The organism is Pseudomonas sp. C2B4 (genome assembly GCF_013359695.1).
Lineage (GTDB): Bacteria > Pseudomonadota > Gammaproteobacteria > Pseudomonadales > Pseudomonadaceae > Aquipseudomonas.
In genome coordinates this window covers 10860-123644 of the sequence record NZ_JABFMU010000008.1, presented here as the reverse complement: position 1 = coordinate 123644, position 112785 = coordinate 10860, and the positions used below count along the sequence as shown (strand labels likewise).

The window sequence follows — 112785 nt, the reverse complement described above, 5'->3', positions numbered from 1 at the left end:
CATTCTGAGTCTAGACAGGCTGTAAGAACCCACCGAGACCACATCGTCCATCTCGCTGGGTATCTGTCCAGGCTAGTCCCGGGCCAGAAACCACCAAAAGAGGGCAGTCGTTACCGGTTATTGGATCAATGGGTGCTCACTCTCTCGACTCTGGCCGTAGGTAAATTTGAAACCCGCCCTAATAAGATTTCTGCAGAAGTGACACATTTTACTTATTGTTTAACTGCTCCCTTTACTTCCAGACTAGTCAATTGGCAGCAACACTTCATGTTAGCGAGGCTCAATATGACGTACTGCATAAGTTCACAGGAAGCGATAGACGCGATCCGCGCAATGGGTGCGACGCGTATCGGCGTTGATGGAATCGATGGAGCGGGTAAGTCTACGCTGGCTCGCGAGATTTCGGGAGCCCTTGGGCTACCTTGCATAAGCTTGGACTCCTTCCTTGAGAAGGATATGGGCGGGTATGTTCAGCATATTGACTACCAAAAGCTTAAGGCTACCTTGGAGAAGCTCGAAGGCTATGTAGTGGAAGGTGTTTGTCTGCACCAGGTGCTGGGACGAATTCAGCTTGCACTTGCAGCAAACATCTATATCAAACGAATGCAATTCGATTTTTGGTCAGATGAGGATGAGCTAAATATCAAAGAGCCAGTCGATGTCGTCCTGGCTAAAGCAAGAGAGGTCGCCAGCCTATTTTCGTCTAGTCCGGTAAGCAATCTCGGGTTGGCAGAAGAGGTCATTCGGTATCACGCTGAATTTCGTCCACACGAACATGCTGACGTTACCTACGCTGTGCCCGCGCATTAGTAGTTCAACACCCACTCACTTAGACGTACGTTTTTGGTAGATTTCTGCTCCTCGCAACAGGCAGAAATCGGCCAAAAGCGGCCTTTCGCAAGAGGCACAAATCGTCCAGCAGCGGACCACTGTGGCACCTTTTCTACACCATAGACAGCGGGTCGATTTGATCTAGTCTTTTGTAAGATCACACGCGAGAAAATCGCCATGCCCCTCGCCTTGAACAATCTATTGGCCTTTGCATGGGTAGGCATTTTTTGCCTGGCAGCACTCGGCCAAGAAGTAGCAGATACCAATCACCCTCCGGCAATACTTCCATTGGAATCTGAGTTGCCGCCAAAACTCATTGCCTTTGCGCCGCTTGCCGAGCCGCTCGCCCGCGGTGTTGTCATTATTCAGTATCGGACAGAACACGCCAGGATCATGCCTGTATTCGGCAAAGCCGCTGGTGACGTCTCTCCGCGTCTGGGCCACCTCCACGTGACCGTCGATGACTGGAAAGGTACATGGGCACATTCCAGCGAAGACCCGATCATCTTGGTTGGACTGACACCCGGTACTCACAAAGTTCTCCTGGAAGTGGCCGACCCGACTCACCACATCCTCACCAGCACGACCGTTAGTTTTATAGTCCCCGAGAAGAAATAATCGGACGCCCCCCAAGCGAACGATGTTCACACGGTAAAACCATGACCTTGGGTCGCCATTGCTAACGGCTGTGGTGTTTATAGTTTCGGATTTATTAAGTGCTACGGAGTGCCTTTACTCAGTCGGAAGCCGCTTTGCAGCAAAGGTGTGCTAGGAGGCGCTTGCTGCTTTTCGATACAGACAATAATCGGCGAGGAACTGTCATTCAGTTGTGAGTACGAAAGTGAAGATGATTGAAAGTTAAAAAAGCCCGACCCTGACAGCCGGGCTTTTGATTTTTACCAGCAACGATAGACTCAAGTCATCTGGATTAGAGTTTGCGTCACCGTGGTTTCCGTAGAAATGGTTTTCGCATTTGCCTGGTAGAAAGCTTGGGCCTTCACCAGCTCTACCAGTTCATCCCCAATTTCGACATTAAGCTCTTCGAGTACGCCTGACTCGACCGATCCCAAAACACCAGCGGTGGGCGCATCGTAATTTGGCGCACCAGATGCCCGGCTTTCTTTCCAACTTGTGCTGCCGATGGGTGTCAATCCCTGGTCATTCGTAAAGCTAGCCAACGCTATCTGACCAATCGGCTTGCTCCTCTCATTGCTGAATTGCGCGAACATAGTCCCCGTTTCATCAATGGTAATGCCGGTGATTTGCCCCGGTTTATAACCGTATTGTACTTTTGCGATTTGTGAATAATCAGTCCCGAACTGAGTGGTTTTGGCCATCTCAAAGGTCACTCCTGCTCCATTAGCTGCTGCGCCGTTCGGTGCCCATACACCGTCTTTAACTGTACCGGGCACCCAGGCGCCTGCTCCGGTACCTCGCAAGGTAATGGTCGTACCGTTGATATCCAGAGGGCTGTAGCGGGTGGAGCGGGAGGGGTGATATTGGTTAAACGCCCGTCGTTCGCGAAAGTCAATGTCAGCGGTGCTTGCGTGGCTTCGCTAAATACTGAACCATCGGGGTTGCGTCCATCTATCAAGGTGTAGGTTTTCCAGGTATTGGCGCCCGTTTTCACCATGTACTGATCGACTGCATGCTGGTTGCCCTGAGTGTCATGAATCGTGCTGGTGAACACGTGAGAATAACTATCCGATTTTGTTGGATCGAAAGGATGTTCGATCTGATCAATTGGGGAATCTGTGGATTTCAAATTGATCGTTGAAGAGGTGCTTGTGGTCGCTTTTGGTGCCATGTTAGAGGCATCAATTCGCAAGTCCGTCAAAACACCAGTCTGAATTCGACCGTTTGCGTCCAGTCCATAGCCCTGTAACCGTGAGGTTCTGTCAGCAGTGGTGACATACCCTTTGTCGTCGGTAGTAAAGGCTCCAGCGCGGGTGTAACTCAACGCACCCTTGTCATTCAGTACGAAGAAACCCTGACCTTGAATCCCCATGTCCAGAACGTTGCCGGATGCGCCACTCATGCTGCCCTGGCGGAAATTCTGAGAAACAGCCGCCAAGCGTACACCACTGCCAACGGCGTTACTGCCCGATCCGTACCGGGCTCCTGAGTACACGTCAGCGAAATCCGCACGAGACGCTTTGAACCCCGCAGTTCCGGCGTTGGCAATGTTATTACCGGTGACCTCTAACCGCTTATTGGCTGCACGAAGACCACTAAGCCCAATATTAAACGACATGGCTATTTCCTTAAGTTATTTTCAGCAATAGAGTTAAAACTTTATGATGCGCACAGCACTACCCCCGGCTTTTAGGGTTAATCCATTAAACGTTTAAAATCATCAGCAACGCCCGATGCTAGTATGTAATTCAAACTCGGACGCGAATTTTTAAGATGCGAAAGTTATGGAAAACTTGTTCGGACGAAGTCGGATAATGACTGCCGCAATCAACAGGCAGTTATCGGCTATAAATTCTCATTCCGCCTCTGGCACTGCCGAATGATGAGCTTCACCGACAATTTATCCACGGCGCTGCCATGAAATACGCTGATCGTTTTAACTACCCCCACGACAATCAATGTGATGCCCATCGCCTCAAGCGCCGTGGGCCATCTGTAGCAAAATAGAAGTCCCAGGCAAGTAGCAAAGACAATTTCCAGTGACAACAACTGGCTGGCCAGTGCCATGGGTAAACGTTGGGTGGCGATGGTCCAGGCCCATGCGCCACCAATCGACGCAACGGCCGCCAGGACAAATGCCGGCACGTAAAGGTGGCCGATAGCGTCTTGCCCGAAACCGAGCGTGGGGGCCTGGAATAAACCCAGGGCATCACCCGCCGGGAGGAATATGAGCGTTTGCAGGCTGCCGCCAATCATCATCATGGCGGTCCAGACCCAGGGATTTATGCCGGGCCTTTTCATCAATGCTTTTTGATTGGCCAATCCGAACCAGGCCCACAGTGCAACCGCCGCGACGCAGGCGCCGATTCCGAAGGCCAGGGTGGTGAATGACTCGCCCTCGAACCGGACGATGCTATGGCTGTTGACCAGCAACAAGCCGAGCGCGGCCAGTGCAAAGGGCGTTTTAAGTGAACGCCAGGAGATCCCGCCGTGAACATTTGCACTGATGGCCAGCACGACAGGCACAAGGCCTAGAAAGGCAGGTGCGATAACAGGTCCGGCATAGGTCGACGCGATGACGACGGCGATGAAATAGCCCACGTAGCCAATGAAGCCAAGCCCGGCGGCGACCCGCCAATCGTTGAGGGTCAGGTGACGCCAGGCTTTGATATTGGCAATCAGGATCAGCCCCCCGATCAGCCCGGCGATGATGAATCGGCATGCGGCCAAGTCAAATATCGAATACTTGCCAATGACCAGAGGGGCGACAAAATTCATCGACCATGTCAGGGAGGCCGCAACCGCTGCACTGATACCTGTGATGGATAACGTTGAGTCTTTCATCACCGACCTCCAGGAGGAATTAATCACCGGGTTCGCGCCCCGCTGGAACAGAAAGGAACAAGACGCGATCAGTCCCTGCGGAAAGATTCTCAAGGATGGAAAAACAAAAAGGAATTCGTTGCTTTTGACCAGCACCTGTTCCATAACGGAACAAAAAAAGAGGTGCAAATGGACAAGTACAGCGATATGGCGATCCTGCTTGCCGTGGTGGATGCACGCGGCTTTTCGCCTGCTGCGCGCAAGCTGAAGATGACCCATTCGGCTATCAGTAAACGGGTTCAGCGTCTGGAGGATCGGCTCGGCACACAGTTACTGTCGCGCACAACGCGAACCCTGTCTCTGACGCAAACCGGCGAACGGTATGTGCAATTGGCTCGACCGATCCTGGAGGATATCCAGGCACTGGAAGCTGCCGTTATGCATGAGTCAGAGGCGCCGCGAGGGACGTTGAAAGTGTCGGCGCCGAATGCGCTCGGCCAGCACCATGTGGTGCCGGCGCTGATCGACTTCATGCGGCTCTATCCGGCGATAAAAATTGATTTGACCCTGACCGACGCCGTTCTCGATATCAGGCACGAGCGCATTGATGTGGCAATCAGAAGCGGGGTGTTATCCGATCCGAGTCTGGTTGCTCATAAACTGAGTGCCAACGAGCGTCTGGTGTGCGCCTCCCCGGCATATCTTGAAGCACACGGTGTTCCCGCCGAACCGGGCGAACTCGCTGGTCACTCCTGCCTGAAACTCAATTTTGAAAGCCGGTTCAACGACTGGGAGTTTCGTTCATCCACCAGTAAGGCGATTCCCATCGAGGGCGCTTTTACCTGCAATAGTCTCGACGCCATTCGCACGTTATGCCTGGCCGGTACAGGCATTGCTCGCTTGCCCAGGTACATGGTGAGTGAGGATGTGCAAGCCGGTCGGCTGATACCGCTGCTGCAAGCTTTTTCAGGGCCGACCACTTCTGGAATATATGCGGTCAGGGCAGCTGGCGATTATGTTCCAGCCAGAATCCGGGTGTTCATAGCTTTCCTTTCAGAGCGTCTGCTCTTTCAAGACCTGCAATGAGTCAGAACTGTCTTCCATTTCTTCAGTCCCCAGTAGCCTTAATGACAAGGGCACGGGTATGTCGGGAATCGACCTCAGTTTTGTAGATGCTTTGAGTGCCCGCTTCTGGCCGTTTTCTACCTGTCACCACCGGCAACTATATTGGGTCGTAAGCACCCTCGCGCCGGAGGTTGCCAGGCACTGCAAAGATGCTCACGTAACTGCCGACTCAGCCCCTTCGGCTTCGGATACGCGTAAACAACGTGTTCACGGCCTCAATATCCCCAAGCAACTCATCAGGATGTGTTACGGGACGCTGCTGGCCGGCCGCATGTGAATGCGCGCTCACATTGCGGCAGCATCGGTCGTGCAGGCGTTGTACTTCACGGAATTCCTGCTCCTGCACAGCCATCACGCCGTTAAGTCGGCCTACTGAAATTCCATCGCGGAACCGGACAACGGTTTCGTTAAGTATCGTGTCCTCGATACCGATTTCGATCGTCACGCGAAGATCACTGTATGCATTACGGATCGCATACCGCTCAGTGTCTCCGGGAGGGGTATTGAAGGATGCTGCAATTTGCTGCTGGTCACGACGATGTTGCGCGATGCGCTCGCGGTGCCGGCGCATGTCATACGGCAAACCGGCATCGACGTAGCCAGGGCCTTCCGCCCGGTAGCTGATCGACCTCACTTCAGGTGCCAGACCCGCATCTTGGCAGAGTGTTAACAGTTCACCGAAGAATACAGCGTCGTGGGTGAATACAATGACTTGCCGGTGGGAGGACTCTTCGACAATTCGTTGCGCGACGGCGGTTCGATGGCTGTGGTCGAGGCTTGAGACCGGGTCGTCGAAAACGATTCCGGAAGTCGATCCCGACTGGTGAAGCTCAGCGAAGAAGTAGGCTAGAGCACACATACGCTGCTCTGCCTCGCTTAACACTTGGTGCGGGGCAAGCTGGCAGTCCAATAGCTGAATTCCTAGGCGCACTGCCCCGGCCTCACCTGCTGAGCTGACTCCAGCTTCAACGTGCCTAAGCTCCAGCCTAGTGAGCTCCTCGTTCATGCGTCCAGCCAGAGCCTCACTGATGTAAGTCCGAGCCAGTTGGCCAGCCAGCACGCTAATAGGCCGTGTGGCTGCAATGTCATTTAGGCAATTCTGGAGTCGAGCTCTGTGGGCCAGGTTATCAATCACCCGTGCTATGCCTTCGATATGCTCGGAAAGTAGCTGCCGCGCTTCCAGCTCTTTCAACCGTAGCTTTTTGGCCGCTAAGGCCTCTGCATCCATGTTTGCGCGCAGGCGGCCCGCCTCTACGCGAAGAACTTCCGCAACCTGAGTGATCGACGCCACTGGATTCGCTCCACGATACCCAGGACAATCCTGCCATACCCCAGTAACCGCCGCTCTTTTGAGCCACTGAAGTCGGGCGACCAAGTCATCCTGAAAGGTCTGAATATCGTCCGGAAGCGCTGCCACACGTGCCCTCAGGCTCTCCAGCATGTTAGGGGCAACTATGAAGTCGACACTTGCTTGACCGACTTCTCGAACGATCTGCTGCCAAGCGTTGCGTGCAGCCTGAGCAGTCTCCGCCGCCCGGTCTCGAATGTAGTGATCGAATCGTTGCAAGCGGTCCTGCGCTTCAGGACTGAGCTCTTGCTGGCAAAGTACACAGACTGCATCGTCATAGGTGACCGGGAAGGCCTGTCCTGGATATGCAGTGCTGGACGAGTACTCACGAGCAGCGTTGAATAGTAACGCCCAAGGACCTTGCCCCGTTCCCGGAAGTAGCTGTGTAGCATCTCCTGCCTGCAACATGGCGGACGCTGCACGTTCAGCTGTCTCAGCCTCAACGACGGCTCGATGTGCCTGGTGCTTGGCATCGATAGCCTCATCAGACACTACGCCGGCCACCACAGCGATGAGGCTGGCCAATTCATCGACCCGCGTTGCAGCATGTTCAAGTAGCGAGGCCCGGGCAGTTGGGTCCGCTTCGCTGATTTCCTGCGGAAGTCGTACACGCTCTGCCTGCTCATCATCGGCGAGCGTAGCCAATTCACGCGCTCGCGTCAGATCAGTGGTAGGGCCAATCGGATGCACCGCCCGTCCGGCATCGGTGTCGGACGGAATGACACTGAACGGTGTCGTGTCTGTTGCAAGGCCCGTAATCTCAGCCTGTAGCGCAGGACGCAGAGCCTGATTGAGTCCATTCGCCAACTGCTGAAGATAAGTCAGAGCAGATGGCTGAAAGTTGGCAGCTTCACGTGACTGGAGATAATGCCGAGCGCAGTCGCCATCGAAAACGGAAACGCCCCGGAGTTCTGGCTGCGGTACGTTATCGCGATGACTGCTCCAGGTCGTCTGTTCGGCGGCGCCGTCCAGCGCGAAGTCAATAGCAGCGCTTGGTATGAGTTGCTGGTAATCCGCAGCGTAAGCATTGGCGTAGACAGCACCTGGGCTCCGAGCACGGCACGCCTGCTTCAACACCCGTGCGTAACCGGACTTTCCCGTGCCGTTTCCGCCGTACACGATGGTGAGACCATGCGGCTGGAAGTTCAGAGCCTGACTGTTCGGGATCTTCCCCACGTTAGTAAGTGAATGCAGGGACTGCAATACGACGGTATGATCCCGATTCGCCTCGGCGGGGAAATGGTCCTCGGCGAATGGGACAGGCTGAAGAACCGGCAGAAAGGCGCTTCTCACCCCATGGTGTTGCTTAGCGAGATCGAGTATTTCGGCAAGATCCTGATCAGTCCAGTCACCCTGGACACACAAACGGCGCAAGGCGTCGCTGCGCCACGGCGACAGCCTTTCCGACCAAGCCAGTACTTCCTCGTATATAGCCATGCCTTACCTCTCTAAGTCCGTGAGGTTGTAAGGATAGTGCACCAGTCGCTACCTGGTGGCCGGCGAGCCCTGAGTCTGGATGACGACGCCTGCGCAACTCCGTCGCGTTGTGACAACCTGACTGTATGGGATGGTGGACCTGCTTCCGCATACAAAGAAGCAGCTGCTCTCCATGAGTAGGTGGAGCAAGCGCGAGGTACCAAGATTCCATTTGGCGAGCAAGTCGGTCGCTCTCTCAACCGGAAGTTTCCGACCCAAACCGAACTCCGCGAAGGACAGCTATTGGCCGATTTCCGCCCTTCACGAAGGGCGGCTTTGGGTCGAAAGCAGACAACGCCGAATCACGCTGCCGGCCGAATGGGCTCTAATCAGCCCATACCGTTAGGATTCATCCAGTGCAAAACCGAAATCGTGGGTGGACACTTGAGCCGCCTCGTTAAGCCGTTGGCGCAGTGCGGCAGTCAGTTGCCTCTCCACTTCCCATGAATCCGATAGGGCAGCTAACTGCGGCGCCAATTGCGGCGACAGGCTCATCAACGATTGATTGAGCGAGCGTGACGTTTCATAAGCCGCCTTCTGCACGAAGCTGATTTCCACCAGTTCGCCCTGCGCTTTGCGAAACTCCATCTCCGCCATCCGCGCCAGGTAATGTTCCCGATGCGCACGGGCCTTCTGAAAATCGGGAAGTTGTCCCTGTTCCTCATCCACGGGCGGTGGCGCAGCCGTGATAGTCGACTCGGATTGCGCTGAGACGTGGCTGTATACATCACGTTGAAGCCGTTGCTGTTGGTGGCGAGCTGCGACCGCGGCCTTGCTCGGGTCTGCGGTATCGCGGATCAACGCTTCGGTGGCTAGCACATCGACCTGCTTACCATTGGGAGACAGGACCAGTCGGCCGTTTTCCTTAAGCCAAGTGATGTAGCTCGGTGACCGGCCGATATGCGCGGCGAAGGCACTTTTGGACAGATACATGGTTGCGCTCATAAGTTCTCCTTTTCAGCGGCTTTTCAATGAATCCTTTCAAGATTTCAGTGGATTGAAATTTCAATAAGCTCACGGGCCTCCCACTAACACGATCCCGCGGGTTTCCGACCCCGTGTCCGTTGAAAGTCCTCAGGGTCCCCGGCGCCTTTTCGGTGGCCCGGGCTGCAGATCCGCCTCGTTCGACTAGTCTCTGGGGACGATTCGTCAGAGGGAGAGAAGTCATGGAAATGATTGCCGTGCGTTCCAGTGCGATGACTGCCATTGGCTACGATCCAGCAACGAGACGGATGAGGATCCGCTTTGAACAGGGTCACTCTTACGATTTCTGCTGTGTCCCATCAGCCATACACAATGGCTTGATGGCAGCGGTGTCCAAAGGCGCCTACTACAACCAGCACATACGTGATCGTTATCAGTGCTGAGGCCCGTCTTCCACTTGGAAAGACGGACATCCCTGCAAAGGTTTCAGCTAGAGAGAATCTGCGAGTTCGATGGCCCGTGTAGGGGGCGGCCCTCGGGGAGGACCCGGAAAAACTGGCGCCCCGCCCGGCCTGACAGGCTCATGCCTTCGATTCGGCCTCGCTCAGATCCAGCCGCTTGGCTACCCAGCGCTCGTACAAGCCAATGGCGACATCCGCGCCGGCCATTGCCGTCACGCAACCCAGGGCGCCGGCGGTCCAGATCGACAGGCCCGCACCAAACAGCAACATCATCGTCGACACGCCGCAGACAACGCAGGCGCCGGTGCGAAGTGTGAGCCGACGCAGTAGTGCCCAGCCTCGTGCCCCGTCCTTGTCAGCGCGCCACATCTCGCCAGATACGCCACCGACCAGGGACAGGGCAATCACCAACCAGATCGGCATCTCTGCCAGTGCCTGTTGCTCGTTTGTCATGGCCCTGCCCCTTAAACAAAAAGACCCGGCGCATTGGCCGGGTCAGGTAGTGGGTGGACTGCCGCGCGTTGCGGTCGCACCCATCGAAGATGGCCCCTTTTTACAGATCGATTCTGGTGGCAGCAAGACCGTTTTGATGCCATCCGGTGAATGTGTGGGTTACGCCTAGCGAACGTCGGTGAATATCTATCCCGGCTGTCTTTTCGCTTCTTTTGCTTTGGTGGTGTCCCATGCGTCCCACCTCTTTAAAACAAGGTGGGACGCCTGAAAGCCCCGCAGATTGGGGCTCTGTCCCACCGTCCTACTTTTATCTCTCCTTTCTCGTGTAAAGAGAGAAATTTAAAAAGCACGCGTGCGCGTAAACGCGCATACCTGTACCCGCTACGCACACACGGGCGGGAGGCAGGAAAAAGGTGGGACGGTGGGACAACCCACCAACTTCGCGGCCTGCGCCCGTCCCACCACCGCAAAAAGCGGTGGGACGGAGGCAGGCCGGTGGGACGGCGTGAGCCAGAGGAATGCCCACGATCAAGCCGCTTCCCCCAGGAGGAAGTGCTCGACCACGATGTGGGCGTCATGCAGGCGCTGGTAGTAGATATTGCGGGTGCAGCCGCTCTGCGCCAGACGCGTAGCCAGTGGCGCATCAGGCTGACAGTAATGCACCTGCACCACCGCCATCAGCTCGGGATCGAGGTGTTTCTTGACGATGCGCTCGATGTCCAGCGAGGCCTCCAGCGGCACTCGGCTCCCGCGCCTACCGCGCACGAGTTGACCACCGCTCTCCATCATCATCGCGACCATATTGCCGCCCGAGTAACCGGCGGCGGCGACGTCACCGTGCAGCTCCTGCGCCCATTGTTTGAGGGCCATATCGATTGCCTTAATCATCGAAACATGGCTCCTCGAACTCGTCCTCTTGCAGCACAGGTGCCCTGCCCCAATGCTCGGGTTTCTTGTACGCCCAAGGCCGCTGCCCGCTCTTGCTCAAGGCACCCAAGCGGAAACGTCGCCAACCCAGTCGATGCATGATCGCGCCGACGCGCATCTGCTCCGGTTTGCCCCAGTGCCCGGGATCAAGTTTGAGTGCCTGACTCATCACCTCACTGCCGGTGGCGGTCTCACCGATCTGTGATTCCTCCAGCCAGGTCAGGATCGGGCCTTCCCACTCGTCCACAACAAAGCGCTGGTCCTGGGCTTCGGCGAACAGCGGCGCTTCGTCCGGGGTCACCCACCACAGGTCACCCGCCTCGTAACTGAACACCGCCTCGGCCCAGAGCTGGTCGCGGATCTCACGCAGCAAGTCCGCGTCGACCTTGGTACAGGCCACCGGCCAATAGCGCCGGTTGCCAGTGGCGTCCTTGAGATACTCGTCCTGGTTGGTGGTGCCGACGAATACACACTGGCGTGGCACGTCCATGGTTCTTCGGCCGTAGCTCTCGCGGTAGGTGTCGGTGGAGGCGGAGAAGAACTGCTTGGCCTTGGTACTTTCGGCCTTGTTGAAACTGTCCAGCTCGCCGAGCTCGACGATCCACTTGCCACGGATCGCCTGGAAGCCGTCCTTGTCACCCAAGGCAAACGGCGTATCCATGAACCATTCACCACCGAGCACGCTCATCGCGGTCGACTTACCGGCCCCCTGTGCGCCTTCAAGAATCATCACCGAGTCGGCCTTGCAGCCAGGTTTCATCACGCGCGCCACGGCCGAGATCATCCAGCGTTTGCCGACCTTGGCGGTGTAGTCGCAGGCCGGTACACCCATCACGTCGGTGAGCCAGGCTTCGAGGCGTGGCACGCGATCCCACTCCAGTTTTTTCAGGTACTCGCGCACCGGATGAAACGCGTGGTCATGCGCGACGACACTCACCGCCTCGATCACGTGGGAGGACTTCACCCGCAAGTTGTACTGCTGCGCGAGCCACTTCATCACCCGCACGTCATCAATGTCCGCCCACTCGCCGGTGCCACCGCCATAGGGTGCTGCACGCAGCTTGACGATCTTCGAGCTGAAGGCGCTGTAGCTGATCACCCCGGCCCAGCGCTCATCATGGGCCAGGATCAGTTCGACGTTCTGCATGTGCGCGATCAGCGCGCCGCTCTCACTGCGAGCAAGCTGATCCTTCCAGCCACCGGCCGCCGGTGGACGGACCACAGCCATTACCTGACGGCGCACCGCTTCCAAGCCTTCGGCAACGTGCAGGTCGTTGAAGTCGGTCCACTTGTCATGGCGCTCGAGCGAGAAGATCGGCGCCACGACCTGGGCACCGGCGATCAGCGCGGCGTTGCTCGCCTTCTCCTCGCCGGGGTTCCAAGCCTCACCGTTGGGCTTGGTGGTCTTCCAGTCATCGTCGCGGCAAATGATCAATGGGCAGCCGGCAAAGCGCTCGCGCATGATCTTGCACACGGCCAACAAGTTGCCCGCGTCGAAGGCCACCGCCACGGCGAGCGAGGTCGCCATGTGCAGGCTGGCGCCGGTGGCGTAACCCTCACAGACCAGTACCGGCTCGCCCGGGACCGGGTGTGGACCGAGCAGGTGAAAGGTGCCCTCCTTCGCCATCCCGTAAGGCCAGTAGGACTTGTCGCGGCCGGTGTCCTCCTGTTTGTTCGGGAAGATCACTTGCAGGCCCATGACCTGGTCGCGGGCATTGTTCATCGGCACCAGTACCGCACCGGTGCGCGGCGCGTAACGGACCTTGATGCCGACGATCTGCTTGCGGTCCAGGTAGTCGCTTCGCCCAGTGGTGGGCATGCGCTCGAACAAACCCTGCGCCCTTTTCGCGGCCCGCCGCGCAGCGTTATTCGCGATTTCGGCGGCGCGGCGCTTGGCTTCTTCCTGGCGGGCGCGCATCACTTCGCGCTCTTCCGGCGACATGCGGCCGGCCTTCACTTTGATCTTCTGCGTCTCACCCGAGCGCCAGTCACCGAAGGCGCCGAAGATCAGGGTGTCGCCTTTCTCGGTGCGCTGCTCGTGAACGACATACCAGCCGTTTTTCTCCTTGCCCTTGTCCTGCGTCGTCCTGCAGCGAGTCAGCTTGCCGAACACCAATGGTTGCGCCGGTTCCAGACCATAATCGGCGAATTGCCCCAATACCTCATCGAGCATGACGAATCCCCCGCGTTTCTGAGAGGGATTGGCAGCTGATGCACTGTGAGCAGCCCGGCGAGGCCAGGCGACGTGCTTCCGGAATCGGATCGTCGCAGGCTTCGCAAAACAGCAAGGAATGGGCAGACGTTCCGGATTTGGCAGCGTTGCGCATGGCCATGGCTCGGTCGATGCGTTCCTGCACCAGATCGTTGGCGAAATCGGCGATGTCAGCCACGGTCGGCACCCCGCGTCGCCCGGTTGACGAAGGTGGCCCGATTGAACAACCCCAGCAATCCTTGAATACCCCGGAATACCTGCAGGTGAATCGCCGCCAGTTCCTGATCGGTCACTACCCCGTCGCCGATGCTCTTAGCCCAGGTCTCGGCGAGATCCGCGACCTGCCGGAAGTACTCGGCGATGCCGGTAGTCAGGGTCTCAGGCATATCGTGGGTATACGCCTCAGCCAGCTCTTGCCAGATCGTATCGCCGACCAGCGCATGCACTGCATCCAAAATGCGGCGATCCTTGGTCAGTTCGAGGATCTCGCCGAACTCCTGAATGTTGATGGCATGACTCGGATGGGTCGGCGACAACTTGTGCTGCAGCGTGGTCGGGTTGCGCCCAGTGGTGGCAGCGATAGCCGCGGCACCGCCCGGGTAGTCCCGGGCGGCGTGATACAGCGCTAAATCGAGCGGCAGGATTTCCCGCTGCGCCCGTTCCAGAGAACTGAGAGCGATTCGGCTCATGGCATTAATCCTAAAAGTTGCCAGTGCCGCGCGACAGGGAGTGGTGATACATTTGTCGCGTGGCTTGGTATGGCCCAAACGCCGGGAACCCTTGCAGGGGATAACCGGCACCGTGCCGGGGCGAACAATCCGTTGTTCACCCCTGGCGCAACAGCTGCCAGCTCTGTGGTAAGAACGGCAGCAACACCAAGGCTTCCGAGCCTTGGATACGTGATGAAAGTCGGCGGCATGTGGTGTGCTCGCCTTCTGACATCGCGATCCGAGAGCATTGTGGTGATGCTATCGGGAGAAACTGGGCGACCCTTGGGTCGCCTTTTTTCTATGCAGCTTGGGACTCTTCCATTTCAGGAGGAAAAACGTCATCAAGACTGCATAGCGCTCCTAACTTGTTGAGCGCTCTGATTATGGCTCTGCATTCCGCAAGTCCTGCGATTCGACGTCCTGCTTCGTAATTGCTTATACGTGCCTGAGTCCACCCAAGAGCTACAACGAGTTCCTTTTGCTTGATCCCAGCTTTCTCTCGATGTTCAGCGATCAGATTCATGATGCCCTCCAATAAGCCGCAGCCATCTTAATCACGAAACGCAGACATTTCAACACGCAAAGTGATGATAAATAATTTCAGAGCGTGGTAAAAAAAGCACATGAACACACTCGGCGCACGTATCAAGCAATACCGCAAAGCCAAGGGTATGAGCCAACAAGCCCTTGCTTACGCTTGCGGTTGGGAATCCCAGTCTCGGATAGGCAATTACGAGAAAGGGGCTCGCCAGCCCAACCTCCATGACTTACAAAAGATAGCGACAGCACTAGGAGTGTCTTTTCCAGATCTGGTAGCAGGAAAAAATCGTTCCGACGTCGAATCGTACTCAGACGCCATTGAAGGTCGGATTCGGTCTGAAGACCGTCTTGTAAGGGATTACGGAAGATCGAAAGACAAAGACCAACCTGTTACCAGCCTTGTTGGCTGGGCTAAGGATGGAAAGGTGCCTGTACTATCAAACGCGCAGCTCGGGGATGAGGGCTTTTTTGACACGTTAGAGCCACCACTTGGCCAAGGTGAAGGCTACCTAAACATACATAGCGATGATCCAGATGCCTATGGCATAAGAGTCATGGGCGATAGTTTGATGCCCCGCATCAAGAATGGCGAGTTTGTGCTTATAGAGCCGAACAAACGCTTCAGTAGCGGTGACGAGGTCATAGTTCGAACGTCTTCCGGCAAAGCCATGATCAAAGAGTTTATTTATCTTCGCGACGGAATGTACCGGTTGGATAGCGTCAATACCGACCATGAAACTCTTCATATAGCAGAACAAGAGGTGGAAGAAATCCATCTCGTGGGCGGAATACTGAAGTCATCACGCTTTCTTCACAGCTCCGCACTATTTTAATCACATTATGTGTTGACACAAACAAGCACACTACGTGATATTTGCCTCACTCTTTACCACAGAGCGAGGCAATACCTATGCGCACCACCGCATCCCTGCATGTCCATCCGGCATGCGTCAGCAATCGCAAATTGATCGAACAGCTGCAGCTCGCCACAGGCTGCTTGGTTGTGATCCATAACAGCAAGCCCAAGCTTGTTGCCAAGTCCTGCCAGCCCTCTCCCATCGATCCCAACGGTGGAGGGCACGCGGCATGAAAAAGTACAAGATCGATAACCGCACACTGCAGTTGCTCCACGCCCAGGTCAACCTGACCGAGACCTTCAACCACGTCTTGCGAACAGCGCCCAAGCGAGAGTGCCTGGCATTCCGTCTCAAGGCTGAACGCGGCACGACGCAGAGCACTTTTGTCATCGAGCTGGGCAGCGAACGCCACACCCTGACCCTGCAGAACGACAAGAAAATGCATCTCAAACTGGCCGACTTCATCGAAGAGGTTGCCAACGGCCCGTTCGACGCGAGCAACTCAAGTGATCTTATGCATCGCCCGCATGCAGATCGTCAATACGGCTGCTTTGAGGTGCAGGACAAGCAGCGCGTGTTCGAGCTGGTATACACCGGCGGCGTGCTGAGCCTCGACATGGGGTTCGAGCTTCCCTTGCACGTGGCGCTGCATCGTACCCACACGCGCTCGGGTGTCACCGCCATTTTGAGCATCGGCAACAAAAGTCCGCACACGCGATGCTTCACCGTGTGCGGCTCCAATGCCGAGATCTACGGCAAGGTCTGCGAGTCCATCAACCACCTTGCTGCAGTGGCAACCCCTGCTGCGCACGCGGCATGAGGAGCACCTCATGGAACGCACCCTCGCCCAAACTGCCGCTCAACTCGGTCTGACCCGACCCAAACGATCGCTCTCATGCGAGAGAAAGGTTTGCTCAAGGGAAATTTGCCGGCGGATCTCAAGCGCGACAAAGAGTACCTCCGGGTTAAGGACAGTCCCTGGTTTGACGAGAAGTACGGCCTGCAATACAGCCAGTCGACCCGGGTCAAGCAAGCCGGAATCCGCTGGTTGGCCGACCAGTTGGACATAGATCTTCCTGCCATCCCGGCAGTCCACCGTGACGTGGCCTAGGGAGTATGCCCGCCAGATCATCGCCATGCGCACACGCGAGGAGCGCAACGCCGCGCTCCTCGAAGTGCCCGAACATCTGCGCGAGCTGACCAAACGCCAATGTCTGAATGCCTGGAACCACCCAGCACGAAAACAACACAAGGGGGCTCAACAAGACCATGAATAACACAGCACAAAATCCGCTTCGCCTGCATCCGGCACCCGAATCGGCCACCATCGAACTGCTCTATCGCATCTTCGGTGACGTGCTGATCCCACTTGAAAAGGTGCGCGCGCAGTACTTTCGCAACCTCAACGAGCAGTCGTTCGTGACCGAGATCAACAGCGGCCGGATCCAGCTTCCGATCACCACGCTGGACACCAGCCGCAAGGCACTGAAGTACGCACACATCCGTCACATTGCGTCGCTGATCGACATCCGCGCCTACAAGGCCGATGAAGACATGCAGCGACAGCGGGACGGCGAATGCCACGTAGCCTCGACACCTCTGTCGGCTGTCACCACCAGTCAACGACAATCCCAGGAGCACACAACATGATGACCCCAATACAAATCGGTGCACTCATCATCCTGATATTTCTGGCCGCGCTGCTGCTTTGGGGCGGTTACATCATGGGCCGCTGCGATGGTCTGGAGACCGGCCTACGCGAACGTGAAGACCTCCAGCGAGCCGCGTACGCCAAAACCATCCTCGAACTGCAGGTCACCCTACGGTCCATCCAGGCCGATTACTCGCGCCTGGCACAAACCAACAATCGACTTGAAAAAGGTCCGCACTTCGGCCCGGCCGAGCACCAGACGCTGGTCGCCACCGGCGAGCTGTTGCGGGTCGCCGCCGAAACTGTCAGCGCCTTCCGTACCGGCGAGAAACTTGAACGTGATGCCCGGTCCCTTCGCAAGGAGGCAGCATGACCATCCAGTTTCTAAGCCATGAGCAGGTATGCGAATTAACCGGCGCCAAAACCAAAGCAGGTCAGATCACTGTTTTAAAGCGAAATGGCATCCGCCATACCATAAAAAGGAACGGATGGCCCTGCGTCGTTACTTCAGCGTTAACAGGACTACCTGCCACCGCATCGGAAGCACCGAAGTGGCAGCCACGTTTGGTGGGTTAGATGGGACGAAGACCAACGAAGCCGGGGAGCATTCCCCGCTTGCGCGAGAGAAGGCGCGGAAAAACAACCTACTACTTGTACGACACCGGAGGGAAACCACGCAAGGAAATACCCTTAGGCACTGACTATGGTCTTGCCATCTTGGAGTACGCGAAATTAGAAAAAAGCCGTGTGTCTCAAGCTCTCACGCAAGAAGTATTAACCTTTGCGTACGTTGCCGAGCTCTATATGAAGGAGGTAGTCCCTACCAAAGCCCATGCCACCCAAAAGGACAATGCGCGCGAACTGAAAAACCTTCTGTTGTTCTTCAACGATCCGCCCGCCCCGCTTGAAGCAATCGAACCAAAGCATGTCAGTCAGTACCTTCGTCATCGGGGAAAAACAGCACCAGTTCGTGCGAATCGAGAAAAAGCGTTGCTCAGCTCAATTTGGAACTTTGCTCGTGAGAATGGTTACACATCTCTGGCAAATCCTTGCGCCGGGGTAAAGGGCAATAAGGAAACTGGTCGCGACGTATACGTCGAAGACGACGTACTTGCCAAAGCATATCAGCATGCCGATCAACCATTGAGAGATGCCCTGGACCTGTTCTATCTGACAGGTCAAAGGGTGGCCGACACATTGAAGATGGATGAGCGAGACATAAAAGACGGGAAGCTTTCCGTACAACAAGGAAAGACTGGTGCCAAACGAAGGATCGAGATTATTGGAGAGCTCAAAATCGTTATAGACCGAATCATGGCTCGAAAGGCTGGACACAAAATCAGATCAACACGCCTGGTGGTAATCGATTCTGGACAGCCGATGACGACGAGCATGCTCAGGAAAAGATTTGATGACGCCAGAGAGGCAGCCGGTATCCCGAAAGCAGAATTTCAGATGCGGGACTTACGAGCAAAAGCGGCAACGGACAAAGAGGAGTCAACAGGAAGCATCCGCGAAGCTCGGGACCAGTTGGGACATACAACCGTTGGGATGACAGAGCAGTACATCCGAATGCGAAAGGGCTTGAAGGTAACCCCTACGAAGTGACTGACGGTCCAGAATTGCGGAAAAGATTTTTTGATTGCGGAAAAAAGAACAAAGGGCTTGCATGAGGTATGTCATGCAAGCCCTTGATATTCATGGTGCCCGAAGCCGGAATCGAACCGGCACGCCCTTACGAGCGGGGGATTTTAAGTCCCATGCGTCTACCAGTTTCGCCATTCGGGCGGTAGCGCGGTGAATCAGAGGGGGGAAATATATACATCCCGTCCCGGTGAAGCAAGGTCACAGGTGCGATTTTCAAGACTAAATCTTGCACAAAGCCAAAATAAAAAACTTCGTAAATCATGGACCTACGAAGCTTTTTTCATATTTCCCGCCAGGATTGGGTGATTTCAGCAATCTTCCATTCCCCCCAAACACAATAAAAAACCCCAATAGATCAGTGACCTGTGGGGAGTTCTTATTGTGCCTACCCAAGGTGTGGGCCACCTGACAGGGGCCGTGCATTCCACCTGCAAGTGAAAGGTCTCCGCGCAATTGATCGCCGATGGACCTGCATTCACCTGGATACCCCCTCAAGTCGAGGGGGATTGCTTGTACCCGTGCACCAGCAGAATCAACTCGAGCCTATCGCTCAACCGAAGGGTCCCGAGGACGCCAGTCGATGTACAGGGACGTTCTGCCAGCCACTGCGCTGGCACTCATGCCATTGGAGCAAGCACGTCATGAAACAATTGACCCCGCTGGATGCCCAGTTTTTCTATTCCGACGCCCCCCATCAACCCATGGTCATCGGCAGCCTGTGGATTTGCGACCAGCGCAGCGCACCCAATGGACTGGTTCGGCACAAGGACATCATTCGCTACTTCAGTAGCCGGCTGAGCAGCACTTCTCTGTTCCGCCGACGTCTGCAGCACGCCCCCTTCCGACTGGATGATCCTTACTGGGTGGAAGACAAGAGTTTCGACCTGGAGTACCACATTCGCCACGTCGGCCTGCCGCAACCGGGCGATTGGCGTCAGCTGTGCATCTTCACCGCGCGTGCAATGTCGCGCACCCTGGACATGGAACGCGCCCCCTGGGAGCTGACCATTATCGAGGGGCTGAACAATATTGAAGGCGTGCCGCCAGGCAGCTTCGCCCTGCTCCTGCGCTTTCATCACTCCTACATTGATGGCAAGGCCGGTATCGAGATCAATAACCTGTTGATGAGCGACCAGCCGGAATTCGACGAAAACACCTACCGTCAACCCTTCGGCGAACGCCTGCCCAGTCGCGCGCAAATGTGGGCCAGGACCGTTCCGCGCCTGGTCACCCAACCCTTGCGCAGCCTGCGTGCCAGTGTCGGCATGAGTAAAGCGAGCCTGCAGTTGCTCAACAGGATGCGCGGTGAAGATAGACCCACGCAGAAACGCATACCCACGACGCTGTTCAATACTCAGGTGTCCCCGCACCGAACGTTTGGCGGGCTGTCGTGGAAGATCAGCGAACTCAAACAGGTACGCCGTTGCGTCGAGGGCGCCACGCTGAATGACGTCATCATAGCCATCATCGGTGGCGGACTGCGTCACTACCTGCAGCGTCGCGAGGCCTTACCGGACACCGAATCACTGGTTGCGCTGTGCCCGGTGGCAATCCCACCCGATCAGGCCCAGCGCCAGACCGGCAACCTGCTCTCCGGCATGCTGATCGGTGTCGGCACTGATATCGAGGACCCGGTCGAGCGACTGCAGGCGATTCTCGAACGCACGCGATCAGGCACCGGGCTGGCCCGGGAGGTGGTGCATGAACTGATCGTTTCCGTGGGTGACCTGGTGCCCGCGCCGATGCGCATGCTCGGCGGCTGGATGGGCACTCAACTGCGCTACGTCGGCAAGTACCACCTGGCAAACACGCTGATTACTAACGTTCCCGGTCCCACTGGCGGGACGGAACGCAAATACGTTGCCGGCGCTGAACTGTTGGCGCTTTACCCGATCCCCCCGGTGTTCGATGGCATGGCGCTGTGCCATGGCATTACCAGCCTCTATGGCGAGCTCATTCTCGGCGTGGTCAGCGATCGCCACGTATTGCCCGACATGGACATCTACATCGACTGCCTCCAGCAATCCACCGAGCAATACCTGGCCCTGGGACGTCAGCCAGACCAATCGCCTGCCCCCAAAGCTCGTCCGCTGCCACTCCGCAAACGGGCGACCGCCGCGACATCCAACCCCGAGGAACCTTCCGCATGACCAGCGCCACGCACGGCTCGCCCACTCGTCCAGGCGCAATGGAGAGAATCAATATGCTCAGGCCCAAGACGCCCACCACTCAATTGTTGGAAAAAATGGAACACGCACACAGCTACGAGGAATGGGCCAAACACGCCGGCGCACTGGATCAGCAGAACGGCATGGATGACTGGCGCAGAAATGAAGTCTGCAATGACTACGACTACCGCACGGTGCGCCAACGGATGGAACGCCTGCGCGGCATGCGCACCGCTGGCTCCTGGGCCAATCTGATGTTCACCCTTAACGAGGGCATCCATGGCAATCTGGCCGGAATGGGCAAGGCAACGCTGTACAGCCGCGCTCACATGGGTACCAAACACCTGATCCACGAGTACATCGAAGAAGTCTGCCTATCGCTGGAAGCCATCGATGCCCTGGACGATGAGGTGATTTCGCTGGAGGAGCGTCAGGATTTTTTCGTTCGCGCCAGCCATTGCTTCGGTCGTTCGGCGCTGATGCTCAGCGGCGGCGCAATGCTCGGCTACTTCCATGTGGGGGTGCTCAAGGCCCTCCTTGAACAGGACCTGCTGCCGAGGATCATTTCCGGCTCCAGTGCGGGGTCGCTGGTGGCGGCCATCGTCTGCACTCACAGCCCCGATGAATTGCTCGATCACCTGCAGCCCGAACGGCTGACCATGACGCTCGACAACGCCGCAGTAAAGCGACGCTCGCGCCTGCCTTCGGTTTTGCAAGCCGAGGAAATCGCCAGCTACGTTGAACGCCTGATTCCGGACCTGACCTTTGCCGAGGCCTACACCGTCAGCGGTCGTCACCTGAACATTACGGTGACCGGGCTGGAGCCACAGCAGGCTCCGCGCCTGTTGAATGCCATTACCGCGCCCAATGTCCTGATCCGCTCCGCCATCCAGGCCTCGGGCGCCGTGATGGGGATCTTCCCGCCGGTCACCCTGCAAGCAAAAAACGCAGTCGGTGAACAAGTGCCCTACTTGCCAGAACAACGCTGGATCGACGGATCCTTCATCGATGACCTTCCCGCCAAGCGCCTGGGGCGCTTGTACGGCGTCAACCACTTCATCTCCAGCATGGCCAACCCGGCGGCATTGCTGTTCACACCCAATCCCAATGCTCATCCCGGCCTGCTGAAAACCGCGGTGGAGCAACAGATTCGCCTGGGCAAAGGTATCGCCACCCGCCTGTTGCGCCTGAGCAGGAATCATCTGCGCATTCGCAACCCCACCCTGGCTCGCTGGCAGCATCTTGGTTACAACATGCTGGTGCAGGACTATACCGCCGATATCAACATCTTCGTCAGTAAGCGCTGGCATAGCCCGCTCAAACTGCTGTCACCGTTGCCGCTGCCGCAGATGCGACAACTGGTGCATGAGGGAGAACAGGCGACTTGGGAGCGGATGGAGATGGTGCGCAGCTGTACGGCGATCAGCCGAACTCTCGATAAAATCCTGACCCGTCGCGGGTGGCATGGCTGAAATCCGCTATCCCACCACGACTTGAATCTTTAGGTGACCGCTGCGGGCTGATTACAATTTCATTGCCAACGACATCGCCTTAAGCACCTGGTCGGGGCTCAACCCGGCCTGTTTTATGGCTTTACCGAGTGCAGCGTTTGCAGTGATCAATCCCGCATTGAGTCCCGATATCGCTGCTTGCAGCGAAGCCACTTTGGCTTTCACCTCCTCGGGGCGCAAGCGGTGATCGGCCATGACCGCCTGCATTTTGGCCATCTTCTCAGCGATCTGCTGCTGCAGTTTGCGGATCATTTTCAGAATCTGCTGGATGTCCTTCGGCAAACCACTTTCTTCGATATCACGATCTTTACCGCTGGAACCGGTCGCTTTCTGGATGCCAGCGCCTGACAGAGACACTTTGATACCTTCTGGCGCCGCAGGGAGTATCAACCCGGACGGCGTGGCATTGGCCTCGCCCCCTGCCGCTTTGGTGGGTTTCAACGTCGAAGCCAACCCACCGTTACCTGAGGTGAGTGTGTCTATGGTGGACATTCAGGGCACTCCTTGCTTTTGATCAGATGCCGGGTTATCGGCAATCAGAGCGAGACGTGAACGGGTATGGACAAAATCAGTTTGTCCCTGGAAAGCCTTGCTCCTGTTTCCAGGGCGACCGATCACTTTTCCGCAAGCAATAAAAAACCCCGTAGACGTTAATCTACGGGGTTGTTTATTAGTGGAGGCCGAGGTCGGAATCGAACCGGCGTAGGCGGATTTGCAATCCGCTAACAAAATTAAGTAGATCAGCACGTTAGCACAGGTCACGTTCCGCAAGCCTCTGATTTTGAAAGGCCTAAAACCCGCGATTTTCAAGAGCCTTTTTTTTGGATGCGGAACGCTTTTTAGGCACCACCAAGAGCTCTCTCGATCCTCCCGCCAAGAAATTCAGGTGCTTTAGACAGCGCTTGGAATGATGATTAGTTTTTGCCATTCTACGTGATGGCCTTTAGCCGCAACCCCTACGACAAGGACTGCAATGACCTACATCACTCGCATCTGCCATAACAACTCCAATTGGCAGTACCCAACAGGGAGTGCAACCGAGTCCCCCGATACCTTTTACTCCCAACACAGCTATGGCCATGAAGAGTGGTTGTTTCGATTCGAATGGCAAATAGGCGGATGGCAGTATGGTTTTCTTCAGGGCGTGAACAGAGGCTGGGAATCACGAATTGCACGCGGGGAACGGGTTGGGGATGTCGTGCTTTACACCATTGCGCCTGAAGGTCGGCGCTTCGTGGCCCGTATCCGTCATGTTGAGTTCTTGGATGCTGCTCAGGGCACTGCTGCTCTGGATCACTACAAGCGGCTTGGTTGGTATGACCGCATGCTCGAGGAAATAGACAACGTTGACGGGGATAGAAGTGGCCTGGGGAACGGCGAATGGGCCCCTTACGTACTGAACGTACGCTTTCGTCCGGAAGATGTTGAATGGTACCCACCAGCCACCTACGCGACGGCAGCGGACCCCGTGCAGCACTACAACCGCTACCAGCTCATTGACCTTACCGACAAGGAATGGTTGCCCAAAACGATCAACGCCCGCCCTGGCAGAAAAGGGCACGACCTTCCGCCAATTCAAGACAGCTACTTCAGGAGTGGTGGATCAGGACAGGAGTGTTCGCCAGAGCATGGGATGATACAAGCAGCCCTGCATGAGGAGCTAAAGATTGAATTTCCGGGCGCGAAGATCGTCTTCGAAGAGAATTTTGTAGATGTCACCGTAACAACTGATCTAGAGAAAATACTCTTCGAGATAAAGTCAGACTTTTCTACCCGTAGAGTCTTGAGATTGGCGATTGGTCAGCTGCTCGAGTATGCGTACTACTGGGATGATCCATCGGAAAAAGCCGTTAGGCTAGTAGCCGTGGGACGGACTGCGCTGAGCGCTGAAGATGAGCGATATCTCAAATACCTCACGGAAAAATTCAATATTCCACTTGAGTATCGTCAGGTCATGCTTCCGTCTGAGGTATAGGAGTAACGGTAAATTGATGCTGATTTTGTAATTTCTACTACTGTCCAATGATGGATTGGAAATAGTTATCCACCGCAGGCCCGGCCGGCTTGACCCGCGCTGCTTTATCTCATTGTCGATGTAGCAATTTTTAAGCAAGCGTTCACACAGGCCTGTCACGAGCACTGACCATTCGCCTGCGTCGGGCTTGAGCAGCAGGCTTTGTGATCATGGCCAACAGAGAACGGCCAACGGTTAACTTTCAGAACCTTGCTACGAAATCACTGAAAAATAAGCTTCAATAGCAAATAATCGAATGCTGGGGGCGCAATGAATGGCAGTTACTAAAGGGCAAGGAAATCCAGATTGGACGCGTGAGGAGGTGATACTTGCACTTGATCTTTACCATGCCTTCGACGGAAAAATTCCAGGGTCTACTGACGAGAGAATTTGTGAGCTTTCTAGAACACTAAGAGCATTCCCCCATCACAGCGATGCGGCCCGCGAAGAGTCTTTTAGAAATCCAGCTGGCGTGGCTTTCAAACTGCAAAATCTCCGAAGCGTTTCAACCGGTAGAGGTCTTTCGAATACTGCAAAGATTGACCGTGAAATATGGAAAGAGCTTGGCACCGATCCAATACGCACTCATGAATTGGCCAAAATTATTCGCTACAGCACGGAAGCTGTCGTTGATCTAGTGTCGGATGACGTTGAAGAAGAATTCGCCGAAGGCAAGTCAGCGACTAGGGTTCATGTTGAGCGAGAACGAAGCTCCAAGGTACGAAAGGAAGTAATTGCTAAGCGTCTCAGGTTAGGTAGCCTGGAATGCGACCTTTGTGGTGAAGCTGGACACAATGTTGAGCCAAACCTCAGGAATTCTATGTTTGAGTGCCACCACGTTCTTCCGCTCAGCATGATCGGCGAAACAAAAACCAAGGTAAAGGACATGGCATTACTGTGTGCAAGCTGTCATCGCTTGCTTCATCGTGCAATCGCAATGAAAAAACAATGGCTTTCGATTGGGGAAGCCAAGAAGCAGCTCTTCATCTAACTTTCCGCAATGGGTCCAGGCTGCGTGAAAACGCATACACCGTTTTTCAGCCTGCGCTGGCCTGTAAAATCTGACAGCCATTAATTAATTGGTCAGCCAGACCTGCACACTGCGGAGGAGCGCGACTTCCGTTGCGGCTTTGACTGTCCAACCTGCTCCAGAACGCTTTCACACAGCCTAAGTCGGTTGCTGCCCATCAAGACAGGCATCAAGCGGACCAGAGCTTGTGAAACAGGTCATGCATAGCTCGCAATTGCAAGCTGCGCTTGATTTTTCAATGGCGGCTGAACGCAACCCCAGAACCATGCAGCCGTCCGCCCTTTGCACCAGCACCGAATTTGATCGCCTGATAGAATGCCGCATGGACCGCATTTCCATAGAAGAGCGGAGCAGACAAATGTCGCTCGTCCGCTCCAAGGACACCAAACCAGAGCTATTCGTACGGAAACTGTTGTTTTCCATGAAGTTTCGTTATCGGCTTCATGCTAAGGACCTTCCCGGCAAACCTGACTTGGTGTTCCGTTCGCAGAAAAAAGCGATTTTCGTCCATGGCTGCTTTTGGCATCGACACGCCGGCTGCAGCAAAGCGACGACGCCATCGAGCAGAACCGAATACTGGTTGCCGAAGTTTGCTAGGACCCTGGAGCGCGACCAGGAGAACTTGGAGAAGCTTCATACGATGGGTTGGCAAGCCCTCGTCGTGTGGGAGTGCGAGCTGAAAAATATGGACGCTCTTGCCGCTAGGCTAAGGGCGTTTCTGAATGATTGAAAAGGCCCGAAGCCTTCTTGGGATGAGACTGCATTAAATGAAATACACGCTTGCCGAGTTCTTTTGTGGTTGCGGGGGCACCTCTCGCGGCTTTACCCGCTCGGGTCGATTCAATGTTGTGCTGGGCAACGACGTGAAGGCCGAGGCGCTCAGAACCTTCGCCTACAATCACCGAAATGACGATGTTCCTCCCGTCACCATTCGCGAAGACATTCGCACGCTGGAGATTTCGCAGATCCATGACGCCATGAAGGAGCGCGGAGTTCAGCCAGGTGATTTGGACTGCATGATTGGCGGCCCGCCTTGCCAAGGCTTCTCCCAAATGCGGCGAGTCGAGCATCGAGAAAAAGGAAAAATCGTTAAATTCAGCGGGTACAGCAAACTAGCCCATGACCCGCGCAATGACCTCGTCTTGCGTTACCTGGAAGTTGCCGAAGCGCTGCGCCCAAAGTTTCTGGTCATTGAAAACGTTCCGCAAATGCTGAACCACGGCTTTGAAGGCAGACTTGGTAAGCTCTCCGAAATTGTCATTGAAATGCTGGAAAAAGACCTTGGCTACAAGGTGGAAGTCGCCGTACTGAATGCTGCCGACTATGGCGTTCCCCAGTTGCGCGAGCGCGCCATTTTTATCGCCAGCTCAATTGGCGCCGCATCTCTCCCCCCCGCGACACACGCCGACCCTTCCAAACCGCATTTACTGGCACACGGCCGATTGCCATGGGTAACTGTGGGCGATGCTATCCGCGATCTGCCTTCTCCCTCTGACAAAACAGATGAGATCGGTGGCATGGGGCTGGATCTGTACACTGGCCCTCCGAGCGCATATGCCGCGGCCATGCGTACTTCGTCTTCCTTTCCCTACAACCACGTCACCCGCTCCTACAAGCAGGCGATACTGGATATCATCAGGGAAATGCGCCCTGGCCAGACTTGGGACGCCGAGAGCAAACGCATGCGCGCCGACTATGAAGTCGCCATTGCGAAACTCGCGAGTGAACATGGGATTTCCAGCGACGTTGCTCGTGACCTGCTAGAAAAGTCCGGCCAGCTTAACCCCGTCTTCTACAAGGATTACTACTGGAGCGCCTACACTCGCTTAGCGTGGGATGCTCCGGCTCTGACCATTACGGCCAACGCAAACTTCCTTGGCTCCGGCCGCTTTTCTCATCCGGAAGCGCTTCGCGGCATAACCATGCGCGAAGCTGCCAGACTTCAATCCTTCGATGACGACTTCCGCTTCATCACTTCCGACAACGAGCACCTAGACAGCGCTCGCATGGGAGTTGGGATGGACATGATCGGCGAGGCTGTCCCGCCCGGGCTAGCGCAAGCCATCGCAAAACACCTGGCAACTCAACTCGACGCGCACCGAGCGGGACTTCGACAGCAAGCACAAGAAAAAGTCGTCAACGCCTAAAAACAAAAGGGTCCTCAATGCCTCTTACCAATGACCAAGTTACAGAGCTGGCGCGCGAAGCCGTAAAAAAAATGTTCGCCGAACAAGGTCCCGACTTCAAGTTTCCCGCTGATGTGATTTGGCAAAATACGCCACCAGGCATTCAAATCCCAAGCACTGCTCGCCCACATCAGCCGAAGCGACTGATGAAGGAGGGGCTGCTGGAAAAAACCGGCGCTATGGCTAAAGCCCTGTCTGAAGCGCGAAACGGGAGCTCGACAGCGGAGTATCGCTTCGGTCCCAGCCTTGTAAGCCGTACGACCCCAGCCACGCCGCTTCCGCTGGCCAATTCGACTCGGGCCAGCGATTTGCTGATTCGTCTCCAATCGAAGATCGAGTCGGAAGGCTTTACATTTTCGGTTGCGGATTTCGCCAACTTTTACCTGGCGATGATGGTGAGTCCATTGGTGATCCTGTCCGGCATCTCCGGCACAGGCAAAAGCCTGCTGCCACGAAAATTCGCCAAACACGCGGGATCCGAGTTCAAACTAGTCCCGGTTCAGCCGCAATGGTCCGACAACAGCGATTTATTCGGTTATGTGCCAACGCTTTCTCCCTCCGAGTTCATTGAGGGAGCCCTCATCGCCAGCTTGGTAAAAGCCAAAGAAAATCCCTCAACCCTTACCATTACGCTGCTTGACGAGATGAACCTTGCGCCGGTTGAGCATTACTTCAGCGACTTCCTCAGCATTGCGGAGACTCGACGTCGGGACGGCGGGTCAATCGTCACAGACCCATTACCGATAGAACTGCCAAAGATCCCGACAGAGCCGTTAAACAAATACAGCCACCTGGAAAATCTCGGCTTACCCCATAACTTACGCGTTATTGGGACCGCCAACATGGATGAGACGACCCACTCATTCAGCCCCAAGGTGCTTGACCGCGCGTTCACCATTGAATTCGACGATCCTGACTTAACTTCCTTCGCAAACTTCACTGCGACTGCCGAAGAGGATTTTTCGAAGCTTGCGGATCTGATCGTTGACGCCAAAAACCCCATCTCCATTCAGGAAGCCTATCAGGACAGTCAAGCACTGTTTGACGAGGTGGCCGGTCTACTCCAGGAAATTCAGAACATTCTCTCTCCGACCGGGATTAGATTCGGCTATCGCACTCGCGACGCCGTGCTGCTGTACTTGCATTTTTGGAAGCAGCTCGGCTTGGAGGACATTGTGAGCGCCAATGCCGCGCTGGACTTCTGCCTGCTTCAGAAAGTCCTGCCAAAAATTTCTGGCAGTGGCGACCAGCTGGCAAATGCGCTGTCGACGCTTACAGAATGGCTCAAGCTCGAGCGGACGGAGGATGGCGACGGCGAGCCTTGCACTTTCCTTGGGCCATTCACTCGGAGCCAAGAAAAAGTCGAGCGCATGGCCAGCCTCCTTGATGTTGACGGTGCGACTCATTACTGGGGAACTTGATGCCGCTACTTCTAGAAGCAGAAGGCTTGGGCTGGAAACTGGAAATAGTTGGCAAGCTTCCAGACCTTCCGCCCTTCATCGCGGTGATGCCGCAATTTTCCGTTGCAGTAACTGGTGCGCTCTGTCGTTTGCTTACGCTGGAGCGCGCGTCCCAGCAACTGGTGTCCACAGCCTCAGGTCAATTAATTGAGCCGCTGTTCTTCGAGCAAATCGCCTACGACATCCATCTTGAAAAGTCATCGGATGTAAGTGTTGCGCTACCTCCAGGCGCAGAGGCTCGTCGAGTTCGACCGAACGCTGAACATCACGTCATCAATTTCCGAAACAACGTCGGTTTTGCCGACATCCGCATAGAGGCGCCAGACGGTGCTGTCACCCTGCGCCTAGAAGTGTTTTCTCGGAAGATTGACTACCGAACCGACTACCTCTTGATGCGTGAGGACGTCTCCAAGACTCTTCGCAATTTAGCAATGACGGCCAACGCCAAGAGCTACAGCCTCGCGGCCCCAGATCGAAGCCACCGACCTACGCTTGTGGAGTGGTTTGCCTTGCTTAAGGGTCACTTTGAAGAGTTCATCAAGTTGACTAATGCGGTGGCTAGAAAGCCGCATAGCGGCCTGACCCGCAAATCAGTCAAGAAAAAAACGGAACAAGCGCGCAAGCTCTCCCGTCAGGCGATCTCACGGGCATTGCGCCGGGAGAACGGGGGGGCCGAAATTCCACGTCTGAATGTCGCACTTCCGCGGAAGATTGATGAAGAGGTGACGGCCACCACCTTCGATACGCCGGAAAATCGCTACTATAAAGGGCTGTTGAAAGCGACTTATCGAAATGTGCGCGCCCTGTCTCGCGTTCGTCAAACTGGGGACGAGGATGCCGAAAAAGATTCGGAGATGCGCTTCTTTGATTCTATTCGCGTCGAACTAAAAACGATGGAGCGCCGTTTGGAGGCCGCATTGAAGGCACCATTCCTTGCGGCCGTCGGCGAGGCGACGCTGTTACAACCCAGCTCAATGGTCTTCCACAAACACCCGGTGTATTCGCGCATTGACAAAATAGCCAGACTATTAAATAGCGGGCTTTCATTTACCGGCAATATAGTTCCAATCGGAGTAAAAGACACGGCACTGCTTTACGAGTACTGGTGCTTTTTGAAAATTGTCGAACTGCTGTGTGAGCGATTTGATTTAGAGGAACAAACTGTCGTCAAAGTAAATCGTTTCAGAACTACAATCACGCTGGCCAAGGGCGTCACCGCTGCAATGCGATTCTTACATCGCCCGACAAATCAAAAAATTCATGTTATCTACAATCGAATGTTTGGCAGACTGCCGACGATCGCGCAAAAACCCGACAATGTAATTCAAATCGCGAGCGATAAACGCTTTTATATATTTGACGCAAAATACCGCATTCAATTCGACAGAGAATACGTCAACCAGTACGGCGGTCCAGGCCCTACTGTAGAAGACATTAACACCATGCACCGATATCGGGATGCCATTGCCATCCCGCATCCGGTGCGCCCCAACGACTACATAACAGGCATCGTACAAGGCGCTGTCGTGCTGTTTCCACTACCAGATGAAGCGGCCTATCAATCGCACAAGTTTTATAAAAGCATTCCTCAAGTAGAAATTGGCGGACTTCCATTTTTACCACAATCGACCGCCCTGATGAAATCTAAGCTTAATGAAATTATTGACTCTGAGCTTCTACAAAACGTTCAATAACCTTTCACCAGCCATGCAGTAGAAAGCAACAAATTGCCGGACGTACCGCCACACCAATTTATCAAAGATAATTATCAACCAAACAATTAACTCAGACGATTACTTTGCTCAACAAGCCCGAAATGAGGACGATTTTATCTACCCTCTAAAAACCAAATATTGGAAAAACGGCCCCTTTCATGGCCCCCTTTCGAGCCCCAATGCTATGTTACAATCGCCGCGAGCAACGCCGGCCATGCAACTGTTAAAAAATCTTTTATAACTGGATAAGCCCACGGAAAATTCTCTCGAATAACTTTGAGATTTTCACCCCATTTATGAGTATCTTCCGGTTTCACAAGGGCTTCTTTCATTAACTGCTGAAGACACGCTTGAACCATCGCCAAATCATCGGCGTTACACTTTTGATTATTTGCAATTACCAGAAGCTCCTGGCATACGCGAGAGTATTCACTTTCAACAAGAGACTCCTTGGATATCGAAGCATTCCCAGAAGTTTGTACGGAGTCCCCTTGACTTATCGTACCAATAGCAGATGTGCCAGATGACACATTGATCGTGATTGATTTACTCATGACATCTCACCTCAACTTTGATTAATTCGCCGTCCCCGAAATAGTATTTTTCGAACCCTGAACTAGAGACCCGAAGGATGTTTTTCCGCCACTCACATTGATATTGAGCACATTTCCTTTTTGTTGCTTTAGGTCGGATGTATCGATTCCAAACGATTCAAGGACCTCCACGAGCGCTTCAAAGGCCAAAAAATTAATTTCTCGTGTACGATTGAGTATATCAATCTCATTAAAAAAACTGTTATCTATTGAAGTCAATCCATTAGATGGGTTCCATAGACGCCTTAAGTATGGAAAAAAGCGCACAGAAATGGTAAATGGCGAGAAGGCGCAGCGCCAAAAAACTTTGTTCGGATCTATAGGACCCCGAATCAAAACCCACCACCGCACTGCTTGTATATCGCCATTTCTGGTCAAACTACACACTAAAGAAAATTTCGTCCGCCGAGCTGACTCTGGTGCTGCTGAAATCAAAAAACCTCTACATTCAGGTAGCTTTAATTCATCATCAATATCTTGAAATACAATATCCCTGAGCCTAGAACAGCCAAGCTTTTCTGACAAAGAATCGTTCAAAACCACTTGAAACATCTCAAGTACATTTTCACCAGATAAAAACACATGATGGAAGCTCCCAATTGGCGCACCAATACTTTCCAACGCTCCGCCACGAAAAAAACCACCAGCTGATTTACGCCCCTTTTTAACGACCTTACAATAACAACCATCATTACAAACATACAAGACGCCATATAAGCTATAAAAATATATACCTCCCTCATTTGATACTCTTGCGTATAGTTAAACCCGGCCAAAAGAATAATCCCATAAAAAATCATAAAATATAAAACATTGTTATACTTAAACTTCATATCACCTCCGAACACCTCGCCCGACAAACTCGTTAAAAACCTGGCTTCTGGCAGACTTTTTGCCTCCCACACCACGCTTAATCCACACAAACAAAGCTAGAAACTACTGAACTTATAAACTTTTGCTCACAAAGCGTGGAGTGACTATTACGCCACAGTTAATGCTAGACGTTGTTTGTATTTTTTCCATGACTATGCTGAACGAAAGCTAACGTACCACCTAACATCGCGATATTATGCACTAATCAAAAGTCTTGGCTGGATTTGCAGGGACGATCTGCAGAGACAGCACCCGAGGTGGATGTTGATGCAACCTCTCTGATCGCTCTTTTTACTTCGATATTGAAATTTCTTTTATGTAGGTCTGACAGGCTGCCAGGGCGATCAGTCCTTTGTCACCGGCAGCGGTGATACCGATAATTCGTTGAGCATGCGCTGGATCAAGTTGGGCACGCGTTCCTCCATGAACCACGCCGCCGGCGCCGGGATCGGCTGACATTGAACAGTTACCGGCTGAACCTTCGACGAAGAGGACTGACAACCGCAGATCAGCAGTGGCAAGACGATCACGCAGGCGCGCTTGATTGGTTTGAGCATCGCTCAGCTCCTTGTAGTGGGTTTGGTCGCTGATCGACAGGCGCTGCTCCAAGGCCAGGCGGGCTGCCTGATCGCTGCGCACCTGAGCGGCGGCCGCGTTGCTGATGACGTTCAGATCGGCCTGGTACAAGCCGGCCTGTTCGGCCAGTTGCTGGCCATAGCGCCAATCCTGTACCCGCCAGGCGCTGCCGGCGGACACCAGCACCAACACCAGTAAGCCCGCCAGTTTCCACGCCGGGCGAATCACACCAGCACCTTCAACGCCTGTGCATACAACGCCTTGCGCTCAGCCGCGCCATTCTGCCCGCCGTTAATTCGACGGGTGATCTTGTCGAAGTCACCGGCGTCGGCCAGGGTGTTCAGCCCCCTGCTCGCCCAAAACCACGCTGCCGACAAGCAAGCGTATTGCGGCTGCTCGAGCAACTCCGGCTGGCTCACCAGGTCAATGCCTAGCGCTTCGCCGCACGCGGCGTAGTTGGCCCAGCCGGTAATCTGAATCAGGCCACGTCCGCGGTACTTGAAGGCGTCGCCGGGCGCAGTATTGCCAAGATCCGCCCGGCCTTCGTACTTGGCTTGGGTCGGGGTCGGTCCCCAGATCTCGCGCACGTAGCGCAGCTGGCCAGACTCATGGCCGACCTGCGCAATGAACGCAGCTACGCGCATTCTGCTGACGATCTGGTAGCGCTGCAGGGCAGTGTTAAGCACAGGAACAAAAACGCCGGCTTTGGTGCCGGCGTTCGGGAGGATCAGCAGCAGTTGCTGCACAGTGATCGACATAGAGGATTCTCCAGGGGGGGGGGGGCCACTTCGGCCGTCAGGGTTTGAGATTCACGACCTTGAGCTGTTGCTGGGCTTTTTTCTTTTTGCCTTTGGCGGTGGCCTTGCCTTTCTTGCCGCCGTTGCACTCGACCGCGGTGGTCCAGCCGGACGGAGTAAACGACTGCTCGACCGAATCCACCAGGTACTCGCCATCCAGGCCGACCTTGAAGCCTTGGGCGGTGATGGTGATTTCGGCGAACAGGTCGATTCGGCCACGCATTTCGAGGCGCACGCCGGCGGTGCTGCGGTTGAATGCGGCCAAGCGGGCCTTGGCCGCCTGTTCGGCGGCGGATTTGTTCGGATAGATGTGCCGGTCGGTGTGCACCGGTGGCAGACCATTCGGGGCGTCGTCGTTATCCAACTCGACGACCTGCAGCGCGCCGGTTTTCTTGTCCTGAGACTTGGTGCGCACCGCCTTGTGCGTGGACTTATCGCCGAGGCGGAACTGGTAGCGGCTGACATCCTGTCGCCCGATCGTGACCGCCGGCAGGGCTTTGCCGCTCGCGCTCTGCCCGGCCTGGCGCGGCAGCACCAGTAACTTGCCTTCGCCGACCTTGGCCGTGCAGTCGTACTGCCTGGCCAGCCGGGTGATGAAGTGGAAGTCCGATTCGTTGAACTGGTCGATGCGCGGCACCTTGGTGGTCACCGAACACGCCGGCTCCCAGCCATTGCGCGCCGCCACATCGCTGACGACCTGTTGCAGGGACACGTTCTCCCAACTGCCACTGCGCGTGGTCTTGCCACTGCCGCGCATGTCACTGGCCTTGCCGCGAATCACCAGAGTGTCCGGCGGTCCCGACAACTCGACCTCGTCGACCGCATAACGCCCCTGCCGGGTCAGGGGTTGGCCGACATAGCCCAGGTAAAGCTCGATGTGCGCCCCGCGGCTGGGCAAGGCGACGGCCTGATCACGGTCATCGATGCGCAACTCGAACTCGTCCGACTCCATGCCGGGTTTATCCGAGGTGCGCAGCATCAACAGCCGGTCGTTGATCAGAGCGGTGATGTCCTTGCCGTCCGCCACAAGGCGAAAAGTGGGTTGCATGGTCCAGGCTCCAGAAATAACAAACCCCGCACAGGGCGGGGTTCGTGGTTGCGTTTACTCGGGATCAATCCCACAGCCGAATCAGTGCCTCAGTCGACGTCGGCAGATCCGGCAATACGATCAGCAGCCCGGCACGGTAGGGTTGCGGCTCATCGGCCAGCCCCTGATTGGCGCCCAGCACCGCCTCGACGCTGCCATTGAGGTGGCCGTAATAGTGCTGACAGAGGACATCGAGCAGATCCCCGTCAGACGTTCTGCAGGTCATTGCCATAGCTGACAAACTCCAGGCTAAAACTCTGTTTACGCGGAATGCCACCGGCGAGCAGATGCGACTGCTCTTCGTCGACACTGAGCAGGCACCAGGTGCCCAGCACTTCTCCGTAACCGGTGGTCAGGGTCAGCGGCTGTAGAGTGCGGCCGATGCTGCGCAGGGTATCCAGTTGCTTGAGCCCGCCCTTGTGGCCGGGAAATATCGCGCCCTTGAGGCTCAATTTGTCCTCGCCCTGCCCGACCGCTTGCTGGGCAATGCTGCGCGTCAGGCGTTCCTGACCGGCCCAGCGAAAGGATGACTGTCGACGCAATTCATCGAAGGCCGCGGTATCCAGGTTGAAGTAGTACGGCTGGGCGTTGGGTTGCAGTGGCTGCAGGATCAACAGGTGCGGGAACGGCTTGACCGCCTCCGCACCAGGCATGGCTGGCTGCACCAAGGTCCCAGTGGGCAGGATGTTGCCCAGCGACGGACTGATCTGACCGGCGATGCGAATGGCAGCGGCGCTGGCCTTGGCCGCTTGCTCCTTGAGCGTACCCAGGCGTTCCTGCACTTGCCCGGCAGCGCTCACCGCCTGGCTGTACTTGGCCGCAACCTCTCCCGCCTTGGACTGCGCCGCATTGATCACGCTCATCCTCCGCTGCACCTTGGCGCCGATGGCGGGACCGACAATCGGCAGTCCCTCCAGCTCACTTGCAGCGCCGGTCATGTCGCTGATCGCGCCGTTGAGCGGTCCCAGCATACCGTCCAAGCTGGTCCGCCCCGCCTCGCCAGCATCCACCAGGTACTTGAGCCCGGATTGCAATTGCTCCATGTAGGGCATGGCCCCTCCTTAAATGTGTGGCTCGTCGGACATCTGTCGGGCTGCAGCCTGGCGCGCAAAATCGTCAAATTGCCGCTGCAGGTGCGGGGCGAGTTCGGCCGCCAAGCGTGCCGGGTCTTTTACGTCGCCCTGCACCGTGACGCCGATGGTCGGCGAGAAGGTGAATTGCTGGTCGACCTTGGGTGGTGCCGCCTTGGACGCCTCCACCACCTTGGCCAGGACAGGCGCGGTGGCGGGTGCCGGTGTGGCCTCAGCCAGTGAGCGGGTCACATCGCCCAGTCCCGCCGGCTTGCTGCCCTTGTCGGCGTCGTCACCGCCAAACAGTTTCTTACCGAGGAAGCCACCGAGAGATTCGCCCCCCATGCCGCCGAGGATGGCGCCGATGGCACCGCCAATCGCCGTACCGATCACCGGCACCATCGAGCCAATCGCCGCGCCCGCTGCCGCACCGGCCAAGGATCCGCCGAGATTGCCCGCAGCAGAGCCGTAGCCTTCGGCCTTTTCATCCTGCGTGGTGGCGTTCATCGCCGTGTCGAGCGCCATGGCGCCGGCATCAAAGACAGCACCACCGGGTAGACGCTTGGTGAACTGAGTGACCTTACCGAGGGTGCCGACCACCTTGCCCAGGCTCCCGGCCTCAGTCGCCGCTAATCCCAGTGTCTTGCCCGATATGCTCGGCGCCGACGGCACAAAGCGCGGTGAGGTCCGGTCGGCAACGGACTGACGTCGCCTTGACCGTCGACTGCGCCGCGAGCCACGACCCGGCCCCGCCGCTGACGTGCTCGCCCCGAGGCTGCCGAAGGCACCGGCATTCACCACAAACACGCGTTGCGGCTCGCTACCTGAACCACCGGTGGGGTCATTGCTGGACCCCATCAGCTTGCCCAGCACACCCAGGCCGGCATCGACCGCCTTGTTTCCGGTCTTTATTTCGCTCGTACCAGCATTACCGCCGCGACTGAGCGCTGCACCACGTCCGAGGTTGGCCAGACCCCGGACCACCTTGAGGCCATTCAGGGCCGTTTTCAGCGCGACGAACCCCGCCACTGTGGCGGTGATGCCAAACACTACGGATTGCGAACCGTCCGACAGGCTGGTCAACTTCTGCGCCACGTTGGTGATGCCCTTGGCCACCAGATCGGTTGCCGGGCGAATCGCGTCACCGATGCTGCGCATGGCATCGTCCACCGCCTGGGTGGTCTCGCGCCAAGCCTGCGCCGATGTCTCTCGACGTTCGGCCAGGTTCTTGTCGAGGATGCCGCCAGCGTCCTTGGCCTGGGTTTTCAGGTCCTCATACAGCCCACGGTTCGCCGAGTAGGCTGTCAACGCGGCCTTGACCTGCATGTCGGCAAAGAGGTCGCCGGTGCGCAGGGATTTCTCCAGGGCCTCGAGCATCGCCTTGGCTTTCTCGGGATCGGTTTCCTTGCTGATCTTCGCCTGGGCCTCGGCCATTTTCGCGGCCTTGGCCGGGTCGGTGGCCTGCACGTATTTCATGGCCAGGGCAAAGCTGGACTCCAGGGTCGACATGCCGTTCTGGATGCCGGTGTTGAGCGAAGACTGATAGTCAATGCCGGCATCCTTGTAGGCCTTGACCACGTCCCCGGAACCGATTTTCTCCATCCAGTTTTTCAGGTTGTTGGCCGCCTCATCTGAACCGCCGGCGGTCTTCATCTGCACCTGCAGCATCGCTCCCAACGAGGTGACCGCATCCAGGCCGGTGCTGCCGTTTTTCTCCATGCCCGCCAACAGTTGCGGAAACCACTTGGCCATGTCGGCGGCTTCGAAGCTGCCGGCCTGCCCCTGCATGGCAATGGCCTCCAGGGCTTTTTGCATTTCCTTGGGGTCGGTGATCTTGGCGTTCTGTTGCAGGGCCTGAATCATGCTGGCGGTATCGACGCCGCTGGAACCCTGCCCGATGGCGAACTTGGCCGCGACGGGGGCATAGGCCAGCGCCTTGTCCAACTCCATACCCGCACCGACCAATTGATTGACCAGCTCCGCCACGTCGTTGCGGGCCATGCCGGTGTCCTGCGCGGTCTGAATCACCGTGCGCGACATCTCGGCCTCTTGCGGCTGATTGGCCACGTTGGACTTGATCGCGATGTCGCGAATGATCGCCTGATAGTCCGCGCTGACCTTACCCGCTACGCCCAAGGCGCCGATTCCAACCACGGCCTGGCCGAGGTTCGACTTGAGCCCAGACTTGCCCTGCTCGATCTGCTGCTGGCCCTTGAGCTGCAGATCGGTGGCCTTGGCCACCCGCTGCAGCTGTTGGTATTCCTTGCGCAGGTTGCCGACCTGCACGCCCTGTTTACGCAAGCTGTCGAGGTTACCTTCAAGCTTACGCAGCAGACTGGACGCCGAGGCTACCCCGCTGTCATGCGCCTTTTTCCACTCGTCACGCAGGCGCATGGTTTCGCCAATGGTGTTCTTCAACACCTTGGTCCGGTTGCCCTTGTCCTCCAGTTTCTTGATTCGGCCTTCGACCGAGCTGAAGGCGGCGCCCAGCGACGAGTTAACGGCGCCGCCGATCTCCAGCGCGAGCGCTAATTTACCTGCCATGCGCTACCTCCTGCCTTCAATCCGACAACCACCAGACCACGCGATCAAAGCGCATGGTCTCGATTTCCGCGGCGGAAAAATTCAGTTCGGCGGCCAATCGCTTGGCCAGCCGTTTCTGCACCGTCGGGTCAAAGCTCGTCATCCTGCACCAGGCGAAAATAGCCGGCCTGCAGGCGGGTGTAGTCCTTGAGCGCCAGTGTCTCTAGGTCATTGGGGCTGACCTCGGTCAGCGAGGCGAACAGGATCAGCTCGCGCTGCTCGTCATCACCGTTGCTGGCCTGGGTGGCCGCCCGAATGTCACGCACGGTCGGTGCCCGCAGGGTGAGCTTGTCGACCTGCACGCTGTTGGCCTCGATCACCTTGCTCAGGGTCACGGTCACGGCATCGGCGCGCAGGTTCATCCAGACCGGGAGTTTGGTTAGTTTGCTCATCAGAAAAGCTCCTTACAGGCCCAGGGCCGAACGTTGGGCGGCGAGCTGGTCGACGCCATTGATCACGCGCTTCATGCCGAGCGGGTCGATCTCGTAAATCAGGCGACCGTCGACTTCCAGCTTGTAGTAGGTGACGGCCACGTTGTGTTTGATCTCGGCCTTGTCCCCCGCCTTCCAGTCGCCCATGTCGACCTCTTTGAGCAGGCCACGCAAGGTGACGATCACCGGCGTGATCTTGCCTTTGAGGCCCTTGAAGGCGCCGCGGAAGGTGCCATTGAACGCAGTACAGTCGGCCAGGCCGAAGAACTTCAGCGATTCGCGGCGCACGCCAGTGGTGGTAAAACCGGCTTCCTGTTTCTCCATGCCCATGTCCAGCTCGACCGGCGCATCCATCCCGCCGCCGCGGTGCTCTTCGGTTTTTAGCGTGAGTTTCGGCAGAGTCAGGCTGGGCACGTCGCCTTGAAAGCTGACGCCATCGGCGAACAGGTTCATGTTCGCCAGGGTTTCGGGAATCATTGCCATGGGTGCGGCTCCTTAAGCGGCAGTGTCGAGGACTTCGGTCAACCACTGATTGGTGACTTCGACGCGGAAGTTGGGGTTTTCGGCCGGCGGCACATCGGTAAAGCGGATGTTCCAGAACACCTTGCCCTGCTCGAGCTGGCTGGCGGTGTTCAGGTCCGGATCGGCGAACACTTCGAAGTTGATGATTGCGCCCTGAGCCTTCAGGTCGCGCATGAACGCCTGCAAGCCTTCGGTCACGTCCTTGACGTACGTCGCAGTGATCGAGCGGTCGACCGCCCACTTGTGGCCGTAAAGGATCGCGTCCATGACGATGTCCATGGTCCGCACGCGGGTAACGAAGGACCATTTCGGATCGCTTGCCAGGGTGCGGTTGCCCCACAAGCGATAACCGTCGTCACGGATGATGGTGGCAACATTGGCGTTGTTGAGCAGATTGGCCCGACAGGTTTCGTCACCGTCGAGGTATTCAATCGGCCGGCCGGTACCGGTGATGCCAACAAATTCCTTGTTCGACGGAGAGGCCCAGAAGCCGTATTCGCTATCGGTCCAGGCGAACAGACCCGCCGTCCAGGCCGAGCCCGGTGCGTCGATGGTCGCATCGGCAGTGGTGTCCCAGTACTGCACGCCGGGGTCGACCAGAAAGGCCCGCTTGGCGCCGAAGTTTTCGGCGTATTCGATGACGGCTTCGTCGGTGGTGTTCGGGCCATCGAGGATGGCGAGACCACGTAGCTTGTCGGCCAGGGCTACCAGGGCGGTGCCCACCGCCTGGGTCGCACTGTGCTTGGGGATGATCAACAGACGCGGCTGCGCGTTGAACCGGCTTTTGCCATCGCGCAGAGCCTGCAGGCCGGTGCGCTTACCGTCCGCCAACACCCCGCCGATGATCGCCGAGGTCTGTTCCGCCGGATCCGCCAGCTTGGCCACCCCACAGGCGACAATCACCGCCTTGGCGCGGGTGTAGATAGCCTGACAGGCCTTGGTGATGGCTGCGTCCGGCCCCCACGCGGCAATCGCCTCACGCTCGTTGGTGATCAGCAACAGGTCGTTGACCTGAGCACTGGCCGCCGGGCCGGGGGTGAAGGTGTCGACCAGGCCGATGATCGAGGACGCCGGCAGGGCAATGGGTCGCGCACCGGTGTCGACGTTGGTGACGGTCACGCCGTGAAAGAAACTCATAAGGCTTGATCTCCAGACATGAAAAATCCCCGCGGGTGCGAGGCTGATTGAGAGGTTCGTGTTGCGCGTAACGGAAAAGAAAACGCCCCGTCAGTGCGGGGCGTTTATGGGAGCGGGTCACTCAACCAAAGCGGTGCTGACGGGCGGTGTTCAGTCAACGGAAACTCGCCGGACTCTGGCCAATTGCGCAGTGTTCGGCGGTACGCCTGAAGCTCGGCGTATTGCGCAAGCGTCAATGTGGTTTCCTGGCCCGCTTCCAGCTCGTCCCGATGGCGCGAAACAACGCCATCAGTCGCCGCAAGCTGCCCATCACGCCAAGCACGCTCAATCTCCGCGAAATACTCCGGAGGCGGCGCTGGTGGATCGACTAGGACCGGATAGCCATCATTCCCCCAGTCAATCACCTTGCCCGTACTTTGACCATCCATCAGCGCGGCATGATCCTCGGCGCTGATTTCCACCACATCCGCCGGCATTGAGGCATGGATTGCGGCGTCATAGAAGCCGCGAGTTGCTTTTGACGCGAACATGTATTTCCCCTTAGTAACCGATGGCGAAGATCATGTGGTTCCCGGTGGCGTTCGACCTGAACGTAGTGTTCGTAGCCGCTGCTTTTGGAATCCCATCTTGAACAGACACCCCGATCCCGCTGCCACCAACGACGTTGCCGGTGACCGTTACACCAAGCAAAAGGTTTGGAAATGCAATCGGAAAAGTAAAGATTGAGTTCGTGTTGACTGCGGTGACGTTTACGTTGCCCCACTGCATGATCAGGCCGCTCGGAAACTTATGGGAGCCGTTTTGTAACAGCGATGCGCCAAACATCGGCGAGTATTTCAGCGCCGCATCCCCGCTATCCAAGCCCCAGCTACCCACCGCCAAACCGCGACGGAAAACCCCAAGGGTTCCCGCAGGCAGGACGATAGACCCCGTGCCCCCTGCCAAATTGCTCAGAGAATCGCCAGTCTTGACCTTCACGGTCACGGGAGCCCCACCCCAATTAATGATCGAAATCAGCCCACCAGCCGGGACCGCCGACGCGTCAGGCAGCGTGATCTGGGTTCCGACCGAGAACAACACCAGTTTGCCGACATCTGCCGCCGTTAAAATCGTATCGGCGACGTAGTTGACCTGCCCTGAATAACTGCCCAGTGCCCGTTGCACAAACTCGGTATTCGCCAACAATTTGCTGCTGTCGAACTGAAGCGGGGTATTGGCCGTGGGACTGATCAACACCGGGGCATTGATCGGTGCAAACCCCTGGGTCACGCTCTGAAACGTCAGCGGCGTGGTGCCCAAGACAATCGCGCCATCCGTCACCAATTGCCAACGCGTATCAGACAGGCTTGCGCCCTGCTCGACCGACACCAGCAACGCCGAGGTCACCTCGGCATTGCTGTCAGCATCCAAGGCCCGGGGCCACGCGCCCGCCGCCGCGATGTACAGGCCGTTATCCTTGCTGGCCGTCTGATTCTTCACCAGCACCCGATCGCCAGCGGCCAACAGCACGCCGTCGATGGTCAGTAGACCAGAGCGGACAATGTTCTCGGTGGTGGCGACTCGCACCGACTGTTTGTTGTCGAGTTTGTACAGCTCTTCCTGAATGCGTATTTCGACAAATTCACGCGTCGCCAGCACCACTGACGGATCGATCTTGAGCTGAATGTTGCCGGTGCTGGTGACAATGAAATTCATCCGCACAATCTGCGTGCGCCCCGAGCCTTGCGACAGGACAGGCTTGAAGCTTGGCGCACAGTTGGCCACCGCCACCAGATCACCATCGATGTCATACAGACCGATTTCGCGAATCCATTTGCCGCCTTCGTCGGCCGGGATAACCTGCTCGGCAATCAGCACCGCCGGGTTAGCCGGGTCAACTTTGAGCTGATTCAACGGCCGGCGACGCCACTCGTTGATCAGTTGGGTTTGCGCCGCATTGGGAATGGGGTCGGTGTTATTGGCATCACCCACGCCCATGTCGGTGATCTTCCAGGGAATGCCGAGTGCGTCGGCGTTCGCCTGTTTGGCCATCCCCACGTTGGTGAGGATCGCGAAAAACTGCGAATTCGCATCAATCATAATAAACGTCCAGGGTGTCTATGGAGTGTTCGCGGCCGACCACGCCGAAGCTCCCGGTGACTTCGATGTCACGCATCACCGGCGGGTACACGTCGATTTCGTCGCCTTCGTAGAGGGATACCGCGATGTTCAAAGCGCCTTGGGTTTCCAGGCTGATCGCCAGCCCGGTCAAATGGCGGCTGACAGGTTTGGCGTCGTCGATCAGGCGTTCCAGCTCCTGATACATTTCCTCGGTGATGCCGGTATCCAGTACGCCGACCTTCAGGGCGAAGGTGCCTGGCACACCCGCCGGGATGGCCTGCCACCACTCCAGCACATCAATCAGGTAGCCCAGCGGTTCGACCACCCGACGCAACGCTCCGATGGTGCCCTTGTGGGCATGCACGAAGAACGCCGAGCGAATCACCGAGCGCTTGACCGGCTCCGACCAGGTGTCATCCCAGCGATCCACCGACCAGGCCCACGCCAGGTGATACAGAAGGTGCGCCGGACAGGTGTCGGGGTTGTACAGGGTGCGCAACGGCACATCGAGGATCTCGACATCGGCCGCTTCAATAGCCCGTTCGAGCTGGGTGCTGTTGAGCGGGAGCAGACTGTTCATGTCAGTTCCCCCGCGTCACGGTGATGCTTTCGCACCAGGCCGCCTGAGACTTGCTCGGCCGAATGTCGACCCAGTCATTGAGTTCAACGCGGCTGATGCCACCGATATGCAACTGGGCGTCCACCGCAGAGCGGGCTATCTCGACGCCCAAGCGGCGCCGGGGGTTCACCCAGGCCTGCAAGCGACGCTTACACTCCGTCAACACGGCCTCGGTTTCCGGTCCGTTACCGGCCATGTACACCATCGCATCGATCCGGAACGGCAGAATCTCCGCACCCTGCACGGTCAAGCGATCCCCCACCGGTCGCACATCGTCGTCACTGAGTTTGAGCCGAACCGTTTCCAGCAACTCCGGGGTGACGGTACCGTCGCCGTCCAGGCCGAGCACCGTCACCTCCACCTCCGCCGGCGCCGGGCTTTCGGCCGTGGCATCGGCGACCAGGCCCGAGGCATTGCGTGCATGCAGGATGTAGCTGTTGCGAGGGCCGGCCGTGGTCAATCCCTCATAAACCAACTGGATGCGCTCGCGCAGGGCGTCGTCTTCCTCCAACACAGCCGGCACCGGCGGTACCGCCGTTAGATCCTCGACCTGAATCACCAGGCGCTTGAGCCGGACATTGCCGGCGAGCTGATCGAGATCACTGCCCTTGGCATAGGCCAACAACAGCGCCTTGGCAGCGTCGTTGACCCGTGCCCGATTCTGCAAACGCCGATAGGCGCCAACCTGCAGCAGCTTGATCACCGGATCGCTTTCCAAAAAGGCGGTCCAGTTGTCGCCCATAAACTGGCGAAAGGTCACCAGCTCGCCCTGATAGGTTTCCTCAAAATCGAGGTCCTCCAGCACTTGCGGCGCGGGCAGCGCCGACAGCTCGATGGTACTCATGCGGTTACCTCAAATGTTGCGCTGTCGCCCAGGTACTCGCCGCTCAGTTGCAAAGTGACCTGGCCACCGACGATGGCCACCACCCGCACTCGCTCCAATTTCAGACGCGGCTCCCAACGTTGCAGAGATCTGGCTACCTCGGCCTGTACCGCGCTTTTCCACCCCTCGTTCACCGGCAGGTCGACAAAGCGGCGCAACTGACTGCCGTACTCCGGGCGCATCCGCCGGCTGCCCAGCGGCGTGCTCAGAATGTCCTCGATGGACTGGCGCAGGTGCGATTGGCCGGTCAAGGGCTGACCAGTGCGGCGATCCAGTCCGATCATGGTGGGCTACTCCAGCAGGGGCTTAAGGTCCGGATGAGCATCGAGGTATTGCAGCGCTTCGGCGTCATCGCCCGACACCGAGACACGACCACGGGCCACCGGCAGTTGGCGGTCCTGCGGCAGGATCAACACTCGGGAGGTGTATCGGTTGTCGCGGTAGATCACCTGCCCCGCTGGATCAGGTGCCTCGAGGGATTTTTTGGGGTTAGCCATGGCGTACTCCAGGCATGAAAAAGCCCGCACTGGGCGGGCTGTCAGGGTTGAAGTTAATGCGTGTGATGGTTGCTGTTGCCGCCGACGTCGATGATCGAGCCGTCACTCGTGATGTTCTGCGTGACATGCAACGGACCGTCGATGCTCACCGGCCCTTTAAAGTTAATGGCCGGTGACTCGCCTGAGATCGCGTTATCCGTAACGGAGAACGTCGAACCGGCCACCTTGACCAGCACTTGTCCGGTCGGCAGCGTGATGGTGTAGGTGTTGGCTTCCCAGTCGTAGACCAGCGAACCGCCATCATCGAAACGCCAGACCTCAACGTGATCGCGGTTATCCGGTTGGGCACCGGCATTGCCGTACAGCCCCGGTACAAACGTGCCCTGTGCGGGCTCCCCGCTCGGGCTGATCAAGGCCCCCTGCTCACCCAGACTCGGCGCCCGCCAGTGGCGAGCCTTACCGGCTGCCTGGCTGTGCCAACGGACCCAGGCGCTGGTCCAATCGCCGCCGTCGGACACCCGCACCATGGCGGTCGCCAGATCCACGCCGACCACCCGACAAGGAATGATCAACCCGGCCAGCATGCGGTCGTGCTGCGCGCTGACCTGGCTCATTCCAGTTCCTCCGGGCGAACCTGTTCACCATCCGGCCCCACGGCAAGTACCAGGGTGCCGGGTGGCTGGTCAGGCCATGGCCACTCTTCCTCTCCGAGGTAGATAACCTGCGTCCACTCCACCACCCAGACCGCATACCCATCCAGCTCAGGCCGAGTCCAGTCCTGAGCGGCGCGGACAAACTGGGCTTGTTCGATGGCCAGCCCCCACGTCTGCATGCGCAGCAACACTGTCAGCTGGGCTGCGGTGAACGCCGCGATGCGCAGGCTGTTTTCTTCTTCCCCGGCAACAATCACCCGAGCCTCAAAACGCGCCTCGACGCCAACCTCACCTGTGCCCGGATCTGGGCCGGGCTCCCATTCGACCAACTCGATCACCACGGCAGGTAGGGCCACATGGTCAAGCCTGTCCGGCATGGTGCCAACGAACGCAAGAGCCGGGACGGTCCGGGCGATACACTGCTCAATGGCGGCATACACCTGATCGAGAGGAATTGGTTCGTCATCCATTGCCAATTTTCCCCAATAGTTTCTGTAGCTCGAATTTGAGCTCTTGCCGCATGACCTCCAGCAAGCGCTGGTGGGCCCGATTGGTCCAGGACTCGAAGTGCGGTTTGACGTCCTCCAACGAGATCATGGCCTTGGCCAGCGGGAAGCGACTGCCGTTTTCGGCGATCCACCCCGAGCTGGCTCCGCCGCCTCCCGACACATCGCTGGCCGGGTAATCGCTCTCCTTGAAATGTTTGCTAGCCGTCCGAATCCAGATGTCGGGCTGGCTGCCATAGACGGCCTTGAAGAACGCGCCTACATATCGTCGACCCGCTACCGAGACGCCAGCGCGAGTCTGCCTCGGTCGGCCTACGCGGCTGGCCGAGATTGGGTCAAGACCGAACCACAGCCTGCCTTGCCCGTTGCTTCCCACCGGATAGGCCCACAGACGCTGCCGCACCGCGGCGACAGCAATACGCTCCTGCTGGGCAACCGACCGGGCAACGTGAGTGCGAAGCCAGCGCAACGTCTTGTTGATTGCACGCCGCTGGGCAACGGCAATGGCCTTGGGGGTCAACGCCGCAAACTCTTCAAACTGGGCAATTTGCTGTGGATTGGCCTGGAGCGTGATCAGCCCCGTGTTGGATGTCTGCTTGTGATAACTGCCGACACTCATGGTGCTTTCCTCAGTACCAGGGCAACCAACCCATCACCGCCCGGCTCAATGCTCGCAATGGTGTAATTGCCGCCGCCGTCTTCCTCCGGCAAGTCGATGACCATCTTTTGGCGAGTCTCCACCCCCGCGTTATCCGCCACCCGGATGACCAGGTGCGGCTCACGCAAAGCGGTGGTGATACGCCCAAGCTTGGGCTGCAGCCAAGGTGCCGAGAACATCCCCAATACTTCGCGGCCTTCGATCAAGGCAGAGTCGCCCAGGACATCGAACACCGTGTCATCGACTTCGCTGATCAGATCCCGGAAGCTCATGATCAGAGCTCCAACAGAATCTGCGCCCGTGGTCGCGTGCACAGGTGCAGCGGGTTGGACTGGGCTTCACCGAACACGCCCTTGTTGAATGGCATTGGTTCGATTTTGCTGTAGTACGGCAGGCCCTCGGTGTTGACCGTTTCCATGTAGTCCGCCGGCGCGAAAGTCGAGATGTACAGCTCCGGCACACCCTCGGGAATCAGCAGCGCCTTGTCGTCATGCACGAACAACACACCCGCCACCTTGCCACGGTAGCGCTCCCAGACAATACCGCCGAACTCGAAACTCTCACGAGCATCACCACGCAGCGCAGCCGCCTGCTGGCTGTTGAGGTAGGTCTCCTTGACCGACTTGTGGGAGACCAACTTGTTCCAGAAGTTCTTGCCGCAGAAGGCGCGGGAGCCGGAACTGGTCACACTGCCCAAGGCGTCCGCCTGCATGTCCAACGCTTCACCGGCACTCACACGCACTTCGGTTTCGGAATTGTTCAGGCCCATGGACATTTTCTGGCGGCTCACACCAAAGGATTTGTAGATGTCCAGCAGCACGGTCGAGCCGTCGGCATCCAGAACCTGGCCATTCAACGCACCCATACGCTGAAATTCGTGAGTAGCGTCCAACTGGCGCCGCGCCTTGGCCAAGCGCTTGTTGACCACATCCTGCACCGACTGCAGTTCGGTTCGCGTACCGAAGGCGCGAATGCCCTGAATCTCGTCGGCCTTGATGGTGAAACGTTGCGGCAGGTGCACGGTGTTGAAAGGGATCAGGTTACGTCTGCTACCACCGACCACCAGCCCCGAGGTACCGCGCTCACCGGCGGGCACCAACGCGAGCGTGTCACCATCCTTCTCGATCTGCACGGTCAGGGTGGTGATGCCCTCCTCGCGGAACAGGCCAAGGCCACTGATGCGCCCCGGCAGGTATTCCTGTTCATTGATCGCGGCGGTCAATGTGGGGACGCTGAAGGCGTCGTCTTCAAAAATGGCGATATCGGCCATGGGTACTCTCCAGAAACGAAAAATCCCGCACGCGGCGGGATGCATAAACGGGGATGAACGACTTAGCGGACGATCAGGAAATGCGTGGCCAGAGCCTTTTCGGCGGCCGGGTCGAGACCGGTCAAGTGGGCTTCGCTGACCTCGGCCAGCCGCACCACGGCGCGGCCGCGACGCACCACGTCCGACTCACCGAGCGGCCCGTACAGAATCGCGATGGCATTCTCCGTGCCGTCTTCGGCGGTTGGGGCGTACGGGGCAAATTCACCGGTGGTGGTGACCAGACCGAGAATCTGTCCTGGCTCCAGTGCGGGGCCGGCGGCGACGTTGATCGCCTCCCGTGAAATGTTGCCGGCGCCCTCGGACAGCAGGAACTCACCCGCATGCATCGGCTCCAGTTTGAAGGTCATGGTCTTGCTCCTTTCGAGGTTTGAGATTGCGCGGCCTGACGGGCCGCCCAGATCGAGGACGGATCGGGTTGCTTGGCTTTCACGGCCAGTGCCGGGTCTTCGTTTTGTGGCAGGCTGTTATCGATCTCGAAGCCCCCGCCGCTGCCGACCAACTTGTCGAACAGCCGTGCACGTGCAGCGCTGGTATCTAGCCCCGCCCGCACATACTCCACTGCACATTCCGGCAAACGCGCTGCCACGCATAGATCGCGGATCGCTTTGGCCTGAGTCAGTGCTGCCTGGACGGTGGCCTCATCGGCCAGTTTGGTCGCGGCAATCAGCGGCTCGATCAGGTCGCTGATGCCGGCTTGGTTGCAGGACTGGGTAATCAGCAGCGCCAACTTGGCCGAGTCGACCACCGGAGCCGTAAGATCTGGCTGCTCCACCACCGGCTCGGTGGGTTCCACGGTTTCGGTGAGCTGATCGAGCAGCGCCTTGGGAGTGTGCTGGTATTTCTGCATCACCGCCCCCTGCCCCAGACAGGCTTTGATCTGCACGCCGTCGCCCACCTCGTCCGCCAGACCGAGGGCAACGGCTTCGCGGGCAGTGAGCCAGGTTTCGGCATTGACCAGGCGCCGCAGCTCGACCTCGTCGATGTCGGGCGCCTTGGCCTTGTACGCCGCGATGATCACTTCCAGCGCCTGATCCAACGCGGTGGCGACCTTGCGCAGATCCTCTGCATCCCCCGAGGCGTAGGTCCAGGGGTTGTGGATCATCAACATGGCGTTTTCGGCGACCACCACGCGGTGTGCACCGCACACGGCGACACTCGCCGCACTGGCGGCCAAGGCATCGACGCGGCCGGTGCAGCGTTCGCCCAAACGCGACAAGGCGTTGTGGATCGCCAGACCGTCGAACAGGTCGCCGCCGATGCTGTTGAAGGCCACGACAATCGGAGAGGTGCCGTCGTCCAGCACCGCGAGATCGCGCACGAATTGATTGGCGGTGATGCCCCAGGTGCCGATCTCGCCGTAGACGTAGACTTCGATAGTCCGCTGCTCGGCTTCGCCGCTGGCCTTAAGGCTGTACCAGTGTTTGTCCTGGATCGGCGGTTGACCGTCCAGCTTGTTGAAAATCTTCAGCGGGGAAAACAGGTTCATGGTTTCTCCTGATCGTCGGGATGGGTGTCCATCTCAACGAGCGTTCGGTAATTGAGGCCCAAGTCGCGGGCACGTTGGGCGTCGGCGGCGTTTTCTGCGTCGACTGTTTCGGCGTCATAGCCGGTGCGCAAGCACATCTCACTGCGCGAGCCGAACCCGGCGTTGACCTCAAGCATGCGGGCTTGCACGTCCTGCACTGGCTGGATGTAGGCCCAGCCTTGCGGCACCCAGCGCGTGCGCAGAAACTCGCGGCGGCGCTTGGCGTAGTCCGGTAGCTCAATCACCCCGGCCAAGACCGCCATGTCCAACCAGGCCGCCCGAACTGGCCGGCACAGCTGGTGGACGTAGACATTGAATTGCAGTTGTTCCAGACGGCGCCGGAACTCGTTGAGCACTACACGAAGCGCCCGGTCGTTGATGCCTTTCATGTCGCCGGTGAGGATTTCGTACGGCGTGTCGGTACCCGCCGCTGCGGCCATCAGTTGCTGACGCATGAAATCCGGGTAGTTATTGCCGGCATCCGGTGGTTTGGAGAACTCGACCTCTTCGCCAGCGCCCAGCTCCTGCATGGTGCCCGGCTCCAGGGCGACCATGGGGGTGAAGCCGTCACGGTCGGTGGTGATCAACTGGCCGGTGACTGGGTCACGCGGTAGCTGTCCCATGTCCTGTGACGGCCGTTTGATGAAGCCGGCGAACAGGTTGGAGACCTCCTGCCGGAACAACACCGCGTCGTCGTAGTTGTCCAGGCTGCGCAGTCGTTTGAGCACGGGCGACATGCGTGGCACGCCGCGTAACTGACCCGGCTCCAGCGGCTCGAAGATGTGCAGCACCTGGCTGGCCGGTACTCGAACCAGTTGGTTGTAGCCGTTGTTGAGCGACGATGCATCTCGCGGGTGCGAGCGGTACATCCAGTAAGCCACGCGTTTGCCGGCCGGGTTGAACTCGATCCCGGCGCGGATGATGTTGCCGTCGCGGGTGGCCTCGAACTTGTCGTGCGGGACGAACTCGGGTGCCAGGGTCTGCAGCTGCAGCGGTACCACCAGACCTTCATCCAGACCACGCGGACGCAACCGGACAAAACATTCACCGGCCGTTTCGACCGTGCGCGCCACCAGCGCCTGCTGGCCGTAGAAGTCGCAGAGGCCGTCGGCGTCCGACTCATCGACCCAGTCTCCCCAGAACTCCTGAAACAGGTTGCGCAGCTCTTCGTCCTTGATCTTCGGGCGCGGTGTGATGCCGGTACCGATCAGGTTACTGACGCGCTTGTTGATGGCGTTGGCCGCGTACGGGTCATTGCGCACTGCTGCCCGCGAACGGGCACGCAGGTTACGCAGCGCCGGGGTATTGATGCTGTTGATGCCATTGTCGGTGGCATCCCAACTGGCCGAGCGGCGGCCCTCCCCGGCGCCTTCGTAGCTGGCCTTGATGTTCGATGGCAACAGGAATCCACTACGAGACAGCGCTGGAAAGTGTCGAGCCATCAGATTCCCTTGCCTCCATGACTAAGCCGCACAACCCGCGAACGGGGGTTGGCCGTGCTGATCAGCGAACTGCGGATCTCTTCGCGAGCGCGGAGCAGTTCGTCGACGGTGCGGTACTCCACCGTGCGGTCGCTGTAGCGCACGGTTTTTTCACCGCGTGCGATGGCGCGCTCGATGGCGTCGAGGTGTTTTTGGGTAAAGGACATATCAGCGTCTCTTCAGGTAACCGCTGGTGGAACTACGGCGTTGGGGTTGTGATGCAGCGGGTCGTGTTGATGCGACCGAGGTAGCAGGTAGCGGTACGGGCTGAGCTTGTCTCACCGCCGTCGGAGCAGACGTTTCATCTTCTTCAAGTCGCTGCCCCTGAACAGGTTTGACACCGGGCGCATCGTCGAACAACCCAGACTGGGCCAACGCTTGCCGCACCTTGTCCCAGTCGTGTTCCTGGTAACGGTTGATGCCGAGGTAATGAGCCATGGCCAGGCAGTACACCATCAGGTCGAGGGCTTCGTTACGCTCGGCCTTGCCCTTGACCCATTCGATGCGTTTGTGACCCCGTATGTACCGGGCAACTTTGCGTTCGGCGACGCACTGGGCGAAAAACTCGTCCGGCAGGTCGTTGGCAAAGTGCAGAGCACCTGGCCCGTTCGGGAACGGGTAACGGTTGTAGATCCAGTCTTTCGCGGTGTCGGTACCGACAAACCACAGCTCGGCGCCGTTGCGTTCGGTCTGCCCCCTCCAGGTCACGTCGACCATGGATGGGCGTTGGGCAATGACCGGTCTGCCAGGTTTGCTTGCGCCCTTGATCGCGAAGATGTTGCGCCAACGGCGAACGCGACAGAACTGGTAGACCTCGTCGGTGTGGTGACCGCCGGAGTCGACGCCGGTGGCAAGAATTGCCAAGCCAACGCCGCAGGGGTGCCGGTAACGCGCCTTGAGTTTCTCATCCAGCACGGCCCAGGTGCGCTCGTCGGCCGGGTCGCCCCAGATGATCTGGTGATCGACTACCCAGCGCTCCATGCCAATGCCGAAGCCCATCACCATCAGCTCCAGACGGTTGGCCTGGACGTCGACAGCACCGGTCAGCATCAGCACACCGGCCGGCATCGCACCGAGGGTGTAGGTTTCGAGCCGCGCCCGAGCGATCAGCACTTCCGCCTTGGTCTGTTCGAGTGCGCTGTCCCAGACCTTGGCCAGACGGGTGTTGTAGAACACCTGCATCAGGCTCGTATCACCCTGGGACTGGGCTTTTTTGGCGTCCTCGAATTCCACAGCGAGCGAACCCCAGTCCATCCAACCGGTTGGCGAGTACAGGGCGTTCAAATGAAAGCCGACAGTCTTGCCGTCGCCGCTACCATGAGCTCGCCACTCACCTCGGGCGAGCATGTCGCTCTTGTGATGCTCTTCGATCAATACGTCGCAGTCCATCCCGGACGCTGCGCACTTGTAATGCACTACGCTAAAGTCAGCCGAGTAGAGAAGGTTTTCCCACTCAAGCACCTGCATGTGACCACAATGCGGGCACGGCACGTAGAAATGCCTCTGATCACTGGACTCGAACAGGTCGGCGATCCGCGAGGCGCCCTTGATCGTCGGCGAACTGGAGAAGTAGATCTTGGCGTTGCGGCCGAAGTTGGTCGCCCGCGTCTCTGCCAACCGGATCGGATCACCCTCCTGGCCGACGTCGTTTTCCCAGCGGTCGACTTCGTCACCGTAGATGTAACGGGCCGACAGCTCCGACAAGTTGGCCGCGGAACCAGCGGTAGTGACGTACAGCGAGCCGCCCTCAAATTCCTTGGTGTCCATCGTGTTGCGTGCATCCCGCGAGCGGCTGGCCGCGACCCGCTCGCGCAGAACGGGGGTGGCCTTGATGGTCTTGCTGATCCGCCCCGACACCCGCTTCGACAGGCCGAGGCTGGGCAGCAGTGCCAGGATGTTCGAAGGCGCCATGTGAATTAGGCCCCCTATCCAGTTCAAGGCGATCTGGGTTTTCATCAACTGCGAGGCCACCATGGTGACCACGCGCCTGCAAGGGTGAGCCGGCGACAGGCAACGCATCGGCTCGCGGGCATAGGGTGTCCGGGAGGTGCGATACTGGCCGGGCTCAGGGGCACCAGTGTCTCGCGGGATCCGCATGTACTCGTCGGCCCATTCATCGATCCAGAGATCTGGGTCGGGGCGCAGTCCACGGAAATAAGCCTCACGGTACACCTCTGCACCATCAGGAAATTCCGTGTGCATGGGTTCAGTCCGTTGTCATGGCGTGTTCAAGGTCTGCTGAAGAGAGGCGCTCGGCTTCTTCCAGCGTTCGACGGAAGGTGGCCGTCAGGTGTTTTTCGATCAGCCAGGGATCGGTCATTACCGCAAGGTCGTGGGACAGTTGCGGCAACGGACCGAACAACTGATCGCGCAGCAAACGGCCGGCGTTGTAGGCGCCGGTTTCGACCGCTTCCTTGGAGACCAGTGAGCCCTGAGCTTTGCCCAGCTCGATCTCGGCCAGTTTGGCCATGTTGTGCTCGCGCAGGGCACGAGCTTTCTGGAAGTCAGGAAGTTTGCCGTCGCCAGTGATCACCTGCGGCGGCGCAGCCGTGGAAGTCGGTTCGACCGATGTGGACAGTTGGCTGTAAACGTCGCGCTGAATCCGGTCTTGTTGGTGGCGATCAGCGACGGCGGCTTTGCTTGGGTCGGCGGTGTCGCGAATCAACGATTCGCTGGCCTGCACGTCCACCTGTTTTCCGTCCGGCGACAGCACCAAGCGATTGTTGTTTTTCAACCAGGTGATGTAGCTCGGTGCTCTGCCAATTCGAGCCGCGAAGGCGCTCTTTGACAGGAACAAAGGCTTCGTCATGAAAACAATACCTAGATTAATGGGAGAGGTCGCAAGTCGTTCCCCTCCAATTCAGTCAGGCTAGTGGAGGCTACTTGGCGAAATGGGCTTCCATGTATTCCAACACCGTGGAGGTATTTAGACGATCCGCTGGAAGGATTTCATGCGCGATGTCGTCATCTGCTGCGTCCTTGTTCGCCACAGCGATCATGAACTCACCAGGTTTATGGTCCAGCGTTACGACCATGATCCGGTTTTTTGTAATGGCGCAATCGAACACAGCTGAGAAACCGCCAGCAGTAAACATCGGTCCGCCCGACACCACCGCTCCATCATAAAGCTTAGTGAATACCGTAATTGCGTCAGTTGTTACCGAAATCATTTGCTCATTAATTGACATGCGCTCACCCTTTCGTGGAAAGCCATATGGAAGCACATTTCAGCGGCTTATGGCAGCCTATTGCCATCATGAAAAAAACCAGTAGCAGGCAACATTTCAAATTGAGGATTTCAATTTCAATGGATTGAATTTCAGTAAGCTGGGGGCGCTCCCGCTAACACTTTCCCGCGGGTTTCCGACCCCGTACCCACCAAAAACCACCAGGGTCCCCGGCGATTTTCGGCGGCCAGGAACAGTGCATCACCTCTGTTCGCCACCGGCCGGCGGCACTTCGCAGACACCCAGTCGCTTGGCGGCCCAGCGTTCGTACAACCCGATCGCTACATCGGCACCGGCCATCGCAGTCAGGCAGCCCAAGCTGCCGGCCGTCCAGATCGTCATGCCGGCGCCGATCATCAACATCATCGCTGACACGCCGCAGACAATGCAGGCACCGGACCGCAGCGCCAGGCGCCGCAACAATGCCCATCCCCGCGCCCCGTCTTTGTCCGCTCGCCACATCTCCCCCGACACTCCGCCGACAAGGGCCAGGACGATCACTAACCAGATCGGCATTTCTGCCAGCGCTTGTTGCTCGTTTGTCATACGCTCGCTCACTTTAGGAAGGCAGGCTCAGCACTACTACCGCTCTATTCCGATGATCACCGATCTCGAATAAGCTGGCAGTTTGTTTTAGAGATTTGTCATGAATACTTTGAATGTGTTGGTCGCTGTAACCGCTCTTATTCTTTTCCCCATCGGCTTAGCTACATTCATGCTCCTGTGGGTTCAGGCGTCAGACGAAGACAAAATGAAATGGAAAAAGCTGCGAGCTTTTTGCGCCGAGAAAATTACGAGAGCGCTGACTTATGCAGGAACTCTCGTATTGGTCATCAAGGGCATATTAGGAATCGTTGCATTCGGTACAAGCGACGATCCTGTTACTCGCTCCAGTGTCATGCATTTGCTCCTGGACTGCTGGTCCATCGTCGTTTTTGCTGCGACCGGATTAGGCCTCGCGGTGATTTGGCGCAAAATGGATGAAGCCCAACGCAACCAGCAAGGTTAAATCGCACGCACAAAAAACCGGCCTATTTGGCCGGTTCATTGTTGCCGCTCTCTGCGGTCGCACCTATCGAAGATGACTACTTTTTACAGGTGGATTCCGGTGGCAGCAACCCCGTTTTAATGCCACCCGGTGAATGTCTGGGCTACGTCTAGGCAATGTCGGTGAATATCTTTATTTCGGCTTCCAGCGCCTCCGGCGCTGTCCTACCTGTCCCACCATTCTGAATCGAAGTAGGACAGCTGGAGCCCTTTAAATTCGTGACTCTGCCCTACTGTCCTACCTTTTTTACTTTTCTCTCGTGTATAGAGAAAAAGCTAAAAACACGCGTGCGCGCCATGGGCGCGAATACGTGTCCGCTACGCACATGTGTGCATGACGTAAGTGAAGGTTGGACAGTAGGACACCCCAACAACGACGCGACCTGCGCCTGTCCTACTGCCGTAAATGACGGTAGGACAAGGCTGGACGGTAGGACAGAGACAGACGGAGGGACTCCAGGCGTCATGCAGCTTTTCCCATCAGCAGGCCAGCAATGTGCACATGTGCTTCATGCAGGCGCTGGTAATAGGTATCGCGACTACAGCCACAGTGGGTGTACTTCTGTGACAGAAAGCTCTCGTGGTTGCAGTAATGCTCCCAAACAACCACGGACAACTGTGGCGGCAAGTGCTTGTTAACGATCAGCTCAATATCCGCCGACTCATCCAACAGCACACGGCTGCCGCGTGTGCCGCGTATCAGCTCGCCCTTGCACTCCATCAGCATGGCAATCATGTTGCCGCCAGCCGAACCGCCATAGGTTTCAGGCACCGCCGAATGTAGATCCTGCGCCCAGAGCTTGAGCATTTCATCAATGCGCTTAATCAAAGCAAGGCTCCTCAATCGGTGCCTGCTGCAATGCAGCGCAACGCCCCCAAGTGGCAGGCTTCTGATAAGCCCATTGACGCACTCCGCTTTTGGGCAATGCAGTTAGGCGTTTCTTACGCCAACCAAGTCGATGCATGATCGCCCCAACGCGCATCTGCTCCGGTTTCCCCCAATGACCGAAATCCAGTTTGAGGGCCTGGCTCAGAATATCGTTGCCGGTCGTGGTTTCGCCAATCTGCGACTCCTCTAACCAATGCAGAATCGGCCCCTCCCACTCGTCCACCACAAAGCGCTCATCCTGCGCCTCGGCAAACATCCAGGACTCGTCCTTGGTCACCCACCAGATATCACCGGCCTCATAGCAAAACACCGCCTCGGCCCACAACTGGTCGCGGATCTCGCGCAGGGCAACGAGGTCGACCTTGTTGCAGAACACCGGCCAATAACGTCGGTTACCAGTGGCGTCCTTGAGGTATTCCTCTTGGTTGGTGGTCCCCACAAAAACACACTGGCGTGGCACGTCATTCGTTCTGCGGCCGTAGCTTTCGCGGTAGGTATCGATGGACGCCGAAAAGAACTGCTTGGCCTTGGTGCTCTCAGCCTTGTTGAAGCTGTCCAGCTCCCCCAGCTCGACAATCCACTTGCCGCGAATCGCCTGAAAGCTGTCCTTGTCGCCCAGGGCAAACGGCGTATCCATAAACCACTCACCACCGAGAATCCCCATCGAGGTGGACTTACCCTCGCCCTGTCCGCCTTCCAGAATCAACACCGAGTCAGCCTTGCAGCCTGGGCGCATCACCCTCGCCACGGCCGAGATCAGCCAACGCTTACCGACCTTGGCCGAGTACTCGCTGGCCTCAACACCAAGCACGTCGGTCAACCAACTTTCCAACCGAGGTACGCGATCCCACACAAGCTTTCCCAAGTATTCACGCACGGGGTGAAAGGCGTGATCATGCGCGACCACGCTGACCGCCTCGATCACATGGGATGCCTTGACCCGCAGGTTGTATTGCTGTGCGAGCCACTTCATCACCCGCATATCATCGATGTCGGCCCAGTCACCTGCACCGCCACCATATGGTGCTGCGCGCAGCTTGATGATCTTCGAACTGAACACGCTGTAGCCGATCACCCCAGCCCAGCGTTCGTCATTGCCAAGGATCAATTCGACATTCTGCATATGCGCGATCAAGGCACCGCTTTCACTGCGGGCCAGCATGTCCTTCCAACCGCCAGCGGCCGGTGGTTTGACGACCGCTAACACCTGGCGGCGCACCGCCTCCAAACCTTCGGCGACGTGCAGGTCATTGAAGTCGGTCCACTTGTCTTCACGCTCACCCGAGAAGATCGGCGCGACCACCTGACCACCAACTATCAACGCGGCGTTGTTCGCCTTCTCATCACCGGGGTTCCAGGGCTCGCCATTCGGGCGTTTGGTCTTCCAGTCATCGTCCCGGCAAACAATCAACGGGCAGCCAGGGAAGCGTTCGCGCATGGCCTTGCACACCACCAACAAATTGCCCGCATCGAAGGCGATAGCGACCGTCAGCGAGGTCGCCATATGCAAGCTGGCACCGGTGGCATAGCCCTCGCACACCAGCACCGGCTCACCCGGCTCAGGGTGCGGCCCGATCAGGTGAAAGGCGCCCTCTTTCGACATGCCGTAGGGCCAATAGGACTTGTCCCGACCGGAGTCTTCTTGCTTTGCCGGAAACACCACCTGCAGGCCAACGATCTGATCCCGCACGTTGCACATGGGCACCAAAAACGCGCCGGAGCGCGGTGCGTATCGAACGCCGAAACCGACAATCTGCTTTCGATCCAGATAGTCGCTGCGGCCTTTCTCTGGCATGCGCTTGAACAGTCCCGCTGCCCGATTCGCCGCACGACGCGCCGCATTGGCAGCGATCTCGGTAGCACGGCGCTTGGCCTCTTCCTGGCGTGCGCGCATCACCTCGCGTTCTTCTGGCGACATCCGACCGGCTTTTACTTTGATCTTCTGTGACTCACCGGAACGCCAATCACCAAAGCTGCCGAAAATCAGCGTTTCGCCTTTCTCGGTCCGATGCTCATGGACCACATACCAACCGTTCTTTTCCTTACCCTTGTCCTGTGCAGTCTTGCATCGGGTAAGCTTGCCAAAAATCAGAGGTTGCTCAGGCTCTAGGCCGTAGTCTGCGAATTGCCCCAATACCTCATCGAGCATGGCGAACCTCCCGTTGTTCTTCGATTGATTGGCATTGCACGCACTGCGTGCAACCCGGTGATGCGATTCGGCGACCTTCAGGGATTGGGTCGTCGCACTCTTCGCAAAACAAAAACGAATGAACCACTGAGGCAACCTTGGTGGCTTTACGCGCGGCCAGTGCGTGATCAATACGCTCCTGCACCAGGTCATTAGCGAAGTCAGCGATATCAGCCACGTTCGGCACCTCGCGTCGTCTGGTTGACGTACGTGGCGCGGTTGAACATCCCCAACAGCCCTTGAATACCGCGAAATACCTGGAGGCGAATCTCGGCTAACTCGTGGTCCGTTACCACGCCATCACCAATGCTCTTGGCCCAAGTCTCAGCCAGATTCGCCACCTGCCGAAAATACTCAGCAATGCCGGTGGTCAAGGTTTCAGGCATGTCGTTGGTGTACGCCTCAGCCAACTCCTGCCAAGTCGTATCCCCCACCAACGCATGCACCGCATCCAGAATGCGGCGGTCCTTGGTCAACTCCAGGATCTCGCCGAACTCCTGAATGTTCACCGTGTGGCTGGGATGGGTTGGGGAAAGTTTGTGCTGCAGCGTGGTGGCATTTCTGCCGGTGGTGGCGGCGATTGCAGCGGCGCCACCGGGGTAGTCCCGAGCGGCATGGTAAAGCGCTAGATCGAGCGGCAGCAGTTCCCGCTGTGCTCGTTCCACAGAACTCAGAGCGATTCGGCTCATGGCATTAATCCTTAACAGTTGCCAGTGCCGCGCGACATGCAGTGGTGATACATTTGCCGCGTGGCTTGAAAGGGCCCAAACGCCGGCAAGGTCCGCAGGACCAAAACCGGCACCGTGCCGAGGCGAACAATCCGTTGTTCACCCCTGGCGCAACCGCTGCCCAATCTGTGGTGGAAAAGGCAGCAACACCAAGGCATCCGTGCCTTGGAAAGCGCAGTAAAGAGAGGTGGTTTGCATGTGGTGTGCCCGCCTACCTTTACTGCGACCCGACAGCGCTGTGGTGGTGCGTGTCGGGAGGAACTGGGCGGCCCATGGGTCGCCTTTTTTCTAACTAAGCTGCAGCTTTTTGAGGTGCAGATGCATTCAACAGCCAAGCAGGCTCGAACGCGTTGCCCTTCTGCTTTGCGGCTGCCGCTAACAGCACAGCGTATTTGGTCTCACCCGTGTAATCGGTCCGCGGTAGGCACGCTGCTTGGCGCCATTTGTTCAGCGCTTGATAGCTTCGGTCGCAAACCTTGGCAGCGGCCCCAATGCCACCTACGGCTTCAAAAGCGAATGCGATTGCATTCGGGAAATCTACGGGTTCCAACATGGCAACCTCCATTTATCAACTCACGGTTGATGTTATAGATCAACTGACTATTGCGCAACCTTTGTGACACTCTCAACTCATGGTTGATAAAAATGCACTCCGCGCAGCTTTTAGCGAGCGCCTACACGAAGCCCTCGACGATGCCGGCGTACGCAGCCGGGGTCGTGGTGTGGATATCCATCGTCAGTTGAAAAGCTTGGGAGTCGATAAAACTACACAGGCCATCAGTAAATGGCTGAACGGCGAGGCGATGGCAGAGGCAGATAGCATGGCTGCACTTTGCTCGTGGTTGAAGATTCGCCGGGAATGGTTGGAATACGGCGTATTGCCGAAAGAGCAGTCCGGTGAAAGCAATATTCGCCAGTTGACTGCTAGTGATGGGAGTAACGTCAGCGAAATCAGCCATCGCTTTGGCAAAGTCCCGCTAATTTCTTGGGTGCAGGCAGGCGCTTGGTGTGAAGCGATCTCAAATTTTGAATCTTACGATCCAGACTCTTGGCTTTCGTGCCCAGTGCCAATTAGTAGTCAGGGCTATGCATTAAAAGTACTGGGCGATTCGATGACAAATCCTGGGCCAGGTCGTAGCTATCCAACAGGGTGCATCATTTTCGTTGACCCTGAAGCTGAAACAAAGACGGGAGATCGCGTAATTGCAAGGGTCCCTCGCACAAACGAGGCGACATTTAAGGTTTTGGTTGAGGATGCTGGACGACAATATTTAAAACCGATCAATCCGCAATATCCAATCATTGATATTACGGAAGAGACTCACATCTGCGGAAAGGTCGTTGGTGCATTCATCCTCGACTGAGACTAAAAACTCAAGACCACTGCCCTACCAATGAAACCACCTTATTCAAGAGCACATCCCCCTTATATTCATTACCGAAAGGCATCAACTCGTCATGTACAGATTTAGCTAAATCTTCGCATTCTAAATACAACGCAGCCAAGGCCGGAACTTTACTCTCGTTATCGAATACCTTCCGGGTACCGTCTGGCACAATTAAATTATCTCTCAACTCGCTATTCACAACCAAGCGCCACAAGTGTTCTCGCAGTTTTTCAAGCGCACCCAACCGCAGATAAGCAGGCATCTCCAATTCTTCACGCATATCGTAAGCAATAGCCGATAAATCAAAGCTATTTAAACCTTTTGCCAATGCCTTTCTTTCATCATCCATATCGGAAATCATTGTCTTCATTAGACGAATTACCCCTTTCAGGATTCCGTTAGAGCGCGCATCAGCGTCATTGATTAGCTGACGATTCAAAAACGGAAAATTGACATGAAGCACATGCTCTTTCTTATTATAAATTTGAATTCCTTTATCGAATTCCATCTGACTTTTTTGATAAGCAGTTGTGTGATACCAAGCAGCTGGAACTATATCAATCTCTCTAACAAGGCTCCCGCCCTCTAAGGCGATTGCTTTTGCCCCAGAAATATCGACCGTTGCGGCAGGAAAATTAGCTTTTAATATAACTTCGGAACGCGCACGTAAATCAGCGACAATGTCTACCATTGGCCGCTTATCGGTTGGAGGCGGGTACAGCCCAGCTACTACGGGAGGCTGTTGAACAAGTATTGTTGACTTTACAACAATTAACATATCGACATCAGAAACGCCCTTGATATGTATATCGAGTCCGACAGACCCTTGTAGCCTTGCCTCTACCTTTACACCTTCCCTTTCTAAAGACTTCACCAAGCTTAAGGCAATACGCTCACCTTCGCTTTTTGAGATTTCTGTATATTCCTTCTCTACGGGGTCCATTGCCCATAGAACCCACTTCACCCCATTTGATTCTTGAAGAGATTCAAATATTTGCGACTTGTACAATGCGCGGGTACTAGCCTCCGCATAATGAACAGAATCAAACATCTCAGTACTAACTGATGGCCCCTGTCTCCGAGCTTTTTGCGCCGCGAGCTTTTTATTAAAATCCATTTTATTTTACTCTCCTCGTCAACGTCATCACACCGAATGTATTTCTACCATTTCTATTGAAATAGCTAGCCTTCCCCAAAGTTAGCTCCTTGTTTAGCATAATCTCACAATAGCCTTTATGAGAGCTCAACTCATGAGAAACCTCGAGACGCGATTCATTACTATAGCTATAGCTAAGCATCCACCCACCAATTGGGCTATCTCTTTTCATAAAAATAGCGGTATAACTTAGACTCTCACTTTGCGCTGTCTCTAAATGTATAACTATCTGTTTCCAATTTTGCTCAATGCCTATTATACCGACCCAATTCCAACGAACACTGCCATCTTCATTGAGTGTTTTCGCTTCAACGTCCCACTCTCCTTGAAGATTTGGTATATCGAGTATCGGAACCCTCCAAATCCATTTATTGAAAATCCAGTGAACGGCAAAATAAATAGCCCCAGTAGTCACCGTCGCTTTTGACAGAATCCCCCACTGACTTGCAGTACTTGCAAAATCCATTAATTGAGATATAGCACCTGCGCCAAGAATAGAGATGACCCCAAGCCAACGCCCGATTACAGCTCGGTCGTGACCAAAAACCGCATAATCATGCATACCGTTTCCTTACCTTTCTTTGTTGACCAAATAGATAAAAGGCCAATAGCCAGTATGGTTGCTGTGCAGTGCAAAAATCAAAATATCAACCAGTGATTGTTGACTTATAGCAACCATTGGTTGATATTTGCCTAACTCTTCCACCACAGAGCGAGGCAACACCGTGCACACCACAGCCACCCTTCACGTCCATCCAGCCGTAGCTAACCCCTTCCTCATATTCGAAATTCGCCGCCTAGCCCGCGAATACGGCTGCTCGTTTGCCACCACCAAACCGAAGCCGAAAGCCCGTATCGCACCCACGCCATTCGATCCGAACGGTGGGGGAAACGCAGCATGAGCAAATTCAAACTCGATAATCGCACTCTGCAGCTACTCAACGCCCAGGTGAATCTGACCGAGACTTTCAACCACGTACTGCGGTCCGCACCAAAGTGTGAAGCTTTGGCCATCCGCCTCAAGGTAGAACGGGGCACCGCAGAAACCATTTTCATCGTCGAACTGGGCTGCGAACGCCACACGCTAACCTTGAACAACGAAAAGAAAATGCACCTCAAGCTGGCTGACTTCATCGAAGAAATCGCTAACGGCCCCTTCGCCCCTAGTAATTTCGCTGATCTGCTGTACTTGCCCCATGCAGAGCGCGAATACGGTCGATTTGATCTTCGGGACAAGCAACGCGTGTTCGAGCTGGTCATCACCGGCGGCACCTTGAGCCTGGACATGGGTTTCGAACTGCCCCTCCACGTCGCGATCCACCGCACCCACACCCGCCCAGGTGTCACCACCATCCTGAGCATCGGCGTAAAGAGCCCGCGCACCAAATGCTTCACCGTGTGCGGCACCGACGTCGAGATCTACGGCAAGGTCATCGAGTCCATCAACCATCTGGCTGCTGCGGCGACACCTGCCGCACACGCTGCGTGAGGTGAATGCCATGGAACGCACACTCTCTCAAGCCGCAAGCCAACTCGGCCTGACCCGGCCCAAGCTCATGAGCCTGATGCGCGAAAAGGGATTGCTCAACGAACGGAACCTACCGGCCTACCCCACCCGTGACCGCGACTTTCTGCGGATCAAGGATGGCCACTGGTATCACGAACAGCTCGGCATGCAGTACAACCAATCAACCCGGGTCAAACAACCTGGCATTCGTTGGCTGGCCGAACAACTGGGGTTGGAGCTGCCGGCCATCCCGGCAGATAACCGTGACGTGGCCTAGGGAATACGCCCGACAGATCATCGCAATGCGTACACGCGAGGAGCGCAACGCCGCGCTCCTCGAAGTACCCGAACATCTGCGGGAGCTGACCAAACGCCACTGCCTAAACGCCTGGAATCACCCATCACGGTTCAAACGCAAGGAGGCCACGCAAGCCCATGAGTAACGCCAATCAGAACCCACTCCGGCTGATGCCGGCACCGGAAACGGTCACAGTTGAACTGCTCTACCGCACCTTCGGCGACGTGCTTATCCCGCTGGAAAAACTTCGTCTGCAGTACTTCCGCAATCTCAATGAGCAGACGTTCGCCTCCGACCTCGACAACGGTCGCATCCCGCTGCCAGTGACCACGCTCAAAGACAGCCGGAAGTCCTTCAAGTACGTCCACATTCGCCACCTAGCGTCATGGATCGATATCAGGGCCTATACGGCCGACGAGGAGCAGGCAAAGAAACAGACCGATTCAACCCAGCAGGACCAGTAACCCCAAATGGCCGCCACCACCGGCCAACCAAAAACAACAGGAGCACACCACATGACCGCAACTCAGATCTGGGCACTGATCGTCCTCATCTTGCTCGTCGCCCTCACCTACTGGGCCGGCTATCGCGGCGGCCTCATCGATGGCCGCCTTGAGGGCATTGATGAAGGCATGAGCATTCAACAGGCCGACCATTCACAAACCGTCTGCAACCTGGAGCTTTCACTTGACCGGGTAAGGAATCAGTACAAGCAACTATTCACCAAGTACGAGCGCGCACTGGCCACTTCGAAACTGGGAGAACCAGAACGCCACACCCTCCTGGCCATCGCCGAAAAACTCAGGATCGCCGCCGAGACATTCGCTGCATTCCGCACCGGTAAAAAACTTGAACGTGAATCCGTTGAGCTCCGCGAACAAGCACTCGCCATAGCCGCCATGTTGGAGCCCGTAGAGCAGGAGGCCGCAGCATGAAATGCACCCTCCTACGCCTCACCCCGCAAGCGGCGGGAGAACTGCAACAACAGCTGACGAAGGCCACGACTGAGCTTCGGGAAGTGACACGTTTTCGGAAAGAGTTCGACCGACAGCTGGCCACGGTTATCGGCCAAGAAGCCATTCGCCAACTGAATAAAGACACACGCAACGCTTTGCTGCTTGCCGACCTGATCAAGGAGGCAGCATGAACCAGTTTCCGACCGCCACCGATACACGGTTCACGCTTCACCAGCGCCTGATGAACCAACTCACAATCGAACACCGGAGGAAAGCGGCATGAAAATGGAACAGAACACCACCCAGACATCGCCCGCTTTGCTCCGTATCGCCAGCGGCGTCGACACGCCAGAAACAAACAGTCTCTGCTGCGCAGCAGCAGGCATTATTGCCCCTCTCAATGCCACTGGAGAAGCACGTATACCCCACGAAAAACTGCGCGGGGCAGGCACTTCTGATGCAACGCTGATCGCTCAGAATGTCGCGCCCGCGCAGCCTGTTGTGGGATATACGCACCTTTCCTCCGACCAGGCACATCCGCAATTGCTCGCCGGTGAAGTGCTCAAAATTGACGAGCGCGCTGAGTACGAGAAGGAATTTCCAATACCCGAAGGCCTGCAGTATTGCCCACAACGCGGGACTTACATCAAATCACTAGGTGCAAGTTCATCCGACAACTTCGCCCTCGAGCATTACGCATACAGAGCCGGCTTCGCAGCATGGAAGCGCCGAGCATGGAAGCAATCCGCATTAGAAGTTCAGTCGATCAACCATGTCGCCCCAGCGACGGCTCCGCTGGATGCGCCGGTATGACCACGAAGGCTCAAAACCCAAAAAACAACCATCAGCCGCCACACACGGACCGGGTTAACACTATGGATATGCAAAGCGAAACACTCGCCGAGGAAGAACTGGCCACCATCACGGGTTTTCAGATGCCCTCTAGGCAAATCCAGTGGCTCACCGAAAATCACTGGCAGTTTGTTCTAACCGGTGCCCGACGGCCGATTGTTGGCCGTGTTTATGCTCGCTTGAAGTTGGCCGGTGTGAAGGCATCGGCTACCAACGCCGTGGCCGAAACCTGGACACTCGACCTTGCGAATGTGAGCTGATCATGCGCCACAAGAACACCACCAACCGGGATCTACCACCACGCATGCTCCGCAGAACCCGCGTGCGCAAAAACGGCGAAACTTGGGTCGGCTACTACTACAACGGCAGGGACGCCGCCGGCAACAGGAAGGAAATCCCACTGGGGAGCGATATCGACCAGGCAAGAGTCGAGTGGGCCCGACTCGAACACAAAGCCGCGCCTAAACCAACCCACCTGATGGGATCGCTGTTCGACCGCTACGAAGAAAAGATCATCCCCGGCAAGAAGCCACGAACCCAACAGGACAACCTCAAGGAACTGAAGCAACTCAGAAAAGCATTCGATAAGGCCCCCATCGAGTCCATCACCCCCCAGGTGGTGGCACTCTATCGGGATACCCGAACCGCAAAAGTCAGGGCGAATCGGGAGATCGCCCTGCTTTCGCACATGTTCACCATTGCGCGTGAATGGGGGCTTACCGAAAAGGCTAACCCTTGCTTCGGTGTTCGGCGCAACAAAGAAAAACCCCGGGATTACTACGCCGGAGAAGCCGTGTGGAATGCGGTTTACGCTGAGGCCGTGCAGGAACTGAAAGACGCAATGAACCTGGCCTACCTAACCGGCCAACGTCCTGCGGATGTATTGAAAACCGCCACGACCGACCTGAACAACGGTTTTTTGATGGTCGGCCAGGGTAAAACCGAAAAACGCTTGCGTATTCGACTGGAGAACGAAGGCGCCCAATCAGATTTGAGCGCCTTCATCGAATCCCTGCTCGATCGAAAGTCAATCAAAGGCATTAAGACATCGACCCTTATCACCAACGCTTCAGGCCTCAGAATGAGTCAACAGATGCTCCGAAATCGTTGGGACGAAGCCAGGGAAAAAGCCGCAGTAAAAGCCGCAACAGAGGGAGACACTGCCCTCGCCGCCGGCATTCGAGAATTTCAGTTTCGGGACATTCGACCAAAAGCAGCTAGCGAAATCGAATTAGATCACGCGAGCCGCCTGCTGGGACACTCGACGGAAGAGATTACTAAGAAGGTTTATCGTCGGATCGGTGAGATTGTGAAGCCGACGAAATAAGCAACTGTCGACCATTCCTACTATTCAATCGCAAAATCTGGAAAACCGTCATAACGCAAGATAAGAAAACGAGACATCTTCAAACCCGTGCCTTTTTTTAAGCAGTAGCGGTTCTTGCCGCCCCTAACTTAGGCGATACGTTATCACCCCAACTAACTGGGATTACTATCTCAATTTCAGCAACCAAAAGTTTATTATTTAATTCTTCTACGCAGCACAGGTAATCATGAAAAGCTGACACCTTCTCTTCCGTGCTGACGAAACCAAACGCCATCATCATTGATCCAAAGTCTCCCGGAAACTCAGAAATCATATCCACCCTACGAGACTCATTACATAAATGGATAAACTGATGGGTTCTCATTTTTTCGCACAGCTCAATTGTCTCCCTATCAATCAGCATAATATATTTTTCGGAAAACTTATTGAGACTGTCACTCAAGTGAATAAAAGCACTTGAGATATAGTTTAACCAGTCCATTCTAGGCACTACGGGGGCTTCATGCCGCGGATTAATATACCTGGTCTCTGCCGCCCTCGTGACCTCAATCATCTTTGATAAGGATAGATTATCTTCTGCCATCGGATGCACAGCAGTTGCCTTCACAATATTGAACAAAACGCCTCCAATTTGCTGTAAAGCGGGACGTATTGACAGCAGACTTGTAGTAAAAAGCTGAAGTCGTGCTTGTTCATTGCTCGCAGAAAGACTGATATCGACTGCAATGATTACAACTAATGCTGACAAAAAACAAGTACCTAAACTAAGAGCGAAATTCCTTGTATCACCCTCAGAAAAAATATAAAGAACACCACATAATATTGTAGCAATGAGAATTACAGCCAATGGCTTCCAATTCTTGGCAATCTGCCTAAATAACATAGTCCTACCGCCTCGCCTTTACCTAATAGGTTGACAAACTGCCGTCGCTTGCTGCGACGGCAAGGTTACAACAAACCTACACTCAGTTAGTCATCAACACAATAAAACAGAAAACTTAATACCTTCTTATTTATTCACTTTTCGCAAGAAACAAATTTTGTAGCGCCGACATTTGTTTCGTAAAAGAATCATTACGAGAGGTTATCACCTCATTAAGAGAAATAATTTCATCGCGATATTGCTTACGAAATCCTTCACTCACGCTAATTTTTAAGTTTTTTGAAGCATCATCCAAAGCACTTTGAAGAGGCTCCATGTCTTTATGATGCATCTCCTGCAAAGATTTTACCTGATCCATAATAAGTACGGCCGTGCTTTTTTTAGCATTAGCGGCCTCTAGCTCCTTGGATGCCCACATATAGCCCATACCTCCACCACCGATGGAAATCACAATAAATACGAGCAACAACACACAGATCTGAAAGAATGATTTGCTACTATCTTTCGTAACAATTTTATAAATTAGATACATGACAAGCCCCAGAAAACCCAGATAGCCATACTGCAGAAAACCAGACATTCAATTCATTCCTTTAAAGATGCTAAATGAGCTCAGTCTTGAAGCCGAATTTTGAGTCGTAATGACTGCAAAACCCGCAAGAAAACCTTCAAAGACGCGGTGACTCTGTGAAAGCGAAAACTGAAACCAGTCCCCTATATTTTTGTGCGGTTGCGGAACACCTTCAAAAATAATGCGGAACACTTAACTTTCTCTCAAGCAATAAAAAACCCCGTAGATCATTGATCTACGGGGCTATTTATAGTGGAGGCCGAGGTCGGAATCGAACCGGCGTAGGCGGATTTGCAATCCGCTGCATAACCATTTTGCTACTCGGCCTCAAAACATTTGCTGTCAGTAGCGCAACATCAAATGTGTACAAACTTGGAGCGGGAAACGAGACTCGAACTCGCGACCCCGACCTTGGCAAGGTCGTGCTCTACCAACTGAGCTATTCCCGCGTCTTGGTGTGGCGCATTCTATAGATTCCAGAAGCCCCGTCAACCCTTTGATTCAAAAAAGTTTTATTTCTTTTCAACGTCAGTCTTCAGATGCGGCCAGGCGGCACGCAAGTATTGGATCATGGACCACAACGTCAGGCCCGCGGACACCATCAGCAAGGCGTAACCCAACAGCACCCAGAAGCTGAAATGCGACGGATTGGCCAGCAGGATCACCAGCGCCAGCATCTGTGCGGCGGTTTTCCATTTGCCCAGGTTCGACACAGCCACGTGAGCACGGGCACCGAGTTCGGCCATCCATTCGCGCAGCGCGGAGACCACGATCTCGCGACCGATAATGACTGCTGCTGGCAGCGTGAGCCACAGATTGCCGTGTTCCTGCACCAGCAGTACCAGTGCAACGGCAACCATCAACTTGTCGGCAACGGGATCGAGGAAAGCCCCGAACGGCGTGCTTTGCTCCAGACGGCGGGCCAGATACCCGTCCAGCCAGTCTGTAGCGGCGGCGAACGCGAAGACCGAGGCTGACGCCAGGTAGCTCCATTGGTAAGGCAGGTAGAACAGTAAAATGAAGATCGGTATGAGCAGGACGCGTAAAACGGTAATCAGATTAGGGATATTCATCGGCACAACTGGCTACGAGGTGAGGGGGCATTCTACTCGCTGTGCAGATTTGCATAAATCAACTCTGCGAGCTTTTTACTGATCCCGGGTGCTTTGGCGATCTCTTCGATGCTGGCACGAGACAGCTCCTGCAATCCACCAAAATGTTTCAGCAAATCGCGGCGACGTGTCGGCCCAACACCGGCAACGCCCTCAAGCGTAGACGTTCGACGGGTTTTTCCGCGACGGGCGCGATGCCCGGTAATGGCAAAGCGGTGAGCTTCGTCCCGAATCTGCTGGATCAAATGCAGCGCGGGGGAATCACCGCGCAAGGTGAATTCATGGGCGGCATCATTGAGGTACAGCGTTTCAAACCCGGCCTTGCGCGTCGCTCCCTTGGCCACACCAAGGAGAATCAGGTCCGGCACCGCCAGCTCATTGAGCACATCGCGAGCCATGGACAACTGGCCCTTGCCACCGTCCACCAGCAGGATGTCCGGCAGCTTGCCCTCCCCGTCCTTCAGCTTGCTGAAACGTCGGGTTAGCGCCTGATGCATCGCGGCGTAGTCATCTCCGGCGGTCACGCCCTCGATGTTGTAACGACGGTAGTCGGACTTGATCGGGCCTTCGGGGCCAAACACTACGCAAGAGGCCACGGTCGCTTCGCCGCTGGAGTGACTGATGTCGTAGCACTCCAGGCGCTGTGGTGGCTCATCCAGCTTCAACACATCCGCCAGTGCATCGAAACGGGCCGTGATGTGCTGACGATTCGCCAGACGTGCACCCAATGCCTGCTCGGCGTTGGTTACCGCCAGTTGCTGCCATCGGGCCCGTGTGCCACGCACCCGATGGCTGATGGTCAGTTCGCGACCGCGCAGCTCTTCAATGGCCGCGATCAGTGTCGGGAAGTCATCGTGGACCACATTGACAATCAGCTCGCTCGGCAAGTCGCGCTCAGGACTGCTGATGAAGTATTGGCCCAGAAACGCCGCCATGACTTCGGAAACGTCTTCCTCAATACCGACTTGCGGGAAGAAGTTCTTGCTTCCCAGCACCCGCCCTCCCCGCACGCTGATCAAGTGCACGCAAGCACCGCCCGGATTGACGAACGCCGCTATCACATCGACATCACCCGTCCCGCCTTCCATGCTCTGCTGATCCTGAACCCGCCGCAGCAGCGAAATCTGGTCCCGCAACTCGGCGGCGCGTTCGAACTCCAGGTTGATCGCAGCTTCTTCCATCGCGGCCGACAACTCATCGGTCAGCGCATTGCTGCGGCCTTCGAGGAACATCACCGAATGCCGTACGTCTTCGGCATACACATCAGGTTCGACCAGGCCAACGCAAGGTGCCTTGCAGCGCTTGATCTGGTACTGGAGGCACGGGCGCGTACGGTTCTTGTAATAGCTGTCTTCGCACTGGCGAACGAAAAACGTCTTTTGCAGCAGGCTCAGGCTTTCGCGAATCGCGCCGGCGCTGGGATATGGACCGAAATACTTGCCCTTGGCTTTCTTCGCACCGCGATGGATGCTCAATCGCGGGAACTGACCATCGGAAAGAAAAACATAAGGGTAGGATTTGTCGTCGCGCAGCAGGATGTTGTAGGGCGGGCGCCACTCCTTGATCAGCGTTTGTTCAAGCAGCAAAGCCTCGGTTTCATTGGCGGTGATGGTCGTTTCGACCTGGGCGATACGCGCTACCAGCGCCGCTGTCTTGGGTGCCAGGCCGGTTTTCCGGAAGTAACTCGACAGACGATTCTTGAGATTCTTGGCCTTGCCGACATACAGCAGACGCGCATCGCTGTCGAACATGCGATACACGCCGGGGCGCCCACTGACAGTCGACAGAAAGGCGCTTGGATCGAAGGTTTCAGTCATGTTCAGAGACTGGCATCAACCATGCCGTGACGAACCGCCAGCAGCGTCAACTCGACATCGCTGCTGATCGAAAGTTTTTCGAAAATGCGGTAGCGGTAGGTGTTCACGGTTTTTGGCGACAGGCACAACTTGTCGGAGATGATCTGGACCTTCTGGCAACCGACGATCATCAGCGCAATCTGGATTTCACGCTCGGACAAGGCGTCGAAAGGCGAGTCATTGGTCGGCTGGAAAGACTTGATTGCCAATTGCTGGGCAATTTGCGGACTGATGTAGCGCTGCCCGGCGAACACCAGGCGGATAGCCTGGACCATTTCCGGCAAACCCGCGCCTTTGGTCAGGTATCCCGCAGCACCGGCCTGCAGCAACCGTGTAGGAAACGGATCTTCCTCACAGACCGTTACCGCGACGACCTTGATATCCGGGTGACTGCGCAACAATTTGCGAGTGGCTTCAAGACCACCGATCCCGGGCATCTTGACGTCCATCAACACCACATCGGGTTTCAGCTCACGCGCCTTGAGCAGGGACTCTTCCCCCGATTCAGCCTGGCCGACGACTTGTAGGCCGTCGATGTCAGCCAGCATTCGTGTAATGCCTGTACGAACGAGATCATGGTCATCGACCACTAGCACCCTAATCAAGCAGACACCTCGCGATATGGTCTTATTGAGTTGCCGACACCTTAGCAAAAAAGCAACTGGCAGACCTAGCGGAAAGCGTCAGATAAAAAGTTTCCATTTATCTTGAAAGCCCTGTAGCAGGCGTGTTTCAGCGATGCGGGCCATCGACATCACGTTGCATCCGCAAAAAACAATCGTCCGTCCCCACCACCTGTAATCCCTTTCTTTCATACAACACCCGCGCGGGGTTGTTTTCAAAAACCGTCAAGCGCAGTGCCGGGCGCCGCTCCTGTCGAGCCAGGGTAAATAGTTGATCGATCGCCCAGGAACCGGCGCCCTGCCCCCTGAACGCTTCGTGGACGTGTAATTCGCGGATGTACAGAGCCCTGGCGTCTCGACTCAGGCTGACGTACCCCACCCGATGCTCGCCGCTCACAATCAGACGGTTTTCACGCCCTGCCCACGCCACATCGAATGCCTCGTCCTGCCACAGCAGGTCAAACTGAATGTAATAGCGCAGCATGTTGTGGCAGGTCAGTTCACGGGCAAAATCAAGATCCTCATCAGTAGCAGCACGCCATTCAAAATCCATCAGACCTCCGCGACTTGTGCTTTTTTTGCAGGAGCACGAAGTGTGGTCACAACCAGCCAGTCACTCAAGCGATAGAAATCGCCGTGCAGGTCCCATAGCATTTTCTGATTGAATCCTCGTACCGGGCTCTAGTAAGCTCGGTCCATCCATCGGAGACAAACCATGCTCAACGCCCTCAAACAGCTTCATACCGCCAGCGCCCTGCGCTCGGTTGCGGCTGTCCCGGCGAATGACGCTTGCGTTCCGGTCAGCTTTTATTTTGGGTATTGGTTTAGCCACTGGCGCGCCTGATACCCACACGGCGCCCACTTTAAACGGGTCGCCACCAGAGAATTCTCAACCCCCGGTCGGCTTCCCGACCGGGGGTTTTGTTTTTTCAGCCCTAAACATTTTTAGCGACACACCAGACATTCAGAGGATCAAGAACATGAACTACGCCACTTATTACCGTTACGACAGTTTTACCGCCTGGCGATTTACCACCCTCCGCTCGGGACAGCCTGCCGCCTCCGATCGGTCACCCACAGGTGGCAAGCACACACACGCAGCCAATTTGGCCAATTGTCGAACACCCCAGTAGGGCCAAGTGAGCGGGAACGAACCCGCCACTCGCCCAGGAAGCCTGAAAATGAATTCGTCCGTCTCCGCTTTGCCACTGTCCAACCTGAGCCCTGCCAACGAAGCGCTGACCCTGCGCCTACCCAGCTCGTTGCAGCTCAAACAGCAATTACCGCTCAACAACGCGCTGACCCAGCAAGTCGCCGCTCACCGCCAGGCGGTTCGAGCGATCCTCAACGGTGAAGATTCCCGTCTGCTGGTCATCGTCGGTCCCTGTTCAATTCACGATCCGAAATCAGCGCTCGAATACGCCGAAAACCTGGCCCGTCTGGCCGCCGAGGTCAGCGACGAAATGCTGCTGGTGATGCGCGCCTACGTCGAAAAGCCCCGCACCACAGTCGGCTGGAAAGGCCTGGCCTACGACCCGCACCTGGATGGCAGCGACGACATGGCGGGTGGCCTGACCCTTTCCCGTGAGCTGATGCGCGAAATGCTCCTGCTGGGCTTGCCCGTGGCAACCGAACTGCTGCAACCCATGGCCGCCAATTACTTCGACGACCTGCTGAGCTGGGTCGCCATTGGTGCCCGCACCACCGAATCGCAAATCCATCGCGAGATGGCTAGCGGCCTGAGCATGCCCGTCGGCTTCAAGAATGGCACCGACGGTGGTGTCACGGTGGCCAGTGACGCCATGCGGTCGGCGGCCCACCCGCATCGCCATTTCGGTGTCGACAGCCAGGGACACCCCGCAATCATCCAGACCCCGGGCAATGCCGACACCCACCTGGTCCTGCGCGGCGGTCATGGCGGGCCGAACTACGACCGCGCCAGTGTTGCCAAGGTACACAGCGACTTGACCCGCCTGAAGATCCCGGCCCGGATCATGGTCGACTGCAGCCACGCCAATAGCGGCAAGGATCCTCTGCGCCAGCCAGCAGTGTTCAATGACGTGCTTGAGCAGCGTCTGCAGGGCGATCGTTCGCTGATCGGCATGATGATCGAAAGTCATTTGTTCGAGGGTTGCCAGCCATTGAGCCCATCGCTGAAGTATGGCGTCTCGATCACCGATGGTTGCCTGGGCTGGAGCGGGACGGAACAGCTATTGCGTCAGGCGGCACAGCGCCTGGGTGCCCAGCGCGATTAAAAGTGCTCGGAGTTCGCTGAAAAGGTGGCAGAACGCGCCCATCGGGACGTCGAGTTCACCCGCCTTTTCAGCGTCGCCCTATGCCGTTTTCATCGGATTATCGCGTCTTTTTCATACATCGCGCCCACGTCCGAGTGTTTTAGAGTGAGGCGCAAGGCACCTCCCTGACCGCTGAAAAAGGACACACACATGCAAAGGACTGCAGACACTCGTTACCCAATCCTGCTGGTTCATGGGCTTTTCGGGTTCGACCGGATCGGCACCTTCGAACTCTTCCATGACATCAAACAGACCCTCAGGAGCGCCGGCGCGCGCGTATTCGTGCCACACCTGTCAGCCACCCACAGCAACGAAACGCGGGGCGATCAACTGCTGGCGCAAATCGAGCGGGTACTCGATGGCACTGGCGCGAGCAAGGTCAACCTGATCGGTCACAGCCAAGGCGCGTTGGCGGCTCGTTATGCAGCCGCCATTGCGCCGCAGTCGGTCGCCTCCGTGACGTCCGTGAGTGGTCCGAACCATGGTTCGGAGCTGGCTGACTTTCTGCGCAAGGCCCTGACGCCAGGCGCCCTGCCTGAGCAGATTGCCGAGACCGTCGCGACCCTGTTCTCAGACTTTCTTGCATTGATCAGCGGCAACCGCGACATACCGCGCAATGCCATCGCCGCATTGAACGCGCTGACCACCGAGGGTGTCGCTGCATTCAACGACAAGTACCCTCAAGGGCTGCCGAAAACCTGGGGAGGCAAAGGTTGCGAACGGGTCAACGGCGTCCGCTATTATTCCTGGAGTGGAATCCTGCCAGGCGACCTTCTGGGCGATGGCTTCAACCCACTTGACCCGCTGCGCGTTTTTTTGCGCGCCTTTTCCCGGTACTTCATCACCGAAGCCGAGCAAAACGATGGCATGGTCGGACGCTACAGCTCCCATCTGGGCTCCGTCATCCGTTCCGACTACCCCCTCGACCATCTGGGCACTCTGCGCCAGACTGGTATTGCAACCGCGACACCCGTCGATCCGATTGACCTCTACGTGCAGCACGCCGAACGCCTGAAAAAAGCCGGCCTTTGATCGTGACGCTAGTCATTTGCAGGCGCCGGGCTTGCTCGCGATGGAGGGCGACGATAACGCATCTTGTCTGAATGCCCGCGCTGCCCACGCATTTTTCGCGAGCAAGCTTGTTCCTACAGGAGAAATCGCTCACTGAATCCGGTAGGCTCAACACTTTACCGAACATTGAAAGGAGTATTTTTCCATGGCTAGAGCCACTGCCCGCCACATCCTCGTTGCCAGCGAAGCCAAATGCAACGAACTCAAGGCCCAAATCGAGGCTGGCGCAGACTTCGCCGAAATCGCCAAAGCCAACTCCACTTGCCCTTCCAGCCGCCAGGGCGGTGACCTGGGTTCGTTCGGTCCTGGCCAGATGGTCAAGGAATTCGACACCGTGGTCTTCAGCGCACCGATCAACGTCGTGCAAGGCCCGGTCAAGACCCAGTTCGGCTACCACCTGCTGGAAGTGACCAGCCGTCAGGACTGATCGACGCCTGGCTTTCATCCACAACGGCCCGCCATTTGGTGGGCCGCTGTGTTTCAGATACGTAATTCGGCTGGCGAGGGACGCGCCGCTAGCGTACAAATTGTCGTTAACGACCACCCGGCTCTAAGGCTGACAATGCGACTGGCTTTCCCTACTGTGTTATTCACTGCCGTGGCCCTGTTGTTGGGCGCCGCCGGTGTGAACGCTGCGCCGCAACATGCGTTGACCGTATACGGTGAACCGGCCAAATACCCTGCCGGCTTCAGTCACTTCGCCTACACCAATCCCCAGGCCCCCAAGGGGGGGACCCTGCGTCGATCGGCGATCGAAATCGGTCTTTTCGACCATGTCTTGCCTTACATCGACAAGGGCATCGGCGTCACGCAGATCGATGGCCTGCTCTACTCGCCCCTGGCCCAACGTTCCCTGGACGAGCCTTACACCGTGTATGGCCTGGTAGCGCAGCAGATCGAGCGCTCCGAGGATGGCCTGTCCCTGCGCTTCTACCTCAATCCCAAGGCACGCTTTGCCGATGGCAAACCCATCACCGCCGAAGACGTGCGCTACACCTTCGACCTGTTGATGACCCAGGGCAGCCTGCGCTATCGCACTCAGTTCGCCGACGTCAAAGGCGTCGAAGTGGAGTCGCCACTGACCGTGCGCTTTGACTTCAAGAACAACGAAAACCGTACGCTTCCGCTGGACATAGCCACCCTGCCGGTATTCCCCGAACACTGGTGGAAGACCCGCGATTTCGCCGGTGGTGGCGGGTATGAGCCGCCGCTGGGTAGCGGACCTTACCGAGTCGGCAAGATCGATTCCGGACGCAGCATCACCTTTGAGCGTAACGCCGACTGGTGGGGCAAGGATCTGCCGGTCAGCCGCGGCCTCTACAATTTCGATCATTTCAGCATCGAGTACTTTGGCGACACCGACGTGGCCCGCCAGGTGCTGCGTGGCGGCGCCTACGACTACAACCGCGAGTTTTCCGCCACCGGTTACTCCATCGGCTACGAAAGCCCGGCCCTGAGCGACGGGCGCCTGCAAAAGGCCCATTTGGCAACAGAAGCCCCGCAGCCGAGCCAGGGCTTTGTGTTCAACCTGCAAAAGCCGATGTTCCAGGATCGCCGGGTGCGTCAGGCGCTGGTCATGCTCTGGGATTTCGAATGGAGCAACCGGCAGATGATGCGCAATATGTACATCCGCCAGCAGAGCTTCTTTTCCAACACCGAACTCGCCGCCCGCCAACTGCCGGATGCCGGCGAACGGGCGATACTCGAACCGCTACGCGGACAGATCCCGGACGAAGTCTTCACCAAAGTGTTCGAGGCGCCGAAGACCGACGGCAGCGGCGTGATTCGCGACAAACAGTTGCAAGCCCTGAACCTGCTCGAACAGGCTGGCTGGAAGCCGAAGGGCGATCAACTGGTCAACGCCGACGGTGAACCCTTGAGTTTCACTTTCCTGGTCAGCCAGAACGGTATGGACCGGCTGCTGCTGCCGTACAAACGCACCTTGAAACAGATCGGCATCGACCTGAACATTCGCCGCATCGACGCCTCCCAGTACGTCAACCGCCTGATGAGCCGCGACTACGACATGATCGTCACCGGATACCCGGTCACCACTTCTCCCGGAGGCGAACTGTTCAATTATTTCGGCTCCGCCGCGGCCACCGATCCCGGTTCCAACAACTACATGGTCCTGAAGAACCCGGCGGTGGACACCCTGATCAACGGGCTGGTGCGGGCCAACAACAAAGCCGACATGTTGCGCTACGCCCATGCGCTGGATCGGGTGCTGCAATGGAACTACTACTGGATTCCCAACTATTACCCGCCGGGAACGTCCACCGTGTGGTGGAACCGCTTCGGCATCCCCAACGTGCAGGCCAGCAATGACGAAGCCATCGAGAGTTGGTGGGAAGTGAGCACCACGCCGCTGACCAACCAGCAGATGACCGCCGAGCGCATTCGCCGTGGCAGCCCTGGAGGACCGCACTGATGTGGGCTTACATACTGCGGCGCTTGCTGCTGATCATTCCGACGCTGGTGATCATTCTTCTGGTGAACTTCGTCATCGTCCAGGCGGCACCCGGCGGGCCGGTGGAACAGGCCATCGCTCATCTGCAGGGCATTGGCGGCGCCAGCGTCGGCGGTGGGTCCGGCGAGTCCGTGAGCGGCGCTTCCCGGGCCAGTCGCGGCCTCGATCCGCAACTGATCAAGGACATCGAAAAACAGTACGGCTTCGACAAGCCGGCCCATGAGCGACTCTGGCTGATGCTCACCAGTTATGCGCGCCTGGATTTCGGCAAGAGCTTCTTCCGTGGTGCCACCGTCACCGATCTGATCCTGCAGAAAATGCCGGTCACCATTTCCCTCGGTCTCTGGGCGACGCTGATCACCTACCTGGTTTCGATCCCGCTGGGCATTCGCAAGGCGGTGCATCACGGCAGCCATTTTGATATCTGGACCAGCACCGCGATCATCATCGGCTACGCGATGCCGGCGTTTCTTTTCGCGATGTTCCTGATCGTGGTGTTCGCTGGCGGCACTTCGCTGAACTGGTTCCCGGTCCGCGGGTTGGTCTCCGATAATTTCGAGTCACTGTCGACCCTGGGAAAAATCGCCGACTACTTCTGGCACCTGGTGTTGCCCGTGACGTCGCTGGTGATCGGCGGTTTCGCGACCCTGACCATCCTGACGAAAAACTCGTTCCTCAATGAAATTACCCGACAGTACGTGGTCACCGCCCGCGCCAAGGGCCTGAGTGAACGTCGGGTGCTGTATGGTCACGTGTTCCGTAACGCAATGTTGCTGGTGGTGTCAGGGATTCCCCAGGCCTTCATCAGCGTATTTTTTGCGGGTTCCTTGCTGATCGAAGTGATCTTCTCCCTCGATGGCCTGGGCCGGATGAGCTACGAAGCCGCGGTCTCACGAGACTATCCGGTGGTCTTCGGTTCGTTGTTCATCTTCACCCTGTTCGGCCTCCTGATAAAACTGGTGGGCGATCTTTGCTACACCCTGGTTGACCCCCGTATCGACTTCGCCGCGAGGAATGCCTGATGTTCAAGCTTTCGCCGCTGGGTCGTCGTCGTTTTGAACGCTTCAAGAAAAACCGTCGCGGCTGGTGGTCGCTGTGGTTGTTTGTCGGCCTGTTCCTGCTGACCCTGGGTGGCGAACTGATCGCCAACGACAAGCCATTGATCGTCAGCTACCAGGGCCAGTGGTACTTCCCTGCCCTCAAGCGCTACACCGAGCAGGAGTTCGGCGGCCAGCTGCCGTTCCAGGCCGACTACCGCAGCGACTATGTGCAGCAACTGATCAAGAAGGACGGTGGCTGGCTGCTGTTCCCACCGATCCCGTTCAGCGACGACACGCCAAACTACGACCTGAACAAACCGGCCCCGAGCCCGCCTTCGAACGTGAACTGGCTGGGTACCGACGACCAGGCGCGGGACGTGTTGGCCCGGGTGATTTTCGGTGCTCGCGTCTCCATTCTGTTTGCCTTGATGCTGACCCTTGTCAGCGCACTGATCGGCATTGCCGCCGGCGCCCTGCAAGGCTATTACGGCGGCTGGGTCGATTTGCTCGGGCAGCGGTTGCTGGAGGTCTGGTCAGGGCTGCCGGTGCTGTACCTGCTGATCATCCTGTCGGGGTTTGTCGAGCCCAATTTCTGGTGGCTACTGGGAATCATGGCGCTGTTTTCCTGGCTGGCGCTGGTGGACGTGGTGCGCGCCGAATTCCTGCGCGGGCGCAATCTGGAGTACGTCAAGGCTGCCCGGGCACTGGGCCTGACCGATCGCAAAGTCATCGTCCGGCACATTCTGCCCAACGCCATGAACGCGACCTTGAGCTACCTGCCGTTCATTCTGACCGGGGCCATTTCGACGCTCACTGCGCTGGATTTTCTCGGCTTCGGCATGCCGGCCGGTAGCGCATCCCTGGGCGAACTGATCGGCCAGGGCAAACAGAACCTGCAGGCACCGTGGCTGGGGCTGACGGCGTTTTTCGCCCTGGCGCTGATTCTTTCTTTACTGGTGTTCATTGGCGAAGCATTGCGCGACGCCTTTGACCCGCGATCTTGATTCGCGATTTTGAAAGCCGGACGACTGACATGAGTAACCTGATCGAAATCCGTGACCTCAGCGTGGCCTTCAGCGGCCAGACCGTCGTACGCAATCTGTGCCTGGACATCCGCCCCGGCGAGTGCCTTGCGTTGGTCGGCGAGTCGGGCTCCGGCAAGTCGGTGACCGCCCACTCGATCCTGCAACTGTTGCCCGAATGCGGGACAGAAACCACGGGCAGCATCCGCTATCGGGGCCAGGAGATCGTGGGCGCCGATGCCAAGCGTTTGCGTCAATTGCGCGGCAACCGCATCGCCATGATCTTCCAGGAACCGATGACCTCCCTCAATCCGCTGCACAGCATCGAAAAGCAGATCGGCGAGACCCTGCTGGTGCACAAAGGCATGACTGGCAAAGCGGCCCAGGCGCGGATTCTTGAATTGCTGCAGCTGGTGGGCATCCAGAAACCCAAGGAACGGCTCAAGGCCTATCCTCATCAACTGTCCGGCGGCCAGCGCCAACGGGTGATGATCGCCATGGCCCTGGCCTGCGAGCCGGAACTGCTGATCGCCGACGAGCCCACCACCGCACTGGATGTCACCGTGCAGCGCAAGATCCTGCTGCTGCTCAAATCGCTGCAACAGCGGCTCGGCATGTCGCTGTTGCTGATCAGCCACGACCTCAACCTGGTGCGCAGCATCGCCCAGCGCGTGTGCGTGATGAAGGCCGGTGAAATCGTCGAGCAAGCCAGCTGCGAGACCCTTTTTACCGAACCGAAACACCCCTACAGCTGCGTGCTGCTCAATGCCGAGCCGGAAGGCGAAGCACTGCCCCGTGACGAGCGGGAAAACGTGCTCGAAGTCGACGATCTGCGGGTGCAATTTCCGGTCAGTGGGGGATTGTTCCAGCGCAAGACGTATTTGAACGCCGTGGACGGCATCAGTCTCAAGGTTCAGCGCGGCAAGACCCTGGGCATTGTCGGTGAATCCGGTTCGGGCAAGTCCACCCTCGGCCAGGCGATCCTGCGCCTGCTCGACTCCGAAGGCGGCATTCGCTTTCAGGGCCAGGCGCTTGATGGCCTGACGCAAAAGCAATTGCAACCGTGGCGCAAGCAGATGCAGGTGGTGTTCCAGGACCCGTTTGGCAGCCTCAGTCCACGGATGTCGGTGGAGCAGATCATCTGCGAAGGCCTGGAGGTGCACAGCCAGCTGAACGCCGAGCAATGCAACGCCGAGGTGACCCGGGCGCTGCTGGAAGTCGGCCTCGACCCCAAGAGCCGCCATCGCTACCCCCACGAGTTCTCCGGTGGCCAACGCCAACGCATCGCCATTGCCCGGGCATTGGTGCTGAAACCCGCGCTGATTCTGCTGGACGAACCGACCTCGGCGCTGGACCGTACCGTGCAGAAGCAAGTGGTCGCCCTGCTCCGCCAGCTTCAGGAAAAACATGGCCTGACGTATCTGTTTATCAGCCACGACCTGTCAGTGGTCCGCGCCCTGGCCCACGACATGATCGTGATCAAGGACGGCAAGGTGGTGGAAAGCGGCGCGAGCCACGAGGTGTTCGATTCGCCGCAGCATCCATACACCAAGGAGCTGTTGGCGGCGGCGCATTTGGGGCAGGCATAATCCGGCGTCTGCCGCTAAACCGCGTTGCGGCCTTCGCGAGCAGGCTCGCTCCCACAGGGGATTTGTGAACAATGCAGATCAACTGTGGGAGCGAGCCTGCTCGCGAAGAGGCCGGCACCGGCACAATTCAATCAGGATCAGCACTCATGAACACCACCGAAAGCCTCAAGGACTACCAGCGCGTCCGCCTGCTGGCGATCCGCTCGCTGTTCGAGATCATCGAGCAGTCGAGTGAAGGCACGGTGATCGTCGACCGCGACGCCAACATCGTCTGGATGAACGAGCGTTATGCCCGACGGTTTGGCCTGGAGTCGGCCGAGGGTGCCATCGGCAAGGCCTGTGAAAGCGTGATCCCCGGCAGCCTGTTGCGTGAAGTGGTGCGCACCGGCCGGCCGATTCTGCTCGACATGCAGGACACCCCCAAGGAGCCGCTGGTGGTCATGCGCCTGCCGATTCATGACGATGCCGGCGAAGTGATCGGCGCCATCGGCTTCGCCCTGTTTGACGAATTGCGCAGCCTGTCACCGATGCTCAAACGCTACATGAGCATGCAGGAAGAGCTTGCCTCCACGCGCTCGCTGTTGCGGGCACGGCAGACCAAATACAACTTCGCCCACTTCATCGGCACCAGCGCCGCCAGCCTTGAAGTGAAACGCCGCGCCCGACGCAGTGCCAGCACCGACTCTCCGGTATTGCTGCTCGGTGAAACCGGCACCGGCAAGGAATTGCTGGCGCAGGCCATCCACAACGCCTCGCCCCGTGCGCACAAGGCCTTTGTCAGCATCAACAGCGCCGCGATCCCCGAGGCACTGCTGGAAGCCGAATTCTTCGGTACCGCCCCCGGCGCCTTTACCGGTGCCGACCGCAAGGGCCGCGCCGGCAAGTTGCAAATCGCCCAAGGCGGCACGCTGTTCCTCGATGAGATCGGCGACATGCCACTGCCGTTGCAGAGCAAATTGCTGCGAGTGCTGCAGGAAAAGGAATTCGAACCGGTCGGCTCCAACGACGTGATTCAGAGCGATGTACGGGTGATCGCCGCGACCTCTACTGACCTGGAAGCCGCGATCAAGCGCGGTGAGTTTCGCGCCGACCTGTATTACCGCCTCAACGTCCTGCCGATCCACGTGCCACCGCTGCGCGACCGCCTCGATGACCTGCCCGCCCTCAGCGAAGCGATCCTTGAAGAGTTGCGCAGTCAGCACGAGCTGAACAGCGAAGCGTTGGAACTGCTGGGCCAGCACGCCTGGCCGGGAAACATTCGCGAACTGCGCAACGTGCTGGAACGGGCCGCATTGCTCAGTGACGACCTGCGGCTTTCGGTAGCGGATATCCGTGGTGCGATCGGGACCTTTACCCCGGTTCAACGCACCGCGCTGCTGACTGTCGAACCGTTGGCGCATGAGACGTTCAGTGCAGCGCGGGCGCGTTTTGACCGGCAACTGATCGAAACCGCCCTGGCGCAATGCGGGGGCAGGGTGATTGAAGCGGCGGCGCGTCTGGGGTTGGGGCGGTCGACGCTGTACAAGAAGATGGTGGCGTTGGGGATTGTCGAGTCTCTTTAATGAGACATGCATCTCTATTAGTAGATATGGCCTCTTCGCGAGCAAGCCCGCTCCCACAGTGACCGCATTGTTCTGGAATATTCGATGAACCTGTGGGAGCGGGCTTGCCCGCGAAAGGCCAGTCCCGACAACACAAGTCTCCAATCAGAGACAAATCTGAAGCACAACACCCGCCAACGACAAATATATCCATATATTTCAATAACTTAACCATCTGGCACGAAACTCGCTATAGACGTTTCCTACAAAGCTTCACCCTACAAAAATAACAATCCCAGGAGACACACCATGAGTGTGATCATTGCCTTGGCAGCCCTCGCGCTGCTGATGCTCGCCGCTTACCGTGGCTATAGCGTTATCCTTTTTGCTCCAATCGCCGCCCTCGGCGCCGTCCTGCTCACTGACCCTTCCGCCGTTGCGCCCGCCTTCACCGGCGTGTTCATGGAGAAAATGGTCGGCTTCATCAAACTGTACTTCCCGGTGTTCCTGCTTGGCGCTGTATTCGGCAAGCTGATCGAGTTGTCAGGCTTCTCGCGCTCCATCGTCGCCGCGGCCATTCGCTTGCTCGGTACCCGACAGGCGATGCTGGTGATCGTGCTGGTCTGCGCCCTGCTCACTTATGGCGGTGTGTCGCTGTTCGTGGTGGTGTTCGCGGTTTACCCGTTCGCGGCTGAAATGTTCCGCCAGAGCAACATTCCCAAGCGCCTGATCCCGGCAACCATTGCCCTTGGCGCGTTCTCGTTCACCATGGACGCCCTGCCCGGCACCCCGCAGATCCAGAACATCATCCCCAGCACCTTCTTCAACACCACGGCCTGGGCCGCGCCCTGGCTCGGTGTGATCGGCACGATCTTCGTGTTCTGTGCCGGCATGCTGTTTCTCCAGCGTCAGCGCAACAAGGCCCAGCGCTCCGGTGAAGGCTATGGCAACGACCTGCGCAACGAGCCGGAAACCGCCGCCGACATCAAGCTGCCCAACCCGTGGGTCGCTCTGTCGCCGTTGCTGGCCGTGGGCATCATGAACCTGCTGTTCACCCAGTGGATTCCCCAGTGGTATGGCAAGACCCACAGCCTGGCGCTGCCGGGCATGGCCGCGCCGGTCACCACGGAAATCGCCAAGCTCACGGCGATCTGGGCGGTCCAGGCCGCGCTGTTGGTGGGCATCATCATGGTGTTGCTGTTCGGCTACAAGGCCATCAGCCGCAAACTGGCCGAAGGCAGTAAAAGTGCGGTCAGCGGTGCGTTGCTTGCAGCAATGAACACCGCATCCGAATACGGTTTCGGCGCAGTCATCGCGTCTCTACCGGGCTTTTTGGTGCTGGCCGACTGGCTGAAAAGCATTCCCAACCCGCTGGTCAATGAAGCGATTACCGTGACCTTGCTGGCGGGTATCACCGGTTCTGCGTCCGGTGGCATGAGCATTGCGCTGGCGGCCATGGCCAATGACTTCATCGCAGCCGCCCACGCCGCCAACATTCCGCTGGAAGTGCTGCACCGCGTCGCCTCGATGGCCAGTGGCGGCATGGACACCCTGCCGCACAACGGCGCGGTGATTACCCTGCTGGCAGTCACCGGCCTGACCCACCGCGAGGCTTACAAAGACATTTTCTGTATTACGCTGATCAAGACCCTGGCGGTTTTTGTTGTGATCGGTACTTTCTACGCCACTGGCATTGTGTGAGGTATTCATGACGACTCTTTCAGGCAAGACCGCACTGGTCACCGGCTCCACCAGCGGCATCGGCCTGGGCATCGCGCTCAGCCTGGCCAAGGCCGGCGCCAACCTGATCCTCAACGGTTTCGGCGATGCGTCCAAAGTGATCGCCGAAGTTGAACAGTTTGGCGGCAAGGTCGGCCATCACTCCGCCGACGTCAGCGACCCGGCGCAGATCGCCGACATGATCGCCTACGCCGAGCGCGAGTTCGGCGGTGTCGACATTCTGGTCAACAATGCCGGCATCCAGCATGTGGCACCGGTGGACGAGTTCCCGGTGGAGCGCTGGGATTCGATCATCGCCATCAACCTGTCGTCGGTGTTCCACAGCACCCGGCTGAGCCTGCCGGGCATGCGCGCCAAGGGTTGGGGCCGGGTGATCAACATCGCTTCGGTGCATGGCCTGGTGGGTTCGACGGGCAAGGCCGCTTATGTGGCGGCCAAGCACGGTGTGATCGGGCTGACCAAAGTCGTCGCCCTGGAAACCGCCACCAGCAACGTCACCTGCAACGCGATTTGCCCGGGCTGGGTGCTGACGCCACTGGTGCAGAAGCAGATTGATGATCGTGCGGCGACCGGTATCGATCCGCAGCAGGCGCAGCATGATCTGCTGGCCGAGAAACAGCCGTCGCTGGAATTTGTGACGCCGCCGCAGTTGGGCGAGTTGGTGTTGTTTTTGTGCAGCGAAGCCGGCGCCCAGGTACGGGGGGCGGCGTGGAATATTGATGGTGGGTGGTTGGCGCAGTGATCTGACGCCAACCCGCGTTTTCGTTCTTCGCGAGCAGGCTCGCTCCCACAGGAGGACTGCATTTCAATGTGGGAGCGAGCCTGCTCGCGAATGAATCCGAACATAGAAGAAGAGGCAAATCATGTCCGACATTCTCTGGCAACCCTCCGCCGAGCGCATCGCCAAGACTCGCATGGAGGCCTTTCGGCGTGCGATCAATCAGCGGCACCACCTGCACATCGACGACTACCCGGCCCTGCACCAATGGTCCATCGATCACCGCCAGGACTTCTGGCAGGCGATCGTCGACTTCTTCGATATCCGTTTCCATCAGCAACCCGATGCGGTACTGCTGGAAGGCCCGCAAATGCCCAGCGCCCAGTGGTTTCCCGGCGCGACCCTGAACTTTGCCGAACACCTGCTGCGCCGCCGCGACGATGCCATTGCGGTGGTGGCCGTGGCGGAAAACGGCCAGCGCGAACACCTGACCTGGGCTGAACTGGCGGAACATGTCGCCGGTTTTCAGGGTGGACTCATCGCGGCCGGTGTCGGCATCGGTGACCGGGTCGCGGCCTGCATGCCGAACACCTGGCAAACCCTGGTGGCCATGCTCGCCACCACCAGCCTCGGGGCGATCTGGTCCTGCTCTTCGCCGGACTTCGGCACCCAAGGGGTGATCGACCGCTTCGGCCAGATCGAACCCAAAGTGCTGGTCACCTGCGCCGGCTACCGCTACGCCGGCAAAGAAATCGATCAGACCGTCAAGGTCAACGAAATCCTTGAACGCCTGCCGTCGCTGCAACAGTTGGTCGTTGTGCCTTACGCGCGCCCCGAAGCGCACATCGTGGATTTCCGCACCCCGGCCAACGTCACGCTGTGGGACGATTTCTACTTTCCCGGCGGCGAGCCGGATTTCGTGGCCGTGCCGTTCGACCATCCGCTGTACATCCTCTATTCCAGCGGCACCACCGGCGTGCCCAAATGCATCATCCACAGCACCGGCGGCGTGCTGCTGCAACACGTCAAGGAACACGGCCTGCATTGCGATCTCGGCCCCGGCGAACGTTTGTTCTACTACACCACCTGCGGCTGGATGATGTGGAACTGGCTGGTCTCGGCGCTGGCGGTGGGCAGCGCCGTGGTGCTGTACGACGGCTCGCCGTTCCAGCCCGATCCGCAGCGCTTGATCGACCTGATCGACGATGAGCAGATCAGCGTCTTCGGCACCAGTCCCAAGTTCCTGGCAACGCTGGAAAGCAGCGGCGTGAAACCCAAGCAAAGCCATGACCTGAACAGCCTGAAAACCCTGCTCTGCACCGGTTCTGCGTTGTCGCCGCAAAGCTACGACTACGTCTACCGCGATCTCAAGGCTGACCTTTGCCTGGCGTCGATGTCGGGCGGTACCGATATCGTTTCCTGCTTCGTCAATGGCAATCCGCTGCAAGCGGTTCGCCGCGCAGAGATGCAAGGCAAGAGCCTGGGCATGGCCGTCGAGGTGTGGAACGACGAGGGTCAACCGGTCATTGGCGAAAAAGGTGAACTGGTGTGCACCCGGCACTTCCCGGCGATGCCCATCGGCCTGTGGCACGACCCTGACGGCGAAAAGCTGCGGGCCTCGTATTTCAGCCAGTTTCCCGGTGTCTGGGCCCAGGGCGATTACGCGGAAGAACTGCCCCATGGTGGGATGATGATCCATGGGCGTTCCGATGCGGTGCTCAATCCCGGCGGTGTGCGCATTGGCACGGCGGAGATCTACCGTCAGGTGGAAAAAATCCCGCAAGTGCTCGACAGCGTAGCCATCGGCCAGCAATGGCAGGACGACGTGCGGGTGGTGCTGTTCGTGCGTTTGCGTGACGGTGTGGCGCTGGATGACGCGTTGCAGCAACAGATCCGCCAGGTGATTCGAGAAAACACCACACCGCGCCACGTGCCGGCGAAGATTGTCGCCGTGACCGATATTCCGCGAACCATCAGCGGCAAGATCGTCGAACTGGCGGTGCGCAATGTGGTGCATGGGCAGAAGGTCAAGAACACCGATGCGCTGGCCAATCCCGAAGCACTGGAGCAATTCCGCGACCGCCCTGAACTCCAGGATTGAATTCGCAGGTCCCCTGTGGGAGCGAGCCTGCTCGCGAAAGCGGTGTACCAGCCGTAATCAATGTGACTGACACAACGGCTTCGCGAGCAGGCTCGCTCCCACAGGGGGATGTGTCAGTCCATCAGGCCCCAATCACCCGGTGAGACTTCGGTGTGAAGTTTCAGCCGCAGCCGCAAATTGTTCACCGAGTCCGCATGCTTCAACGCCTCGTCTTCATCAATCGCCCCTTCTACCACCAACTCGAACAGCGCCCCGTCAAACGTCTGCATGCCCAGCGCCGCTGACTTTTCCATCACGCCCTTGAGCTCGGCCAATTCATTGCGCCGGATCAGATCGGCAATGGTCGGCGTGCCCAGCATTACCTCTACCGCCACCCGGCGCTGCCCGTTGCGGGTGCGAACAAGACGCTGGGAAACAAACGCCTTGAGGTTGTTGCCCAGATCCTGGAGCAACTGCCCTCGACGCTCTTCGGGGAAGAAATTGATGATGCGGTCCAACGCCTGGTTGGCGTTGTGCGCATGCAGCGTGGAGATCACCAGGTGCCCGGTATCGGCGAATGCCAGGGCATGTTCCATGGTCGCGGATCTCGCCGATCAGCACCACATCCGGAGCCTGGCGCAGGGTGTTTTTCAAGGCTGAATGGAAACTGCGGGTATCGACGCCGACCTCGCGCTGATTGATGATCGATTTTTTGTGCCGGTGGACGTACTCGATCGGGTCTTCGATGGTGACGATATGACCGTGGCTGTGGCGATTGCGGTAGTCGACCAACGCCGCGAGCGAGGTCGACTTGCCTGAATCGGTAGCGCCAACGAACAGCATCAACCCTTGTTTGAGCATGACGGTTTCCAGCAGCACCGCGGGCAATCTGAGGTCCTCGAAGCGCGGAATGTCGAGCTTGACGTTGCGCACCACCATCGACACATCGTTTCGCTGCTTGAAGATATTCACCCGAAAACGGCCGATCCCCGCCAGGGAGATCGCCAGGTTCATCTCCAGTTCGCGATCGAACTCCAGGCGCTGTTCGGCGTCCATGATGGACGCGGCAATCGCCGCAATGTCCCCCGACTTGAATGATTGGTCAGCCAGGGGTGTGAGGACACCGTCGAACCGTGCGCAGGGTGGCGCTCCAGTGGACAGATAAAGATCAGAGCCATCCTGGCTGGCCAGGCGTTTTAATAACGCATCGATTTCCATGGCAAAAAGCCTCTGCGAAGCATTCAATTGGCAGAAAATGACCCGTGCGGGTCGGGACAGTGACCGCCCGGCAAGCATAGTAGACACCGCCCTACCGACTCATGTGCAGGACACCTTGATGAACGCATCACCAACCGGCAGCGATGCCCAGGCTTTGATTGCCCGACTGGACTGGGCGAACAGTCCGCTGGGAGATGCCAGTACCTGGCCGCAGAGCCTGCGGACCGCGGTGGACATCGTGATTCATTCGCCGATGCCGATGCTGTTGCTCTGGGGACCGCACCTGACGCAAATCTATAACGACGGCTTCGCCTTGCTGGCTGGCAGCAAGCACCCGCACGCTTTCGGACAGCCGACACACCAGGTCTGGCCAGAACTTAAAGACTTTACCGACCCGATTTACAGCGCCGTCCTACAAGGTCAGGTGCGGACCTACAGCGAGCAGCGATTCACCCTGCAACGCGATGGCAAGGATTCCGACTTCTGGCTCGACCTGACCTACAGCCCTATCCGCGACGAAAATGCCGAGGTCGCCGGCATCCTGGTAACCGCCATCGAAACCAACGAGCGTCGGCGCATCGCCCTTGAACTGGAGCAGCGTTCGGCCGCCAGCCTCAAGGCGCAACAGGACACCGAGGAACGCCTGCAACTGGCCCTCGCCGCCACCGATGCGGTGGGCACCTGGGATTGGGATATCAGTGAGGATCGGTTCATCGCCGATGCGCATTTCGCCCAGTTGCATGGCATCGACCCGGCGATGGCCAGCCAATTGCCCATCAGCGAATACCTGCACGGCGTCCACCCGGAAGACCGCGCCTTGATTGCCCGCAGCATCAAGCACTGCATCACCCAGGGCAGCGAATACGCCGAAGAATATCGATTGTTGCAGCCCGACGGTCAGTTGCGCTGGGTGTTTGCCCGAGGACGTTGCTACAAGGACCATCACGGCCGGCCGATTCGTTTCCTCGGCGCGGCCCTGGACCTGACCGAACGCAAGAATACCGAGCAGGCCTTGCGTCAGAGCCAGACCGAACTGCAACTGATCATCAACGCCATGCCGATCCTGATCAGTTACGTCGACCGCGAAGAACGCTTTCGCCTGAACAACGCGGCGTACCTGGACTGGTACGGCCTGACGCCCCAGGAGCTCTACGGCAAGACCGTTCGCGAGATACTGGGTGACGAGGCATACGCCTTGCGCGCCGAGTACATCGCCGAAGCGCTGTCCGGCAAGCCCTGCTGCTTCAGCATCAGCACCCCGCACCGCGACGGCAGCATCCGCCAGGCCCTGATGAACTACCTGCCGCGCCACGGGGCGGACGGCGCGGTGAATGGCTTCTACATCTTCGTGATCGACGAAACCGAGCGCAAACAGACCGAAGAGGCGCTGCGCAACCTCAACGAAACCCTTGAAGAGCGGGTCGCCGCCCGCACACAGCAACTGGCCGAAGCCAATCAGCGCCTGCAAAACGAGATGTTCGAGCGCGAACGCGCCGAAGACGCCTTGCGGCATGCGCAGAAAATGGAAGCGGTCGGCCAGCTCACCGGCGGCATCGCCCATGACTTCAACAACATGCTCACCGGGATCATTGGCAGCCTTGACCTGATGCAACGCTACATCGCTGACGGCCGCACGGGGGAAATCGCCCGGTTCACCGAGGCCGCCGTGTCCTCGGCCAACCGCGCCGCCGCCCTGACCCATCGTCTGCTGGCGTTCTCCCGGCGCCAATCACTGGACCGCAAGCCGCTCAACGCCAACGATCTGATCCATTCACTGGAAGACCTGTTCAGCCGCACCAAGGGCGACCACATCAAGCTCAAGTTGCAATTGGCCAAAGACATCTGGTCGGTCAGCACCGACGTCAGTCAACTGGAAAACGCCCTGCTCAACCTGGTGATCAACGCCCGCGATGCGATGCCCGATGGCGGTGAATTACGCATCGAAACCGCCAACGTGTACCTCGACGGCAGCGACGTCAATATTCTGGAACCGGTCAAGGCCGGGGATTACCTGATGATTGCGGTCAGCGACAACGGCACCGGCATGACGCCGAAGGTGTTGGCCAAGGCGTTCGACCCGTTTTTCACCACCAAACCCATCGGCCAGGGCACGGGGTTGGGATTGTCGATGATTTATGGTTTCGCCCAGCAGTCGGGCGGCCATGTCAGCCTGTTCAGCATGCCGGGCCAAGGCACCAGCGTGCGACTGTACCTGCCGCGCTTGCACGCCCTGGAAGAGGAAAATGTGCTGTCGCCGGTCATCACCGAAGCGCCTCCTGCGATTGCCGGGGAAACCGTGGTGTTGGTAGAAGACGATCCGGCGGTGCGGATGCTGGTTCTCAACCTGCTCAAGGAGCTGGGTTATCAGGCCCACGAAGCAGAAGACGCGAAAACCGCCCTGCCCTTGCTCGAGTCCGATTTGCGGGTCGATCTGCTGGTCACCGATGTCGGACTGCCGGGGATGAATGGCCGGCAGTTGGCGGAAATCGCCCGCCAGCATCGTCCGCAATTGAAAGTGCTGTTCATGACCGGCTATGCGCAGATGGCCGCCGAACGCCAGGGTTTCCTCGAAGAAGGCATGGACATGGTGGCCAAACCGTTTTCCATTGATCTGTTGGCCAACAAGATTCGCACGATGATCGGCCAACCGGAGTGAGTTAGGGCATAATCGCGCGCCTCGCTGAATACACCGTTACAAGGTATCTGCCCCATGAAAGCTCAAGCCCGCCACATTCTGGTGAAAACCTCGGAAGAAGCCGAGCAGCTCAAACAACGCATCGCCAAGAGTGAAGCCTTCGACGTGCTGGCCAAGAAGTACTCCACTTGCCCGTCGGGCAAACGCGGGGGCGACCTGGGTGAGGTGAGACCGGGGCAGATGGTCGGCGTGATCGATGCGGTGATCTTCAAGAAGCCGCTGCGGGTGGTGCATGGACCGATCAAGAGCAAGTTCGGGTATCACCTGGTGCAGGTGTTTTTCCGGGATTGAGGGGTTGGCTTGAGGGCCCCTTCGCGAGCAGGCTCGCTCCCACAATGGAATGCGGTCAACTGTGGGAGCGAGCCTGCTCGCGAACCGATGGCGCAGCCAGCGGCCATCCAACACCTACCGAGGGATCAATGCCCCCGGCACCTGAATCACCCGACTCGCCAACCGATGCCCCGCCTCCGCCGCCTCCACCGGGCTCCCGCCCTTCAGCCGACTGGCCAGATACGCCGCACTGAACGAATCCCCCGCCGCCGTGGTGTCCACTACCCGCTCGACCTTCTGCGCGGGCACTTCGAATGACTCGCCGTCACAACGAATCAGACAGGCCTCGGCGCCGCGTTTGAGCACCACTTCCTGCGTGCCGATCTGCTCGTACGCGGCGAATACCGCTGCGCAATCGGCAAAATGGAACAGCGCCTGTTCGTCGTCGACGGTCAATAACGCCAGGTCGACATAAGGCAACACGCTGCGGTAAGCCGCCCGCGCCTCCTCGAGCGAGGCCCACAGGCGTGGCCGGTAGTTGTTGTCGAAAACGATCCGCGCATCCCGTTGCCGGGCTTCGATCAGGGTTTCCAGCAACTTTTGCCGCCCCTGTACACCGAGTACGGCCAGGGTGATGCCGCTGAAATACAGCACGTCGTAATCCGGCAATGCCGCCAGGATCGGCTCAGCCGCCGGGGTGGTGAAGCAATCGCGCACGGCCGCTTCATTGCGCCAATAAAGAAAGCGCCGTTCGCCGGCGGCGTCGGTCTGGATGCAGTACAGCCCCGGCAAGCGGCCTGGCAAGCGCTGGACCATGCCAAGGCCGATGTTCTCGTCGGCCCAGCTCTGGCACATGGCATCGCTGAAACTGTCATCGCCCAGGGCGGTGACGTAATCCACCGTGCCGGCGCCGCCCAACTCGCGGGACAAGTAGACTGCGGTGTTCAAGGTGTCGCCGCCGAAGCTCTGTTGCAGGCTGCCGTCGGCGCGATGCTGCAACTCGATCATGCATTCGCCGATCAGGGCAATGCGCGGGGTGTTGGGGCCCAGGGTGTTGATGGTGTTCATGTTGTGGGGTCTCTGGTGTTTCTTTGTTGTCTGGGCGGGCCTCATCGCGGGCAAGCCCGCTCCCACAGGATTAGCAAAAAACCTGTGGGAGCTGGCTTGCCAGCGATGGCCTCAACTCGGTCGCAAGCCTTAGAAACAGGTTTCCATGTTCTCGATGACGTTCAACTGCTCATCCACCAGGCACCCCGTGCGCCATTTGTCGAACGTCAGGCACGGGTGCGAAGTGCCGAACGAGATGATGTCGCCCACCCGCAATTCAATCCCCGGCGCCACCGTCATGAACGCGTGCTGGTCCATCACCGCCGTCACTTTGCAGGCACCGACATCATCACCCTTGGCTGGCACCACGCCGGCCTTGTAACGCAACAACGGCACCGGCAGACCGGCGTCGTAGGCCACGTCGCGCTTGCCCAGGGCGATCACCGCGAAGCCCGGCTCCGGCAACGACTGCACGTGGGCCCAGACCTCCAGCGCCGGGCGAAGACCTTCCTGCAAATCGCTGCGGCGGTCGAGCACGCAGCACTGCGCTACTTTGTAGATGCCATGGTCGTGGGCCACATAACTGCCCGGGCGCAGCACGCTGAGGAAACGCCCGGCGGCGTTCTGCGCTTCGAATTCCTCGGCAATCAAGTCGTACCAGGCTGAACCGGAGGCTGTGATGATCGGTTGGGCGATGGCGAATGCACCGCTGTCCTGCAACTGCACCGCCAGGCGAACCAGGGAGCCGGCGAACGCGCGAATGCCGCTGACGGCGTGATCGCCATGAATCACCCCTTCGTAGCCTTCGATCCCGGTCAGGGCCAGCGCCGGTTGCGCGGCGATGGCTTTGGCCAGGTCGAGGACTTCCTGTTCGCTGCGGCAACCGCAACGACCGCCGACCACACCGTATTCGATCATCACGTTCAGGCGCACGCCGCGGCTGGCGAAGTACGCGCCCAGGTCCGCCACGTTGTCCGGGTGATCGACCATGCAATAAAAGTCGAAGGTCGGGTCGGCCAGCAGGTCGGCGATCAACGCCATGTTCGGCGTGCCCACCAGTTGGTTGGCCATCAGCACCCGGCGCACGCCGTGGGCATACGCCGCACGGGTTTGCGTGGCGCTGGCCAGGGTAATGCCCCAGGCGCCGGCGTCCAGTTGCCGGCGGAACAGCGCCGGGGTCATGCTGGTCTTGCCGTGGGGCGCCAGCTCCGCGCCGCTGTTGCTGACAAAGGCCTGCATCCAGCGAATGTTGTGTTCCAGCGCTTCGCGGTGCAGTACCAGGGCTGGCAGGCTGACATCACGGACCAGGTTGGCGCCGGTCTGGGCAAAACCCTTTTCCACGGCGGCAGTATGGGGGGCAGAAGACATGGTTGAACTCCTCACATTCGCGGCTGCGGGCAGCCGCTGTTATTCGTTGATGCGACGGGCCAGGCTGTTGGCGCTGTCGATCAGCACCCGGCGATAGTCGTTGTAATGAGTCTTGGCATCGGCGCGCGGCGCGACGATGCACAAGGTGCAAATGGCCACGCCATTCGGGTCTTTGACCGGGGCGGCGAAGCAATGGGTAAAGGTGTCGGCCACGCTGTCGAACGAGAAAAAGCCGTCGATACCGGCCTGACGGATTTCCTGCAAAAACTGCTCAAGCGGCAAGCGTTCGCCGTTGGGCAAAATGAAATCGTCGTGGTCGATCAGGTCGACGATTTCCTGGTCGCTCAGGTGCGCCAGCAGCAGGCGCCCGGAGGCGGTCCAGGGGATCGGCGCGTTTTCGCCGATGTCCGAGGAAATGCGGAAATGCCGCTCCCCCTCCTTCATCAGCGCCACGGTGTACTTGCGCCCGTTGAGCAGGCACATCTGCGCCGTTTCGCGGGTCTGGCTGACGATGTCCTGCAAGGCGTGATCGGCTTCGCGGGTCAGGTCGAAATGGCGCAAGTGCGCCTGGCCGAGGAAGTACAGCTGACGGCCGAGGTACACATGGCCGTCCTTGCCGACCGGCTCCAGGATCCGTCGTTCCAGCAGCGAGGCAACCAGTTCATAGACCGTGGATTTCGGGCTGCCGATGCCACTGGCGATTTCGTTCGGGCGCAGGGGCTGGCCGATTTCCTTGAGAAAATCGAGGATATCGAACGCCCGGTCCAGACCGCGTGCCCGGCGCTTGATGGTGTCTTCGGTCATGTCAGTGGTTCCCCTTCAAAATGCCAAGAGTTTACCCAGAGTGCTGCGGCGACCGTAAGGCCGCTTTCGCGAGCAGGCTCGCTCCCACAGGGGAATGCATTCCAATGTGGGAGCGAGCCTGCTCGCGAAGAATTCACCGCAACGCTCAGGCCTTTTTCTTGTAGGCGATGCAGTCGATCTCGACTTTGCAGTCGACCATCATGTTCGCCTGCACGCAGGCCCGGGCCGGGGCGTGTTCAGGTTTGAAGTACTCGGCGAAGACCTTGTTGAAACTGGTGAAGTCCCGCGGATCGTCCAGCCACACGCCGGCACGGACCACGTCTTCCAGGCCATAACCGGCCTCTTCAAGAATCGCGATCAGGTTCTTCATGGTCTGGTGGGTCTGCTCGACGATGCCACCCACAATGATCTCGCCATCCAGCGCCGGCACCTGGCCTGAAACGTGAAGCCAGCCATCGGCTTCAACGGCACGGGCGAAAGGGCGCGGCGTACCACCAGCGGCGGAACTGCCGGTGCCGTAACGAGTGATGCTCATGAGTGTTTCTCCTGATTGAAAATTGAGTGTTTAAAACCGCGTGCTTTTGAGAAATTCAGCCAGACGCGGCGACTGTGGGCGTTCGAACAGTTCCTTGGGCGGCCCCTGTTCTTCGATGCGCCCCTGATTCATGAAAACGATCTTGTCCGAGACCTCGAAAGCGAAGCGCATTTCGTGGGTCACCAGCAGCATGGTCATGCCGTCATCCGCCAGGCCCTTGATCACATTCAGCACTTCGCTGACCAGTTCCGGGTCCAGCGCCGAGGTGACTTCATCGAACAGCATCAGGCTCGGATTCATCGCAATCGCCCGGGCAATCGCCACGCGCTGTTGCTGACCGCCGGACAACTGGCCCGGGTAGTGATCCCGGCGCTCCAGCAAACCGACCCGCTCCAGCCATTTTTCCGCCAGGGCGACGGCCTCGTCCTTGTGCAGTTTTTTCACCTTGAGCAGCCCCAGGGTGACGTTCTGCAACGCGGTGAGGTGCGGAAACAGGTTGAACTGCTGGAACGCCATGCCGGTCATGGCGCGATGGCGGGCGATGACCTTTTCCGGGTGGCGGATGCGTTTGCCGTTGATCTCGTCATAACCGATGGATTCGCCGTCGAGCAGGATCTGCCCGCCCTGGAACTCTTCGAGCATGTTCACGCAACGCAGCAGCGTGGTCTTGCCCGAACCGCTGGAGCCGATCAGCGTCACGACGTTGCCGCGCTGCATGCTCAGGTCGACACCCTTGAGCACTTCGAGCTGGTCGTAACGCTTGTGCAGGCCACGGATGTCCAGCAACGGCTGGCCGTTTTGAGCATTGGTTTGAGCTTGAGTCATGGCAAAGCCACCCGCTTTTCAATGTGCCGGCCGAGTAATTCGATGCCGTAGTTAATGACGAAAAACAGAAAACCTGCGAACAGGTAAAACTCCAGGGTCATGAAGGTCCGGGCGATGATCTGCTGGGTGCTGAGCAGCAATTCGGCCACGCCTATCACCGACAGCAGCGTCGACGCCTTGACGATCTCGGTGGACGAGTTGACCCAGGTCGGCAGGATTTGCCGCAGTGCCTGGGGCAACAGCACGTAGCCGAGGGCCTGATAGAACGTCAGGCCGATGGCCTTGCTCGCTTCCATCTGCCCGCGCGGCAGTGCCTGCAACGCACCGCGCACGATCTCCGCGACGTGGGAGCCGCAAAACAGCGTCAAGCCCAAGGCACCCGCCTGAAAGGCGCCGATCTGCCAGCCCAGCGCTGGCGCCATATAGAAGCAGGCCAGCACCAGCACAAACACCGGCGTGCCGCGGATCACATCGACATAGAAACGAAACGGTGCGCGCATCCAGAATTTGCCGTAGGTCAGCACCAGTCCGGCGAACATACCGAGCAGCGTGCCGAGCAAAATCGCCAACGCCGACACCTGCACACTGGTCAGGAAGCCTTGCCACAAGGGTTCGCGCGCCACCCACAACTCATGCAACCAACTGGGGGATTCGTACATGGGGCCTCCTATCGGCGGATCGCCAGACGCTGTTCGAGGTAACGCAGCATCATGGCAATGAGGTAACAGGCCGCCACATAGAGCGCCGTGGTCACGAGCCAGGTTTCAATCACCCGGTAGCTCTCGACATTGATCTTGCGGGCGTAATAGGTCAGCTCCGGCACGGCGATCGCCGCCGCCAGCGAGGTGTCCTTGAACAGCGAAATGAAGTTGTTCGACAAGGCCGGCAGCACGTTGCGCAACATCACCGGCACGGTGACGTAGGCCTTGACCTGCCATTCCCCGAGCCCGATGGCGAGGCCGGCTTCGCGCTGCCCCTTGGGAATGCTCAGCAGGCCACCACGGAACACTTCGGTCAGGTACGCCCCGGCATACAGCGACAGGGTGATGATGAACGAGGGAATCTTGTCCAGACGAATACCCAGGCTCGGCAAGGCGAAGTAGATCAACAGAATCAACACCAGAATCGGCGTGTTACGGATCACCGTGACATACACCGATGCCAGCACCCGCAACGGGCGGTGCTTCGACAACAAAGCAAACGCCATCAGCAGGCCGATCACGCAGCCGATGGCGATCGACACCAGCGCCAGTTCCAGGCCCAGGCCGAGCCCCGCCAGCAAAGTGTCGAAATCGCGCCACACGGCGGCAAAGTTCAACTGATAGTTCATGGTCGACAGTACCTTGAGCGGGGCGATCAGAGCCGCCCCGCTCTCACGGGATCATTGGAATTCGATGGGGAAACCAATTTTTGGCGATGGCAGATCGACACCGAACCATTGCTTGAAGGACGCCGCGTAGGTCGGGAACTCAACGCCGGTCATGGCTTCATGCAGGGTGGTGTTGACGAAGTTCAGCCAATCCTGATCGCCGCGCTTGACCGCGCAGGCATAGGTTTGCGGGCTCCAGGCGTAGGCCGGGCTGCGATAGCGGCCAGCGTTCTGCACCATCAGGTATTTCACCGACGACTGATCGGTGGCCGCCGCATCGGCGCGTCCCGAGTTCACTGCCTGGTACATCAGGTCCACGCTGTCGTACTGATCGACCTTGGCCTTGGGCAATGCCTGATGCACCAGTTCTTCGGCGTAGACGTTTTGCAGCACAGCCACGGTCAGGCCATCGCCAGCGGCCTGCATGTCGTCGATTTCCTTGTACTTGCTGTTGGCCGGCAACAGCAGGCCGACGCCCTCGCGGTAGTACGGCAGGGTGAACGCCACCTGCTGGGCACGGCTGGCGGTCACGGTGATGAACTGGCAACTCATGTCGACCTTGTCGGTCAGCAGGTTCGGAATACGCGCATCGGACGACTGCACCACGAACTCGACCTTGCTCGGGTCGTTGAACAACCCTTTGGCCACCATGCGTGCAATATCGATATCAAAGCCCTGCAACTTGCCATCCGCGCCCTGGAAATGCCACGGCGCATTGGTGCTGCCAGTGCCCACAATCAGTTTGCCACGGGCCAGAACGCTATCGAGCTTGCTGTCCGCCGCCTGGGCTACGCCCATGGCAGCAGCAGAGGCTGCGAACAGAAAAACACACGCTTTGAACAAGGAAGGTCGACGCATGGCAAGCACTCCTGGATGCTGTTTATTCCGTTATACCGGAACCTAGTATGTAACAGCGGAATATACAGCAGAAAGTGTGCCACAGGTTGCTACGGGTTTGTGGGCGAGATTGAAAAATGTTTTGAATCAGATAGATGCGTGAAAACGCAAAGCGGTGTTACGAAAGGTGCAGGTTTCGGATGCGCTACCGTTGGCTACGGCTGGCGGGTATCAGGTTCACAATGGGTGCACGCGTGCTACTTAACGAACTTTTGACAGGATGCCGGTTCAGCGGGTTTCCGCCTCTTTGTAAACATGTCCCCGCTCTCTTTTACCTACCGCTATTACCGTTACCACCAGAACCTCATCTTTGACACGATATACAAGACGATACCCGGCACTCCGAAGCTTGATCTTGTAGGCATTGCCCAGTCCGCTGAGCCGATCTGCCGGAACGTGTGGATTAACAAGTCGCTCCCGAAGCTTTTTTTTGAATTGCTCCCTCAGGTTCTCCCCAAGCTTTTTCCATTCCTTCCAGGCTTTTTCAGAGAACTCCAGTTCATAGGTCATCCATTGAAACCTTTATGGTGGGATCATTTTCTCGTTCCTTGCATAGAGCGATCAGTTCCAGATCCTCCAGCCGGTTCATCATGGCCTCATACTCTTTGGCGGGGACGCAATAAAAGGCAGGTTCGTTACGGTTGAGGATTGCAACAGAGGATCCACCGCCCGCAGCTACCGTACCCATCGGGTTTCTTTTCAGCTCCGAAATACTCGCCACCACCTGCGAAAGCACTATATGTGTCATGAAACAATTCCTTGGGATGCTTTTAGAGACACTCAAAATAGCACTCCAAAACGCATCTGAGTGCGATCGCTCTGTTTGATTCCCCTGGAATTCGACACGAATGAAGTTCCTCTTTTCGATTTGTCATGACAACTGCACAAAAATTATCACGTCGTGGCTTTCTGCATTTCCGGGTTTCCTGTGGGGCCGGCCTTATAAAGCGGTGAGAAATATCCGAGTTGGACAACCCCCCATCCGACTGCTTTATTCAATACCCAAGTGATAAGCATTCTTTACAGCGGCGACGCTTTTGGCGTGTGTTGTCCCGGGAGGGTTCATGTCCTTCAAAGTCATGATGGTGTTCGGAACACGACCGGAGGCCATCAAAATGGCACCCCTTGCACGGGTCCTGCGCAACTGGCCCGGTATCGAACTGAACATCTGCTCGACCGGCCAGCACCGGGAAATGCTCAAGCAGGTGCTCGACTCCTTTGAGCTGACGGTCGACGAAGACCTGCAAGTGATGACCCAGGGCCAGACCCTCAACGGTCTGTCCGAACAATTGCTGGAGCATCTTGATCAGGCCTATGAGCGGGTGCATCCGGACATCGTGCTGGTCCACGGCGATACCACCACCAGCTTCATCGCCGCCCTCGCCGCCTTCAATCGTCATTTGCCCATCGGTCACGTCGAGGCGGGCCTGCGCACCGGCAACTTGCGGGCGCCATGGCCGGAGGAAGCCAATCGACGCCTGACCGGCGTCATCGCCGACCTGCACTTTCCGCCGACCACCAAGTCCGAGGACAACCTGCTGCGCGAAGGCGTGCCCAAGGCCAACATCGAAGTCACCGGCAATACGGTGATCGATGCATTGGTGTGGATGCGCACCCATCAACAAGACATTCACTGGCACCCCGCCACCGATTCGCCGCTGGCGATACTCGACGACAACCGGCGCATGGTGCTGATCACCGGGCACCGCCGGGAGAACTTCGGCGGCGGTTTTCGCAATATCTGCCTGGCGCTGGCCACACTCGCCGAACGTTACCCGGACGTGCAATTCGTTTACCCGGTGCACCTCAATCCGCAGGTGCAAAAAGCCGTCTACAGCGTGCTGTCGGACAAACCCAACATTTACTTGATCGCACCGCAGGACTACCAGCATTTCGTCTGGCTGATGGACCGCGCGCACTTCATCCTCACCGACTCCGGCGGCATTCAGGAGGAAGCCCCGGCCATCGGCAAACCGCTGCTGGTGTTGCGCGACGTCACCGAACGGCCTTCGGTCCTTGAAGGGGGAACCGTGCTGCTGGTGGGCACCGACACCGACCGCATCGTCAAGGAAGCCAGCCTGTTGCTCGACGATGACGCCACCTACCAACGCATGAGCCGCATTCACAGTCCCTACGGCGACGGCCACGCCAGCGAACGCATCGCCAACCGGCTCTGCGCCTGGCTGAAACAACACGTGCCGTCGGGTAAAGCGGTATGAGTTTCGGCCTGGTCGATTTTTTCGCCTATGTGCTGTTCGGCCTCAAATACCTCGCCATCATCCTGGCGCTGTTGATGTTCGTGCTCGGGCTCGATGACCTGTTCATCGACGTGGTGTATTGGACGCGCAAGCTGATCCGCCGTTGGCGGATCTACGAGAAATTCAAACGGGCGGATGAGGAGCGGCTCTACGCCATCGGCGAAAAACCCCTGGCGATCATGGTGCCGGCGTGGAACGAAGTCGGCGTGGTCGGTGAAATGGCGCGTCTGGCGGCTTCGACCCTGGACTACGAGAACTATCAGATTTTCGTCGGCACCTACCCCAACGACGCCGAGACCCAGGCTGACGTCGATGCCGTCTGCCAGCACTACCCCAACGTCCACAAAGTGGTCTGCGCGCGCCCCGGCCCCACCAGCAAGGCCGATTGCCTGAACAACATCATCGACGCCATCCTGCGCTTTGAAAGCGAGGCGAAAATCCAGTTTGCCGGGTTCATCCTGCACGATGCCGAAGACGTCATTTCGCCGATGGAACTGCGCCTGTTCAACTACCTGTTGCCCAACAAGGACCTGATCCAGATTCCGGTCTACCCCTATGCGCCGGAATGGAAAGGCTTCACCGCCGGGCACTATGTCGACGAGTTCGCCGAGAACCACGGCAAAGATGTGATCGTTCGCGAGGCCCTGACCGGCCAGGTGCCCAGTGCCGGGGTCGGCACCTGCTTCAGCCGCAAGGCGATCAGCGCACTGCTGGAGGATGGCGATGGCATTGCCTTCGACGTGCAGAGTCTCACCGAAGACTACGACATCGGTTTTCGGCTCAAGCAGAAAGGCATGATCTGCATCTTCGCCCGCTACTCGGTGACCGATCCGAAATTGGCGCTCGAACAGCCCTGGGTATTTGGCATGGATCGCGCGTTTTCCCAGGTGATCTGCGTTCGCGAGCATTTCCCCCGGGACTGGCAGCACGCGATCCGGCAAAAATCCCGCTGGATCGTCGGCATCGTGTTCCAGGGCACGAAAAACCTCGGCTGGAGCCCCAAGGGGTTGCTCAACTACTTTCTGTGGCGCGACCGGCGCGGCATGATCGCCTACCTGCTGAGCTTCCTGGTCAACCTGCTGTTTCTGGTCCTGCTGGTGATGTGGCTCGTGACGGTGATCGCCCCCAACGCCTGGCGCTATCCGTCGATACTCGCCGACAGCCCGCTGCTCACTACCCTGCTCTGGCTCAATGGCCTGATGCTGCTCAATCGGCTGTTCCAGCGCGGCTGGTTCGTCACCCGCTATTACGGATTGGGCGAAGGCCTGCTGTCGGCACCGCGGATGATGTGGAGCAACTTCATCAACTTCTTCGCCAACGTACGGGCGCTGCGCCAGGTCATGGAAATGGGCGACTCGCGCCGGGTGGCCTGGGATAAGACCACCCATGAATTCCCGGCCCTGACCAAGGCCCAGCGCACGCCACTGGGCCATCGGCTGGTGGAAAAAGGCGTGCTCAGCGAAGAACAGCTCGAAGCGGCGATCACCAACCCGGTACGCCGGCGCCTGGGCCATGAACTGTTGCTGCGCGGGCACATCGACACCACGCAACTGGTGCAGACCCTGGCCGAGCAACTGGACATGGAATGGGCACCGCTCAATCCCTTCAAACTCGACAAGGAGTTGATCGCCGTGGTGCCGCGCAAGGTCGCGTCCCACTACGGTGTGTTGCCGGTGGCCGAGGAAGGCAACACGCTGGTGTTGGCGTCCGAGGGGCCGGTCAGCCAGGTTTCCCTGGGGGCGATCAGCCGCCAATTGAAACGCCCGGTGCGTTGTCGCCTGGCCCCCCAGGGGCGGGTCACGCTGGGCATTCGTTATTGGTACGCCAGCCCCCGGCAAAACGCCGACGTCCATCACATGCTCGAAGTGCTTGAACGCCATCAGGACGATGAAGCCCTGCTCGAACGCGTCAGCCATCATCAGGTGCTGCTGGGCAATCTGCTGCAAGTGCGCGGCATGGTTCCGCCGAGCCTGTTCAATCAGGCGTTGATCGACTTCGATGCCGAGCACATGTCGCTGGGCCAGCACCTGATCTCCCGCGGCATCATCACCCAGGAGGTGCTCGAACAGGCGCTGGTGGAACAGGCCAGCGAACAGCAAGCCGCCTACCGCATTGCCCGGGAGGTCGAATGAAGCCTGTCCGTCGACATGCCCTGCTCGCCGGCAGCCTGTTGTTGAGCCTGAGTGCCGCCACCTGGGTGCACGCCGAACCACTGACTGACTTCGAACAATTCCGCAGCTTCCCTTACATGGACCGCAGCTACCGCGAAGCGAAAAAAGGCAACTGGGCCGAAGTCGAACGGCTGATGCGTCACCTGCTGGAAAAGGTGCCGAACAACGATGAAGCGCGGGCGTTGCTGGTGGAAGCACTGGCCAAGCAACGACGCTACAAGGACGCCGTGCAAGCCCTGCCGGACAACCCGCAAAACAGCGATGCCTTGCTGAACCTGCGCTTGACCTGGATCGAACAGGACCCGCCGGGCAGCTCGCAGGTGGAACAGTGGATTGCCACCAGCAACCTGACCCAGCGCATACGGTTGTGGCAGGCCTACAGCCTGAGCCTGGCCAAATTTGGCGGCGCGGGCCGGGCCTATGACTGGCTGGCGCAGCTGCCACCCAAGGGTGACTACAGGATCCTGCATCTGGCCCGCTCCAACTGGTCCGAGCAATTGCGTGACTGGAACGAGACGATCGAACAACTCGCGCCCCTGGCCGAGCGCAAGGAGCTGGACGCGCAAGGCTGGCAACGACTGGCCAATGCCTATGTGCAACGCCTCGACGAAAAACCGCTGGAGCCGTTGTTGCAGCAGGCGCCGACCCCGGAAGCGGCGCGAAAGGTTCGCCTGGCCATGGTCGACCGGGCGATTGCCATGGGTCACACCCTACAGGCCCAGCGCTGGATGCAATCGTTGTCGCCGGACGATCTCGCCGATCCTGCCCAACGCCAGCGCCTGTGGGAACTGGCGCGGCAGACCGGCGACAGCGCGACCGTGCAGCGCTTGAGCGGCGAACTGCAGCGGCCGTGCCTGGAGACTGCCGAATGGCTGTCCCGGCGCGACCCGGATGCCGCGCTCTCGCAGTTGCGCAGCTGCCCGCCCGAGGACGACCCGCAGACCTGGCTGATCCTCGCCCAGCGCCTGCACGCCACGGAGCTTTTGCAAGGCACGCGCCTGCCGGAACCCTGGGACAGTCGGCGCCAGCAACAGCTGCTGGACATCTGGCAGCAAGAAGGTCGCAGCGACAAAGTCATGGCCTGGCTCGCCGGCCAGCCACAGACCGCCGAGGTCACCAAGCGCCGGGCCGAACTGGTGCAAGCCCTGGGACGCAATACCGAGGCGGCGACGCTGTGGGAGCGGCATTACCAGCAGACCGGCAACCTGCGCTCCCTCGATCAGGCCACCTACCTGGCGCTGAATGCCGGTCAGCGTGAACACGCACAGCAACTGCTGGAAAACGCTTACGACCGGCATGACGGCAAGCTTCCCAACACCCTTTTGCAACGGCTGGCGACCTTGTATGCCGCCTCAACGCCGACACCCGCACAACAACGGCGCATAGTGACGCTGCTCAATCGCGTCGACCCTGCCACCCGTGGCCAACTGTTGGCGCAACTGGCCGAAAACGGTCAATGCGTTGCCGTGCAGCAAGCCGTCGGCGCGCACCCCCGGGCCGCTGGCGACTACCGCGCACTGGGGCGCTGCGCTATGCCGGATCAACCCGGCATGGCCGTCGTCTACTATCAGCAGGCGGAAAAATCCGGCGACCGAAGCAGCCGCCTGCCATTGGCCTATGCCCTGGAAGCCGCCGGCGATTCAGCCGGGGCCCTGGCGATCTGGCGCAGCCTGCCCGATGGCGAACTCAGCGACAACGCGCGGCTGACTGCCAGTCGCAGCGCCCTGAACGCCGGTGATGCGCAGGCTGCCGAACGTTACTGGCAGCAAAGCCGCAGCCGTGGTGCCAACGAATGGGCGCTGGGCGCCGCGATTGCCGATGCCCAGGGCGATCATGGGCTGGCCTTGCAACGACAACGATCCGCCCTGCAGCAATCGCCGGATGCCGGACATTTCTACGCCGCATCGGTCACCGCACAGAAGGCCGGCGAGCCTGCGCAAAGCACGGCGTGGCTGGCCGAGGCGGTACGTCGCGAACCCAACGACCCACGTTACCGTGCCGACTACGGCATGCGCCTGGCCGGCGCGGCCACCCAGGAAGAACGCGCCAAAGCCATTCCCTATCTGCAAAGCGCCACCCATGACTTTCCAGAGGATTACCGACTCGGCGAAACCCTGGCCTTGCGTTATGACGAAGTCGCCGACAGCGCTGCGGCACGCAAGGAGCTGCGCCGGGTCATCGACCTCGAGCAATATCCGGTGGCGGCCGACGACGAGGACGGCAGCATGGAGGCCCGACGTTATCGTCAGCGCCGCGCCCATGAAACCCTGTCGCGCCGCGACTCACGCACGGTGGCCAGCACCTGGTCACCCGCCGGGGTCTCGACCAACGACTTCCTGCGGCCCGACGAAACCACCGGCACTCGACGCCGTTCCACCTCGCAAAACGTACAACTGGCCATGTGGGATCACGCGCTGGGCGAGGAACCGAGTCGTGCCGGCAGCACCTTGTCGGTCTATGGCCGTGTGCTGCTCGGTGGCCAAAGTCGATCCAGTTACGCCGAATCCATCGCCACCGGTGTGGGGTTGCGCTACAAACCCTGGGGCACGGCGAACATCAACTTCTATGGCGAGATCTACAAGCAGAGTCAGTTCGATGACCAGGACAATCATGGCCTGAGCCTGGGCCAGATGCTGATACCGGAAAAGCTGTCGGACCAGGTCGAGGATCACCGCAAGGACGGGCACACCACCACCGATTACCTGTTGCGCAGTACCGCGTCGTTCCTCGATCAGGGCCGGTTTCGCAACGACTGGCGTGTCGATGAAAGCGATTGGGAAGAACGCTTTCTCTATCTGGACGCCGCGTGGTGGACCAAGGCCGGCGACCATCAATGGTTGTCCCGTTTCCAGCAAGGACACACCTGGAAACTGCCGTTCAACGGCGCGCAAACCCTGATGCCCTACGGTTTTCTCGAGTTTTCCACCCAGGACCCGAGCAACGATTGGCGCCAGGACTTGCGCACCGGCATCGGCCTGCGCTGGCAATGGTGGTTCGACGATGACATCTACAACGCCTACCGCGCGCACCTGACCGTTCGCACCGAATACCAGCAATCCTTGGGCGGCAATTTGTATGAAGGCGGCGACGGTGTGCTGCTGGGCGTGGAGTTGAATTTCTGATGACGCGACTTCTATTGCTGGTTTGCCTGTTACTCGGCAGCGTACTGGTCCGCGCTGATGAGCGGATTTTCTATCAACCGTTGAACGTCGACGCCAGCCTCAGCCAGGCGCAATGGCAGCGCATCTGGCAGGACACGGCCAAACAGGGTGTCCACACCGTGATCGTGCAATGGACGGCCTACGGCGATTCGGACTTCGGCGGCGCCCGTGGCTGGCTGGCCGACAGCCTGAAGCTGGCCCAGGCGCAGGGTTTGAAACTGGTGCTGGGGCTGTACATGGACCCGGCCTATTACCAGCGTATCGATGAGTTGGACAGCGCCGGACTGGCGACTTACTGGCAGGCACAATTGGGCCGGTCGCTGGCGCAGCGGCAGCGGCTGCGCCAGGACTGGAAACTCAGGGTCAGTGGCTGGTACCTGCCGATGGAACTGGATGACGCGCACTTCCTCGCCCCTGATCGTCGACAAACCCTGCAACGACAACTCAAGGACCTCGCCGGCCAGCTCGATGCGCCGCTGCATGTCAGTGCCTTCAGCGCCGGCAAACTTGCGCCACAGGTCAATGGTCGGTGGCTGGCGGAGTTGGCCGACCAGGGCATTCAGGTCTGGTGGCAGGACGGTGCCGGTACCGAACGCTTGCCGCCTTTGGTGCGCCAGGGTTACACCCAGGCGCTGCCCTGCTCCGTCGGCATCGTTCAGGAAGCGTTTCGTCAGGTTAGCGCGCAGGGCACAGCCTTTCGCGCTGAACCGGCCAGCCTGCAAACGGCATCGGCGGGCTGCCATCCCGGTGCGGTGTTTTCCCTGCGTTACCGGCCATGGGGCAAGGTGATTCTCGATAACCAACGCAAGAACAAGGTCGACGATGTACAAAACCATTGAAGATGAAGTGCTGAAGAAAGCCGCGCCTGCCGAGTTGCAGGCTGAATTTATCCAGCATGAATTCGAACGGTTGCACACCTTTTGCCTGCTGATTTACCTCACCAGCATCGCAATGTGGATTGTCTTCGATCTGATCATCAGCTACGTCGGCGGTCAGGGGCTCACCTGGCGTTCAGTGCCGTTTATCGGACTCTTTGCGATCTTCTCGATCATTCTGGTGTTCACCCGCAAGGCCCGGCACTTCGATGTGCTCAATTTGATGTTTGCCCTCACCGTCACCTTTGGCGCGCGCCTTCTGATCGAAGGTTTGCCCCAGGATCTGCAGCCCGCGTGGCTGATGCTGGCCGCCACGAGCATCTTGTACAGTGCGTCCACGCTGCCGCTGAGCCGCTGGGCATTTTTTGCTACCCAGACCGTTACCTGGCTGATGCTCAACCCATTCTTCGACGGCGATGTGGAACTGTTCGACCTCAGTGGCGTAATGATGGTCTGTTACATGGGCTTTTTCTGCGCGCTGACCCTCTACACCTTCTTCATCCTGCGCAAAGCCAAACTCTATAACTTCATCATGTCCAGGCTGCTGCTGGACCAGGCCTACATCGACACACTCACCGAAATCCCCAACCGCCGCTCGTTCATGACCCGCGCCGACAAACAGCTGCACAGGGTTCCGCGCGAGCACGACCATTACCTGGCGATGATCGATATCGACAATTTCAAGAAGGTCAACGACGTCTACGGTCACGACATCGGTGATGAAGTGCTCAAGCGTATCGCGGCGGACATCAAGGCGGTGATGAGCCGGTTCGAGTACGCGCGACTGGGGGGTGAAGAGTTTGCGATCTACCTGACCGGGGTGCGCCGGGAAGATGTCGAGGCCCTGGCCGGCGAGCTGTGCCAGGTGGTGCGCGAGCAAGTGACCCGACACCCGGTGACCATCAGCATCGGCGTGGCCCGTGTGCTGGACGGTGACACGTTGAATCAGGCGCTGATCAAGGCGGATGCGGCGTTGTATGAGTCAAAGCATACGGGGAAGGATCGGTACACTTTTCATCAGTGAGGTCTGTATCGTTTACTCGGCCGCTTTCGCGAGCAGGCTCGCTCCCACAGGGGATCGCGCAATACCTTGTGGGAGCGAGCCTGCTCGCGAAGAGGCCAGTAGCCTCGACGCAAAATTACCCGCCAATACGCGCCAAAAAGACTCGAGTCACCCGCCGCTCTTCAACCGACATCACCGTTACCCGCCAGCCCTCCCACTCATGGCTGTCACCCTTCATCGGCAACCGATCCAGCAGGCTCACCACCAGCCCGGCCAGGGTTTGATAGTCGTCGGTCGGCTCTGCCGCAAACCCGGTGCGCTGGCGCACCCGTGCCAGGTTCAAGGCGCCGCTGACCACGAACCCGCCCTTCTCCTCGACCACGTCCGGGCCTTCGATTTCGCTGGCGTCGGGCAGCTCGCCGGCAATCGATTCGAGGATGTCGGTCATGGTCAGCACACCGACGAAATCGCCGAACTCGTTGACCACGAACGCGATGTGCGTCGAAGCCTTGCGCATCTGCTCCAAGGCATTGAGGATCGAATAGCTGTCCAGCAGGTTGATGGTCTGGCGCGCCAGATGGGCCAGGTCGGGTTGGTTGCCGGCGAGGAACTCCTTCAGCAGCTCCTTCTTGTGCACGAAACCCAGCGGTTCATCCACCGCACCGTCGCGAATCAGCGGCAGACGTGAATACGACGAATGCATCAACCGCGTACGAATCGCCTCGGCATCATCGGCCAGATCAATGTGATCAACGTCGGCGCGCACGGTCATCAGGGTGCGGATCGGCCGCTCGGCCAGTTGCAGCACGCCGCTGATCATCACCCGCTCACGACGATCGAACAGTTCTTCGCTCTGCGCCTCGCCGTCGTCGAGCATGTCGGCAATCTCTTCACCCACCTCTTCCACCGCCAACTTGCGCCCGCCGAGCAAACGCATCACCGCATGGGCGGTGCGCTCACGCATCGGTCGCAGGCCCTGCATCGAGCGTTTGCGCCGAGCACGGGCGATCTGGTTGAACACCTCGATCAGGATCGAGAAACCGATGGCCGCATACAGATACCCCTTCGGAATGTGGAAGCCCAGGCCTTCGGCGGTCAGCGCAAAGCCGATCATCATCAAAAAGCCCAGGCACAGCATGATCACCGTCGGGTGTGCGTTGACGAAACGGGTCAGCGGTTTGCTGGCGACGATCATCAGGCCGATGGAAATGATCACCGCGATCATCATCACCGCCAGCTCATCGACCATGCCCACTGCGGTGATCACCGCGTCGAGGGAGAACACCGCATCGAGCACCACGATCTGCGCCACGATCGGCCAGAACAGCGCGTAGGTCGTGCTGGATGAACGCTGGCCGACATGGCCTTCAAGGCGTTCATGCAACTCCATGGTGGCCTTAAACAACAGGAACACACCACCGAACAGCATGATCAGGTCACGCCCGGAGAAGCTCTTGTCGAACACCTCGAACAGCGGCTGGGTCAGGGTCACCAACCAGGAAATACTGGCCAGCAGGCCCAGGCGCATCAGCAACGCCAGGGACAAACCGATCAACCGCGCGCGGTCGCGCTGTTCCGGCGGCAATTTGTCCGCGAGAATGGCGATGAACACCAGGTTGTCGATGCCCAGCACCAGCTCCAGCACAATCAATGTCAACAAGCCCAGCCATGCGGTGGGGTCGGCTAACCATTCCATAAAAACGTCTCGATCTCTTCAGCGAATTCAGAATGCCGGGCACGGCAAGGCGCGGCGCAGAGGCCGTGGAGCTGCAACATTGGGGGTAATCGGAGGCCTGAAGACCGGGTGTTTCGCGTGCGTCAAGACCGCGCATTGGCGCGAGGAGGAAGGATAACCGGGGCGCTCCGTGAGGGTGTTCATGCAAGTCCTGAAAGGAAAAAAGGACTTGAATCGTACAGGTGATAATGACAATTCCTACAGTCGGAAATCATTTCAAGATCTGTAACAGGTCCGGATCCTCGGTGTTTTCAAGGCCGCCTTCGCGAGCAGGCTCGCTCCCACACTTGGAATGTATTCCCCTGTGGGAGCGAGCCTGCTCGCGAAGCTTTTTAGCCATTCTTCACACGCTCGATGTAGCGGATAACCGCAGGAGACTTCTCAAACCGCCGATGAACCAGCGCCAGCCACGACTGCGCCTGGCAATCCTTGATCTGCCGATACACCACATTCGGCAAACTGACATGGCCGACCACCGATTCCGGCACCACCGCCACCCCCTGCCCCAGGGACACCAACGCAATCACCGCCACCAACCCGCCCGGCTGCGCCCCCAGCTTCGGCACGAAATCGCCCTGACTGGCGACTTGCAGGGTGCCAACGACTTGTTCGGGGAGAATGAAATTTTCGTTTTGCAGGTGCGCCGAATTGATCACCGGCAAGCGGCTGAGCCACGAGTCCATCGGCAACGCCAGGACGAAACCTTCGTCATTCAGGCGCACGCTCTCGATCCCCTCGGGCAACGCCAGCGGGCAGCGGATGTATCCCAGATCGAAGCGCCCTTCGAGGATCATGTTCGGCAGGCTGGCCATCGGGCTTTCCCGCACGTTGAGGCTGACATCCGGGTACTCGCCGGTAAAAGCCTGCACTTGCTTTTGTAACAACCCGGAGTACACCGCCGAGGCCACGTAACCCAGTTCGATGTGGCCGATATCACCGCGACCGGCACGTTGCGCATTGCGCTGGGCCGACTCGAACTGGCGCACCGTGGCCTCGGCCTCGATCACCAGTGCCGCGCCGGCCTCGGTCAGGCTGACGTCCCGCGCCTGGCGCAGAAAAAGGCGTGCGCCCAGTTCCTCTTCCATGTCCTGGATCTGCCGGGTCAGGGTCGGCGGCGCGATGCCCAATTGCGCGGCAGCACGAGTGAAATTGCGCTGCCGGGCGACAGCCAGGAAATAGCGAAAGTGGCGAATGTCCATCGGTGCATTAGCTCAAAGGTAATAAAGTGATGATACGCGCCTAACAAAGGAGCCGTCTGCCAGCGCTAAGCTGCACGCAACTTCACCGTAGAGAACGCCTGCCATGTCCGTCAAACCCACGGTCAGTCCACGCCTCACCTTGCTCACCGCCTCTGCCGTGTGCTCGCTGATCGTGCTCGACACCAACATTGTCGCCGTTACCTTGCCCAGCATCGCCCGGGATCTGGGGGCAAATTTTGTCGACATTGAATGGGTGGTCAGTGCCTACATGCTGGCGTTCGCTGCGCTGCTGCTGCCTGCCGGCAGCCTGGCTGACCGATTTGGCCGGCAGAAAACCCTGATGTGGGGGCTGGGCATTTTCATCCTCGCTTCCCTGGGTTGCGGCGCAGCGCCCAATGCGCTGTTTCTCGACATCGCCCGTGCCATCAAGGGTGTCGGCGCCGCGCTGCTGCTGACCTCCGCGCTGGCCTCCATCGGCCACACCTTTCATGATGAAGTGGAACGGGCCAAGGCCTGGGCGTTCTGGGGCGGGTGCATGGGCGTGGCCATGACCGCCGCGCCGACCCTGGGCGGCTTGATCACCGAATACGTGGGTTGGCGCTGGATTTTCTACCTCAACCTGCCGGTCGGCGCGTTCCTGATGTTCATGGTCTGGCGCGCCGTGCCGGAATCCCGCGATGCCCAGGCGGCGCGCCTTGACCCTTGGGGCAGCCTCGCTTTCAGCGCCAGCCTGTTGTGCCTGATCTGGGGCCTGATCGAAGCCAACCGCATCGGCTGGAACACCCCGGCCACCTACGCACGCCTGCTGGGCGGTGCCCTGTTGCTGGGCCTGTTCGTGGTGATCGAACGGATGCAGCAACGGCCGATGATCGATCTGCAACTGTTTCGCCACCCGCGCTTTATCGGTGCCCTGCTCGGCATGTTTTCCTACGCCGCGTGCGCACAGGTGATGATGACCATGCTGCCGTTCTACCTGCAGAACGGCTTGGGCTTTACTGCCATTTCCGCGGGATTGGGCATGCTGCCGTTCGCGGTGACCATGCTGATCTTCCCGCGCATCGGTGCACGGCTGGCGGGACGCGTTCACCCGGCGAACATGATGGCGATCGGGCTGGCACTGGTGGGCAGCGGCAACCTGCTCAGTGCCTGGGCGGTCAACAGCGGCGGCTACCTGCCCTTCGCCCTGGCAATTGCCGTGACCGGTGCCGGTGCCGGGTTGCTCAATGGCGACACGCAGAAAAACATCATGGCCTGCGTACCCCGGGAGCGCACCGGCATGGCTTCGGGCATGAGCACCACCATGCGTTTCAGTGCGGTGATGCTGGCGATCGGCGTGTATGGCGCCTTGCTGTCGGGCCATAGCGAACAGTTGCTGCACGACGGCCTGTCGACGCAGGGCGCCCAGTGGCTGGAACACACCCATGGCGTCGCCTCGCGGGTGGTGGCCGGTGATATGCCGGCGGCGATGAACCTGTTGCCGCCAGCCGCGCGGTCGGTGGTCGAGCCACTGGCGCGCCAGGCGTTCGTCGGGGGCTTCAGCCTGTTGCTGTGGGTCGCGGGATTGGCGGGTCTACTGGCTGCACTGGTGGTCGGCACGCTGATGCGCAATCCGATTCCAGCGCCTCAGGCAGCCTTTGCGCTTGAGTGAGGCCATCACCCGTTCGGCATGTTCATCACAGACCATGCCTTGATCTTTATTCGGGCCTCATTTCCCTGCTTGACATTAAAGTTGACTTTAAGCTTAGCCTTCACTCATCACTGATGAGGAGTCAAGCATGTCGCCCTTCCAAGCATTGAATCTGCCCAATGGCCAGACCCTCGGCAATCGCATCGCCAAAGCGGCGATGGAGGAAAACCTCGCCGACAGCGACCAGGCGCCCGACGGTGCCCTCTTCCGTTTGTACCAGGCCTGGGCCGAGGGCGAGGCCGGACTGCTGTTGACCGGCAACGTAATGATCGACCGCCGCGCCATGACCGGCCCCGGTGGCGTGGTGCTGGAAGACGAGCGTCACCTCGAACGGTTCCGCCAATGGGCCCGCATCAGCTGTCTGCTGGAACTGTCCGGCGGCAGCTATGAAGCGCCGGCCATGCAAGGCGAAGCCCGCGATGGCCGGACCCTGGCCCGTGAGGCGTACTTTCTGGAAATGGCCGGCGAACTGGCCAGCGTGGCGCGCATGCCGGTGATGGTCACAGGCGGGATCCGGCGCCTGGCAATCGTCGAACAGGTGCTCGACAGCGGCATCGCCATGGCCGGGATCGGTACGGCGCTGGCCGTTGAGCCACAGTTGGTCAAACGCTGGCGCGAAGGCCAGAACAGTCATCCGCAATTGCCGCCGATTCGCTGGAAACGCAAACCGCTGGCGTCGCTCGCGAGCATGGCCGTGGTGAAGTTCCAGCTTCATCGCTTGAGTCGCGGGCGTGAGACGCGGCCGCAGGTGTCGGCGTTGTGGGCGTTGATTCTGGATCGGTTGCATATGGCCCGGCGGACCCGGCAGTACCGGCAGGCGATGGGCAAATAATTCAGGTTTGAGGGTGGCTGTTCTACCGCTTTCGCGA

116 protein-coding genes, 3 tRNA genes and 3 pseudogenes (1 of these 122 cut by a window edge) are annotated in these 112785 nt (G+C 58.2%); 51 read left to right on the top strand and 71 right to left on the bottom strand.

Features of this window, described 5'->3' with window-relative positions:
* The 3 genes from HNQ83_RS08985 to HNQ83_RS08975 all read left to right on the top strand — a co-directional run.
* A protein-coding gene (locus tag HNQ83_RS08985) for a hypothetical protein (protein WP_175388633.1) crosses the window boundary here: on the top strand, positions 1-8 show its final stretch. The gene continues 421 nt to the left of window position 1, outside the view; 8 of the gene's 429 nt are visible here — the last part of the coding sequence; the start codon falls outside the window, past its left edge; its stop codon occupies positions 6-8.
* Positions 9-132: 124 nt separating this feature from the next.
* Positions 133-810, top strand: coding sequence for a shikimate kinase (locus HNQ83_RS08980; RefSeq protein WP_175388632.1), 678 nt, complete (start codon positions 133-135; stop codon positions 808-810).
* Between the two features lie 198 nt (positions 811-1008).
* Positions 1009-1449 (top strand): DUF6130 family protein, encoded by a 441-nt coding sequence (locus tag HNQ83_RS08975; RefSeq protein WP_175388631.1) that lies wholly within the window; start codon positions 1009-1011, stop codon positions 1447-1449.
* Between the two features lie 296 nt (positions 1450-1745).
* On the opposite strand, the pseudogene flgE reads toward HNQ83_RS08975, so the two are convergent.
* Together flgE and HNQ83_RS08965 are read right to left on the bottom strand one after the other, a co-directional pair.
* Positions 1746-3085, bottom strand: a pseudogene (gene flgE / locus HNQ83_RS08970) (flagellar hook protein FlgE).
* A 227-nt stretch (positions 3086-3312) separates the two neighbouring features.
* On the bottom strand, positions 3313-4455 hold the full coding sequence (locus HNQ83_RS08965; protein WP_175388629.1) for a DMT family transporter: 1143 nt from the start codon (positions 4453-4455) through the stop codon (positions 3313-3315).
* 24 nt (positions 4456-4479) lie between these two features.
* On the opposite strand from HNQ83_RS08965, the gene HNQ83_RS08960 reads away from it, so the two are divergent.
* Complete coding sequence (locus HNQ83_RS08960; protein ID WP_175388628.1) at positions 4480-5376, top strand: LysR family transcriptional regulator; 897 nt, start codon at positions 4480-4482, stop codon at positions 5374-5376.
* A gap of 208 nt (positions 5377-5584) precedes the next feature.
* Here HNQ83_RS08960 and HNQ83_RS08955 read toward each other — a convergent pair whose 3' ends face one another.
* Both HNQ83_RS08955 and HNQ83_RS08950 read right to left on the bottom strand, forming a co-directional pair.
* On the bottom strand, positions 5585-8200 hold the full coding sequence (locus HNQ83_RS08955; protein ID WP_175388627.1) for an AAA family ATPase: 2616 nt from the start codon (positions 8198-8200) through the stop codon (positions 5585-5587).
* 381 nt (positions 8201-8581) lie between these two features.
* Positions 8582-9184, bottom strand: coding sequence for a terminase small subunit (locus HNQ83_RS08950; RefSeq protein ID WP_175388626.1), 603 nt, complete (start codon positions 9182-9184; stop codon positions 8582-8584).
* Positions 9185-9405: 221 nt separating this feature from the next.
* On the opposite strand from HNQ83_RS08950, the gene HNQ83_RS08945 reads away from it, so the two are divergent.
* Positions 9406-9606 carry a KTSC domain-containing protein gene (locus tag HNQ83_RS08945; RefSeq protein WP_175388625.1) on the top strand — a complete coding sequence of 67 codons (201 nt, stop codon included), beginning with the start codon at positions 9406-9408 and terminating at the stop codon, positions 9604-9606.
* A gap of 138 nt (positions 9607-9744) precedes the next feature.
* On the opposite strand, the gene HNQ83_RS08940 is transcribed toward HNQ83_RS08945, so the two are convergent.
* From HNQ83_RS08940 to HNQ83_RS08915, 6 genes are all read right to left on the bottom strand, one after another.
* A complete protein-coding gene (locus HNQ83_RS08940) occupies positions 9745-10077 on the bottom strand; it encodes a phage holin family protein (protein WP_175388624.1) in 333 nt (110 codons plus the stop codon).
* A gap of 528 nt (positions 10078-10605) precedes the next feature.
* Positions 10606-10965 carry a hypothetical protein gene (locus HNQ83_RS08935; protein ID WP_175388623.1) on the bottom strand — a complete coding sequence of 120 codons (360 nt, stop codon included), beginning with the start codon at positions 10963-10965 and terminating at the stop codon, positions 10606-10608.
* A complete protein-coding gene (locus tag HNQ83_RS08930; protein WP_175388622.1) occupies positions 10958-13177 on the bottom strand; it encodes a VapE domain-containing protein in 2220 nt (739 codons plus the stop codon). Before HNQ83_RS08930 ends, HNQ83_RS08935 begins: the two co-directional genes overlap by 8 nt.
* Positions 13167-13394 (bottom strand): TraR/DksA C4-type zinc finger protein, encoded by a 228-nt coding sequence (locus HNQ83_RS08925; protein ID WP_175388621.1) that lies wholly within the window; start codon positions 13392-13394, stop codon positions 13167-13169. The genes HNQ83_RS08930 and HNQ83_RS08925 overlap by 11 nt, the downstream gene beginning before the upstream one ends.
* A complete protein-coding gene (locus HNQ83_RS08920) occupies positions 13387-13905 on the bottom strand; it encodes a phage regulatory CII family protein (RefSeq protein WP_175388620.1) in 519 nt (172 codons plus the stop codon). Before HNQ83_RS08920 ends, HNQ83_RS08925 begins: the two co-directional genes overlap by 8 nt.
* A gap of 319 nt (positions 13906-14224) precedes the next feature.
* Positions 14225-14449: a helix-turn-helix transcriptional regulator gene (locus HNQ83_RS08915; protein ID WP_175388619.1), complete on the bottom strand. Its 225-nt coding sequence runs from the start codon at positions 14447-14449 to the stop codon at positions 14225-14227.
* Between the two features lie 100 nt (positions 14450-14549).
* Between HNQ83_RS08915 and HNQ83_RS08910 the strand changes: the two genes are divergently transcribed.
* The 7 genes and pseudogenes from HNQ83_RS08910 (at position 14550) to xerC (ending at position 18582) form a co-directional block, all read left to right on the top strand.
* A complete protein-coding gene (locus tag HNQ83_RS08910) occupies positions 14550-15299 on the top strand; it encodes an XRE family transcriptional regulator (RefSeq protein WP_175388618.1) in 750 nt (249 codons plus the stop codon).
* A 253-nt stretch (positions 15300-15552) separates the two neighbouring features.
* On the top strand, positions 15553-16143 hold the full coding sequence (locus tag HNQ83_RS08905) for a hypothetical protein (RefSeq protein WP_175388617.1): 591 nt from the start codon (positions 15553-15555) through the stop codon (positions 16141-16143).
* Positions 16144-16153: 10 nt separating this feature from the next.
* A pseudogene (locus HNQ83_RS08900) lies at positions 16154-16434 on the top strand (phage antirepressor KilAC domain-containing protein).
* Between the two features lie 158 nt (positions 16435-16592).
* Entirely contained in the window at positions 16593-16973 is a 381-nt protein-coding gene (locus tag HNQ83_RS08895; protein WP_175388616.1) for a pyocin activator PrtN family protein, read from the top strand.
* Positions 16970-17347, top strand: coding sequence for a hypothetical protein (locus HNQ83_RS08890; protein ID WP_175388615.1), 378 nt, complete (start codon positions 16970-16972; stop codon positions 17345-17347). The genes HNQ83_RS08895 and HNQ83_RS08890 overlap by 4 nt, the downstream gene beginning before the upstream one ends.
* Positions 17344-17550 (top strand): DUF4224 domain-containing protein, encoded by a 207-nt coding sequence (locus tag HNQ83_RS08885; RefSeq protein WP_175388614.1) that lies wholly within the window; start codon positions 17344-17346, stop codon positions 17548-17550. Before HNQ83_RS08890 ends, HNQ83_RS08885 begins: the two co-directional genes overlap by 4 nt.
* On the top strand, positions 17551-18582 hold the full coding sequence (xerC, locus tag HNQ83_RS08880) for a tyrosine recombinase XerC (protein WP_175388613.1): 1032 nt from the start codon (positions 17551-17553) through the stop codon (positions 18580-18582).
* Between the two features lie 93 nt (positions 18583-18675).
* On the opposite strand, the gene HNQ83_RS08875 is transcribed toward xerC, so the two are convergent.
* Positions 18676-18762: transfer RNA gene (locus tag HNQ83_RS08875), tRNA-Leu, on the bottom strand.
* Between the two features lie 500 nt (positions 18763-19262).
* Here HNQ83_RS08875 and HNQ83_RS08870 point away from each other — a divergent pair.
* Both HNQ83_RS08870 and HNQ83_RS08865 read left to right on the top strand, forming a co-directional pair.
* Positions 19263-20771, top strand: a complete 1509-nt coding sequence (locus HNQ83_RS08870) for a wax ester/triacylglycerol synthase family O-acyltransferase (protein WP_175388612.1) — start codon at positions 19263-19265, stop codon at positions 20769-20771.
* Between the two features lie 53 nt (positions 20772-20824).
* Entirely contained in the window at positions 20825-22261 is a 1437-nt protein-coding gene (locus HNQ83_RS08865) for a DUF3336 domain-containing protein (protein ID WP_175388611.1), read from the top strand.
* A 51-nt stretch (positions 22262-22312) separates the two neighbouring features.
* Here HNQ83_RS08865 and HNQ83_RS08860 read toward each other — a convergent pair whose 3' ends face one another.
* A complete protein-coding gene (locus HNQ83_RS08860; RefSeq protein ID WP_175388610.1) occupies positions 22313-22792 on the bottom strand; it encodes a hypothetical protein in 480 nt (159 codons plus the stop codon).
* 481 nt (positions 22793-23273) lie between these two features.
* On the opposite strand from HNQ83_RS08860, the gene HNQ83_RS08855 reads away from it, so the two are divergent.
* The 6 genes from HNQ83_RS08855 (at position 23274) to HNQ83_RS08830 (ending at position 30684) form a co-directional block, all read left to right on the top strand.
* Positions 23274-24275, top strand: coding sequence for a hypothetical protein (locus tag HNQ83_RS08855; RefSeq protein ID WP_175388609.1), 1002 nt, complete (start codon positions 23274-23276; stop codon positions 24273-24275).
* Between the two features lie 313 nt (positions 24276-24588).
* Positions 24589-25305: an HNH endonuclease gene (locus HNQ83_RS08850; RefSeq protein ID WP_175388608.1), complete on the top strand. Its 717-nt coding sequence runs from the start codon at positions 24589-24591 to the stop codon at positions 25303-25305.
* Positions 25306-25531: 226 nt separating this feature from the next.
* Complete coding sequence (locus tag HNQ83_RS08845) at positions 25532-26074, top strand: very short patch repair endonuclease (RefSeq protein WP_372241884.1); 543 nt, start codon at positions 25532-25534, stop codon at positions 26072-26074.
* 37 nt (positions 26075-26111) lie between these two features.
* Positions 26112-27491, top strand: coding sequence for a DNA cytosine methyltransferase (locus tag HNQ83_RS08840; RefSeq protein ID WP_175388607.1), 1380 nt, complete (start codon positions 26112-26114; stop codon positions 27489-27491).
* A 17-nt stretch (positions 27492-27508) separates the two neighbouring features.
* Positions 27509-28951 carry an McrB family protein gene (locus HNQ83_RS08835; protein ID WP_175388606.1) on the top strand — a complete coding sequence of 481 codons (1443 nt, stop codon included), beginning with the start codon at positions 27509-27511 and terminating at the stop codon, positions 28949-28951.
* Positions 28951-30684: a DUF2357 domain-containing protein gene (locus tag HNQ83_RS08830; protein WP_175388605.1), complete on the top strand. Its 1734-nt coding sequence runs from the start codon at positions 28951-28953 to the stop codon at positions 30682-30684. Before HNQ83_RS08835 ends, HNQ83_RS08830 begins: the two co-directional genes overlap by 1 nt.
* A gap of 203 nt (positions 30685-30887) precedes the next feature.
* Here the strand turns inward: HNQ83_RS08830 and HNQ83_RS08825 are convergent, their stop codons facing one another.
* From HNQ83_RS08825 to HNQ83_RS08680, 31 genes are all read right to left on the bottom strand, one after another.
* Positions 30888-31259, bottom strand: coding sequence for a hypothetical protein (locus HNQ83_RS08825; RefSeq protein WP_175388604.1), 372 nt, complete (start codon positions 31257-31259; stop codon positions 30888-30890).
* A gap of 21 nt (positions 31260-31280) precedes the next feature.
* Complete coding sequence (locus tag HNQ83_RS08820) at positions 31281-31919, bottom strand: hypothetical protein (RefSeq protein WP_175388603.1); 639 nt, start codon at positions 31917-31919, stop codon at positions 31281-31283.
* 543 nt (positions 31920-32462) lie between these two features.
* Positions 32463-32939, bottom strand: coding sequence for a lysis protein (locus HNQ83_RS08815; protein WP_372241883.1), 477 nt, complete (start codon positions 32937-32939; stop codon positions 32463-32465).
* 32 nt (positions 32940-32971) lie between these two features.
* Entirely contained in the window at positions 32972-33505 is a 534-nt protein-coding gene (locus HNQ83_RS08810) for a glycoside hydrolase family 19 protein (RefSeq protein WP_175388602.1), read from the bottom strand.
* 37 nt (positions 33506-33542) lie between these two features.
* Entirely contained in the window at positions 33543-34592 is a 1050-nt protein-coding gene (locus HNQ83_RS08805; RefSeq protein ID WP_175388601.1) for a phage late control D family protein, read from the bottom strand.
* Positions 34593-34656: 64 nt separating this feature from the next.
* Positions 34657-34863 carry a tail protein X gene (locus tag HNQ83_RS08800; RefSeq protein ID WP_175388600.1) on the bottom strand — a complete coding sequence of 69 codons (207 nt, stop codon included), beginning with the start codon at positions 34861-34863 and terminating at the stop codon, positions 34657-34659.
* On the bottom strand, positions 34838-35683 hold the full coding sequence (locus HNQ83_RS08795; RefSeq protein ID WP_175388599.1) for a phage tail protein: 846 nt from the start codon (positions 35681-35683) through the stop codon (positions 34838-34840). Before HNQ83_RS08795 ends, HNQ83_RS08800 begins: the two co-directional genes overlap by 26 nt.
* A gap of 9 nt (positions 35684-35692) precedes the next feature.
* On the bottom strand, positions 35693-38245 hold the full coding sequence (locus HNQ83_RS08790; protein ID WP_175388598.1) for a phage tail tape measure protein: 2553 nt from the start codon (positions 38243-38245) through the stop codon (positions 35693-35695).
* A gap of 16 nt (positions 38246-38261) precedes the next feature.
* Positions 38262-38387 (bottom strand): hypothetical protein, encoded by a 126-nt coding sequence (locus HNQ83_RS31110; RefSeq protein ID WP_256668905.1) that lies wholly within the window; start codon positions 38385-38387, stop codon positions 38262-38264.
* The gene (locus tag HNQ83_RS08785; protein WP_175388597.1) at positions 38374-38676 is read right to left on the bottom strand and encodes a phage tail assembly protein; all 303 of its coding nucleotides are present in this window, start codon (positions 38674-38676) and stop codon (positions 38374-38376) included. The genes HNQ83_RS31110 and HNQ83_RS08785 overlap by 14 nt, the downstream gene beginning before the upstream one ends.
* A gap of 12 nt (positions 38677-38688) precedes the next feature.
* Positions 38689-39198 (bottom strand): phage major tail tube protein, encoded by a 510-nt coding sequence (locus HNQ83_RS08780; protein WP_175388596.1) that lies wholly within the window; start codon positions 39196-39198, stop codon positions 38689-38691.
* Between the two features lie 12 nt (positions 39199-39210).
* Positions 39211-40374, bottom strand: a complete 1164-nt coding sequence (locus tag HNQ83_RS08775; RefSeq protein ID WP_175388595.1) for a phage tail sheath family protein — start codon at positions 40372-40374, stop codon at positions 39211-39213.
* 104 nt (positions 40375-40478) lie between these two features.
* Positions 40479-40904 (bottom strand): phage tail assembly chaperone, encoded by a 426-nt coding sequence (locus tag HNQ83_RS08770; protein ID WP_175388594.1) that lies wholly within the window; start codon positions 40902-40904, stop codon positions 40479-40481.
* A 10-nt stretch (positions 40905-40914) separates the two neighbouring features.
* Complete coding sequence (locus HNQ83_RS08765) at positions 40915-42453, bottom strand: phage tail protein (RefSeq protein WP_175388593.1); 1539 nt, start codon at positions 42451-42453, stop codon at positions 40915-40917.
* Positions 42446-43054, bottom strand: coding sequence for a phage tail protein I (locus HNQ83_RS08760; protein WP_175388592.1), 609 nt, complete (start codon positions 43052-43054; stop codon positions 42446-42448). Before HNQ83_RS08760 ends, HNQ83_RS08765 begins: the two co-directional genes overlap by 8 nt.
* Position 43055: 1 nt before the next feature.
* Positions 43056-43937 carry a baseplate J/gp47 family protein gene (locus HNQ83_RS08755; protein ID WP_175388591.1) on the bottom strand — a complete coding sequence of 294 codons (882 nt, stop codon included), beginning with the start codon at positions 43935-43937 and terminating at the stop codon, positions 43056-43058.
* Positions 43934-44260, bottom strand: coding sequence for a GPW/gp25 family protein (locus HNQ83_RS08750; RefSeq protein ID WP_175388590.1), 327 nt, complete (start codon positions 44258-44260; stop codon positions 43934-43936). The genes HNQ83_RS08755 and HNQ83_RS08750 overlap by 4 nt, the downstream gene beginning before the upstream one ends.
* A gap of 6 nt (positions 44261-44266) precedes the next feature.
* On the bottom strand, positions 44267-44473 hold the full coding sequence (locus HNQ83_RS08745) for a hypothetical protein (RefSeq protein ID WP_175388517.1): 207 nt from the start codon (positions 44471-44473) through the stop codon (positions 44267-44269).
* Positions 44474-44526: 53 nt separating this feature from the next.
* The gene (locus HNQ83_RS08740) at positions 44527-45087 is read right to left on the bottom strand and encodes a phage baseplate assembly protein V (protein WP_175388589.1); all 561 of its coding nucleotides are present in this window, start codon (positions 45085-45087) and stop codon (positions 44527-44529) included.
* On the bottom strand, positions 45084-45596 hold the full coding sequence (locus tag HNQ83_RS08735) for a hypothetical protein (RefSeq protein WP_175388588.1): 513 nt from the start codon (positions 45594-45596) through the stop codon (positions 45084-45086). Before HNQ83_RS08735 ends, HNQ83_RS08740 begins: the two co-directional genes overlap by 4 nt.
* Positions 45589-46251 carry a hypothetical protein gene (locus tag HNQ83_RS08730; RefSeq protein WP_175388587.1) on the bottom strand — a complete coding sequence of 221 codons (663 nt, stop codon included), beginning with the start codon at positions 46249-46251 and terminating at the stop codon, positions 45589-45591. Before HNQ83_RS08730 ends, HNQ83_RS08735 begins: the two co-directional genes overlap by 8 nt.
* Complete coding sequence (locus HNQ83_RS08725) at positions 46248-46562, bottom strand: hypothetical protein (protein ID WP_175388586.1); 315 nt, start codon at positions 46560-46562, stop codon at positions 46248-46250. The genes HNQ83_RS08730 and HNQ83_RS08725 overlap by 4 nt, the downstream gene beginning before the upstream one ends.
* A gap of 2 nt (positions 46563-46564) precedes the next feature.
* On the bottom strand, positions 46565-47560 hold the full coding sequence (locus HNQ83_RS08720) for a major capsid protein (RefSeq protein ID WP_175388585.1): 996 nt from the start codon (positions 47558-47560) through the stop codon (positions 46565-46567).
* Between the two features lie 62 nt (positions 47561-47622).
* Complete coding sequence (locus HNQ83_RS08715; RefSeq protein ID WP_175388584.1) at positions 47623-47967, bottom strand: head decoration protein; 345 nt, start codon at positions 47965-47967, stop codon at positions 47623-47625.
* Positions 47964-49106: a head maturation protease, ClpP-related gene (locus HNQ83_RS08710; RefSeq protein ID WP_175388583.1), complete on the bottom strand. Its 1143-nt coding sequence runs from the start codon at positions 49104-49106 to the stop codon at positions 47964-47966. The genes HNQ83_RS08715 and HNQ83_RS08710 overlap by 4 nt, the downstream gene beginning before the upstream one ends.
* Positions 49103-50587, bottom strand: a complete 1485-nt coding sequence (locus HNQ83_RS08705; protein WP_175388582.1) for a phage portal protein — start codon at positions 50585-50587, stop codon at positions 49103-49105. The genes HNQ83_RS08710 and HNQ83_RS08705 overlap by 4 nt, the downstream gene beginning before the upstream one ends.
* A complete protein-coding gene (locus tag HNQ83_RS08700; protein ID WP_175388581.1) occupies positions 50587-50793 on the bottom strand; it encodes a phage head-tail joining protein in 207 nt (68 codons plus the stop codon). The genes HNQ83_RS08705 and HNQ83_RS08700 overlap by 1 nt, the downstream gene beginning before the upstream one ends.
* A gap of 1 nt (position 50794) precedes the next feature.
* Entirely contained in the window at positions 50795-52828 is a 2034-nt protein-coding gene (locus tag HNQ83_RS08695; RefSeq protein WP_175388580.1) for a phage terminase large subunit family protein, read from the bottom strand.
* 4 nt (positions 52829-52832) lie between these two features.
* Positions 52833-53435 (bottom strand): terminase small subunit, encoded by a 603-nt coding sequence (locus HNQ83_RS08690; RefSeq protein ID WP_175388579.1) that lies wholly within the window; start codon positions 53433-53435, stop codon positions 52833-52835.
* 70 nt (positions 53436-53505) lie between these two features.
* Positions 53506-53814 carry a hypothetical protein gene (locus tag HNQ83_RS08685; RefSeq protein WP_175388578.1) on the bottom strand — a complete coding sequence of 103 codons (309 nt, stop codon included), beginning with the start codon at positions 53812-53814 and terminating at the stop codon, positions 53506-53508.
* A gap of 240 nt (positions 53815-54054) precedes the next feature.
* Positions 54055-54399, bottom strand: coding sequence for a phage holin family protein (locus tag HNQ83_RS08680; RefSeq protein WP_175388577.1), 345 nt, complete (start codon positions 54397-54399; stop codon positions 54055-54057).
* A 100-nt stretch (positions 54400-54499) separates the two neighbouring features.
* On the opposite strand from HNQ83_RS08680, the gene HNQ83_RS08675 reads away from it, so the two are divergent.
* The gene (locus tag HNQ83_RS08675) at positions 54500-54862 is read left to right on the top strand and encodes a hypothetical protein (protein WP_175388576.1); all 363 of its coding nucleotides are present in this window, start codon (positions 54500-54502) and stop codon (positions 54860-54862) included.
* A 501-nt stretch (positions 54863-55363) separates the two neighbouring features.
* Here HNQ83_RS08675 and HNQ83_RS08670 read toward each other — a convergent pair.
* The 5 genes from HNQ83_RS08670 to HNQ83_RS08650 all read right to left on the bottom strand — a co-directional run bounded on the left by HNQ83_RS08670 (position 55364) and on the right by HNQ83_RS08650 (position 59258).
* Entirely contained in the window at positions 55364-55729 is a 366-nt protein-coding gene (locus tag HNQ83_RS08670) for a hypothetical protein (RefSeq protein WP_175388575.1), read from the bottom strand.
* The gene (locus tag HNQ83_RS08665; protein WP_175388574.1) at positions 55722-57938 is read right to left on the bottom strand and encodes a VapE domain-containing protein; all 2217 of its coding nucleotides are present in this window, start codon (positions 57936-57938) and stop codon (positions 55722-55724) included. The genes HNQ83_RS08670 and HNQ83_RS08665 overlap by 8 nt, the downstream gene beginning before the upstream one ends.
* A complete protein-coding gene (locus HNQ83_RS08660) occupies positions 57928-58155 on the bottom strand; it encodes a TraR/DksA C4-type zinc finger protein (RefSeq protein WP_175388573.1) in 228 nt (75 codons plus the stop codon). Before HNQ83_RS08660 ends, HNQ83_RS08665 begins: the two co-directional genes overlap by 11 nt.
* The gene (locus HNQ83_RS08655; RefSeq protein ID WP_175388572.1) at positions 58148-58666 is read right to left on the bottom strand and encodes a phage regulatory CII family protein; all 519 of its coding nucleotides are present in this window, start codon (positions 58664-58666) and stop codon (positions 58148-58150) included. Before HNQ83_RS08655 ends, HNQ83_RS08660 begins: the two co-directional genes overlap by 8 nt.
* Positions 58667-58997: 331 nt before the next feature.
* A complete protein-coding gene (locus HNQ83_RS08650; protein ID WP_175388571.1) occupies positions 58998-59258 on the bottom strand; it encodes a hypothetical protein in 261 nt (86 codons plus the stop codon).
* 79 nt (positions 59259-59337) lie between these two features.
* On the opposite strand from HNQ83_RS08650, the gene HNQ83_RS08645 reads away from it, so the two are divergent.
* Complete coding sequence (locus HNQ83_RS08645; protein ID WP_175388570.1) at positions 59338-60069, top strand: LexA family transcriptional regulator; 732 nt, start codon at positions 59338-59340, stop codon at positions 60067-60069.
* A 10-nt stretch (positions 60070-60079) separates the two neighbouring features.
* Here HNQ83_RS08645 and HNQ83_RS08640 read toward each other — a convergent pair whose 3' ends face one another.
* On the bottom strand, positions 60080-61210 hold the full coding sequence (locus HNQ83_RS08640) for a hypothetical protein (RefSeq protein ID WP_175388569.1): 1131 nt from the start codon (positions 61208-61210) through the stop codon (positions 60080-60082).
* A 1-nt stretch (position 61211) separates the two neighbouring features.
* Positions 61212-61811, bottom strand: coding sequence for a pancortin-3 (locus HNQ83_RS08635; protein WP_175388568.1), 600 nt, complete (start codon positions 61809-61811; stop codon positions 61212-61214).
* A gap of 336 nt (positions 61812-62147) precedes the next feature.
* On the opposite strand from HNQ83_RS08635, the gene HNQ83_RS08630 reads away from it, so the two are divergent.
* The 8 genes from HNQ83_RS08630 (at position 62148) to HNQ83_RS08595 (ending at position 66189) form a co-directional block, all read left to right on the top strand.
* The gene (locus HNQ83_RS08630) at positions 62148-62738 is read left to right on the top strand and encodes a hypothetical protein (RefSeq protein WP_175388567.1); all 591 of its coding nucleotides are present in this window, start codon (positions 62148-62150) and stop codon (positions 62736-62738) included.
* Positions 62739-62748: 10 nt separating this feature from the next.
* Positions 62749-63033, top strand: a complete 285-nt coding sequence (locus tag HNQ83_RS08625) for a phage antirepressor KilAC domain-containing protein (RefSeq protein WP_175388566.1) — start codon at positions 62749-62751, stop codon at positions 63031-63033.
* Between the two features lie 158 nt (positions 63034-63191).
* Positions 63192-63518: a pyocin activator PrtN family protein gene (locus HNQ83_RS08620; protein ID WP_175388565.1), complete on the top strand. Its 327-nt coding sequence runs from the start codon at positions 63192-63194 to the stop codon at positions 63516-63518.
* 51 nt (positions 63519-63569) lie between these two features.
* Complete coding sequence (locus HNQ83_RS08615) at positions 63570-63989, top strand: hypothetical protein (protein ID WP_175388564.1); 420 nt, start codon at positions 63570-63572, stop codon at positions 63987-63989.
* Entirely contained in the window at positions 63986-64201 is a 216-nt protein-coding gene (locus HNQ83_RS08610) for a hypothetical protein (RefSeq protein WP_175388563.1), read from the top strand. Before HNQ83_RS08615 ends, HNQ83_RS08610 begins: the two co-directional genes overlap by 4 nt.
* 88 nt (positions 64202-64289) lie before the next feature.
* A complete protein-coding gene (locus HNQ83_RS08605) occupies positions 64290-64823 on the top strand; it encodes a hypothetical protein (RefSeq protein ID WP_175388562.1) in 534 nt (177 codons plus the stop codon).
* A 62-nt stretch (positions 64824-64885) separates the two neighbouring features.
* A complete protein-coding gene (locus tag HNQ83_RS08600) occupies positions 64886-65122 on the top strand; it encodes a DUF4224 domain-containing protein (protein WP_175388643.1) in 237 nt (78 codons plus the stop codon).
* A gap of 2 nt (positions 65123-65124) precedes the next feature.
* Entirely contained in the window at positions 65125-66189 is a 1065-nt protein-coding gene (locus tag HNQ83_RS08595) for a tyrosine-type recombinase/integrase (protein ID WP_175388561.1), read from the top strand.
* A 97-nt stretch (positions 66190-66286) separates the two neighbouring features.
* Here the strand turns inward: HNQ83_RS08595 and HNQ83_RS08590 are convergent, their stop codons facing one another.
* The 8 genes from HNQ83_RS08590 to HNQ83_RS08555 all read right to left on the bottom strand — a co-directional run bounded on the left by HNQ83_RS08590 (position 66287) and on the right by HNQ83_RS08555 (position 71787).
* Entirely contained in the window at positions 66287-67072 is a 786-nt protein-coding gene (locus HNQ83_RS08590) for a hypothetical protein (protein ID WP_175388560.1), read from the bottom strand.
* A 130-nt stretch (positions 67073-67202) separates the two neighbouring features.
* Complete coding sequence (locus HNQ83_RS08585) at positions 67203-67652, bottom strand: hypothetical protein (RefSeq protein ID WP_175388559.1); 450 nt, start codon at positions 67650-67652, stop codon at positions 67203-67205.
* A 244-nt stretch (positions 67653-67896) separates the two neighbouring features.
* Positions 67897-67970, bottom strand: a tRNA-Cys gene (locus HNQ83_RS08580).
* 46 nt (positions 67971-68016) lie between these two features.
* Positions 68017-68092: transfer RNA gene (locus tag HNQ83_RS08575), tRNA-Gly, on the bottom strand.
* A gap of 63 nt (positions 68093-68155) precedes the next feature.
* Positions 68156-68716, bottom strand: coding sequence for a CDP-diacylglycerol--glycerol-3-phosphate 3-phosphatidyltransferase (gene pgsA, locus HNQ83_RS08570; RefSeq protein WP_175388558.1), 561 nt, complete (start codon positions 68714-68716; stop codon positions 68156-68158).
* Positions 68717-68748: 32 nt separating this feature from the next.
* Complete coding sequence (gene uvrC / locus HNQ83_RS08565) at positions 68749-70572, bottom strand: excinuclease ABC subunit UvrC (RefSeq protein ID WP_175388557.1); 1824 nt, start codon at positions 70570-70572, stop codon at positions 68749-68751.
* A 2-nt stretch (positions 70573-70574) separates the two neighbouring features.
* A complete protein-coding gene (gene uvrY, locus HNQ83_RS08560) occupies positions 70575-71216 on the bottom strand; it encodes a UvrY/SirA/GacA family response regulator transcription factor (RefSeq protein WP_008015884.1) in 642 nt (213 codons plus the stop codon).
* Between the two features lie 127 nt (positions 71217-71343).
* Positions 71344-71787, bottom strand: coding sequence for an N-acetyltransferase (locus HNQ83_RS08555; RefSeq protein ID WP_175388556.1), 444 nt, complete (start codon positions 71785-71787; stop codon positions 71344-71346).
* 162 nt (positions 71788-71949) lie between these two features.
* Here HNQ83_RS08555 and HNQ83_RS31105 point away from each other — a divergent pair, with 162 nt between their 5' ends.
* The 12 genes from HNQ83_RS31105 to HNQ83_RS08500 all read left to right on the top strand — a co-directional run bounded on the left by HNQ83_RS31105 (position 71950) and on the right by HNQ83_RS08500 (position 86820).
* Entirely contained in the window at positions 71950-72078 is a 129-nt protein-coding gene (locus HNQ83_RS31105) for a hypothetical protein (RefSeq protein ID WP_256668902.1), read from the top strand.
* A gap of 337 nt (positions 72079-72415) precedes the next feature.
* Positions 72416-73489 carry a 3-deoxy-7-phosphoheptulonate synthase gene (locus HNQ83_RS08550; protein WP_175388555.1) on the top strand — a complete coding sequence of 358 codons (1074 nt, stop codon included), beginning with the start codon at positions 72416-72418 and terminating at the stop codon, positions 73487-73489.
* 189 nt (positions 73490-73678) lie between these two features.
* Positions 73679-74560, top strand: a complete 882-nt coding sequence (locus HNQ83_RS08545) for a triacylglycerol lipase (protein WP_175388554.1) — start codon at positions 73679-73681, stop codon at positions 74558-74560.
* Positions 74561-74744: 184 nt separating this feature from the next.
* Entirely contained in the window at positions 74745-75026 is a 282-nt protein-coding gene (locus HNQ83_RS08540) for a peptidylprolyl isomerase (protein ID WP_175388553.1), read from the top strand.
* A gap of 135 nt (positions 75027-75161) precedes the next feature.
* Positions 75162-77030 carry an extracellular solute-binding protein gene (locus tag HNQ83_RS08535; RefSeq protein ID WP_175388552.1) on the top strand — a complete coding sequence of 623 codons (1869 nt, stop codon included), beginning with the start codon at positions 75162-75164 and terminating at the stop codon, positions 77028-77030.
* On the top strand, positions 77030-78091 hold the full coding sequence (locus tag HNQ83_RS08530) for a microcin C ABC transporter permease YejB (RefSeq protein ID WP_175388551.1): 1062 nt from the start codon (positions 77030-77032) through the stop codon (positions 78089-78091). The genes HNQ83_RS08535 and HNQ83_RS08530 overlap by 1 nt, the downstream gene beginning before the upstream one ends.
* A complete protein-coding gene (locus tag HNQ83_RS08525) occupies positions 78091-79113 on the top strand; it encodes an ABC transporter permease (protein ID WP_175388550.1) in 1023 nt (340 codons plus the stop codon). The genes HNQ83_RS08530 and HNQ83_RS08525 overlap by 1 nt, the downstream gene beginning before the upstream one ends.
* A gap of 29 nt (positions 79114-79142) precedes the next feature.
* Positions 79143-80720: an ABC transporter ATP-binding protein gene (locus HNQ83_RS08520; protein WP_175388549.1), complete on the top strand. Its 1578-nt coding sequence runs from the start codon at positions 79143-79145 to the stop codon at positions 80718-80720.
* Between the two features lie 146 nt (positions 80721-80866).
* Positions 80867-82282, top strand: coding sequence for a sigma-54-dependent Fis family transcriptional regulator (locus HNQ83_RS08515; protein WP_175388548.1), 1416 nt, complete (start codon positions 80867-80869; stop codon positions 82280-82282).
* Between the two features lie 288 nt (positions 82283-82570).
* The gene (locus HNQ83_RS08510) at positions 82571-83962 is read left to right on the top strand and encodes a GntP family permease (protein ID WP_175388547.1); all 1392 of its coding nucleotides are present in this window, start codon (positions 82571-82573) and stop codon (positions 83960-83962) included.
* 7 nt (positions 83963-83969) lie between these two features.
* Positions 83970-84743, top strand: coding sequence for a 3-hydroxybutyrate dehydrogenase (locus HNQ83_RS08505; RefSeq protein WP_175388546.1), 774 nt, complete (start codon positions 83970-83972; stop codon positions 84741-84743).
* Between the two features lie 121 nt (positions 84744-84864).
* Positions 84865-86820 (top strand): acetoacetate--CoA ligase, encoded by a 1956-nt coding sequence (locus HNQ83_RS08500; protein ID WP_175388545.1) that lies wholly within the window; start codon positions 84865-84867, stop codon positions 86818-86820.
* A gap of 113 nt (positions 86821-86933) precedes the next feature.
* On the opposite strand, the pseudogene HNQ83_RS08495 reads toward HNQ83_RS08500, so the two are convergent.
* Positions 86934-88017: pseudogene (locus HNQ83_RS08495) on the bottom strand (PilT/PilU family type 4a pilus ATPase).
* A gap of 118 nt (positions 88018-88135) precedes the next feature.
* On the opposite strand from HNQ83_RS08495, the gene HNQ83_RS08490 reads away from it, so the two are divergent.
* Together HNQ83_RS08490 and HNQ83_RS08485 are read left to right on the top strand one after the other, a co-directional pair.
* Positions 88136-90673 carry a PAS domain-containing protein gene (locus HNQ83_RS08490; protein ID WP_175388544.1) on the top strand — a complete coding sequence of 846 codons (2538 nt, stop codon included), beginning with the start codon at positions 88136-88138 and terminating at the stop codon, positions 90671-90673.
* A 54-nt stretch (positions 90674-90727) separates the two neighbouring features.
* A complete protein-coding gene (locus tag HNQ83_RS08485) occupies positions 90728-91003 on the top strand; it encodes a peptidylprolyl isomerase (RefSeq protein ID WP_175388543.1) in 276 nt (91 codons plus the stop codon).
* Positions 91004-91117: 114 nt separating this feature from the next.
* On the opposite strand, the gene HNQ83_RS08480 is transcribed toward HNQ83_RS08485, so the two are convergent.
* From HNQ83_RS08480 to HNQ83_RS08435, 10 genes are all read right to left on the bottom strand, one after another.
* The gene (locus HNQ83_RS08480) at positions 91118-92050 is read right to left on the bottom strand and encodes a sugar kinase (protein WP_175388542.1); all 933 of its coding nucleotides are present in this window, start codon (positions 92048-92050) and stop codon (positions 91118-91120) included.
* A gap of 129 nt (positions 92051-92179) precedes the next feature.
* A complete protein-coding gene (locus tag HNQ83_RS08475) occupies positions 92180-93397 on the bottom strand; it encodes an amino acid deaminase (RefSeq protein ID WP_175388541.1) in 1218 nt (405 codons plus the stop codon).
* Positions 93398-93436: 39 nt separating this feature from the next.
* Entirely contained in the window at positions 93437-94201 is a 765-nt protein-coding gene (locus tag HNQ83_RS08470) for an IclR family transcriptional regulator (RefSeq protein ID WP_175388540.1), read from the bottom strand.
* A gap of 145 nt (positions 94202-94346) precedes the next feature.
* Positions 94347-94736, bottom strand: a complete 390-nt coding sequence (locus tag HNQ83_RS08465; RefSeq protein WP_175388539.1) for a RidA family protein — start codon at positions 94734-94736, stop codon at positions 94347-94349.
* Between the two features lie 30 nt (positions 94737-94766).
* The gene (locus HNQ83_RS08460) at positions 94767-95561 is read right to left on the bottom strand and encodes an amino acid ABC transporter ATP-binding protein (RefSeq protein WP_175388538.1); all 795 of its coding nucleotides are present in this window, start codon (positions 95559-95561) and stop codon (positions 94767-94769) included.
* Entirely contained in the window at positions 95558-96220 is a 663-nt protein-coding gene (locus tag HNQ83_RS08455; RefSeq protein ID WP_175388537.1) for an amino acid ABC transporter permease, read from the bottom strand. The genes HNQ83_RS08460 and HNQ83_RS08455 overlap by 4 nt, the downstream gene beginning before the upstream one ends.
* 8 nt (positions 96221-96228) lie before the next feature.
* Entirely contained in the window at positions 96229-96891 is a 663-nt protein-coding gene (locus HNQ83_RS08450; RefSeq protein ID WP_008011044.1) for an amino acid ABC transporter permease, read from the bottom strand.
* 51 nt (positions 96892-96942) lie between these two features.
* Positions 96943-97788, bottom strand: a complete 846-nt coding sequence (locus HNQ83_RS08445; RefSeq protein WP_175388536.1) for a transporter substrate-binding domain-containing protein — start codon at positions 97786-97788, stop codon at positions 96943-96945.
* 267 nt (positions 97789-98055) lie between these two features.
* Entirely contained in the window at positions 98056-98337 is a 282-nt protein-coding gene (locus HNQ83_RS08440) for a type II toxin-antitoxin system RelE/ParE family toxin (protein ID WP_175388535.1), read from the bottom strand.
* Positions 98327-98575 carry a type II toxin-antitoxin system Phd/YefM family antitoxin gene (locus HNQ83_RS08435; RefSeq protein ID WP_175388534.1) on the bottom strand — a complete coding sequence of 83 codons (249 nt, stop codon included), beginning with the start codon at positions 98573-98575 and terminating at the stop codon, positions 98327-98329. The genes HNQ83_RS08440 and HNQ83_RS08435 overlap by 11 nt, the downstream gene beginning before the upstream one ends.
* Before the next feature lie 316 nt (positions 98576-98891).
* Between HNQ83_RS08435 and wecB the strand changes: the two genes are divergently transcribed.
* From wecB to HNQ83_RS08410, 5 genes are read left to right on the top strand one after another with little or no spacing between them, the layout of a single operon-like run.
* The gene (gene wecB / locus HNQ83_RS08430; RefSeq protein ID WP_175388533.1) at positions 98892-100046 is read left to right on the top strand and encodes a non-hydrolyzing UDP-N-acetylglucosamine 2-epimerase; all 1155 of its coding nucleotides are present in this window, start codon (positions 98892-98894) and stop codon (positions 100044-100046) included.
* A complete protein-coding gene (gene nrfB, locus HNQ83_RS08425) occupies positions 100043-102217 on the top strand; it encodes a cyclic di-3',5'-guanylate-activated glycosyltransferase NrfB (RefSeq protein WP_175388532.1) in 2175 nt (724 codons plus the stop codon). The genes wecB and nrfB overlap by 4 nt, the downstream gene beginning before the upstream one ends.
* On the top strand, positions 102214-105378 hold the full coding sequence (locus tag HNQ83_RS08420; RefSeq protein ID WP_175388531.1) for a phage receptor: 3165 nt from the start codon (positions 102214-102216) through the stop codon (positions 105376-105378). The genes nrfB and HNQ83_RS08420 overlap by 4 nt, the downstream gene beginning before the upstream one ends.
* Positions 105378-106256, top strand: coding sequence for a DUF4434 family protein (locus tag HNQ83_RS08415; RefSeq protein ID WP_175388530.1), 879 nt, complete (start codon positions 105378-105380; stop codon positions 106254-106256). The genes HNQ83_RS08420 and HNQ83_RS08415 overlap by 1 nt, the downstream gene beginning before the upstream one ends.
* The gene (locus HNQ83_RS08410; RefSeq protein ID WP_175388529.1) at positions 106240-107316 is read left to right on the top strand and encodes a diguanylate cyclase; all 1077 of its coding nucleotides are present in this window, start codon (positions 106240-106242) and stop codon (positions 107314-107316) included. Before HNQ83_RS08415 ends, HNQ83_RS08410 begins: the two co-directional genes overlap by 17 nt.
* 115 nt (positions 107317-107431) lie before the next feature.
* On the opposite strand, the gene HNQ83_RS08405 is transcribed toward HNQ83_RS08410, so the two are convergent.
* Positions 107432-108991 (bottom strand): TerC family protein, encoded by a 1560-nt coding sequence (locus tag HNQ83_RS08405; RefSeq protein WP_175388528.1) that lies wholly within the window; start codon positions 108989-108991, stop codon positions 107432-107434.
* A gap of 371 nt (positions 108992-109362) precedes the next feature.
* Entirely contained in the window at positions 109363-110229 is an 867-nt protein-coding gene (locus tag HNQ83_RS08400) for a LysR family transcriptional regulator (RefSeq protein ID WP_175388527.1), read from the bottom strand.
* Between the two features lie 103 nt (positions 110230-110332).
* Here HNQ83_RS08400 and HNQ83_RS08395 point away from each other — a divergent pair, with 103 nt between their 5' ends.
* Entirely contained in the window at positions 110333-111877 is a 1545-nt protein-coding gene (locus HNQ83_RS08395) for an MFS transporter (RefSeq protein WP_175388526.1), read from the top strand.
* Between the two features lie 127 nt (positions 111878-112004).
* Positions 112005-112748, top strand: coding sequence for a HisA/HisF-related TIM barrel protein (locus HNQ83_RS08390; protein ID WP_175388525.1), 744 nt, complete (start codon positions 112005-112007; stop codon positions 112746-112748).
* Positions 112749-112785: the final 37 nt, after the last annotated feature.

Excerpts from the sequence above, each read along its gene's own strand:
- HNQ83_RS08530 (WP_175388551.1), top strand. The coding sequence starts at position 77,030 with ATGTGGGCTTACATACTGCGGCGCTTGCTGCTGATCATTCCGACGCTG.
- HNQ83_RS08790 (WP_175388598.1), bottom strand. The coding sequence starts at position 38,245 with ATGGCAGGTAAATTAGCGCTCGCGCTGGAGATCGGCGGCGCCGTTAAC.
- HNQ83_RS08410 (WP_175388529.1), top strand. The coding sequence starts at position 106,240 with ATGTACAAAACCATTGAAGATGAAGTGCTGAAGAAAGCCGCGCCTGCC.
- HNQ83_RS08615 (WP_175388564.1), top strand. The coding sequence starts at position 63,570 with ATGACCGCAACTCAGATCTGGGCACTGATCGTCCTCATCTTGCTCGTC.
- HNQ83_RS08550 (WP_175388555.1), top strand. The coding sequence starts at position 72,416 with ATGAATTCGTCCGTCTCCGCTTTGCCACTGTCCAACCTGAGCCCTGCC.
- HNQ83_RS08705 (WP_175388582.1), bottom strand. The coding sequence starts at position 50,587 with ATGGCTCGACACTTTCCAGCGCTGTCTCGTAGTGGATTCCTGTTGCCA.
- uvrC (WP_175388557.1), bottom strand. The coding sequence starts at position 70,572 with ATGACTGAAACCTTCGATCCAAGCGCCTTTCTGTCGACTGTCAGTGGG.
- HNQ83_RS08420 (WP_175388531.1), top strand. The coding sequence starts at position 102,214 with ATGAAGCCTGTCCGTCGACATGCCCTGCTCGCCGGCAGCCTGTTGTTG.
- HNQ83_RS08920 (WP_175388620.1), bottom strand. The coding sequence starts at position 13,905 with ATGAGCCGAATCGCTCTCAGTTCTCTGGAACGGGCGCAGCGGGAAATC.
- HNQ83_RS08485 (WP_175388543.1), top strand. The coding sequence starts at position 90,728 with ATGAAAGCTCAAGCCCGCCACATTCTGGTGAAAACCTCGGAAGAAGCC.
- HNQ83_RS08740 (WP_175388589.1), bottom strand. The coding sequence starts at position 45,087 with ATGAGCCAGGTCAGCGCGCAGCACGACCGCATGCTGGCCGGGTTGATC.
- pgsA (WP_175388558.1), bottom strand. The coding sequence starts at position 68,716 with ATGAATATCCCTAATCTGATTACCGTTTTACGCGTCCTGCTCATACCG.
- HNQ83_RS08465 (WP_175388539.1), bottom strand. The coding sequence starts at position 94,736 with ATGAGCATCACTCGTTACGGCACCGGCAGTTCCGCCGCTGGTGGTACG.
- HNQ83_RS08675 (WP_175388576.1), top strand. The coding sequence starts at position 54,500 with ATGAATACTTTGAATGTGTTGGTCGCTGTAACCGCTCTTATTCTTTTC.
- HNQ83_RS31110 (WP_256668905.1), bottom strand. The coding sequence starts at position 38,387 with ATGACGAGCTTTGACCCGACGGTGCAGAAACGGCTGGCCAAGCGATTG.
- HNQ83_RS08610 (WP_175388563.1), top strand. The coding sequence starts at position 63,986 with ATGAAATGCACCCTCCTACGCCTCACCCCGCAAGCGGCGGGAGAACTG.
- HNQ83_RS08810 (WP_175388602.1), bottom strand. The coding sequence starts at position 33,505 with ATGTCGATCACTGTGCAGCAACTGCTGCTGATCCTCCCGAACGCCGGC.
- HNQ83_RS08665 (WP_175388574.1), bottom strand. The coding sequence starts at position 57,938 with ATGCTCGATGAGGTATTGGGGCAATTCGCAGACTACGGCCTAGAGCCT.
- HNQ83_RS08525 (WP_175388550.1), top strand. The coding sequence starts at position 78,091 with ATGTTCAAGCTTTCGCCGCTGGGTCGTCGTCGTTTTGAACGCTTCAAG.
- HNQ83_RS08800 (WP_175388600.1), bottom strand. The coding sequence starts at position 34,863 with ATGGCAATGACCTGCAGAACGTCTGACGGGGATCTGCTCGATGTCCTC.
- HNQ83_RS08685 (WP_175388578.1), bottom strand. The coding sequence starts at position 53,814 with ATGTCAATTAATGAGCAAATGATTTCGGTAACAACTGACGCAATTACG.
- HNQ83_RS08545 (WP_175388554.1), top strand. The coding sequence starts at position 73,679 with ATGCAAAGGACTGCAGACACTCGTTACCCAATCCTGCTGGTTCATGGG.
- HNQ83_RS08735 (WP_175388588.1), bottom strand. The coding sequence starts at position 45,596 with ATGGATGACGAACCAATTCCTCTCGATCAGGTGTATGCCGCCATTGAG.
- HNQ83_RS08595 (WP_175388561.1), top strand. The coding sequence starts at position 65,125 with ATGCGCCACAAGAACACCACCAACCGGGATCTACCACCACGCATGCTC.
- HNQ83_RS08760 (WP_175388592.1), bottom strand. The coding sequence starts at position 43,054 with ATGAACAGTCTGCTCCCGCTCAACAGCACCCAGCTCGAACGGGCTATT.
- HNQ83_RS08395 (WP_175388526.1), top strand. The coding sequence starts at position 110,333 with ATGTCCGTCAAACCCACGGTCAGTCCACGCCTCACCTTGCTCACCGCC.
- HNQ83_RS08470 (WP_175388540.1), bottom strand. The coding sequence starts at position 94,201 with ATGACCGAAGACACCATCAAGCGCCGGGCACGCGGTCTGGACCGGGCG.
- HNQ83_RS08965 (WP_175388629.1), bottom strand. The coding sequence starts at position 4,455 with ATGGAACAGGTGCTGGTCAAAAGCAACGAATTCCTTTTTGTTTTTCCA.
- HNQ83_RS08455 (WP_175388537.1), bottom strand. The coding sequence starts at position 96,220 with ATGTACGAATCCCCCAGTTGGTTGCATGAGTTGTGGGTGGCGCGCGAA.
- HNQ83_RS08505 (WP_175388546.1), top strand. The coding sequence starts at position 83,970 with ATGACGACTCTTTCAGGCAAGACCGCACTGGTCACCGGCTCCACCAGC.
- HNQ83_RS08755 (WP_175388591.1), bottom strand. The coding sequence starts at position 43,937 with ATGAGTACCATCGAGCTGTCGGCGCTGCCCGCGCCGCAAGTGCTGGAG.
- HNQ83_RS08785 (WP_175388597.1), bottom strand. The coding sequence starts at position 38,676 with ATGAGCAAACTAACCAAACTCCCGGTCTGGATGAACCTGCGCGCCGAT.
- HNQ83_RS08910 (WP_175388618.1), top strand. The coding sequence starts at position 14,550 with ATGAACACACTCGGCGCACGTATCAAGCAATACCGCAAAGCCAAGGGT.
- HNQ83_RS08535 (WP_175388552.1), top strand. The coding sequence starts at position 75,162 with ATGCGACTGGCTTTCCCTACTGTGTTATTCACTGCCGTGGCCCTGTTG.
- HNQ83_RS08975 (WP_175388631.1), top strand. The coding sequence starts at position 1,009 with ATGCCCCTCGCCTTGAACAATCTATTGGCCTTTGCATGGGTAGGCATT.
- HNQ83_RS08795 (WP_175388599.1), bottom strand. The coding sequence starts at position 35,683 with ATGCCCTACATGGAGCAATTGCAATCCGGGCTCAAGTACCTGGTGGAT.
- HNQ83_RS08715 (WP_175388584.1), bottom strand. The coding sequence starts at position 47,967 with ATGACCTTCAAACTGGAGCCGATGCATGCGGGTGAGTTCCTGCTGTCC.
- HNQ83_RS08770 (WP_175388594.1), bottom strand. The coding sequence starts at position 40,904 with ATGTTCGCGTCAAAAGCAACTCGCGGCTTCTATGACGCCGCAATCCAT.
- HNQ83_RS08825 (WP_175388604.1), bottom strand. The coding sequence starts at position 31,259 with ATGAGTAAATCAATCACGATCAATGTGTCATCTGGCACATCTGCTATT.
- HNQ83_RS08775 (WP_175388595.1), bottom strand. The coding sequence starts at position 40,374 with ATGAGTTTCTTTCACGGCGTGACCGTCACCAACGTCGACACCGGTGCG.
- HNQ83_RS08710 (WP_175388583.1), bottom strand. The coding sequence starts at position 49,106 with ATGAACCTGTTTTCCCCGCTGAAGATTTTCAACAAGCTGGACGGTCAA.
- HNQ83_RS08780 (WP_175388596.1), bottom strand. The coding sequence starts at position 39,198 with ATGGCAATGATTCCCGAAACCCTGGCGAACATGAACCTGTTCGCCGAT.
- HNQ83_RS08520 (WP_175388549.1), top strand. The coding sequence starts at position 79,143 with ATGAGTAACCTGATCGAAATCCGTGACCTCAGCGTGGCCTTCAGCGGC.
- HNQ83_RS08960 (WP_175388628.1), top strand. The coding sequence starts at position 4,480 with ATGGACAAGTACAGCGATATGGCGATCCTGCTTGCCGTGGTGGATGCA.
- HNQ83_RS08840 (WP_175388607.1), top strand. The coding sequence starts at position 26,112 with ATGAAATACACGCTTGCCGAGTTCTTTTGTGGTTGCGGGGGCACCTCT.
- HNQ83_RS08415 (WP_175388530.1), top strand. The coding sequence starts at position 105,378 with ATGACGCGACTTCTATTGCTGGTTTGCCTGTTACTCGGCAGCGTACTG.
- HNQ83_RS08915 (WP_175388619.1), bottom strand. The coding sequence starts at position 14,449 with ATGAATCTGATCGCTGAACATCGAGAGAAAGCTGGGATCAAGCAAAAG.
- HNQ83_RS08450 (WP_008011044.1), bottom strand. The coding sequence starts at position 96,891 with ATGAACTATCAGTTGAACTTTGCCGCCGTGTGGCGCGATTTCGACACT.
- HNQ83_RS08635 (WP_175388568.1), bottom strand. The coding sequence starts at position 61,811 with ATGCATGATTATGCGGTTTTTGGTCACGACCGAGCTGTAATCGGGCGT.
- HNQ83_RS08855 (WP_175388609.1), top strand. The coding sequence starts at position 23,274 with ATGACCTACATCACTCGCATCTGCCATAACAACTCCAATTGGCAGTAC.
- nrfB (WP_175388532.1), top strand. The coding sequence starts at position 100,043 with ATGAGTTTCGGCCTGGTCGATTTTTTCGCCTATGTGCTGTTCGGCCTC.
- HNQ83_RS08630 (WP_175388567.1), top strand. The coding sequence starts at position 62,148 with ATGAGCAAATTCAAACTCGATAATCGCACTCTGCAGCTACTCAACGCC.
- HNQ83_RS08620 (WP_175388565.1), top strand. The coding sequence starts at position 63,192 with ATGAGTAACGCCAATCAGAACCCACTCCGGCTGATGCCGGCACCGGAA.
- HNQ83_RS08680 (WP_175388577.1), bottom strand. The coding sequence starts at position 54,399 with ATGACAAACGAGCAACAAGCGCTGGCAGAAATGCCGATCTGGTTAGTG.
- HNQ83_RS08445 (WP_175388536.1), bottom strand. The coding sequence starts at position 97,788 with ATGCGTCGACCTTCCTTGTTCAAAGCGTGTGTTTTTCTGTTCGCAGCC.
- HNQ83_RS08700 (WP_175388581.1), bottom strand. The coding sequence starts at position 50,793 with ATGTCCTTTACCCAAAAACACCTCGACGCCATCGAGCGCGCCATCGCA.
- wecB (WP_175388533.1), top strand. The coding sequence starts at position 98,892 with ATGTCCTTCAAAGTCATGATGGTGTTCGGAACACGACCGGAGGCCATC.
- HNQ83_RS08510 (WP_175388547.1), top strand. The coding sequence starts at position 82,571 with ATGAGTGTGATCATTGCCTTGGCAGCCCTCGCGCTGCTGATGCTCGCC.
- HNQ83_RS08555 (WP_175388556.1), bottom strand. The coding sequence starts at position 71,787 with ATGGATTTTGAATGGCGTGCTGCTACTGATGAGGATCTTGATTTTGCC.
- HNQ83_RS08390 (WP_175388525.1), top strand. The coding sequence starts at position 112,005 with ATGTCGCCCTTCCAAGCATTGAATCTGCCCAATGGCCAGACCCTCGGC.
- HNQ83_RS08460 (WP_175388538.1), bottom strand. The coding sequence starts at position 95,561 with ATGACTCAAGCTCAAACCAATGCTCAAAACGGCCAGCCGTTGCTGGAC.
- HNQ83_RS08515 (WP_175388548.1), top strand. The coding sequence starts at position 80,867 with ATGAACACCACCGAAAGCCTCAAGGACTACCAGCGCGTCCGCCTGCTG.
- HNQ83_RS08865 (WP_175388611.1), top strand. The coding sequence starts at position 20,825 with ATGCTCAGGCCCAAGACGCCCACCACTCAATTGTTGGAAAAAATGGAA.
- HNQ83_RS08645 (WP_175388570.1), top strand. The coding sequence starts at position 59,338 with ATGGTTGATAAAAATGCACTCCGCGCAGCTTTTAGCGAGCGCCTACAC.
- HNQ83_RS31105 (WP_256668902.1), top strand. The coding sequence starts at position 71,950 with ATGCTCAACGCCCTCAAACAGCTTCATACCGCCAGCGCCCTGCGCTCG.
- HNQ83_RS08750 (WP_175388590.1), bottom strand. The coding sequence starts at position 44,260 with ATGATCGGACTGGATCGCCGCACTGGTCAGCCCTTGACCGGCCAATCG.
- HNQ83_RS08440 (WP_175388535.1), bottom strand. The coding sequence starts at position 98,337 with ATGACCTATGAACTGGAGTTCTCTGAAAAAGCCTGGAAGGAATGGAAA.
- HNQ83_RS08605 (WP_175388562.1), top strand. The coding sequence starts at position 64,290 with ATGAAAATGGAACAGAACACCACCCAGACATCGCCCGCTTTGCTCCGT.
- HNQ83_RS08930 (WP_175388622.1), bottom strand. The coding sequence starts at position 13,177 with ATGCTCGATGAGGTATTGGGGCAATTCGCCGATTATGGTCTGGAACCG.
- HNQ83_RS08835 (WP_175388606.1), top strand. The coding sequence starts at position 27,509 with ATGCCTCTTACCAATGACCAAGTTACAGAGCTGGCGCGCGAAGCCGTA.
- HNQ83_RS08895 (WP_175388616.1), top strand. The coding sequence starts at position 16,593 with ATGAATAACACAGCACAAAATCCGCTTCGCCTGCATCCGGCACCCGAA.
- HNQ83_RS08765 (WP_175388593.1), bottom strand. The coding sequence starts at position 42,453 with ATGATTGATGCGAATTCGCAGTTTTTCGCGATCCTCACCAACGTGGGG.
- HNQ83_RS08475 (WP_175388541.1), bottom strand. The coding sequence starts at position 93,397 with ATGTCTTCTGCCCCCCATACTGCCGCCGTGGAAAAGGGTTTTGCCCAG.
- HNQ83_RS08490 (WP_175388544.1), top strand. The coding sequence starts at position 88,136 with ATGAACGCATCACCAACCGGCAGCGATGCCCAGGCTTTGATTGCCCGA.
- HNQ83_RS08830 (WP_175388605.1), top strand. The coding sequence starts at position 28,951 with ATGCCGCTACTTCTAGAAGCAGAAGGCTTGGGCTGGAAACTGGAAATA.
- HNQ83_RS08745 (WP_175388517.1), bottom strand. The coding sequence starts at position 44,473 with ATGGCTAACCCCAAAAAATCCCTCGAGGCACCTGATCCAGCGGGGCAG.
- HNQ83_RS08890 (WP_175388615.1), top strand. The coding sequence starts at position 16,970 with ATGATGACCCCAATACAAATCGGTGCACTCATCATCCTGATATTTCTG.
- HNQ83_RS08590 (WP_175388560.1), bottom strand. The coding sequence starts at position 67,072 with ATGTTATTTAGGCAGATTGCCAAGAATTGGAAGCCATTGGCTGTAATT.
- HNQ83_RS08885 (WP_175388614.1), top strand. The coding sequence starts at position 17,344 with ATGACCATCCAGTTTCTAAGCCATGAGCAGGTATGCGAATTAACCGGC.
- HNQ83_RS08725 (WP_175388586.1), bottom strand. The coding sequence starts at position 46,562 with ATGAGCTTCCGGGATCTGATCAGCGAAGTCGATGACACGGTGTTCGAT.
- HNQ83_RS08935 (WP_175388623.1), bottom strand. The coding sequence starts at position 10,965 with ATGATTAAGGCAATCGATATGGCCCTCAAACAATGGGCGCAGGAGCTG.
- HNQ83_RS08600 (WP_175388643.1), top strand. The coding sequence starts at position 64,886 with ATGGATATGCAAAGCGAAACACTCGCCGAGGAAGAACTGGCCACCATC.
- HNQ83_RS08950 (WP_175388626.1), bottom strand. The coding sequence starts at position 9,184 with ATGAGCGCAACCATGTATCTGTCCAAAAGTGCCTTCGCCGCGCATATC.
- HNQ83_RS08720 (WP_175388585.1), bottom strand. The coding sequence starts at position 47,560 with ATGGCCGATATCGCCATTTTTGAAGACGACGCCTTCAGCGTCCCCACA.
- HNQ83_RS08650 (WP_175388571.1), bottom strand. The coding sequence starts at position 59,258 with ATGTTGGAACCCGTAGATTTCCCGAATGCAATCGCATTCGCTTTTGAA.
- HNQ83_RS08640 (WP_175388569.1), bottom strand. The coding sequence starts at position 61,210 with ATGGATTTTAATAAAAAGCTCGCGGCGCAAAAAGCTCGGAGACAGGGG.
- HNQ83_RS08905 (WP_175388617.1), top strand. The coding sequence starts at position 15,553 with ATGAAAAAGTACAAGATCGATAACCGCACACTGCAGTTGCTCCACGCC.
- xerC (WP_175388613.1), top strand. The coding sequence starts at position 17,551 with ATGGGACGAAGACCAACGAAGCCGGGGAGCATTCCCCGCTTGCGCGAG.
- HNQ83_RS08850 (WP_175388608.1), top strand. The coding sequence starts at position 24,589 with ATGGCAGTTACTAAAGGGCAAGGAAATCCAGATTGGACGCGTGAGGAG.
- HNQ83_RS08585 (WP_175388559.1), bottom strand. The coding sequence starts at position 67,652 with ATGTCTGGTTTTCTGCAGTATGGCTATCTGGGTTTTCTGGGGCTTGTC.
- HNQ83_RS08655 (WP_175388572.1), bottom strand. The coding sequence starts at position 58,666 with ATGAGCCGAATCGCTCTGAGTTCTGTGGAACGAGCACAGCGGGAACTG.
- HNQ83_RS08870 (WP_175388612.1), top strand. The coding sequence starts at position 19,263 with ATGAAACAATTGACCCCGCTGGATGCCCAGTTTTTCTATTCCGACGCC.
- HNQ83_RS08480 (WP_175388542.1), bottom strand. The coding sequence starts at position 92,050 with ATGAACACCATCAACACCCTGGGCCCCAACACCCCGCGCATTGCCCTG.
- HNQ83_RS08405 (WP_175388528.1), bottom strand. The coding sequence starts at position 108,991 with ATGGAATGGTTAGCCGACCCCACCGCATGGCTGGGCTTGTTGACATTG.
- HNQ83_RS08435 (WP_175388534.1), bottom strand. The coding sequence starts at position 98,575 with ATGACACATATAGTGCTTTCGCAGGTGGTGGCGAGTATTTCGGAGCTG.
- HNQ83_RS08500 (WP_175388545.1), top strand. The coding sequence starts at position 84,865 with ATGTCCGACATTCTCTGGCAACCCTCCGCCGAGCGCATCGCCAAGACT.
- HNQ83_RS08940 (WP_175388624.1), bottom strand. The coding sequence starts at position 10,077 with ATGACAAACGAGCAACAGGCACTGGCAGAGATGCCGATCTGGTTGGTG.
- HNQ83_RS08955 (WP_175388627.1), bottom strand. The coding sequence starts at position 8,200 with ATGGCTATATACGAGGAAGTACTGGCTTGGTCGGAAAGGCTGTCGCCG.
- HNQ83_RS08400 (WP_175388527.1), bottom strand. The coding sequence starts at position 110,229 with ATGGACATTCGCCACTTTCGCTATTTCCTGGCTGTCGCCCGGCAGCGC.
- HNQ83_RS08860 (WP_175388610.1), bottom strand. The coding sequence starts at position 22,792 with ATGTCCACCATAGACACACTCACCTCAGGTAACGGTGGGTTGGCTTCG.
- HNQ83_RS08625 (WP_175388566.1), top strand. The coding sequence starts at position 62,749 with ATGGAACGCACACTCTCTCAAGCCGCAAGCCAACTCGGCCTGACCCGG.
- HNQ83_RS08540 (WP_175388553.1), top strand. The coding sequence starts at position 74,745 with ATGGCTAGAGCCACTGCCCGCCACATCCTCGTTGCCAGCGAAGCCAAA.
- HNQ83_RS08695 (WP_175388580.1), bottom strand. The coding sequence starts at position 52,828 with ATGCACACGGAATTTCCTGATGGTGCAGAGGTGTACCGTGAGGCTTAT.
- HNQ83_RS08945 (WP_175388625.1), top strand. The coding sequence starts at position 9,406 with ATGGAAATGATTGCCGTGCGTTCCAGTGCGATGACTGCCATTGGCTAC.
- HNQ83_RS08730 (WP_175388587.1), bottom strand. The coding sequence starts at position 46,251 with ATGAGTGTCGGCAGTTATCACAAGCAGACATCCAACACGGGGCTGATC.
- HNQ83_RS08805 (WP_175388601.1), bottom strand. The coding sequence starts at position 34,592 with ATGCAACCCACTTTTCGCCTTGTGGCGGACGGCAAGGACATCACCGCT.
- HNQ83_RS08690 (WP_175388579.1), bottom strand. The coding sequence starts at position 53,435 with ATGACGAAGCCTTTGTTCCTGTCAAAGAGCGCCTTCGCGGCTCGAATT.